Source organism: Streptomyces sp. NPDC060049 (assembly GCF_042736715.1).
GTDB lineage: Bacteria > Actinomycetota > Actinomycetes > Streptomycetales > Streptomycetaceae > Streptomyces.
Window position 1 is genome coordinate 1 of the sequence record NZ_JBHWVV010000019.1, and the last position, 115,343, is coordinate 115,343.

Here is a 115,343-nt window from a genome sequence, read left to right on the forward strand (position 1 = left end):
GCCACACAAGTCGCCACCCGCATAACCCAAACCTTCAAAATCAACTGCCCCGTACGCACCATCTTCGAAAACCCGACCATCCACCAACTCGCCCACGAGGTGGAGGTTCTGGTCACCGCCGATGTGACGGGGCTGCCCGTCGACGACGTTCGAGGCATGCTTGCGGCCCGCGGCTCCGACAACGCCAGGCCGGCCTGATCCCGTACGAGATCCCCAGAGGAAGCCCATGCCAGACACGCGCACCATACGGACGATCGAGGGCGGGGGCAGCAGCCTGTCCGCCTACGTGGCCCAACACCGCGGGCAGTTGCGGGACGACCTGTTGGCCGATGGTTCCGTTCTCTTCCGAGACTTCGGCGTCCACGAGCTCAGCGCGTTCGACGACACCGTCCGCGCGCTGTCCGGGACCCCGCTCGCCTACGCGGAGCGGTCCTCGCCCCGCAGCCCCATCGAGGGCCACATCTACACGTCCACCGACTATCCGGCCAACGAGGAGATCTTCTTCCACAACGAGAACTCGTACCAGCTCAGCTGGCCGATGGCGCTCTACTTCCACTGCGTGGAGCCTCCGCACACCCTGGGCGCGACGGCCCTCGCCGACATCCGCACGGTCTACGAGCTCATCGAGCCCGCGGTCCGCGAAGAGTTCGCAGACCGCGGCTGGCAGGTGGTCCGAAACTTCCGCGACGGGCTCGGCCTGTCCTGGCGCGATGTCTTCGGCACGGACGACCGGGGCGAGGCGGACCGCTACTGCGCCGCGAACGGCATCGGGACCCTCTGGCTGGACGACGGAACGCTGCGGACCACGGCCACCCGTTCCGCGGTGCACACCCACCCCTCCACCAAGGAACACGTTTGGTTCAATCACGCCACGTTCTTCCATGTGACGAGCCTGGAGCCGGAGGTGTGCAGCACGCTCCGGGAGCTGTTCCGGGACGATGAGATGCCGACCAACACCTTCTACGGCGACGGCGCGCCGATCCCGGACGACGTCCTGGACCATCTGCGGGACTGCTACCGCAGGGCGAGCTACCGGTTCGACTACCAGCGGGGCGACGTGCTGGTCATCGACAACATGCTGACGGCGCACAGCCGCGAGCCGTTCACCGGGCCGCGGCGGATCGCGGTGGCGATGGCGGAGGCGTACGCCGCGGACCGCAACCGTGGCGACTGACGCGCGGCCGTCGGGCTGGGACCCGCCCTGCCCTGTGGCCGCGTTTCTGGGGCAGTCCGGATGGGGCAGGAGGATCATCCCCACCGACCGCCCCGGAGTCCGGCCCGCCACCTGCTCGGGCGCACCGGAGGCTCAGCCGGTCGCCCCGCCCGGACCGGCCGCGACCGGGTACGTCCTGCCGCCCGAGGTCGTCCGGACCATGGTGTGGTCGCGGCTCCAGACCTTGGCGAGCGACCTGAAGGGGCCCTCGGCCGACGTCTGGCGCACCTTCGCCCGGCAATGGAACCGGGGCTACACACCGGTCGTGCCGTGGCCTCCGGGCCAGGGCACGATGCCCCTCGGCCACGCCGCACGGAGCTGCGCCGGCAACGGCTTCGCGTGGCAGCGGATCCCGGGCGGCTGGAAGCAGTCGCCCGCCGATCAGGTGCTGCGCGAACTCCGGGTCGATCCGGTGCCCTGGGACAGCGGTTTCGTACAGGACTTCGTCCGGGGTGAGGAGGCGGAACTGGCCTGCGCCCTCCATCACCAGCTACGGCTGCGCTCCTTGATCGACACGACGATGGGCTGCGCCGCGCGGCTCCGTCCACTGGTGGTGTGGGGCCCGGCCCTGGATCCGCGGGGCGTGTCCGCCGAGTTGCGGTTGCGAGAGCCCTACGTGCTGTGGGCCGCGCAACGGCAGCTGTGCGCGTTGCGCGACGAGGTGATCCGGCAGGGCGATCTGCTGGTGTGCGAGGCGGAGAGCCGAACGGCGCGACGTGTCCAGGCGGTCGTGCGGGCATCGGAAGACCAGGTGCGCGGGGCGCGGATACTGGCGTTCTTCGCCCACCAGCAGCTCGGGCTGACTCTGCGGGGGCGGGGGTCGGCACGAGCAGCGGCCGGCGGCGACGTCGTGATCGGCGCGGCCGCCGCTCGGCTGGCCGCCGTCCGGTCACCGCAACAGGGGGTGGCGTGCGGCGTCGACGCGATCGCGCATGCCGTGGCGGCGCTCGATCACGCGCACTGGATCACGAGCGCACTGTGCACCGCCCTCGCCGGGGGCACTGCGCCGGCCGGCGGCGGCCAGGCGGGGCAGGACACAGCAAGGCGGGACGGGTCTTCTTGAGTGAGCGGCGCGGAGGTCTCCGGGGGCTCGACGGGTCGTGACGCGGACGCGCAGCTGCCGTTACCCGCCCTGGACATGCCAGTTAAGCCGTCGCAGTCGCGAGACGAGCACGGGTTTGTTGGCGGCGGAGACGGTGAGGGACATCCGTGCCGTGCCCTGGTGGGCCGAACGGTCGATGGCGATGTCGTCGACGGCCACACCGCCCGCGGCCATGTCCCCGAAGAACCGGGCGTACTGCTTGAGGTCGTCCCCCACGACGACGTGCACGGTGGCGAGGGACGCGGGCGGCACGCCGTACTTCCCGGGCAGGGCGACCTGCCCCTGGGTTCCCTTGCGCAGGAGGTCCAGCAGCGGCGCCGCACCCGGGGCGCCGGGTGCGCGGAGCACGGCGGCGGCGCCGAGGGTGTCCTCGGCGAACGCCTCCAGCACGTCGGCGACCGCGGCGGCGTTCGCGGACAGCAGATCCGCCCAGAGCGCGGGGCTGGCGCCCGCGCCCCGCGTGACGTCGAGGAGCTCCTTGCCGGCCAGCCTCAGAGCGGAGGCCTCGGTGTCCCGCAGCCGGCCGGCCAGCAGGGTGGAGATCAGGTGCGGGGCGTGGGACACACGTGCCATGGCCAGATCGTGCCCCTCCGCGTCCAGGAAGACCGGGGTGGCACCGCACAGGGACACGAGCGTGAGCGCGATGTTGAGCGCCCGGTTGGCCGTGGCCTCGGTGGGCACCAGTGCCCAGGGGTACCCCTCGAAGAGGTCGGCCCTGGCGGCAAGCGGCCCGGGGCGTCCGTTGCCCACCAGCGGGTGCCCGCCCACGACGGACGTCGGGTCGCAGCCGAGGGCCTCGATCTCGCGTTCCGGCAGCGCCTTCACGCCGGCGACATCGGTGTAGCACCGGGCGGCACCCTCCTGCTGGAGGGCCACCAGCGTGGTGGCCACCGCGGCGGGGGGCACCGCGAGGACGGCGACATCAACGGTGCCGTCCGGTGCGGCGGTGGTGCCCGCGCCGACGCCCTCGGCGGTTCGCGCCGCGCCGGCGTCGGTGTCCCGCAGATGGGTGACGACGCCGCGTGCGCGCAGGGCCAGCGCGATCGACGTGCCGATCGCGCCGGTTCCCACTATGAGCGCGGAGCGCATGGGCGCTGCTCCTGGTACCGCGTCATGGCTAGCCTCGCGGGGCGAGGTCGTAGAAGCACATGCGGGGGCCGGCGGTGGCGCGGGTCAGTACGCGTCGGCAAGTGAGCTTGGACCGCTCGATGACGTCTGCCCAGTCCGACCTGTCGACGGGGAAACCCTGGTCGGTCAGCACGTGCATCAGGAAGAAGTCGGAATCGTTCTCACGGTCGTCGTAGTACGGCTCCGGCTCGCCGATGAGCAGCATCTTCTCCCCGGTGAGGACCTCGGCGTAGGCGTCGAGGATGTCCACGACGGCCTGGTCGCCGTCGCGGAAGTGCTCGTGCAGGACGCCGATGCCGCTGATGACCTCGACCCCGTTGCACACCTCCGGCCAGGTCGTCGGGTCGAAGGCGTCGCCGACCACGAACTCCAGCCGGTCCTCCAGGCCGTGCCGTCGGGCCTGTTCCCGGGCGACCTCGACGGCCGCGGGTGCGATGTCCAGGCCGACTCCGGTGACCTCGGGATCGCTGAGGCAGACGTCGATCAGCAGCTGGCCCGCTCCGCAGCCCAGGTCCAGGATGCGCTTGGCTCCCCGGCCGGCCATCGCCTCCCGGACGATCGGCGTGTAGTACTTCGCGAACACGGTGCCGCAGTGCCGGCTCAGAGGGCCGTTGCTGCGCTGCACATCGGTGCCGTACACCGCCTTGCCGGTGATCAGGTCGCTCATCCGCTGGGTGACCGGCCCGTATGCCTCCACGTAGAAGCCGAGCCGGGCGAGCGATATCTCCGAGGTCAGCAGCTCGCCCTGGTAGGTGAGGGTGTAGGTGCCCTGCCACTCCTCCAGCAGCCCGCGCACCACCAGGTAGCGCAGCACGTTCGCGGCGATGCGCTGGTTCATGCCCTCCAGCAAGCCCTCGTCGGCGCTGTTGCGGCCGTCGCGCAGCCGCTCGAGCAGGCCCGTGTCGGACAGGGCGTGGATGGCGTGGCACAGATGCATGGCGCTGATGAGGCCCGGCATGGTGGACGCCTGGAACTGCTGCCAGGTGCCGATCAGTTCCGCGTCGTGCAGCTCGGCCACCTCGGCCCGCACGGACTGTGAGTAGCCACTCCGAATTTCCATGGGAAACCTCTCCGTCGTCAGGCGGCGCTGTCGAGCACCGCTGAGATCCAGTCGGTCAGACTCTTGTTGCTCTGCTGCGCGGCCTCCTCCCAGCGCCGGACCCGGTTCTCCGCCAGCCTGAGACTCAGCTCGACCTCACCGGTCCGGGGCGTGATCTCATCGGGTGCGGTGCTCGCCTTGATCTGCCTGCGCAGCTCGTTGCGCGACCACTTGAAGCGCTCGGCGAAGTCCAGCCAGTGGTTCTGCTGCTCCTCCGGCAGGCCGGCGACTTCCATGTGGTGTTGGAAGGTCAGTTTCTCGCGTCGCCGGGAGGGCGCGAACTTCTTGGCGACCCATACGTAGTTCCGAAGGGTCTGGTAGTCGAGCATGGTCTCCCGCATGGCCCGCTGGTACCGGTCGCGGTACTGCTGCTGACCGAAGGCGAGCCAATCGCCGATCCACCAGGCGGAGGAATCGGAGATGGAGAGGATGCGGTCTCCGATTCGACACCACTCGTCCAGCGGGAGGTTCTCCGGAAGGCGCAGCCGGGTTCTCTCCATGGCGATGGACGCGTCACCGGGGAGCAGCGCGGCAGGAATCTCCGCCGGAACCCGTTCGCTCCGGCGATGCGCTTCCTTGGAGCGCCCTTTGAGGAGATCGGTGGCCACCAGGTCAACTCCTTCGGATCGTCGCGTGCTCGGTCTGTTTCACGGGCACGGAGGTCACGGCCCCCAGGCCGAGTCGAGGGAGATGAATTCCGAGGGTTGCGTGATGGGGTCGGCCGGCGACTCCGCGTACGACGGCAGTGACATGGGCAGCAGAATTGCCAGAACTGCCGCCGTAGTAGCGAGAAGTGTCTTCACGAAAAGTTTCAACATAAGTGCTTCCTTCGCGGTGCGTCTTCCAGCGGTCTCCATCCTGGCCGCCGCCCGGCAAAAGCACGAGGGAGGAGCGACTGCACGAAGGTAACGTGCAACTTTGTGAACGATGATCAAGTATGCTCAGAGTCGGACATGTGCGACACCCGCCCTGGTTCGACGGTATGTCCGGTTGCACTGCGCCACTACCAATCGGCGCTGCAGAAGGATGAGTTCGCGGCCGGACCGGTGCCGGCGTGCTTGCTGGCGCTCGGCCTCGTGCAGCCCCGTACCCACGACTCGGAAGCCCTGGTTCCGGTACCCCCGCACGCGGCGGCCTTCACGGTGCTGCAGCCCCTCCAAGAGGAACTGGCCGCCAAGAGATACAAGGAGAGATCTCTCATGGCGGCCTTCTCGCTGTTCGAGGAGGTCTACGCGGACACCAGAAGGGGTGAGCAGCAGTCGTTCACACTTCTTCGCGGCGAAACCGCCATCAACGGAGCGTTGGCGGCGGCGGTGGACGCCTGCCAGGAGGAGTTGCTGACCGCTCAGCCGGGTGGCGGCCGCAAGGCGGACGATCTCGCCCGCGCGCTCGAGCGGGACATGCGACTGCTCGCCCGCGGGACCCGGCAGCGCACCTTGTACCAGCACACGGTGCGTCACCACGGGCCCACACTCGCCTACATCCGGCAGATCACCCGGGCGGACGCGGAAGTGCGCACGCTGACCGAGGTGTTCGAGCGGCTGATCATCTGCGACCGCAAGGTCGCCTTCATGCCGGTGTCCGACGACCGCGGCACCGCGGCGCTCGAAGTACGGCATCCGGCCGTGGTCCGCTTCCTCGCCCGGTCCTTCGACCGCGACTGGAAGCGCAGCATCCCGGTCGCGGACCCCGACTCGGCGCTGCGACCGAGCGTCGTCGTATCGGACATCCAGCGTACGATCCTGCAGGCCGTCGTGTCCGGGGAGACCGACGAATCCATCGCGCGGCAGCTGGGGATGAGCCGACGCAGTGTCGCGGAGCACGTACGCAAGGTGTCGGAACACCTCGGCAGCGGAAGCCGTGCGCAGCTCGGATACTTGCTGGCCACCTCGGGGTTCCTGCTCGACGACGCCGGTGCCGTCGAGGGTGGTGACTGAAAGGGCTCGGCCGCGCCCCGGGTCGGCCGCCCGGAGACCGGCCGTGGAGCCTGACTCCGGGCGGGCCCGGGGTCAGGCCGCCCGCTCGCCCGGGAGGTAGGTGAACTCGAACTCGATGCCGTTGATGTCGAATGCGTAGAAGCTTTCGACACCGTCGCCGTCGACGACGATCTCGGTGGGCGGCACGTCCCGGACGAAGGCGTATCCGCCGGTCTCGTACACATCGACCCACCGCTCGCGCCACAGTCGCAGCTGCTCCGGGGTCCGCACCTCGATGCAGGCGTGCTGGAACTGGTTGGTGTCCGCCGGTGGCGGGTCGGCGTGCTCCGGGCCGCGGGAGAACAGATGGAACCGCATCCCGCCCACCATGATCTCCGCCAGGCCCGAGAGTCCCGGTAGCCGTTCCATGCTCAGGTCGGAGAAGGTGTCCAGGGTCCAGGTCACCTCGGCACCCAGGAACTCCCGGTACCAGGAGATGCTGGCGTCGAGATCGGCGGTCTGCACTGCCAAGTGATGGAGCGTCAGTTGTGCCGGGTCGGGCTGGGACTCGGTGTCGAGCACAGCGGCCTCCTTCGGTCGTGGGTTCATCGGCATGCGGCGTACGTCTGCCGGCCGCGCGGGCTCGCCGCTGCTCGCAGCAGTCCCTCTTCCCGGTCCGTCGCGACGGCGCAGACCTTGCCCAGTGAGAACGCGGGCGCGAGCTCCACCTCGTGTCCGCGGGCGCGCAGCTCCTCCACCACCTCGGGATCGCAGGTGCGCTCCACGGTGAGCACCTTGGGCCGGGACTCGTGCGGGGTGAACGAGGCGGAGAAGTGGTCGGTGTGGAAGGCCAGGGTCTCGGTCGCTGCCTGGAGGTCGACGCCGAAGTCGGCGACGGCGAGGAAGAAGCCGAGGGTCCACTGGTCCTGGCGGTCGCCGCCAGGCGTACCGAACGCGAGCGCCGGCTTGCCGTCCCGCAGCGCCAGCGTGGGGCTGAGGGTGGTGCGGGGACGGCGGCGGGGGCCGACGGAGTTGGGGTGGCCCTCGGTGAGGGTCATCGTCTGTCCGCGGGTGCCGAGCGAGAAGCCGAGACCGGGCACCACCGGGGAGCTCTTGAGCCAGCCACCACTGGGGACCGCGACCACCATGTTGCCGAAGCGGTCGGCCACGGAGATGGTGCAGGTGTCGTTACGGGCGGCCGTGGCCTTGACGACGGTGGGCAAGCCGTTCTTGATCTGGTCGCGCCAGTCGCCGCCCGGCGGCAAGGTCTCCATGGTCTGCTCGGGGATGAAGGGCGTGCGTCCGCTCGGTGAGCCCGGCCGCAGCACTCCCGAGGCTCCGGCCTCCACCAGCGCCCGCCGCTCCGCCGTGTAAGCGGGGCTCAGCAGGACGTCGAGCGGGACGTCGCTGTGATCGGGATCGCCGTACCAGGCCTCGCGGTCCGCGAAGGCGAGCTTGGCGCATTCGGCGACGGTGTGGATGTAGTCGGCGCTGTCCAACCCCATGGCGCCGAGGTCGAAGCCGTCGAGCAGCGCCAGCTGCTGGAGGAAGACGGGACTCTGGGACCAGGCGCCGGGCTTGTGCACGGTGTAGGGGCCGTAGGGGAGGCTCACCGAAGGCTCGACCGTGGCGTGCCAGTCGGCCAGGTCCTGGCCGGTGAGCAGGCCGCGGTGGCGGCGCCCCGTGGAGTCGAGGACCTCGCTGCTGGTGACGAACGAGTCGATCGCCTCGGCGACGAAGCCCTGGTAGAAGGCGCGTTCGGCTGCCTCGATCTGGGCCTCGCGTCCACCGCCGGCGGCGGAGGCCTCCTTCAGCAGGCGCTTGTAGGTGTCGGCGAGCGACTGGTTGCGGAACAGTGAGCCGGCCTTCGGCGGGCGTCCACCGGGCAGGTAGACCCGACCCGACTCGCTCCACTCCTCGGCGAAGAGCGGGGCGAGCACCTCGATGGCGTCCGCCGCGCCGGGCAGCAGCGGAACGCCGTTCTCGGCGTACCCGATGGCGTGCTCCAGGATGTCGGCGAGCGGCAGCGTGCCGTGTTCGGCCAACGTCCGCATCCAGGCGCCGAAGGCTCCGGGCACCACGGCGGGCAGCAGACCCGAGCCGGGTATGTGGCTCAGCCCCAGTGCACGGAAGTGTTCGATGGTGGCCGTGGCGGGCATCGGGCCCTGGCCGCACACGACCTGGACCGAGTCCGTGGCGGCCGCGTACGACAGCACCGGTACGTCGCCGCCGAGTCCGTTGAAGTGCGGCTCCACGACCTGGAGGACGAAGCCCGCCGCGGCGGCGGCGTCGAAGGCGTTGCCGCCGCGTTCCAGAATCGACATGGCGGTCGCGGTCGGCAGCCAGTGTGTGGAGGAGACGGCGCCGAAGGTGCCGCTGAGTTCCGGGCGTCCTGCGTTCACCGCGGCACACCGCCCAGGTTCTCCATCTGGTCGACCAGGCTCTTGGGACGCATGTCCGTCCAGTTCTCCTCTATGTACGCGAGGCAGTTCTGCCGACTGTCCTCTGGGAAAGCGATGCGCCAGCCCTGTGGAACATCGGCGAACGAAGGCCAGAGGGAGCACTGCAACTCGTCGTTGGTCAATACGAGAAATGTTGCGCTCTCGTCGTCAAAAGGGTTTCCCATGGCTGCCGCCCACCGTCCTTTTCGTCGTCTCGCCAGCGGGACACGAAGCTATCCTGTGCTCGTCTGATTCTGGCCGATCTACAGAGGTATGACTCATGGAAAGCGCAAGTGAATTCACCTTCGAGCGGCATCTGACGAAGAACCCGCTGGCGTCGGAGGAGCGGACGGCACGACTGCAGAATCCGACATTCGGGACGGTTTTCACCGAGCACATGGCAACCGTCCGTTATGTAGAAGAAAAGGGGTGGCACGACGCCCGGATCGAACCCTTCGGCCCCATTCCACTGTCACCGGCGACCGCCGCGCTCCACTACGGCCAGGAGATTTTCGAGGGGCTCAAGGCCTATCGCACGCCGGACGGCGGCGCGCAGTTCTTCCGGCCCGCGGACAACGCGCGGCGACTGCGGCGGTCGGCGCGCCGGATGGCCATGCCTGCCGTTCCCGAGGACGTGTTCCTGGGCGCCGCGCGGGGACTCGTCAGGACGGATCTGGACTGGCTGCCGGAGGCTCCGGGGACCAGCCTCTACCTGCGCCCCTTCCAGATAGCCACCGAGGAGTATCTCGGAATGCGCCCGGCCCGGGAATATCTCTTCGGGGTGATCGCCTGCCCGGTGGGCGCGGCGTTCGCGGGGAGCGCGGCATTGACCGTCTGGGTCTCGGACGATCACGCCCGGGCGGCGCCGGGCGGCACGGGCGCGGCCAAGTGCGGGGGCAACTACGCCGCGTCGATGCTGCCCCAGGCCCGGGCGATGGAGTCCGGCTGCGACCAGGTCGTCTATCTCGATGCCGCCCAGCGGCGTTATGTGGAGGAGCTGGGCGGGATGAACATCTTCTTCGTGTTCGACGACGGCTCCCTCCTCACGCCGCCCCTCAGCGATTCGATCCTGCCCGGCATCACGCGCGATTCGGTCATCGCGCTGGCACGGGCCGAGGGCCTGGCGGTGGAACAGCGGCCCTACTCCGTCGAGGAGTGGCGGGCGGACATCGCCTCGGGCCGGCTGCGGGAGGTGTTCTCCTGCGGAACCGCGGCCGTGGTGGCGCCGATCGGCGCGGTGCGCGGCGCCATGGGAGACCTGCGCATCGGTGACGGTCGGCCCGGCCCGGTGACGGAACGGCTGCGCACCGCGCTCACGGACATCCAGTACGGGCGCAGTACCGACCCGTTCGGCTGGACGACCCGGATCGCCTGACCACGTCCTGCCGGAGCGGCCGCCCGGCCGCTCCGGCAGGACGAAGGGGCCTTCGGCGCGGTCTGCGCCGAAGGCCCCTTCGTCTTGAGCGTCATCAGCCGACGGCAACGGACTTGTCGCCGGTGAGCAGCACACCCAGGCAGTAACTGCCCGGCTGTGCCTTCTTGGTGACGAAGTGGTGCACCACTCCGGTGGGGATCAGCATGACGGCCGGGGAGACCAGTTCGTGCGTCTCGCCGTCGGCGACGACCTCGATGACCGCACCGCCGGGCTCCGGAGACATCAGGACGTAGATCTCCGGGACCTCGTGCGTGTGGGGGGCCGCGACGGGCTTGCCGACCTTGTCGCTGATCTCGCCGCCGGCGATCTCGATGGGCTGCCCGCCGAGCATGTCCTGGGTGAGGAAGAAGGGGGTCTGGCCGTAGTGGCCGGGGATCGTCTGAAGGACGGGCAGGTTCTGCTCGACGAGCGGGCGCTGCCGGCCGGCCTGCGAGGCTGCTTCGGTGGTCATGGTGTCCTCCTGGTGTTCAGGCCGGTGTGAGGCGGTAGATGAAGCTGAAGGCGGGCAGGTCGATCATGCGGCGGTCGGCGATGCGCCAGCCGCCCTCCTCGATCGTCGAGCTCCACTCGTCGAGGGTGGGCAGGTACTGGCCCATGACCGAGTGCACCGTCTCGAAGCCGAGCGTGAACATGGGGTGCTCGGGGCCGTTCACGTCCGTGGAACGGCAGGTGTCGCCCAGGACGAGGTTCTTGATGTTGGGGAAGGTCTCGCGCAGGGAACGCAGGGTGCGCACGGCGTTCTCCCGGGGCCAGAAGTCGTGTCCCATCAGGAAGCAGGTGACCAGGTCCACGTCCTGGTACTCGGGGCGCGGGGTCAAGCTCAGCACGTCGTCCTGCACCAGCGTGATGCGGTTCCCGAGCCCGGCCTCGGCGACCGCGTCCCGGGAGACGGCGATCGCTCCCTCGGCCACGTCGATGCCGATCGCGCTGATCTCCGGCCGCATGTCGGCCAGCATGACGATCCGGTCGCCGCTGCCGCAGCCGAGGTCGGCGACCGTGCCGATGTCGAGGTCCCGGACCAGGTCCCGGAACGGCGGGTCGAAGAAGGTGCGGGCGATGTTGCGGCAGGCGACGCTGATCGCGCGGGCGTCCCGGCGTGCGTAGTCGCCCTGCCTGTCCTCGTTCGCGACCTTGGTGGGGAGGGTCGTCAGCAGTTCGCCGCAGCCGCGGGTGAGCCAGTAGAAAAAGCCCTTGGTGCTGAAGGCCGGCTCGAAACCCATGTCGGTGAACGCTGTCGTCCTGAGTGGGTCGAGCGACACGATGCGCCGGGCCGAGAGAGCCACCAGCAAGGCCCGTACGGTCTCCGGGTGGGCCTCGCGGTCCCGGGCGAATTCCGCTATGTCGACCTGGCGCTTGACGGCCAGCTCGTCGAGCAGGCCGATCTCCCACGCCGCGCTCAGTGCGGCCGAGGCGATGGCACCGTTGAAGGTGTCGGCGCAGTACTGCGCCTCTGCCGCCGACTTCTCTTCTTCTTGGGCTGTAGCCATGGATACACCTGTTTCTTCGAATGTCGAGGTTCAGGAGGCGGTGACGGGCTGGCCGATGTCCGCCGCCGACAGTCGTGAGAGATCGACGAGTTCGCGCAGAACTCCGGCGAAAGAGTCCTTCAACGCCAGGACGCTGTCGGTCATCAGCTCAGGGGGCTCGGGCGCGGAATCGGGGCCGTTGAGCGGATAGAGCCCGTTGGCGCGGATGTCGAGGAGGATCGCGTGGATCCGGCGGATGAGCTGGCGGACCACCGTGTCGCGCGACACGGGCGCCCTGCTGGTCAGGAAGATGCCGTCGTAGAGCCACAGCAGCGTCTCCCGGTTCAGCTGCCGGGTCTGCCGGCGGGCTTTGGGGGAGAGCAGCAGGGACACCCCGGAGGGCACGACCCGCGCCGCTATGCCCTCGTGGATCTGCTCGTTCAGCTGGCATTCCAGGGCGAGTTCTGCCGCTTCGAGCTTACTGCCGAAGCCGATCCGGCCCCGGATGAGCGGCCGTATGTCTCCGTAGTCGCGGGCCCAGGCGCCGCTCAGGTTGGGGTGCTGGCGTGCCATGGGGTCCCTGATGACCCGCTCGTACATCTCCTGTGGCGGGGAGCTGGCGTACAGCAGCATCAGGGAGTAGACGCGGACCAGGCAGCGGGCCCTGCGGGCCAGTTCGTCGGCAGCGGGGCCGGTGTCCGCGAGCCGGCCCTGGTGCAGGGTCTCGGCCAGCAGCTGCCACACGGTGAAGGTCGTCTGATGTCCGGTGATCCACCGGAACCAGAACAACCGCTCCGTCTCCCCGTCGTCGGCCGGCCGCAGCTCCGACGCCGTCTCGGCGTCGCACTCCCACGCGGAGGGATCCCCCAGCGAGATCTCCGCGGCGTCGCCCCGGAGCGAGCTCTCGGCAGGGGTCCACTGGGACCACTTCGCGGGGAGAGCGAGCGGTTCCAGTCCGTAGAGATGGCCACCGTATTCCCAATTGTCCGACCTCGGCGGCGCGGTCGAGAGATCTCTTGCATCAGAGACGTTCATGAGTGCTTTCTGGTGTGGTAGAAGAACTCCGACATTTTGTGGGTGCAAACATGTGACCTGGGATCGCATCTCAACCTATCGGCCGGAAGTTCGAATGTGTGTTGTCGGCCGACTTGTCTCGCCGGCGGGACAGTTCTCCGATCCGGAGCCCGCAACCGGCTACTCTGCCCATGTTTTCCCTAAGAGGAGGAATACCTTGTCGCAGCGCACTCTCATTGCCGCCGGAACTCATTTCGAGAAGATATTCGGCTATTCTCGCGCGGTCCGTACGGGCCCCTGGGTGACCGTGGCGGGCTGCACCGCTTCCGCCCCCGACGGTCCGGTCGGCGGGTCGGACATCGTGGCGCAGACGGCCGAGTGCCTGCGCCGGATCCAAGGTGCGCTCGAGGACGCCGACGCGGGGCTGAAGGACGTGGTGCGCACCCGCTTCTACGTCACGGACATCAGCGCCCTGGAGGCCATCGGCGCCGTCCACCTCCAGTTCTTCGGAGACGTCCTGCCGGCCAGCACCATCGTGGAGGTGTCGGCCCTCGCCCACCCCTCGTTGCTGGTGGAGGTCGAGGCCGACGCCGTCGTCATCGACGCCGAAGGCTGAGGGCGGAGCCGGCCATGCGTACGGGCGTAATGATCCTTCCGGAGAAGCGCTGGGCCCGGTCCGCGCGACTGTGGCAGACCGTCGACGAGTTGGGTTACGACTCTGCCTGGACGTACGACCACCTGTCCTGGCGGAGTCTGCAGGACGAGGCCTGGTTCTCCACCTTCCCGGTGCTCGCCGCCGCGGCGGTCGTGACCCGTCGGATGACCCTGGGCACGATGGTGACCTCCCCCAACTTCCGGCATCCGGTGACAGCGGCCAAGGACGCCATCGCGCTCGACGACATCTCCGGCGGCCGGTTCGTCCTGGGCATCGGAGCGGGGTCGGTGGGGGCGGGCGACTCGCACGTGCTCACCCAGGAGGACCTGACGCCCAGTGAACGCGCCGCACGTTTCGCGGAGTTCGTGGAGCTGACGGACCGGCTGCTCCGCTCCGACGTGACGACCTTCACGGGCGAGCACTTCTCCGCCTACGAGGCCAGGATGATCCCCGGCTGCGTCCAGCAGCCCCGGCTCCCGCTCGCCATCGCCGCGGCCGGTCCGCGGGGGCTCGATCTCGCCGCCCGGCACGGCCAGGCCTGGGTGACGACCGGACCCAAGAACTGGGCCAAGGGCTTCACGCCCGAAGAGTGCCTCGAAGCGGTCACCGCCCAGGTCGCCGCACTACGGCAGGCCTGCTCCCGGCACGGGCGCGAGTTCGCCGAGATGGACCGCGTCTTCGTGGTCACGCCGTCCGCGGGTGACTTCCTCTCCTCGCCCGGCGCCTACCTGGCCCAGGCGGAACGGTACGCGAAGGCGGGCATCACCCACCTCGTCCTGCATGCCCCTCGGGAGCACGGCATCTACACGGCTGACCCCGACATCCTCCACCGCATCGCGGACGAGGCGCTGCCCGAGGTCCGCCACCTCTGACGTCGTACGAACGGCACCGCACGCAGCAAGGTCGGACCCGGGTCACTGCTCGCGCGACCCAGTGCGGAACCGGGCCGAACGTGCGGGGCCGTTACGTGGAAGCGGAGGCCGACGCCCGCTCCGGGGCGTGGAGGGCGAGGGCCGCCGTGTAACCGGGCGGGGCCGGCAGGTCGGCCAGCATCCAGCCGGGGACCACCGCCGGGGTGCTCGCGGAGCCCACGTACGGCTCCGCCAGGCCGAGCGCCAGGCCCGTACCGGTGCCCTTGAAGTAGGCCTCCTTGCGGGACCACACCCGGCCGGTCGCCGTCCGCCGCTCCGGCTCCGGGAGCGCGGTCAGCTCTGCGATCTCCGCCGGGTGCAGGGTGGTCAGTACGTCGGCCACCGCGGCCGCGCTGGGAATCTCCTCCACGTCGACCCCGACCGGCACTTGGGCGAAGGCGAAGTAGGCCACGTCGCCGCTGTGCGAGAGGGAGAAGTGCAGTGCGGCGTCGGCCACGGCGGGCCTGCCGTGCGGGCCGCCACAGCACGGGCACTTCTCGCGGACCATCACCACCTCGGCCGGTGCCAGCCCGAGGTAGCCGCCGAGCAGCGCCCGGAGCCCGAGGTGGGAGGACAGGTAGCGGCGCCGGTCGCCCTCCCGCAGCAGCCGCTCGGCCCGCTCCCGCTCGGTGGCGTCCAGTAGCTGCAGACCCTCGGCGACCGCATGCCCGCCCACCACGCGAGAGGTCGTATCCAGAGCCCATACCGCCACGCTCGCGTCCGCCGACAGCGCGCCGGTCTGCGGTGCGTCGCTGCCGAGGCGATTCACGTACGTATTCACCGAGCGAGGATAGACCAGGAGGTCAGCGCCATCAGGGCAAAGGAGTTCCTGGAGGCCATGCCGATGGGGGCCGCACGGGCCTCGCCCGCCGGTGAGGATCCTCACCCGCCGGCGGCCCCGCCGCGTTCCGCAGGTGCGGGCCGGTGCCGGCTGCGGTACGCCCCGGGGGGCATGCCCTCCCACCGGGTGAAGGCGCGGACCAGGGCCGTCGCGCCGCTCAGGCCGACGACGGGGGCGATCCGGTCCAGCGGCAGGGCCGTGGTCTCCAGCAGCCGCCTGGCCCGGCCGTGGCGCGCGGTGTCGAGGAGCGCGCGCCACGACGTGCCCTCCGCGTGCAGGGCCCTGCGCAGGGTCCGGACACTGAGGCTGAGCTCCTTGGCGGGGCCCTCGGGGCCCGCGTCCTCGAGCGCGGCGTGCTCCAGCCACTGCCGCACGCGCTCGGCGACGGTCACGGCCGCGGACAGCTGGTGCAGGAGCCGGTCGGCGTAGGCCCGGTGCAGGGCGTGGAGCACCGGGTCGTAGAGGGGGCGGCGCCGGTCGAGGTCCTCGTCGGCGACCGTGATCGCGGTCTCCGGGGCGCCGAAGGACACGGGGCAGCCGAGGACGTGGGCGTAGGGCTCCGCCGGACCCCTGCGGGTGTGGGTGAACGACACGGCCAGGGGCGCCCAGCCGTCGCCGGCGATCCAGCGGCCCGCCCGCACCATGCTGCTGACGATCGCCTCCACCTGCTGGGGGTGCATGGCCGCGGGGTCGACGGTCGGCCGGTAGCAGACCCGGCCGACGCCGCCGCGGCGGTGCACGGTCACCCTGCCCGCCTGGCTCACCAGGGGGTGGTAGCGCTCGGCCGCCTGCGCGGCGTCCGCGAGGCTGGCGCAGGTGAGGACGAGGTGCCCCAGGATGTGCAGGCCTTCGGGCTTGATGCGGTCGCCCACGAGGAGCCCGGTGTGCGGGCCGGCGCCCACGGCGCCGAGCACCTCGTCCCACAGGGCGCGCATCTCGCCGAACTCCAGCCGGTCCGTGGGCAGGGCCCAGGAACCGGACCCGCCGGTGCCCTCCGCCGTGGCGCTCAGGACGGCGAGGGCGTAGCACGCGGTGACGGAGGGCGGCTCGATGATGGACACGGCCGCCAGTCAATGCGGGCGCACCACCCCCGTCAACACCGTCTGCGGAGCCTTCCGCCGGGGCGGGTCCGCAGAGTCAACGGCTTGGCCGCCGGAGTGAATGACGGGACCGCGGGCCGCTCTTAAGGTCGGCCTTCGGACCCCGCGGTCTTCGGACCCCGAGGGGATCAGGGGCTACCGGAGCGCCGGGGGAGTGCGTTGCTCGCGCCGCCGTCCCGATCACCACCGCTCAGAGGAGTACGCCGTGATTCTCTTCCTGCTCCCCGCGGGCGACTACGACCCCACCGAGGCCGCGGTGCCCTGGGCCGCCCTGCGGGACGCCGGCTTCGAAGTACGGTTCGCGACCCCGGGCGGGAAGGCCGCGTACGCCGACCCCCGGCTCACGGACCTCGGCTTCTCCTGGCTGTCGCCCTGGCTGATGACCCGCCGAGCCGAGCTGGCCGCCTACCGGCGCCTCACCGAGGACCCCCGCTTCCTCGCCCCCTCCTCGTACGCGGATGTCGAACCGGCCGACATCACGGGCCTCTTCGTACCCGGCGGCCACGCCGCGGGCATGCGGACGCTGCTCGAGGACGCCACCGCCCAGCAGCTGTTCGCCCGGGTCTTCATCCAGGGGCTGCCGGTGGGGGCCGTCTGCCACGGCGTGCTGCTCGCGGCCCGGGCCGAGGATCCCTCCACCGGGCGCTCGGTCCTCCACGGCCGGCGGACGACGGCCTTGACGTCCCTGTTGGAGTTGACCGGATGGAACCTCACCCGGTTCTGGCTGGGGCGCTATTACCGCACGTACCGCACCACGGTGCAGCAGGAGGTCACAGCGGCGCTCGCCGATCCGAGCCACTTCCGCGCCGGCCCGCCGCTGCCCGTCCGCGACACCGCGACCCGGCCCGGACGCGGATTCACCGTCAAGGACGGCAACTACGTCTCCGCGCGATGGCCGGGCGACTGCCACCGCATGGCGGCGGAGTACCTGGCCCTGGTCCGTGCCCATGAGGCGGGAGCGGTGCACCGACCGGGTTGAGTCCGGCGCGCACCGCACGGGCCGGCGACCGAAGACCCTCTCCGAATTGTCATGAACGCATCGCGAAAGGGATGGGGATGAATCGACGAAGAGCATTCGGACGAAGCCGGTACCTCTTGATCGGCCTGGCCCTCGCGCTGGCCGCCATGGTGCTGGGCCCCGCGGCCGCCGGCGCGACGGCGGCCGCGCAGTGGTGGGAGCCGGTGGCACGCCCGGCCCCGGACTCGCAGGTCAACGTCACGGGGGAGCCGGTCACCGGTACCGACGCCCAGGGCCGGGTGCGCGGTTACGTCGACGCGCACGTCCACCTGATGTCCGACGAGGGCTTCGGAGGACGGCTGGTCTGCGGAAAGGTCTTCTCTCCCGCGGGGGTGGGGGAGGCCCTCAAGGACTGCCCCGAGCACTACCCGAACGGCGTCCTCGCCCTCTTCGACATGATCACCAAGGGCGGTGACGGCCGGCACGACCCCAACGGCTGGCCGACGTTCAACGACTGGCCGGCCCACGACTCCGCCACGCACCAGCAGACCTACTACGCCTGGGTGGAGCGGGCCTGGCGGGGCGGCCAGCGGATCCTGGTGAACGACATGGTCACCAACGGAGTCATCTGCTCGCTCTACTTCTTCAAGGACCGCGGCTGCGACGAGATGACCGCGATCAGGCTCCAGATCCAGAAGACGTACGAACTCCAGGACTACGTCGACGCCATGTACGGAGGCGCGGGCAAGGGCTGGTTCCGGGTCGTCACCGAGCCCGACCAGGCGCGCAAGGTGATCCAGGAGGGCAAGCTCGCCGTCGTCCTCGGGGTGGAGACCTCCGAACCGTTCGGCTGCAAGCAGGTGCTGGACGCCGCCCGCTGCACCATGGCCGACATCGACCGAGGCCTGGACGAACTGCACCGCCTGGGCGTGCGCAGCATGTTCCTGTGCCACAAGTTCGACAACGCCCTGTGCGGGGTCCGGTTCGACTCGGGCACCCAGGGCATGGCCGTCAACGTCGGCCAGTTCCTGTCGACGGGCACCTTCTGGAGCACGGAGCCCTGCCCCGGCGCCGAGCACGACAACCCGATCGGCTTCGGCTTCGCGGCCGAGGGGCAGGAGGCGGCGAGCGCCACCGGTCCCGCCGAGGACGCCGGTACGTCCCAGGCGGACGCGCAGGCGCAGGCCCGTATTCGGGCCTCCCTGCCCGACGGGGTCGAACTACCGCAGTACGGGGCCGGCTTGCAGGCGGCGCAGTGCAACCGTCGCGGCCTGACCGCGCTGGGCGAGTACGCGGTGCTGGGCATGACGAAGCGCAACATGATGCTGGAAATCGACCACATGAGCGTCAAGGCGGCGAACCAGGCGCTGCGCGTGCTCGAAGCCGAGCGCTACTCCGGTGTCCTGTCCACCCACGGCTGGATGGACGACAACTGGACCGAGCGCGTCTACCGCCTGGGCGGCTTCATCACCGGCCACATGTACGAGGCGCCCGCGTTCACCGCCGAGGCGCGCAGGCACGCCGCCCTGCGCGCCAAGTACGGCGCCGGGTACGGGATCGGCACCGACATGAACGGCTTCGCCTGGCTCCCCGGCCCCCGGGCCGCGACCGGGAACCCCGTCCGCTACCCCTTCCGCAGCCCCGACGGCGCCTCGGTCCTCGACCGGCAGGTCACCGGATCGCGCGTCTGGGACGTCAACACGGACGGCGGCGGCACCCACTACGGCCTCGTACCGGACTGGATCGAGGACATCCGGGTCACCGGCGGGCAGGACGTGGTGGACGAGCTCATGCAGGGCGCCGAGGGCTACCTGCGCACCTGGGCGGGCACCCGCGGCCACACCACCCCCTACGCACCGCTGGTCCGCGGCTACCGCCCCCACGCCGGGCACCTGGCCTCCTCGCGCCCGCTGCCCGCCGGGTTCACCCACGAGGGGGTCTGGAAGGTGCTGCGGGACCCCGCGCCCGGCACGGTCCGGCTCTACGAGTGCAAGGCGGCGGACCACTCGCTGCTGACCCCCGACCCGGGGTGCGAGGGCCTGCAGCCCCTCGGCGCGGTCGGATACGCGTACACCAAGCCAGTGCCGGGCTCGGTGCCCCTCTACCGGTGCTACGTACCGTCCGTCTTCGATCACTTCGTCTCCGGCAGGGCCGACTGTGAGGGGCCTTACGTGAAGGAGGGCCTGCTCGGCTACGTCATGCCGGTGACCGCGCCGTAGCGGCGAACGCGAAGGTGCCTCCGGCGCGTGCGACCCGGGGGCACCCTTTCGTCGATCGTCGACCCCTCTGTCCTCGGCCACCTGTCATCGGCCGCGGAAGGGAGGCCTCGGACCCCCGTGCTCCTTCGATCCTCGGGTGTTTTCGGCATCCCGCCGCGCTTCCCGAAGGGTATGAAATGGTGACAATCGGTGAAATTCGGGCGTTCGGAAGGTGACGCCCCCCATAGGGCGCGCGTCACATACGAACCGGCTTAGTAGCTTCCGGACGGCCCGGCGCCCCTGGACCCGGCTACCACCTGCGAGAATCCCCAACCTCCTCAGGGCCGCCGACCGCTTCTGCGAGGGCCACTAGTAAACGGGGGCGTTGTCAGCGCCCCGGGGGATCTGTAGAACTGGATGAGTCGCAGGGCGGACGGAGATCCCCCGGGTTCACCCCCGGTCTCCCGCTTCCGCCGACGAACCCCTCTCCACCGCGTGAGTGGCTCACGCATGTCTTCGGCATGCCGCGACCGCCCCTGCCCCCTTCGGAAGGTCAATCCGTGTCCAACGCAGTCATCCGCCGCATCGCCGCTTCCAAGAAGACCCTCGCGGGCACCGTCGTCGCCCTGGGTGTCGCCGGTTCCATGCTGGCCGCGGTTCCCGCGCAGGCCGCCCCGACGAGCGCCAAGGCGATCGCCCAGCAGATGATCAAGGACCCGGCGCAGTTCGCGGCGTTCAACAACATCGTGTCGCACGAGAGCGGCTGGGACTACACCGCCACGAACGCCTCCTCCGGCGCGTACGGCCTGGTCCAGGCCCTGCCGGCCTCGAAGATGTCCTCGGCCGGCTCGGACTGGAAGACCAACCCGGCCACCCAGATCAAGTGGGGCCTGGACTACATGAACGAGCGCTACGGCAGCCCCGTGGGCGCCTGGAACTTCTGGCAGAACAACCACTGGTACTAAGCCACCAGCGGGCAGCAGACGCACTGAGACGCTCGGCCGGGACTCCCGGCCGAGCGTCTTTCGCGTGTGCCGGTCGGCAACGGCGGCGGCAGTGGTGGCGCGGCGGGCGGTCACCGCCCGCGCTCAGGGCGAGGGCTCCCCCTCTCGGATCGGTCTCAGACGTCACCCTCGATCCCCGTGACGGCCGGGGGCCCCAGGGGCGCGTCCTTCTCCGAGAACCCCAGCTCCTGGAGCGCACCCCCTGCCAGACGGACGGCCTCGTCCTCGGCCGTCGCCTTGTCCGAGGCCTCGATTTCGAGCCGGACGGAGAAGGTGCCGTCCTCGTGGACCGTCAGCAGCTCAACGTCCTCGGTCTCGCTCAAGTCGGTGTGGTGTGAAGCCAGGCTCCTCGCCAGCCCGGAGCGGGCTGCGTCGTCGACGTCCCTCAGGAACGTGCCCGGCACGGTGATGACGTAGGTGGTCACTGCTGCCTCCATTGGCTGGCAAAGGCTGAGTCTCGTTCTGGGATGCCCCGGCGTCGCATTTCAAACCCCTCATTCCCGACAGATCAGGCGGTCGGTCCCGTCCCGCGGCGCTGCCGCGGTGCGGGGCCGGGTCAGTGCGGCGACCGCTCATCGCCCGTGGCGGCCTCCTCCGGGCGAGCCCGCGAAGGCCGAAGCTGCGTCCACTCGGAGAACCACCAAGCGCCGGTGACCACGCCCGCCCACACCAGTCCCCTGAGCGGAGCCGACCGCCAGGGGACGTGCTCGGCCACGCGCTCCACACCTGTCATCGCCACCCAGCTGATCGCCAGGACGACGGCTGTACGCACCCTCCGATGGTTGAACATGTGACCCGCCTACCCCGGCTGCGCGTGTTGAACAGACGGCCCCGGATCCCAGGCAGAAAGGGGCCGCGCCGGCAAACGCCCGCCCGGCCGCCGCATAGACCGGCCGACACAGGCCAGGAGGGTGGGGAAGGATTCGGGCGAAATGGATGGAGGAATGACGATGAACTGGCGCCACGAGGCTGCCTGTCGGTGGGAAGATCCCGATCTGTTCTTCCCCGTGGGATCCAGCGGCCCGGCCCTGCTCCAAGTCGAGGAAGCCAAATCGGTGTGCCGCCGCTGCCCGGTCATGGAGGACTGCCTCCAGTGGGCCCTCGAAGCAGGCCAAGACCTCGGTGTGTGCGGCGGCATGAGCGAGGAGGAACGACGGAGCGCCAAGCGGCGGGCCGCCCGTGCCCGCGCACGATCGGCCGGCTGACGGCCTCCGGACCGTTCGGCCGGCCCGGGGAAAGACGCGGGACGGGGCCGGAACCGCGATGAGCGGCGCCGGCCCCGTCCCCTTCCGCGGGTCAGTGCTTGAAGGCGTCCTTGACCTTCTCCTTGGCCTCGCGGGCGTCGCCCTTGGCCTGCTCCGCACGGCCTTCGGCGGTCATCCGCTCGTCGCCCGTCAGGCGGCCGGCGGCCTCCTTGAGCTTGCCCTTGGCCTGCTCGGCCTTGGCTTCGGTCTTCTGCTCACCCGACACAGCTGATCACTCCCTGTGCGATAGGAAAAGGACTTACACGCCCTCTTATGGTCACGTCGGCGGCTTTCAAACAGACAGGGAGCGAGGCCGGGTCGTCAGTGCTGATCCGGCGGTCCATCCGGTCCGGCGTCGGCCGTCTGCCGCCGGTCCGCGCCCGGGACTACCAGGCCAGTTCCGCGTGGACGGTCTTGCCGTCGTGACCGGGGACGACGCGTACCCGGTGTGCGAGGGTCTGGACGATGGTCCACCCGCGTCCGCCGGTCCGGTCGGGGGTCCTGGAGCGCGGGGGGCGTGAGCTCGTGTCCCCGACGGTGATCTCGATCCCGCCGGCAATGAGGCCGAGTTCCAGGGTGAGGGGCCCGGGAGCGTGGCGGACGGCGTTGGTCACCAGTTCGGAGACGACCAACAGGACGTCATCGTGAAAGGTGCGGCGGGCGGGCGGGGCGTGGTGGCTGAGGAAGGCGACGGCGGCTTCCCGTGCACCGGCGATGCAGCCGGGCGCGCCGTCGAAGTCCACGCACACCCGCGCACCACGGGCGTCGTGCGCAATGGCCGAAGGGAGCTCCATCCCCACGTCCCTTCCACTGAGTGCCTCACTGCTCGGGTGCTCGTGCTCCACCGCTGCCTGTGAGCCCGTAGCGCCGTCGGGACCCTGTCCCTCGGCGGTTTCCCCACAGCAGGGTACCCAGCCTGTTCGAAACCTTCACGGGTCCGCGTCCCCGGAGGTTGTGCGCTTTCGCGCCGATCCGGCCACGCGGTGGCGACCTGTCAGGAGAACGGCTTTCTTTCTAGTGCAGATTCACTACTCTTGGCTGATGCCCATTACTCAGGCCGAGGGCTGCCGCATGAGAGAAGACGCAACGTGACCGGCCCGGTGTTCCAGGCCGGCACGGCACTCGACGCCAACGAGGCCGGTCTGCGGCTCGTCGGCGCGCTGGATCTGGACGGCGCCGCGCAGTTGCGTGCCGCCATCGCCGACTGCTTCGCGCGGCGGCCCGACCGTCTCGTGCTCGACCTGAGGGGCCTGCGGTTCTGCGACTGCGCGGGGCTCAACGTGCTGGTGGAGGCCAAAGCCACAGCGGCTAGGATCGGCACCGAGCTGCGTGTGGAGGGCGCCCGCCCGCAGGTGGCCCGACTCTTCGCCCTCGCCGGCGTCGACGAATTCTTCGCCGGCGCCGTGCCGCGTCTACCACCGAGGACCCTGTGATGCCTTCGACACCGCAGACCCCGCCGGACACCGTGCCGCGCGCCGCCGGGGAGCGCATCACCATCCTGCTCGTCGAGGACCACGACATGGTGGCCGAGGCGATCTGTCTCGCCCTGGACCGCACCGCCGATCTGGAGGTGGTCGGCCGCAGCCTGTCCGTGAAGGACGCGCTGGCCGACGCGGCCAGGCTGCGCCCCGCCGTCGTGGTGCTGGACCGGCGCCTGCCCGACGGTGACGGCATCGCCGCCATCACCGCGCTCAAGGCCGCCGCACCCGGCACCCGGGTGCTGGTCCTGACCGGCGAAGGGACTCCCGCGGTGGCCGCCCACGTCGCCGAGGCCGGTGGCTCGGGACTCATCCTCAAGGTCGACAATTTGGGCGACCTCCAGGACGGCGTACGCCTCGTGGCGGCGGGTGAAGTGGCCTTCAGCAAGGGGCTGCTCAGCGGAGCGCTGGACAGGCTCACCGGACGGACCGTCGGCTCGGGCACCACCCTCACCCCGCGCGAGCGCGAGACCCTCTGCCTGCTCGGCGACGGCCTGGGCACAGTTGAGATCAGCCGGCGGCTCGGCGTGGCCCTCAACACGGCCAGGAACCACATCCAGCGGGTCCTGGAGAAGCTCGGCGCCCGCTCCCAGCTGGAGGCGGTCGCCGTGGCCCGCCGTGAGGGCCTTCTGCCATGACCGGCGACAGCCCCGCCGGCCGAGGCGGCGTCCTCGCTCCGACGGAGACGGCGTTCACCCTGCTGGTCACGAGCGTCCTCGACTACGGCATCTTCATGCTCGACCCCGAAGGCCACGTGTCCAGTTGGAACGCCGGCGCGGAGCGCATCAAGGGTTTCCGCGCCGCGGACATCATCGGCAAACACTTCTCGGTCTTCTACCCGCCCGAGGACATCGCCGCCCGCAAGCCCCACATGGAGCTTGAAACGGCCATCGTCGACGGCCGGCTGGAGGACGAGGGCTGGCGCATCCGCAAGGACGGCTCCCGCTTCTGGGCCAACGTGGTCATCACCCCGCTCTTCGACGAGACCGGCGAACTGCGCGGCTTCGGCAAGGTCACGCGGGACATGACCGAGCGCCGCGCCGCCGAACAGGCGCTCACCGAACGCCGCCGCCTGTTCACCCACCTGGTACAGGCACAGGAGCTGGAACGCCGCCGCATCGCCTGGGACGTGCACGACGACTCCATCCAGGCCATGGTCGCCGTCGGCATGCGGCTACAGCTCCTCGCCGACCAGGCCGATGAGCCCTACGCGCGCGAACTCTCCCTGCTCGACGCATCGGTGCGCGAGGCCGTGAGCCGCCTGCGCAGCCTCACCTTCCGGCTCCAGCCGCCCGGCATCGACCGGCACGGCTTGGTCGAGGCCCTGTCCCAGCACCTCGACGACGTGGTGGCCGGGAGCTGGGGTCTGGAGCCGACCCTGGAACACGATCTGGAGAAGGAACCGGCCCCCGAGACCGCGATCACCATCTTCCGCATCGTGCAGGAGGCGCTGCTGAACGTGCGCAAACACGCCCGGGCGCGCACCGTACGGGTCAGCGTCACCATCGAGTACCGGGGCCTGCGGGTGCGGGTGGCCGACGACGGCACCGGCCACGCGGCGGTCGCCCCCAGGCCGCAGGAGCACTTCGGGCTGATGGAGATGCGGGAGAGGGCCGAGACCGCCGGCGGCTGGTGGACGATGCGTAGCGAGCCCGGCGCCGGCACGACGGTGGAGTTCTGGGTGCCCGACCTGCCGTCCGGCGAGCCGAACGGACCGTCCGGCCCACCCGTCAGGAGCTTCGACTCCCTGCTTGCCCCCGAAGGGCCGTCGTGACACCGCCCGCCACGCCCGAGGGGCCTCTGCGGGTGCTGATCTGTGACGACAACACCATGCTGCGTGCGGCGCTGGCAGAGGTCGTCCGGGCCCAGCCCGACCTCACCCTGGCCGGCGGCGCGGCCGACGCCGACGAGGCGATCCGGCTCGCCACCGCCCACCTGCCGCACGTGGTGGTGCTCGACGTGCGCTTCCCCGGCGGCGGCCCGTACACCGCCGAGCAGATCCTCCGGGCGGTCCCCGGTGTCCGCATCCTGGCGTTCTCCGCTTACGGCGACCAGGGCCCGCGCGCCGAGATGGCCGCGGTCGGAGTCGCGGGATACCTCGTCAAGGGCGTCGCCAACGCCCGGCTGCTGGCCGAGGTCCGTGCCCTGGGAGCCGAAGCCCTCGGGGCGGCGGGATCGGCCTGGTAGGACGGGGCCTTTGGACTCATCTGGGCGGTTCCCCGGGGATGTTCGTACCTTCCACCAGTACGAAGTCCCTCGGATGAGGGGGGAGACTTCCCGCCGAGGGCCGCGGCTCGTTCTGAGAGCCGACGCCACAAATCGAGGGGGGACACCACGATGAGTGGTCAGTTGTACGACGGCATCGGTGAAGCGTTCGAAGGCTTCAAGACCCTGCCCATCATTCGGTACACCGAAATACCGGGCTTCCTCGCCCTGGTCGGCGACGTCACCGGCAAGTCCGCACTCGACATCGCCTGCGGTACCGGCTTCTACAGCCGCGAGCTCAAGCGCCGCGGTGCGTCCCGTGTTCTCGGGTTCGACATCTCCACCGCGATGATCGACGCGGCCGATGCCCGCGAGCAGTCCGAGCCCCTCGGCATCGCGTACGAAGTCGGGGACACGGCCACCTTGCGGACCTTCGATCAGCCCTTCGACGTCGCTGTGGCCGTGCAGGCGTTCAACTACGCCGCCGATGTCGCCGAGATCGGGCGGATGATGCGCAACATCCGGCGCAGCCTCGTTCCCGGCGGAGCGTTCTACCTGTTCGTGCAGAACCCCGGCTTCGACTTCTCCGGCCCGTCGCTGGCCCCGTACGGGTTCCTGTGCGAGGCGACGGGCAAGGACAACGAGATCGGCCGGGGGACGCGGATCACGGCCCTGCTGGATCCGCCGGTCTCGTTCGAGGCCACCGCGCCGTCGAAGGAGACGTACGAGCAGACGCTGACGGCGGCCGGCTTCACCGGGATCGAATGGGTTCCGCTGGACGTCTCGGATGCCGGCGTGGAGAAGTACGGCGAGGAGTTCTGGGCGGACTACGCCGCGAACCGGCCGCTGATCATGATCCGGTGCACTGCCTGACCGATGAACTCCGGGGTCGGCCCCGCCGTTCGGGGCGGGGCCGACCAGGCGTCGGATCGTACGGAAGCCGCCTGCGGCGTTCGCGACGACGGCGAGGCCGCCGGCCAACGAATGCCCTGGCCGAGGTCAGCGCCTGCCTCGAAGGCGCCTGAGCATGCCGCGGGCCTGTTCCCGCTTGCGCGGGTCGGACGCCGCACGCCGCACCGAAGCGATCGTCCGCTGCCCCTGCGGACTGCGGCTGAACTGCTTGATCTTTGCGAAGAGTCCGGACACGAGCCCTCCCGGTGTAGTCCATCGTGACGCTACGTCGTGTGCCCCGGAACTCCCCCGCGAAACTGCGGGGGTGGCCCCGTCCTAAGCGTCGGCAGGCGCCACCCCTTCCGCCCCCGCCTCGGCGCGCGCCGAGGCAACCGCTTCCCAGGGAGGCGGCGTTCGCGACTCCGTCCACGCGGCCAGACCGTCGCCGTCGACGCAGACGATGCCGCACGTGGTGGCGTACTCGGCGGCCGGAGCGGTGAAGGCGCTGGTGGTCACGACGACCGCCACATCGGCCTCGTGGACGGCGAAACAGGTCCCGCCGAAGCGCTGGAGGTCCTGCGAACCGACCCGGTTGCCCTCGCCGTAGTGCTTGCACTGGATGACCACGCGCAGGCCCTCCGCCGTCGTGGCGATCACATCCGCGCCCAAGTCGCCCGCTCCGCCGACCACTTCCACCTGGGGGCAGCCGTCGCGGGCGCACAGAGCGGCGACCGTGTGCTCGAAGCCGTCGGCGTCCACCGCCGCGTGGTCCAGGGCGCCGGAGCTCAGCTCCGGCAGTGCGGCCGCCTGCGCCCCGGCTGCCGGCGGAGCGCAGAGTGGCGGCGCACCCGGCGCACCCGGCGCCGTCGGGCCGCCCGGCCCGCGCGTGCCCGGCCCGAGCGTGCGGGAGCGGCGTCGGCCCGGCGCCACGCTCCACCGCGCCAGCGCCACCCCGGCGGCCAGGATGACCACCGTGACGACCGGCATCACCGGTACGCCTCCGCCGCCCGCCTCCGCTGCCGTCCTGACGAACACGGCCGATCCGCCCAGGCAGATCCCCACCAGCCCCACCGCCAGTACGACGTCACGCCCCACCGACGCCGCGCCCTCGCCCCCACCGCGCCGGCGCCCTCCCGATGCCGTCATACGCCCCTCCTCACTCCGCGAGCCCCGACCCCTCGGCGGGCTGCGCCTCTCGCCACCCGGTACGGCCGATCACCGCCCCGGCGATGGCGGACCCGGAACGTCTCCCCTCGTCTGATCGGGATATCCGGATCCAAACGGCCCCGGCACACCGGGACTCCGCCGATCACGGCGGAGCCGAGCCGACGTCAGCGGCGGTCCGAACGGGCGGTGTTCCCGACGGAGGCGGGTCCGGAGCGGGTGAGACCCCACGTCTGCAGCTCGTAGGGTCGTCCCTTCTCCTCACCGGTGATCAACGGCACGTCGAGCAGTCGGAAGCCCGCCTTCGTGGCCACCGCGACGCTGGCGGTGTTCTCGGCCTCCAGCTCCAGGATCACCTGCTCCGGCCCCAGTCGGTCGAAGGCGTAGGCGGCCATCACCCGTACCGCTCGCGCCGCCAGCCCCCGGCCGCGGTGGGCCGGACCGACCGCGTAGCCGATCTCGGTCCCTTCGGGGGCACGCCGCAGCATCACCTCGCCGAGCGGTGCGTCGCCGTCGACGGTGATGGCGAGCAGGATCGCCGTGCCGTCCGCGCGCAACTGCCTTGCGCGGCCCAGGCGCACGCGGGCGGCCGCCTCGTCGAACGGGGAGACGATCGGGGTCCAGTAGGCGATATCGGGATGGTCGAAGAGCTCCGGCATCGCGGCCAGGTCCGCTTCCGTCCAGTCGCGCAGGACGAGCCCTTCTCCCGAGACCTCGATCCGCTCGGGGAACAACGATGTGCTGGTCATGCTGCAGGGCCTCTCTTGCCGATTCGTGACGAGGCAGGCTATCCGCGGGCGGACCGGGCCGGCACCTTCGTGTTCCGTGAGGGTCCCAGGACGTACCGGCGTCACGTGCGCGGCCCACGTCACACCGATGCGGGCTCGCGTCGGTCGCGCTCGATCTCGGCGCGCTCCAGCGCGATCTCCCGGGTGAGGAAGAAGTTCAGGACGGTGCGGATGGCGGCGATGGCTGCCGGCTGCCCGATCTCGGTGAAGCAGGGCGCGACCGCCGTGCGCAGGACACGGTTGCAAGGGCTGGGCGACGGCGAATTCGGCTGGGTGCGTCTGGTCGACCCGGCCGAGGAGGAGATCGTGCAATTGGCCGCGGAACTGGGCCTGCACCCCCTGGCGGTCGAGGACGCGGTCCAGGCGCGCCAGCGGCCGAAGCGAGAGCGCTTCGGCGACGTGCTGGCCGTCGCACCGAAGACCCTCTGGTACGTCGAGGAGGAAGCGGCGGTGGAGACGGGCGAGTTGATGCTCTTCGTCGGGCCGCGCTACGTACTCACCGTCCGTCATGGCGAGCTGGATCCCGCAGCCGAGGCGGCCCGCCGACTGGAAGCCGACCCGTCGGTGCTGCGCTTCGGACCCCTGTCGGTGGTCCACGCCGTCCTGGACGTCGTCGTCGACGCCTACAGCGAGGCCGCCGAGACGGTGCGCGCCGCGCTCGACCAGTTGGAGGACCGCGTCTTCTCGTCCTGTCGCGTCGACCACACCGAGGACATCTACTCGCTCCTTCCGCCGCAACGGCTGGCTCTGATCATCGGATCCGGGAGGGACTGAGGTTCTGGCCCCGCCGGTGGCGCGTCCGTCGCGTGAAGTCTCCGCGCGCCGGAGAAATCGATTTCACATACGACTGCCATGGCAGGCGCCGGACGTGCGTCAACGACTTCGACGTCCAGGGGCGCCGGCCGGGGAAGCATCGCCTGCAACGAGGCCCTCGTCAACCCCTTGAGCAACGGCGATGGTCGCCAATGGGCCCTTGCGCGGGCCAGCTTGCACAGAACGTTGACGTGTCCATGGCAGCTGTGTACGTTGCGCCTGAAATCGATTACAGCCTCTCACGGAACACCGCGGCGAACGTCAGCGCGCCCGGTTCCGCGGGGCCGTGACACCGCCCGGCCCCCTGCTGGTTCCCGACAGCCGACGGCTGCCGCGCCCTGCCCGGATCCGGGTGGCCCGGGTCGCTCGACCCTCGCGCCCCCTGGCTCGCACGGTCCGTTTCACCAGATCAGGAGAAGAGATGTCCAGCATCGGAAGACTACGGAGACGGATGCGCCTCGCCGCTTTCAGCGGCGCCCTCGTCACCGCGCTCACGCTCACCGCTCTGCCCGCCGGCGCCGCAGCGGCTGATCCCGTGCCGCTCGGAAGCGGCACGCTCAACCGGGCACTCGCCCAGGCGACTTCCGCCTACCAGGTCCCCCGGGATCTGCTCGCGGCCGTCGCGTACGCGGAGACCCACCTCGACGACCACGGCGGCGAGCCCAGCCACGCGGGTGGCTACGGTGTGATGCACCTGGTCAGCAACCCTGAGCGCGCCACCCTGGAGCTCGCCGCCGAGCTCACCGGCGAACCGGCCGGCGCACTGCGCACCGACACCGCGGCGAACATCCGTGGCGGGGCCGCGGTCCTGCGTCACTACGCCGACGAGCTGCGGCTCGGTTCCGAGGACCGCCGGGACATCGACACGTGGTACCCGGTCGTCGCGCGGTACAGCGGTGCCCGGGATGATCGGACGGCCAAGCTCTACGCCGACACGGTGTACGAGATCCTGGCCCAGGGCGTCCTGGCGAGAACGGACGCGGGCGAGCCCGTCGGCGTGGAGCGCCGGCCGGTGGCACCGGAGCGGGGCCGCTACGCCGACGTCCGCTCCCTCGACGACTCCACGGGCGACGGCGCCACTCAGCGGGAGGCGGGCGCCCTCAGCGCCGACTACCCGCCCGCGCGCTGGATTTCCGCCCATGCGGGGAACTACTCCGCGGGCCGGTCGTCCGCCATCACCAAGGTGGTCGTACACGTCACCCAGGGTTCGTACGCCGGCACCGTCAACTGGTTCCAGAACCCCTCCGCAGGAGTGAGCGCCCACTACGTGGTCCGCTCCTCCGACGGCGAGGTGACCCAGATGGTCCGCGACGGCGACACCGCGTACCACGCGCGGTCCGCCAACGCGTACGCGGTGGGCATCGAACACGAGGGCTACGTCGACAACCCCTCGTGGTTCACCGACGCCATGTACCGGTCCTCAGCCGATCTCACCCGCCATCTGGCGAACCGCTACGGCATTCCCAAGACCCGGGCGTACATCGTCGGCCACAGCGAGGTGCCCGGCAACGATCACACCGACCCGGGGCCCAACTGGAACTGGAACTACTACATGCAGCTGGTCAACGGTGGCGGCCGATCGATGCTCGGTGGCTCGCCGGCGGACTTCAACGGCGACGGCAAGGACGATGTGGTGACCTTCACCCACGGGCCGTTGGCGGACGTGTACGTGGCGACGGCGACGGGTTCGGCCTTCTCCGGCACGTCGGTCAAGTGGAACGACTACTTCGGGCTGACCGGGGAGACGCCGCTGAGCGGGGATTTCAACGGTGACCGCAAGGACGACATCGTCACCTTCACCCACGGCCCCAACAACGATGTGTACGTGGGGCTGTCCAACGGCTCCTCGTTCGGCGGGGGCCGGAAGTGGAACGACTTCTTCGCGCTGAACGGCGAGGTGCCGGCGACAGGGGACTTCAACGGTGACGGCAAGGACGACATCGTCACCTTCACCCACAACGCGACGGCCGACGTCTACGTGGGGTTGTCGAACGGCTCCTCGTTCGGAGGCGGCCAGAAGTGGCACGACTTCTTCGCTCCGGCGGGGGAGTTCCCGGCGGTCGGGGACGTCAACGGCGACGGCAAGGACGACATCATCACGTTCACGCAGGGCAGCAACGCCGACGTGTACGTGGCGTTGTCGACGGGCTCGTCGTTCGCTCCGTCGAGGAAGGTGCACGACTTCTTCGCACCGGGGACGGAACAGCCCCGGGTGGGGGACGTGAACGGTGACGGCAGGGACGACATCATCACGTTCACGCAGGGCGGCAACGCCGATGTGTACGTGGCGTTCTCCGACGGTTCGAACTTCACGGGCGGGGGCAAGGCCAATGACTTCTTCGCCCTCTCCGGCGAGTACCCGTACGTGGGCGACTACAACGGTGACGGCAGGGACGACATCGTGACGTTCACCCACACCGCCTCCGCGGACGTCTACGTGGGGCTGTCGAACGGCTCGTCGTTCGGCGGCGGCCAGAAGTGGCACGACTACTTCGGACTGCCCGGCGAGACCACCTTCTAGCGCGAGAGCACCTTCCAGCTTCCAACTGAGGAGGCCGCGAACGAACGGGCCGGCGGTCACGGACGGGGCGACGGCCGCTTCGAACTCGAACGGACGTGGAGGGTCGTCTGCAGGACCACCGTCTGACGGGGCCCGTCCTTGTCGGAGATACGGTCCAGCAGAAGACCGACGGCGGTCCGGCCCGCGTCGTACGACGGTGGCCGGACCGTGGACAGTGACGGTCCGGCCAGGGTGCCCCGGGGCGCGTCGCCGAAGGTCAGCACACCGGTCCTCGGCGGCTCCCGGTCCGCGGCTCGCAGCGCCTCGAGGACGCCGACCGCCATGAGGTCGTTCGTCACGAACACCGCGTCCGGCGGCTCCTCGAGCGCCAGCAGGTCGTCCATCGCGTCCCGGCCGCCCTCCGGCCCGAGATCGGCGTACCGGATGAGCTCCCTCGACTGCGCGTGATCCCGGCCCAGTTCGCGCAAGTGCTCACCCATGGCGACGCGGTATCCGGTGAGCCGTTCCTCCGCGGTGGAGGTGCCTTCCGGACCCGTGACGCACGCTATGCGGCGGTAGCCGCCGCGCAGCAGGTGTGCGGTGGCCTGCTCACCACCGTGCTGGTTGTCGATCACGACGGCGTCGACGGCTGCCCCCAGTGGCCGCCGGTCGACCGCGACCACGGGCATCCCGGTGAACGGCGACAGGTCGGTGCGGCTGCGAGAGGCGACCGCGATGATCACGCCGGCCATCTGCTCGGCCTGGGCGGTGTCGAGGTAGCGTCGCTCCTTGTCGAGGTCCTCGTCGCTGTTGCAGAGGACGACCGAATGGTTCTTCTGCTGGGCGGCGTCCTCGACGCCACGCGCCAGTGAGGAGAAGTAGGGGTCGGTGATGTCCGGGATGATCAGGCTGATCACGCTGGACCGCTGCATCCGCAGGGCCCGGGCCACCCGGTTCGGCGCGAAACGCAGTTCGGCCGCGGACCGCAGGACGCGTTCGGCGAGCTCGGCGGTGACCCGCCCGCCGTTGAAGACCCGGGAGACGGTCGCGGCCGACACCCCGGCGGCCCGTGCCACGTCATTGATCGTTGCCACAGCGCTGGAGAGCCCCTCATCCGGGCGCGGGAGCTGCCCGCGCGACATGTGTAGCGTCCAAGAACTGTACGGGCGCGGCCCCCCGGCGGCGATCAGCCGGTCGGTGGCGGCCCGGGCCGCTCGCCGACGTACGGGTGAACAGCGCGGGACCAGTCAGAGCGGCCCCACCCAGCCGTGCCGGACGGCGTGACCTCCGAGCTGCATCCGGGTCCGGACTCCGGCCACGTCCATGAGGTGGCGCAGGCGTCGGTGCAGGGTCCGCGGTGACAGACCGAGTTGTGCCGCGGCCGTCAGGTCGGTCAGGCCGGCCAGGAGGAGCGCGAGGATCCTGCGGTCGAGGTCGGTCGGACCCTGCGCCCCGAGCTCGACGGTGGATTCGGCCTCTCCGCCGGTGTCCGACAGCTCGAACGGATGGGCGGTTCGCCATACCGTCTCGAACAGCGCGTCCAGCGCGTCCAACAGGCCGCTGCGGTGCAGGAGCACGGCGCCGGGCTCTCCGTCCGGCGTGACCGCGAGCGGGACGAGGCCGAGGTCGGCGTCGGCCAGCACGAGTTTCATCGGGAGCTGGTCGGCGACCCGCAGGTGCACGCCGTTGCGCAGGGCGTTGACCGCATCGTCGATGATGCCCGGCTCTGCGAGCACGGCCCGGTCCAGTACCGCCCGGAATCGGACCCCGCGGCCGAGGGCCACGGGTTCGGCCGTGTTCTCGTCGGGCGGAAGGGCGACGAACGGCGCGGTGATGAAGCTCCGGACCTGCGTGCGGGCCGCCTGCTGCACCTGGAGGAAGCGGTGGCGGATGGCGTCGACACCCGTGACGACCTCGATCAGATCGCTGATGCTGTTCCCGGTCATCGCCGCCCGGTGTTCCTCGGCGAAGGTCACCAGTGCCTGCTCGGCCAGGCGCAAACCGTCCCGGCGCTCGCTGATGAGAGCGCCGAGGGCCATGGCGGGCGGCGCGGCGGTGAACCGTTCGTCCGCCGACCTGGTCACGAGCCCCCACCCGACCAGGCGGGACAGTGCCGTGGCAACAGCGACCGGCGGCTGGTCGAGCAGGTCCGCGAGCAGGGCCGCGGTGGAGTCGGGTCGTCCGAGCAGCGCCCGGTAGACACGTTCGTCATCGGGTTCGAGGCCCAGAACATCCAGCATCGGCGACCGACTCTCTTTCGCTTGCCGCAGCGGGGAGAGTATGCGCCATGGTGGCAGATTTTGAATAGTGCCTGCTGGGAGCAGGTCTGACGGGAAGTGCCCCGGGGAGTCGCCTCCCCGGGGCCCGACGCTGGGGTTCATCGCAGGCCGTACGCCCGGATGATCTCGTTCTTGACGCCGAAGCCGCTGTCCGTCCCGGCGCTCGCGCGCAGGGAGACGAAGCCGCCCGGCTTCTTGGCCGTCGTGAACGAGCCCGTCCAGGAGCCGCCGGCGCCCTTGGCCAGGGTCACCTTCTGCCAGGTGGCGCCGTCGTCGTACGAGACGTCCAGCGTCACCGCGGTGGCGGTGCCCGGCACGGTGTCGAGGTTCATGGACACCGGCTTGAGGGCGATCTGCTGCCGCGCACCGGCCTTGACGTCGCCGTGCAGGTCCGACTCCAGCTCGTAGTCCAGGTTCAGCACCGAGAACGGCTCGAAGGAGTCCGAGTCGACGGTGTCCGACATGAAGGTCCACTCGGTGTGGGTGCGCGTCGACAGCCGGAAGAGGTCGCCGGGCCGCTCGGCGTCGAGGACCGCCCGGTAGGGCAGGTTGCCCGCCGGCACCTCGTGCCACTGCATGTCCCCGCTGACCGGGTTGTCGTGGATCAGCGTGTCGCCCTGGAACACCTGCAGGTGGGACGGGGTCTCACCCCAGGGCAGGTAGCCGCCCAGCCGCATGACGTCGCTGGCGGAGGCCCACGCCTGCACATTCCAGGTCATGTAGTTCTGCCAGCGGGAGTTGTAGACCCCGAAGGACTCGCTCTGGGCGGGCCGGGTCGCCGGGGCGAACCAGTCCAGCCGGGTCGTGCTGCCCTTGGCGTACGTGTTGTCGCCCGAGACCATCGACCACGGCAGGGCCGTGTCGACGCCCTGCGTGTGGAACTCCCTCCAGACCTGGCCCGGAGTCACCCACTCCGTGCGGGTGCCCGGGTGCCGCTCGACCTCGGGGAGGTTGAACGACGGGCTGAGGGTGAAGTCGGAGCGGTAGCCCTCCGCCAGCCGGCCGCCCGCGGCGGAGTGGTAGCGGGCGTCGATCCGGGCGAGGTCGCCCTTGGCCGGCTTGTAGACCAGAGCCCGGTCCGGCACCTGGCCGGGGTAGTCCCGGGTCAGGTCGTAGACGAACGGCGTGTGCTCGACCTGCTTGACCGTCAGCTTGTGGACGCCTGCCTTCGCCATGGAGACGAGGGCCTTGCCCGCGTCGCGGTGCACGGTGGCGACCGGGATGGCCGACTCGCCGACGTACTCCATCAGGCGACCGACACCGTCGTGGACCACGATCAGCGCCTTCGCACCGGCCGCGACCGCGGCCTCGGCGCGCTCCTGCGGCGAGACCTCGTCGCTGCGGTCGACGACGACCACCCTGCCCTTGGCCTTGACCTTCTTGTACGCGGCAGGCGAGCCGTTGCCCGCGTAGACGACGTCCAGCCTGTCCGTGGCCGTGCCCAGGGCGCTGCCCGCCTGGACCAGCGCGTCGAGCCGGAGCCGATCGCCCGGCGTGCTGAGTCCGAGCTGCGGCTCACCCTTGCGCCAACGGGTGATCAGCATGAACTCGCCCTGCTTCATCGCCTCCGTCGGTGCGACGTAGACGTCGTCGTACGTCGGCGGCAGCACGTACGCGCTGCGGTAGTCCAGGTACGGGTCGAGGCCCTCGTAGTGGACGTTGAAGTCGACCTTGCGCTGACGGTCCTCGGTGCGCTCCGGCGCCTCGGTCTGCAACAGGTGCGCCTTGCTCGCGTCCAGCACGACCTCGGCGGAGCGGTCCTTCAGTACGGTCTCCGGGTCGACCAGGACGGCCATGCCCGAGCGGTCCGCCTGCTCGCCGGCCACGTCGAGGTACCCCGCGACGGTGTACGTGCCGGGCGCCATGCGCATGGTGGTCGATCCCTCGACGTACACCGTCCACGGCCAGACGTCGCCGGCGAGGTTGACTCCGACCCAGCCGGCGGCCGGCTTGCCGTTGCGGCCGACCAGCTCGATGTTCAGGTCGTAGCGCTCCTCCTCCTCGAGGAGCGCCACGGACGTGCGGGTCACCGGCTGCCCGGTGGCCGCGTCGGTGGCCGTCACGTAGCCGACGTGCCGGCCCGCCGGAACGGACCGCGGGTCACCGGTCACCGGGACGGCGGCGGCGCCGCCCGCCGGGACGCTCACCGTGGTGGCTCCCAGGGTGAACGGGCCGCCACCGGTCAGCGCCAGGTTCAGCGTGACGGCGGCGGATCCGGTGTTGGTGAAGGTCAGGTCCTTGGTGACGGCGACGTCGCTCGGCTCGTGCGGCCAGGTGTAGTTGCCGAAGAACAGCGATCCGGTGCCGCGGACCGTGGTGCGCACGGCGGCGGCCACGTCGAGACGGCCGGCACCGACCTCGTAGGGCGAGTACCCGCCGTCCAGGCCCTTCGCGGTGCTCATCAGGTGTTCCTTGAGCTGCGCGCCGGTCCAGTCCGGGTGCTGCTGGGCGAGGATCGCCGCCGCGCCGACCACGTGCGGGGTGGCCATCGAAGTGCCGCTGATGGTGCGGTAGGCACCCTCGCCACCGCCGGTCATCTGCGACGAGCGGGCCGCGGTGATGTCGACGCCGGGCGCCGCGATGTCCGGCTTCATGCCGCCGGTGCGGGTCAGCGGGCCGGTGCTGGAGAAGCTCGCGAGCCGGTCCTCCTTGTCCGTGGCGGCCACGGTCAGCGCCGAGGCGGCCGCGCCCGGGGCGGAGATGGTCTGCGGTCCCGAGTTGCCGGCGGCTATGACGAACAGCGTGCCGTACTGCGCGGACAGCGCGTCGACCGTCTGCGACATCGGGTCGGTGCCGTCCGACGGGTAGGAGTCGCCGAGGCTCATGTTGACGACGTCCGCACCGGTCTCGGCGGCCCACTGCATGCCGGCCATGATCCAGGAGTCCTGGCCGTAGCCCTCCGCCCCGCCGAGCACCTTGCCGACGTAGAGGTCGGCGCCGGGAGCGACGCCCTTGTTGTCGCCTCCCGAGGCGGCGCCCGAGCCGACGATCGTGCCGGCCACGTGCGTGCCGTGCCCGTTGACGTCGGTGACGGCCTCACCCGGCACGAAGCTGGCCGTGCCGTCGATCAGGCCGGCGAAGTCGGGGTGGTTGACATCGATGCCGGTGTCGAGCACCGCGACCTTGACACCCTTGCCGGTGTAGCCGGCCGCCCACGCCTCGGGCGCGCCGATCAACGGCACGCTCTCCTTCAGGCTGGCCTTCACCCGGCCGTCGAGCCACAGCTTCGCCACGCCGGCGCCCAGTGTGGCGCTGCCCTGCGGCGCGACGGAGTTCCAGAAGCTGCGGGCCTCCCGCTTCTCGGTGCTGAGCACGGCACCGCCGATGCTCCCCAGCTTGCGGGTCAGCTTGCTGCCCCGGGGGGTCGTCGGCTCGACGGCCGCACCGGACCTCGACCGGGCGTAGGTCGCGATCAGCGGGACCGCGGCCGACTTCGCGTCGTCGTAACCCATCTCGATCAGGTCGGTGACGTTGAACAGCCGCCGGTCGAGCCTGTCCGTGCCCAGCAGCGGCACGACTTCGTCCGGGACGACGAACAGGTCCCCCTTGATCTGCTGGACCTTCACGCCGCCGACGGCGTTGTCCGGCCGGTCGACGTCGGCGGTCTGCTTGCCGTCGGCCATGGTGGTGACCGTGACGACGTCGCCGGTGACCAGGGTGACCTTGTGGGTCGCCGAGGACCCGGCGGGAACGGGCGGTTTGGCCGGAGCGGCTTGTGCGGGCACGTGGAGAACCGCGAGCGCCGACGCCAGCAGCGGCACCGCGGCGGCGGCCGAGACCAGCTGCCGGCGCCTGCGCCGCGAGGCGGAAGACTGAGTGGAGGAGGACATGCCATGGGTCTATCGACCAGCGGCAACGGTGTGAAGGCCGCAGGGCGGCAAGTCCCCGCCATGGCGAGTACTTGCCAGCCGTAAACCGCGCGATTCCAGGCAAGACGGCCGCGTGGGACAGCGTGCGCGTCAGGTGGCGACCCCTGTGCGGGGTGCGGCCCGGACCCGTGCCCGACCGGGACGGCCGGGCTGTTCGGGAGACGTCAGTGGTTGTGCCGCGCGCCGTGTTCCAGCCACTGGGGCCGGGCCGTTGCGGCATCGTGGCCGAGGAGCGGCAGCGGTGCCTGTTCGCCGGGTGCGGTCGCGGTGAGGGGGATGCCGAGGCTCTGGCACATCCGGGAGGCGCGGGCCAGCGCACTGAGGGTCATGGGGGACGGGGCGCGGGCCGGCAGCTCGATCGCGACCCGGGAAGGGCGGTGCGCGTGGACGAGCGACTCGATCTGCAAGGCGGCCGCGGCTCGGTTGGTGACGTCCAGCTCGTGCAGGATCTTCACGTGCAGGGTGTCTTCGGTGAAGTGGTGACTGACGAGCATGCTGCGCCTCCCGTGCGCCGGGATCCGAACGGCACCAGCGGTGGGGGTGCCCGGTACCAGTGTGGGGCAGGGTCAGGGGCCTCGCACGGATGAGTCCGCACGGCCGGCGGCCCCTGGAGGCGCGCCCGCGATCACGCGCGATGCCACCCATAGCGCATTTCCGTCCGGGGCACCACTCCACAGCGATGCAATCCGGCCGTCACCGAGCGCGAGGGGAGTGCGGATACCCCCACCGCGAACCGACCGGCACGCCGTCGACCTCCCGCTATGGCGCCGCGGGCCGCGGGCGGGTCCCCGAGGGTGCCGGAATGCGGCGCGGCCGATGGCGCATATCGGTTCCTCCGGTCCGATGAACTCCAACGAAAGCGTGCGTGCGGGAAGTTGGGCGAAGTTATGCTCCCGCCCACCGGTCAGAAGGTCACCCTTTTCGATATTTCGAGGACGCCGATGGAGCAAAGAGGCATTCCACCCGAAACCTCCCACCCAGCAGGGGAAACGAGCCGGACGCTGCCCGCTGTCGCCGTCGTGGCCGCCGCCTGCCTCGCCGGGGCGCTCGCTTCCTCCTCGGCGACGGGCGGCACCGTCCTGATCGCCGTGGGCGCCGCGTGCACCGCGGCGGCGTTCGTCGAAGCGGTACGGCGGGGCCGCGCGCTCGCCGCCCGGAGCGCCCAGCTCGCGGCTCTCCAGCACACCCTGTCGCGGCAGGAGACCGAGGCGGTCCGCCTGTCCGCGGTGGTGCTGCCCGAGGCCATCGAGCGATTGCGCAAGGGCGAGCCGGCCGAGGAGGTGCTGACCTCCCTGGGAGGGCGCGCCGGACCCGGCAACCGCTGGGGCGACGACACGGCCCTGACCCCGCGCTTCAGAGCCGCCCTGCAGGCCGTGCTGGCCCACGTCATCGACGCGGTCGACAACGAGGAGAGCCTTCGCGACTCGGCGCAGCGGGCCTTCGTGAACGTCGCCCGCCGCGTGCAGGCGATCGTCCACCAACAGGCCCACGAGATGCGTGAGATGGAGGACCGGCACGGCAGCAATCCGGACGTCTTCGGCGACCTTCTGCGACTGGACCACGGCACCGCCCTGATCGGCAGGCTCGCCGACTCCATCTCGGTCCTCGGCGGTGCGCGCCCCGGCCGCCAGTGGAGCAGGGCCGTCACCTTGTACAGCGTGATGCGCGGCGCGATGTCGAGGATCATCGACTACCAGCGGGTGGAACTCCACTCGGTCTCCGAGGTCGCCGTCGTCGGCCCGGTCGTCGAGCCGCTGATCCACACCCTCGCGGAGCTGCTGGACAACGCCACCCGGTACTCACCGCCGCACACCCGGGTCCACCTCACCGCCGTCGAGGTGCAGTCGGGCATCGCCGTGGAGATCGAGGACGGCGGCCTGAGCATGAGTGAGGAGGCCCGCGGACGCGCCGAGAAGATGCTCGCGCAGGCGCAGTCCGGCATCGACCTCAACGACCTGGGCGAGACGCCCCGGCTGGGTCTGGCGGTGGTCGGCCGGCTGGCGCAGGCGTACGGGTTCCAGGTCTCCCTGCGCTCTTCCGCGTACGGCGGCGTCCGCGCCGTGGTGATCGTGCCGCAGCACCTGATCACCACGGCGTCCGCGGCGACCGGTCTCGCCCACGGCATCGGCTCCTCCTCGGGGCCCAGGGCCCTGGCCGCCGCGTCGCGCGAACACCCCGACCGCCCGCCGGCCGGCGTGTTCGCGCCCCGGTCGGCTCCGGCGGCCGGGCCGGTGCCCGTCAGCGGCGGTCCGGCCAACGCGCTTACCGCCACCGGCCTGCCGCAGCGACGCAGGAAGGACCGTGTCACCACCTACGACACCCGGCCCGCCGGGGGAGCGCAGCAAGAGAGCGACGGCGGCCCCGGAATGTGGCTGGAGGCTTTCCACAGCGGACTGTCCGGCGAGCCCGGCAAAGACGTGCAGGGCGCCCAGGACGCGTCGGGCTCAGCGACCAAAGGGGCGTAAACAGTGATGACTCAGCGAAGCAGTATGGACTGGATGCTCAAGGACCTGGCCGCCGGAGTGCCGCAGACGCGGCACGTGATCGTGCTGTCCGCGGACGGGCTGTGCGTGGCGCAGTACGGGGCCGAGACCGACACGGCCGACCGCCTGGCAGCCGCGTGTGCGGGCCTGCAGAGCCTCGCCGGAGCGGTGGCCGCGGAACTGCCCCGCTCCGAGGGCAGGATGCGCCTGGTCGTGATCGAGATGGACGGCGGGTTCTTCTACCTGATGGCCGCCGGCGACGGCTCCTACCTCGCGGTCCTTGCCGACGAGGGCGTCGACGCGGGCCTGATGGGCGCGCAGATGCGCAACCTGGTGACCCGAATGGGGGACCACCTGAGCAGCCCGCCACGACATGACGGGCAGCCCGCGTGAATGAGCCGCCCGCAAGCTGGGAGGACGGCAGCCCCGAACGGCTCTACGTCATCACCGGCGGACGCAGTGGACCCTCCACCGCCGTCCATCTGGACCTCGTGACCTTGGTCGTGGCCAAAGGGACCGCCCGGCCGGAGATGCAGCCCGAGCAGGCGGCCATCCTGCGGATGTGCCAGTCACCGCTGTCGGTGGCCGAGATCGCCGCGTACGCGGGCCTGCCCGTGAGCGTCGTCACCGTGCTCGTCGGAGACCTGATGGCCGCTCAGCGCGTGTACGTCCGTCCGCCCGTTCCCGCCGCGCAGCTACCCGACCTTGCTCTGATCGAGGCAGTGATCGATGGACTTCAAAAGCTCTGACCCGCCCGCCGGGCCGCGCCCGGCGGACATACTCCCGCAGACGGCCGCGGCAGCCGTGAAAGTCGTCATCGTCGGCGGTTTCGGCGTGGGCAAGACGACGATGGTCGGTGCGGTCAGCGAGATCAAACCGCTGACGACCGAGGAGACGATGACCAAGGCGGGCGTCGGCGTCGACGACACCTGGGGCGTGTCCCGCAAGATCACCACCACCGTGGCCATGGACTTCGGGCGCATCAGCATCAACGACGAACTCGTGCTGTACCTGTTCGGAACCCCGGGCCAGGAGCGCTTCTGGTTCCTGTGGCGCGGGCTCTTCGAGGGCGCGCTCGGAGCGGTCGTACTCCTCGACACCCGGCGGCTGGAGATCAGCTTCGACGTCATCGGACAGCTGGAGGAGCGGGGCGTCCCGTTCGTCGTCGCCGTCAACTCCTTCGCCGACGCGCCCGAGCATCCGCTGGAGGAACTGCGCCAGGCCCTCGATCTGCCCCCCGCCGTCCCGATCCTCGTCTGCGATGCCAGACGGCGGGACTCGTCCCGCGATGTCCTGCTGACCCTCATGCGCTACCTGCACTCCCAGGCAGCCACCCAGGAGGCAATGTGAGTACCGGCCCCACCCCACCGCCCGAGTGCCCCGCCCACGCGGCGGGCGGTCTGTACCGTCTCCACGGAGCGGAAGCCCAAGAAGACCCCCTCGCGTTGTACGAGAAGCTGCGAGCCCAGTACGGGCCGGTGGCCCCGGTGCTGGTGAGCGGGGACCTCCCGGCATGGCTGGTCCTCGGTCACCGGGAGAACCTGGACGTGGCGCGCACGTCGTCGCGCTTCGCCCGCGACCCCCGGGGCTGGCGCGACATGAGAGAGGGCCGGGTACCGGCCGACACCCCGCTCGGCCCCATGGTGTCGTGGGTGCCGGTGTGCAACTTCACCGACGGGCCCGTACACGAGCGGCTGCGCGCGGCCGTGGTGGAGTCCCTGGAGCGCTTCGACAAGCGCGGTATCCGCCGCTACGTGACCCGCTTCGCCAACCAGCTCGTCGACCAGATCGCGGGCGAGGGGTACGCCGACCTGGTGTCCGCCTTCTCCGACCAGCTCCCCATGCTGGTCATGACGCAGCTCATCGGGGCGCCCGACGAACACGGACCCCTGCTGGTGAACGCGGCGCGCGACATGCTGCAGGGGACCGAGACGGCCCTCCAGAGCGACCGCTACGTCACTGCCACGCTGGAACAGCTGGTCGTCGAGCGCAAGGCCGAGCCCGCCCGCGACCTCGCGTCCTGGCTGATCGAGCACCCCGCGAACCTGAGCGACACCGAAGTGCTGATGCACCTGCGCGTCGTGCTGATCGCGGCCTACGAGACCACCGCCAACCTGATCGCCAACACGCTGCGGACCGTACTGACCGACCCGCGCTTCCGGGCCAGCCTCTCCGGAGGCCACATGACCCTGCCCGACGCCCTGGAGCAAGTCCTGTGGGACGACCCGCCGATCAACACGATCATCGGGCGCTGGGCCACCGGGGACACCCTGCTCGGCGGCCAGCAGGTGAAAGCCGGCGACATGATCCTGCTCGGCCTGGCCGCGGGCAACGCCGACCCGCAGATCCGGCCGGATCCCGACGTCTCCGTCCACGGCAACCGCTCCCACCTGGCCTTCAGCAGCGGCCCGCACGAGTGCCCGGGCCAGGACATCGGACGCGCCATCGCGGACACGGGTATCGAAGTGCTGCTGGACCGGCTGCCCGACCTCCAACTGGCGGTCGACCCGAGCGAGCTCCGGTGGCGCGGCACCCTCATGTCGCGCCACCTGCTGTCCCTGCCGGTGCGGTTCGAACCGCGCTCCGTACCGGGCCCCGGCCCCCAGCCCGAGCAGCCGTCCGGGCAGCGCGCGCACGCGCTGATCCCGCCACAGCCGACGTCGGCACCCGCGGTCGCCGCCCGCCGCCGTGGTGTCGGCTGGTGGCGCCGGCTGTTCGGCCGCCGCTGAGCCGGCCCTGCGCGCCCGGGCCCCGGCCGCTCCGGCCGGGGCCCACGACCGCGCTCAGCCGCGCAACCGCTGCCACCAGGAAGCGAGAGCCGGCAGATCCGGCGGCTCGGTCCCGGCGACGCTGGGGGTGTCGGCGAACCGGACGTCGAACCTGGATTCCGAGCGGGGCAGCTCGTACCGGTTGCGCGGACTCGCGTACCGGGGTGCACGGCTCTGCCACGTGATGGAGCCGGCCACGTAGTGCCCCAACGCCGCCAGGTGACGGCGCAGTTCCCCGTCCGCGCCCTCCTCCAACCGTGCCCGCAGGCCGATGAAGAGGACCATCACCCGGTCGCGCAGGGCCACCGCGAGCGGAACCGCCTCGGCGGGGGAGCAGTTCTCCTGATGGGCGAGGACATTGACGAGATTCACCTCCTTCGGCTCCAGGTGGTCGTCCTTGTCGTAGGAGAACAGGTCGTTGTCCGCGCTGACGACGAAACCCGCCGCGTCCGTCAGCGTCGTCAGGGCGGGGGAGCAGAGGACATCCGCCGGCAGCCTGTCCCCGCGTGCGACGTCGGACCAGGTCAGCGAGAAGCGCGTACCGTTCGCCAGCGGGCCCATGGCGACGAAGTCGTTCAGCCCCGGCACCGTCCCGGCCTCGGCCTGGGCGGCCCGCCAGGCGGCCCCGAGCAGCCAGTCGCGCGTCCCCTCGGCGAACCTGCGCAGCTCGTAGGGCGTGAGCATGGCATGGGTGCGGTCCACCAGGTCCACCAGGGCGCGGGTCATGGGCCCGTCGGGCAGCACCGCCGCCCCCGGGTCCTCGATGGTCCGCAGCAGACGCGCGCCGTGCTCGACGACGGCGCCCGTCCCCACCTCGTCGGAACCGGAGTCCTGCCAGTCGTCGACGGCGTTGGCCCAGTAGTTCCACTCGGTGAACAGCAGGACGGCCTCCACGTTCCCCTCCGGGACGACGCGGCAGGAGAAGTCGGCGCTGTGGGTGGCGAGACCCCATGCGCGTTCGACCGGATCGGGGTACAGGCCGAAGGCGTCCAGCCACTCCACCGCCCGGGCCTCCACCTCCTTCGCCCCGGGGTGGACGAGGTCGCGCTCCAGGGGGCAGTAGAAGGACGGCAGGCGCGGACCGAGGAGGGAGGGGCGCGGTGTTCCGGTCATCGGCCGCCACCGATCCGGAAGAGCAGCAGCCGCGTCTGCACCGCGTGGTCACGCCAGAGCCGGAAGAACTTGCTGTGCGCGATCGTCGACTGTTCGAGCCGTTCGCCGCTCCAGGCGCCGGGCTCGACGCCGGGGCCCGAGCGGAGCCGATCGAGTTCTGCGGTGTTCCACGCCATGGACTGCACCCAGAACTCCGCCACCGAGTCCGTCACGTCCTCGTCCCGCACCAGCTCGAAACCGGCGGCCTCGGCCGCGGCCAGGTATTCCCCGCGCCGTCCCAGTCGCGTTCTGTAGTAGCCGTCAATGAATTCGAGCCACTCGGAGCGGACCACGAAGTGCTCCTGGATCCCGAACCACCCCCCGGGCTCCAGCGCCTTGGCGACGACCTCGAAGAGCCGGTTCCGGTCGGTGTAGCCGCTGCTCTCGTTGGCGTAGACGGCGTCGTACGCCCGGGTCTCGTCCAGGTCGTGCACATCCGCCAGGACGGGATGCACCCGGTCCTCGAGCTCCGCCTGGCGGGCGAAGCGCCGTACGATCGGGACGTGTTCCGCCGCGACGGTCAGGCTGGTGACCGACGCCCCGTGTTCCTGCGCCCAGTACAGCGAGGTGCCGCCCAGTCCGCAGCCGATGTCCAGCAGCCGCCGCGGCGGAGCCTCGTACGCGCCCCACGACCGGGCCGCGTGCTCGACTATCCGCTCCTGCGCGTCGAGCAGGCACTGCTTCAGCGTGCTCTGGGAGACGGTGGTGTCAGGAGGGCCGTCGGGATACAGCCCCACGTGGAAGTGAACGCGGGGGCCCGGGCCGTACTTCTGGAGGATCTCCTGTGTCTTGCGGCTGTAGTAGATCCGCACGGGATCGTCCGCGGCCGGGCCCTGGTCGCTGCCTAAGGACGATACGAGGGGTGTGACGCGCATGGGGTGTCCGCCCTTTCGCGGGTAGGGCTGCCAACGGGACACGCTGCGGCTCCCACCGCGTCCCGACCGGCACATTGTTGAAGCACGGATCATCGTGGCACTTCGCGGGCGTCACGTCAGCCCACTGGAGCAACGCGGATCAGCGTCCGCGCAGGCGGCGGCATCGGGGAACCGCGCCCGCGGAGAGGCCAGGCCGAGGCGCTCGTCGTCCTGGCCCGAGCGCTGCGAGCGGCGGGCGACACCGCGGGCGCGCGGGCCCGCGTCCATCGGGCGGCGGACCTCTGGTCGGGCTTCGCCCCGCGCCGCGGGGATCCTGAGGCCGGCCGACTGACGGAGGTACCGGCTCCAGGTCTGTCCGGCTCTGTGACCAGCGGTTCTTTCCCGGTCTCCGGCCTCCGACATGCGGGGGAGCACGCGGGGGGCTCAAATGGGAGACATTCGACTCGCCACACGAAAGTGCCGGCGGGTAGGTCGGACGACAGGAGGACCTGTCATGGCAAGCAACGTGCGCGAAGCCGGCCCGAAAGAGGTATCGCACAGCAGCGGCCGGCTGGTGTTCGCCGCCGTGATGATGATCTTCAGCGGCATCATGATGCTGCTCGCGGGCATCTCGGCCATCGCCCAGGACGACGTCTTCTTCGCCACCCGCAACTACGTCTACACCTTCAACCTCACCGGATGGGGCTGGATCCACCTCATCCTGGGCATCGTCATCACCGTCGCCGGCTTCGCCGTGGTCAAGGGCGTCGTCTGGGCCAGGGTCATCGGTGTGGTGCTGGCTGGACTCAGCATGATCGCGAACTTCCTGTGGCTCCCGTACACGCCGTGGTGGGCCCTGCTGTTCATCGCGATCGACGGAGTCGTCATCTGGGCGCTGTGCGTGGCACCCCAGCCGCGGACGGAATGACGTCCGGGAGAGATCGACCAGCCCCGGAGGCCGTCGTCACGGCGGTGCTCTCCCCGATGAGCCCGGAGCCCACTTCCGGTGATCTGCCGGCCGGACCGGTCAGCGGACACGTCGCACGGCCCGAGGAGCCGCCGGTGTCCCCCAGCGCGACAGGCGAGCAGTGGCAGCTGCGGCACGCAGGTCAGCGCGCCGTGGTCGCCCAGTTGGGCGGCGCTTTGCGCGACTACACCGTGGACGGCAGAGCGCTGCTCGACGGGTTCACCGCGGAGTCGGCCATCACCGGCGGGCGGGGGCAGCTGCTCGTCCCCTGGCCGAACCGGGTGGGCGGCGGGCTCTACCGGTTCGACGGCAGCGAACAACAACTCGCGCTGACCGAACCGGAGAAGGGCAACGCCATCCACGGGCTCCTGCGCTGGAGCTTGTGGAAGGTGCTCGCCCGCACCGAAGACGCGATCAGTGTCGGCACCACGCTCTGCCCGCAGCCGGGATATCCCTTCCTGCTCGAGGTCCGTGCGGAGTACCGGCTCGGTCCGCAAGGCCTCGAGACCGCCGTCTTCGCCACCAACACCGGTACGGTGCGCGCTCCTTACGGAGCCGGTCAGCACCCCTACCTGACGGTCGGCACCGATCTCGTCGACACGGCGCTGCTGACGGTCCCCGCCCGGTACCGGCTGCGTACCGACGACCAGGGCCTGCCGGTCGGCAGGGAGGCCGTGGAGGGGACCGCCTACGACTTCCGCACCGCCCGCCCCATCGGCGACCTGCGGCTGGACACCGCCTTCACCGGCCTCGACCGCGACGCGCGCGGCCGGGCGGTCGTACGGCTGGCACACCCCTCGGGGCTGCGGGGCGTCGACCTGTGGCTCGGCGAAGGGACACGGTACGTACAGCTCTACACGGGTGACACGCTGGCCGAGCCCGAACGAAGACGCCGGAGCGTGGCGGTGGAGGCCATGTCGTGTCCGGCGGACGCGTTGCGCACCGGTACCGATCTCACCGTCCTCGAACCGGGCGCCACACACGTCCTGCGCTGGGGGCTCGACTCCTGGGAGTCGCCGTGAGCCCGTCCACGCCCGGGTCCCGTACGGCGAGCATGGACGAGCGCGCGTTCCGGGCGCTCCACGCGCGACTGCGGGACGAGGCCCGGGCGGGCGGGGCCGGCGCGCGCGGAGCGCTGGACCACATGACGCCCGAGCGAGTGGTGGCGGCCGCCGCCGAAGTACGGCTCGGTCGGGCCATTTCGCTGGCCTCCCCGATCGAGACCCGTCCGGGTCCGGACAGCCCCGACCCCGCCTGCCATTGGCTGACCGGCCCGGTCTTCGACGAGCGGGGGACGGACGGGGTGCGCTTCGCCACCGACCGTTTCGCCATGAACGTGCACGGCGACGCCGACAGTCATCTCGACGCCCTCTGCCACGTCGTGTTCGACGGCGAGTCGTACGCCGGCTCGCCCGCGGGCGACGGGGCGGAGGGGACCCACCCGCTGACCGTGGACCTGGTCGCGAACGGCGTGGTCGGGCGCGGCGTGCTGCTCGACATCCCGGGTCTGCGCGGCGCGGCCTGGCTGGAACCGGGTGCCGAGGTGACCGCGGACGACCTGACGGCCGCCGAGTCCGCCCAGGGAGTGCGGGTGGGGCCCGGGGACATCCTCCTCGTCCGGGTGGGCCACCGCGGCCGACGCCGGGAACTCGGGCCGTGGAACGCGGCGCGGGCGCGCGCGGGCCTCCATCCGACCGCCATGGAGTTCTTGGCCGACCGGAAGGTCGCCGTGCTGGGCGGGGACGGCAACAACGACGCCGCTCCGAGCTCGGTCACGGGCGTGGACTTCCCCGTCCACGTCCTGGCCATGCAGGCCATGGGGATGCACCTGCTGGACTACCTCCAGTTCGAGGAGCTGGCCCCGGCGTGCGCCGAGGCCCGGCGCTGGAGCTTCCTGTGCGTGATCGCCCCGCTGCGGTTGCCCGCTGCCACCGGTTCGCCGGTGAACCCGATCGCCGTGCTGTGACCGCGACGGGGGCCTCGCGCCGGGGGGTGCGCCGCCTGCGGTCGCCGTTCACCGGCAACGCGGATACGTTCGAACCGGGGACCACTCGGCCCCGGCCAAGGGGCGGAGGCAGGCTCCGACGCCGGCCCAGGCCATGATCACAAGGACGGTGGTCGTCGTGGACGACTCCCTTCACTACGACGTCGTCATCATCGGTACGGGTGCCGGCGGTGGCACCCTCGCCCATCGGCTCGCCCCTTCGGGCAAGCGGGTGCTGCTCATCGAGCGGGGCGGCTACCTTCCGCGCGAGCGGGACAACTGGGACTCGACGGCCGTTTTCGTCAAGGGCAAGTACCGGGCACCGGAGTTCTGGCTCGACCGGCACGGGACGGAGTTCCCGCCCGAGGTGAACTACTACGTCGGTGGGAACACCAAGTTCTACGGAGCCGCGCTCTTCCGGCTCCGGCCCGAGGACTTCGGTGAGATCCGGCACCACGCGGGTCTCTCACCCGCCTGGCCGATCCGCTACGAGGATCTGGAGCCGTACTACACGCAGGCCGAACACCTGTACCTCGTACACGGCCGGCACGGCGAGGATCCCAGTGAGGGCGCGGCGAGCGCGCAGTACCTCTACCCGCCCGTGGAGCACGAACCGCGCATCCAGCAGTTGAGCGAGGACCTCGAGAAGCGCGGCCTGCACCCCTTCCACCTGCCGATCGGCGTGAACCTCACCCAGGACGGGAAGGGGCGCGCCACCCACTCCAGCGTCTGCATCCGGTGCAACCGGGTGGACGGCTTCCCGTGCCTGGTGCGCGCCAAGTCCGACGCCGAGGTGATCTGCGTGGAGCCCGCGCTGCTCCATCCCCGCGTCGAAATGGTCACGAACACCCAGGTGGTCCGGCTGGAGACCGATGCGACGGGACGCAGCGTCAGCGCCGTCGTCGGCCGGCTCGGCGACGGCTCGGAAGTGCGCTTCACGGCGGACGTGGTGGTGGTCTCCTGCGGCGCGGTCAACTCCGCGGCGCTGCTGCTCGCGTCGGCGAACGACCGGCATCCGCGGGGGCTGGCGAACAGCTCCGACGTGGTGGGCCGCTTCTACATGCGCCACAACAACACCGCCCTGATGGCCCTCTCGAAGGAGCCCAACGACACCCAGTTCCAAAAGACCCTGGCCCTCCACGACTGGTACCTGGGTGCGGACGACTGGGACTACCCCCTGGGCGGCATCCAGATGCTGGGCAAGTCCGACGCCGATCAGATCCACGGGCAGGCTCCGCGGTGGGCGGGAGCGGTCGCCCCGGACATGCCCTTCGAGGTGATGGCGCACCATGCCGTCGACTTCTGGCTGTGCGGCGAGGACCTGCCGCTGCCCGACAACCGGGTCACCCTCGAGAGTGACGGCCGTATCCGTCTCGCTCTGGACGAGAAGAACAACGCCGAGGGCATGAAGCGGCTGATGCACAAGCTGGAGGGCATGCTGGGCCACTTGGGCATGCACGAACACCGGCTGCTCTCCCGCAGCATCTACCTGCACAAGGGCATGCCGATCGGCGCGACCGCGCACCAGGCGGGCACCGTCCGCTTCGGAACCGACCCGGCTTCCTCCGCGCTCGACGTCAACTGCAAGGCACACGATCTCGACAACCTGTACGTCGTCGACACGAGCTTCTTTCCGAGCATCGGCGCGGTCAACCCGTCCCTGACCGCCATCGCCAACGCGCTGAGGGTCGGCGACCACCTGCTCGCCAGGCTCGGGTGACGCCCCGGGGCTCATCAGATCGGACGAAGATGCTCGACCCATCGGCGCAATGGGAACCGGCCGAACGCGCCGCCCCGCACTGCCGGTGGTTGCGTGACCTCCGTGGCGCCCGGTCCTGACCGGGCGCCCGCCCGGGCCGCGCAGCGAGGAGAGAAGGTCATGGATTCCACCGAGGTACCGCAGAGGGTGATTCCCGCGGATCTGCTGAAGGGCCAGAAGGCCTTGGTGACCGGCGCGAATTCGGGGATCGGGAAGGCCACGGCGATCGCCTTGGGCCGGGCCGGCGCGGACGTGGTCGTGAACTACGTGGCGGACCGGGACTCCGCCGAGGAGGTCGTCAAGGAGATCACCTCCTTCGGGGTGCGTGCGGCGGCTTACGAAGCCGACGTCTCCCAGGAGGACCAGGTCGTCGCCATGGTGGACCGGATGGTCCGGGAGTTCGGGACGATCGACATCATGGTCGCCAACGCCGGCCTGCAGCGGGACGCCCGGTTCACCGACATGACCCTGGCGCAGTGGCAGAAGGTGCTGGACGTCAACCTCACCGGCCAGTTCCTGTGCGCGAGGGAGGCGACGAAGGAGTTCCGGCGCCGCGGTGTCGTCCCCGAGGTGTCGCGTGCGGCCGGGAAGATCATCTGCATGAGCTCGGTGCACCAGATCATCCCGTGGGCGGGGCACGTCAACTACGCATCCTCCAAGGGCGGCGTGCAGATGATGATGCAGACCCTGGCCCAAGAGCTCGCTCCGGAGAAGATCCGGGTGAACGCGGTCGCCCCCGGGGCGATCAAGACGCCGATCAACCGCAGTGCCTGGGAGACGCCCGAGGCGCGTCAAGACCTGCTGCGGCTGATCCCCTACGACCGGATCGGCGACCCCGACGACATCGCCCACGCCGTCGTCGCACTCTCCTCCGACCTCATGGACTACGTCGTGGGGACGACCCTGTTCGTGGACGGCGGGATGACCCTCTTCCCCGGCTTCGCCACCGGTGGCTGACCCGCGTCCGGCAGGCCACTAACAGGAGAGGCGTACATGCTCAGCTCTGTCCTTCTGGCGGCGGACGCCCCGGCGCAACTGCTGCCGGCCCGGGAGCTCATGGCCTTCACCCTGGCCTCCCACATCATCCTGGTACCCCTGGGGGTCGCCCTCCCCCTCATCACCTTGGTCATGCACTACCGCGGGCTGCGCCGCAAGGACGCCACCGCGCTGCTGCTGGCGCGACGCTGGTCGGCCGTCATGGCGGTGCAGTTCGCGGTCGGCGTCGTCACCGGGACAGTGCTCTCCTTCGAGTTCGGCCTCCTGTGGCCCGGCCTGATGGGACGGTGGGGCGACGTCTTCGGGATCGGGTTCGGTGTCGAGGCCTGGGCGTTCTTCCTCGAGGCCGTCCTCATCGCGATCTACCTCTACGGCTGGCGGCGGTTGAAACCGCGTACGCACTTCCTGCTCGGGCTGCCGCTTCCGGCGACGGCCCTGCTCGGCGCGTTCGGGATCCTCGCCGCCAACTCCTGGATGAACACGCCGCAGGGGTTCTCCCTCGACTCCGCCGGCAACCCCGTCGACGTGGACGTGTGGAAGGCGATCTTCACCCCCATGTTCGGTCCGCAGTACTGGCACTTCGTCGTCGCGATGCTGATGACGGCGGGCTACCTGGTCGCCGGCGTCTACGCCGTCGGCATGCTGCGGGGCCGCAGGGACCGGTACCACCGGCTCGGCTTCACCGTCCCCTTCAGCATCGCGGCGGTCGCCACTCCGGTGCAGATGCTTCTGGGCGACTCCATCGCACGGGCCGTGTTCACCAAGCAACCGGTGAAGTTCGCCGCCATGGAAATCGTGTGGGACACGGATACGCGCGTGCCCGAGTACCTGTTCGGCCGGTTGCACCCGGACGGATCCATCTCGGGCGGGATCAAGATTCCGCTGCTCGACTCCATCCTGGCCGGGTTCAGCCCGAACACCAAGGTGGTGGGCCTGACCTCCGTCCCGGCGAGCGACCGGCCGAACGCGACCCAGGCGACCATCGTCCACTGGGCCTTCGACATCATGGTCCTCATCGGCACCGGGCTGATCCTCCTCGCGCTGTGGTACGGCTGGATCTGGCTGCGCCACCGCCGCCTCCCCGTCTCCAAGTGGTTCTTCCGCAGTGCGGCGTGCGCGGGTGTCGCCTGCGTCGTGGCGGTGGAATGCGGATGGGTCGCCACCGAGGTGGGACGCCAGCCCTGGATCGTCTACCAGAACATGCGGGTCGCCGAGGCGGTCACATCGACCCGCTCCACCACCCTGTGGATGATGTTCGGCCTGGTGATCGTGGTGTACGTGTTCGTCTTCGGCTCCCTGCTCGCCGTCCTGCTCAAACTGAGCACCCGTTGGCGCCTGGCCGACGAACAGCAGGCGGCGCACGCACCCGAGGCGGACACCCCCTACGGGCCGAGGGCAGCCGCCCAGGCCGGTGACATCCACACGTCCGCAACCGGCGGCGACCCCCGGGACGGCCGCCAGTGACCGCCGACGTCATCGCCGTGACACTTCTCCTCGCGATCGCCGCGTACGCGTGTGCGGGCGGTACCGACTACGGCGCCGGGTTCTGGGACCTGACCGCGGGGGGCGCGGAGCACGGCAAGCGTCCCCGGTGGCTCATCGACCACGCGATGGCCCCCGTCTGGGAAGTGAACAACGTCTGGTTGATCTTCGTCTTCATCATCATGTGGACCGGCTTCCCCACGCTCTTCCAGACCGTGTTCACCGCGATGTGGCTCCCGCTGGCGCTGGCCGCCGTGGGCCTGGTCCTGCGCGGCGCCGGTTTCGCCTTCCGCAAGCCGGCCCGCCGGCTCGTCGGCCGACGCCTCTACGGTGCGGTGTTCGCCGTGGCCTCGCTCGTCACACCGTTCTTCCTGGGCACCGCCGTCGGCGGGGTCGCCTCCGGGCGGGTGGTTCCCGGTACGGGGGCCTCGGCGGACGCCTGGGCCAACCCGACCTCGCTGATGTTCGGGCTGGTCGCCGTCGCGACCACCGCCTTCCTCGGCGGGGTCTTCCTCACCGGCGACGCGCGTCGCCTGGACGCGCCGGATCTGGTCGGCTACTTCCGGAGGCGCGCCCTGGCCAGTCTCGTGGTATTGGCGGTGCTCGCGGTGATCACGTTGCTGGTGACCCGGGAGCACAGTGCGTACGTGTGGCACGGACTGACCCACGGGCTCGGGCTGGGCTTCGTCGTCGCCGCGGGAGTCGCTTCCCTCGCGACGGCCTGGCTGCTGCTGCGGACGCCGGGTGTCTGGCTGCGCGTCGCGGCCGTCGGTGTCGTGGCCTGCGCGGTGTTCGCCTGGGGCATGGCCCAGCGCCCCTACCTCATCGCGACGTCGCTCACCGTCGCCGACGGGGCGGGCGACCCCGCCTCGCTCACCTGGCTGCTCGTCATCACCCTGGTGGCCGTGGTGGTCGTCTTCCCGGCCGTCGCCTTCCTGTACTGGTTGGACACGCACGGCGAACTGGAGGAACTCGCGGACTCCGACCTGCGACGGAGCAACACCGGCAGGGACGGGCCCGCCGGGAGCGGCTGACCCGACGGCTGTGTCCCCATCGCGCCCGGACTCCGAGGAAGGGAGGTGCCGTGACGGACGACGAGATCCTTCTCGGGATCGCTCTGACGGTCATGCTGGCTACCGGATCCCAGATCCTGGCGAGCAAGCTGCGCGTCCCCGCTCTGATCATCCTCCTGCCGGCGGGGTTCGCGGCGGGGGCCCTCACCGATGTCGTCCATCCGGACCAGCTGGTCGGGCAGCTCTTCTCCCCCCTGGTGTCGATGGCCGTCGCGGTGATCCTCTACGACGCGGGTCTCGGGCTCAACGTGCGCAAGCTCGCGGGTCGGACCCGGTGGATCGTGGGGAGGCTGCTGCTGCTCGGCGTACTCCTCACCTTCTTCGCCACGGCGGCGGTGGCGCCCGCCATGTTCCACATGCCGCTGCGGGTGGCCGCGATGCTCGGGGTGATCCTCGTCGTCTCCGGCCCGACCGTCGTCGGTCCGCTGCTCGACTTCGTCCGTCCTACCGACAAAGTGCGCCGCATCCTGATCTGGGAAGGGACGCTGACGGATCCCATCGGCGGCATCCTGGGCGCACTCGTCTTCCATGCCATCGCCACGACGCACCAGGTCGACATCGGCAGGGGCTACCAGCTGGGCCAGTTCGCCCTCAGCATGGCCGTGGGCCTGGTCGGCGGGGCGGTGGGAACGGCCCTGCTCTGGCTGACGCTGCGCACCCTGCGGCTGGGCGAGACCCTGGGCACGCTGGCCCAGCTGGCCACGGTGATCACCGTGTCCGCGCTGTGCGACATCGTCCGCGACGACACGGGGCTCATCGCCGCGATCGTCGCCGGTCTCGCCGTGACCAACATCCGCGGCTTCGACATGCCGGCCCGACGGCCCTTCTTCGAGACACTGGTCCAACTGATCATCGGCCTGTTGTTCGTCTCCATCTCGGCCAGCGTCACGCCCGCCTCCGTGGTGCCCGTGCTGCTGCCCGCACTGGGCCTCATCGCCCTCCTCGTCCTCGTCGTGCGCCCCCTGGTGGCCCTCGTGTCGACGAAGGGGTCCGGCCTGGCCCCCGGGGAACGGGCGTTCATCGGATGGATGGCCCCACGGGGCATCGTCGCCGCGGCGACGGCCTCGGCATTCTCCGCCGGCCTCGCCGAGCGCGGGGTGCCCGGAGCGGCCCGCATCCTTCCCGTCACCTTCCTGGTGATCGTGGGAACCGTCTTGCTGTACGCGTTGACGGCGGCGCCGGTGGCACGACGGCTCGGCATCGTCGAACCCGCCGGCAGCCGGATCCTGTTGGTCGGCGGGGAACCCTGGGTGGTGGACCTGGGAAGGACGCTGCAGAGTGCCGGCCTGGACGTGCTGATGTGGGCGGGAGCCGACGCGGAACGAGAGCGGATCACCGGCGCGGGCATCGAGCTGGCCACCGGTGACCTGCTGGCCACGGCGACCAACCCCGGGGCGCGGCTGGAAGGCGTGACGGCCGTGTTCCTGGCCACCGACGACGACGATTTCAACGCGCTCGCCGCAGTGGTGATGCAGGACAGCGTCGAAGGCTCCGTGTACCGGGTGGGGCCGCCGCACGGCAGCCACGGGGTCGTCGCCCCTTACACCGGCGGTGACATCCTCTTCGGCGCGGCCCTGGTCCGACACGTCCTGGCGGAGCGCTACGAGCGGGGAGCCCGCTTCGTGATCCAGCCCGGCTCGGCCCCCCTCCCGGCGGGCCACGACACCCTCTTCGTGGTACGCGCCGACCAGCGCCTGGAGCCGGTCACCGAGAGGCAGCACGTCACCCCGCAGGAGGGAGACACGGTCGTCCTGCTCGGCTCCGTCCCCTCCTGAGGGTGAGCGTCGAAGCCACCCGAAGGACCGGGGACCGAGCCGGAGCCTGCCGTGTCCGCCTCACGACATCGTTCCGGCGTGCGCCCGCTTGAGGGTCGCGTCGAGGGTGATGGCCGCATCGATCAGCGCCAAGTGCGTGAACGCTTGCGGGAAGTTGCCCAGCTGCTGCCCCGTCAGGGCGATCTCCTCGGAGTACAGGCCCAGGTGGTTGGCGTAGGTGAGCATCTTCTCCAGCACCAGCCTGGCCTGATCGGTGCGTCCGGCCCGCGCCAGGGCGTCGACGTACATGAACGTGCACAGGGAGAAGGTGCCCTCCGAGCCGCGCAGTCCGTCGGGTGACGCTTCGGGGTTGTAGCGGTAGACCAGGCTGTCGCTGACCAGTTCGCGGTCCATCGCGTCCAACGTGGACTTCCACATCGGGTCGTCGGGGGTGATGAACCCCACCGTCGGCATGCGCAGCAGCGACGAGTCGAGCACATCGCTGCCGTAGTGCTGCACGAAGGCCTGCTTCCCGGGGTCCCATCCCTGGTCGAGCACCTGCTCGTAGAGCCTGTCGCGCTCGGTGACCCAGCGGCCGCTGGCCGCCGGGCGGCCGTCGTCGTGGGAGATCCGTATCGCGCGGTCGAAGGCCACCCAGGACATCACCCGGCCGTAGGTGAAGTCCTTCCTGCCGCCACGGGTCTCCCACAGGCCTTCCCCGGGCTGGTCCCAGTGGTCGACCAGCCAGTCGAGAAGCGTGTGCAGCGCCTTCCACCCCTTGGTGTCGAGGTGGATGCCGCGCTGGTGCGCGAAGTAGATGCTGTCCAGGGCCTCGCCGTAGATGTCCAGTTGCAGCTGGCTCGCGGCTCCGTTGCCGATGCGGACGGGCGCGGAACCCCGGTACCCCTCCCAGTGGTCCAGCGTCTCTTCGACCAGGTCGGAAGAACCGTCGACCCGGTACATGATGTTCAGCGGCCCGGTGCCGTTGCCATGGCCGGCTTCTTCCTTCACCCGGTTGTGCAGCCAGTTGATGAACGCCGTCGCCTCTTCCTTGAAGCCCAGGCCCAGCAGCGCGTAGACCGAGAAGGAGGCGTCACGGATCCAGGTGAACCGGTAGTCCCAGTTGCGCTCTCCGCCCAACTGCTCCGGCAGGGCCGTCGTGGGGGCGGCGATCAGGGCGCCGCTCGGCGCGTAGGTCATGAGCTTGAGCGTCACGGCCGAGCGTTCGACCGCCTCGCGCCAACGGCCCGAGTAGGTCGACTGGCTGAGCCACGAGCGCCAGTAGGCGACCGTCTCGTGGAAGAGCTGCTCGAACTCCGCCACCCGGACCTCGCGGGGCGGCCCGCCCGGAGACGACTCCATGACCAGGCCGCGCTGCTGACCCGCCTGCAGGGTCAAGGTGAACCGCAGGTCCTTGTCGCCCGAGAGGATGTTCAGCAGCCGCTCGTCCTGCGGCTCACGGACGGCGTGGACCGCCAGGTCGAGATCCTCCGAAGTGAACAGGGCCCCGTGCTCCGTGATGTGGAGCTCGTGCGGCTTGCGGCCGTAGTCGAACCGGGGCGCGATCTCGCCCTCGAAGGTCATGCTGCCTCGTACGCAGCGCAGAATGCGGACCAGTCGGTGCCGGTCCGTGGCGGTCGTCCCGGTCACCGGCATGAAGTCGACGACTTCGCCGGCCCCGGCCTCGGTCATGAAACGGGTGACGAGAACGGCGGTGTCGGGGTGGTAGAGCTGCTTGGTCGCGTAGGTGCCCGCGGCCGGTCTGACGGTGAAGTGGCCGCCCTTGCGCCGGTCGAGCAGAGCGCCGAAGACGCTGGGCGAATCGAAGCGCGGACAGCAGAACCAGTCGATCGTCCCGTCGGTGGCGACGAGGGCCGCGGTCTGCAGATCGCCGATCAGGCCGTGGTTCTCGATCGGGGGGTAGTCGTCCATCGTGAGCCCCTCTACTCCGCCCGGGCCGACAAGGATCCGCCGCTACATCCGGGTCCGACTCGTACGAGGCGTACGGCACCGGTCTCAGAGCTGCACGAGGACGCGATCGGTGCCACAGGCCAGCTTAGGCCGTCCGGGCACGACCGTCCTGCCGAGCCCGCCGGTGCGCGGCACGGCCGCCGTCCTGCTGCTGCGCCTGCGCCCGGACGGTCCTACCGTGAGGGCAGCGGGACCCGTGAGCGGAGTCGGGACCTTCGACGAGGGGGCGTGAGGTGAATGCCGTGACGTCCTGGGCGGCGAGATTCAGACTGGGGCAGTACGTCAAGGCCAGTCTGTGGATCGTGCCGATGCTCGGTCTCGTCCTGGGCGGCGTCCTCGCCGAATGGGCCATCAAGGCCGACGGAACGGGTGTGCCGCCGAGCGGCTGGCACTATTCCGCGACTACCGCGAGCGGTGTGCTCACCGCGATCGTCGGGGCGATGGTGGCGCTCCTCGGGTTCGTCGTCACCATCGGCGTACTCGTCGTCCAGCAGGCGACGGGGACCCTCTCTCCCCGGTACATGCGCCTGTGGTACCGGGACCGGCTGCAGAAGGCGGTGCTGGCGACCTTCACCGGGACCTTCGCGTTCGCCTTCTCCTTGCTGCGGAGCATCGAGGACGACTCCGTTCCCGACCTCGGCGTCACCCTGGCCGGCGGGGCGGTGGCCGTCAGCCTCGTACTCCTGCTGATCTATCTGAACCGCTTCACGCACAGTCTGCGGCCGGTGGCCATCGCCGAGCTGGTCACGCGCATGGGAAAGGGCGTTTTCACGACCGGCGCCGCGGTGATCCGCGAGGCCGCGCCCAACCCGGGCGAAGACGTACCGTCCGAGGGCCCCGTGATGCGCGTGCGCACCGAACGCGGCGGCGCGATCCAGGCTTTCAACCTGGCCGGGCTGGTGGCCGAGGCGGCGCGCCACGACTGCGTCTTCGTCGTCACCAGGCTGATCGGGGACTTCGTACCGCCCGGTGGCGTCCTCGTCGAGGTCTACGGGGGCACGTCGCAACCCGAGCCCGGCCGGATCACCGGTCTCGTGGCACTCGGAGCCGAGCGCACCATCGAGCAGGACCCCGCCTTCGCCCTCAGGGTCCTCGTCGACATCGCCATCAGGGCCCTCTCCCCGGCGGTGAACGACCCCACGACCGCGGTGCAGGTGCTCAATCACATCGAGTCGTTCCTGCACGTGATCGGCAGGGCGCGTCTGCCCGGCCGCTACGTTCTGGCCGATCGGCAGGAGCACCCCAGGCTCGTGCTGCCCGGGCGGGACTGGGCCCGTTATCTTCAGCTCGCCGTCTGTGAGATCCGGGACTACGGAGCGTCGTCCGTGCAGATCTGCCGACGACTCCGTTCGCTGCTCGACGGGCTGCTCGACTCCCTGCCGTCGCCCCAGCTCCCCGCGGTACGAGCCGAGTTGGAATTGCTGCGGGAGTCGATCGAGCGGGAGTTCCCCGACCCGGCCCGCCAGGCCATCGCGCGGTGTGCCGACCGCCAGGGCATCGGCGGGCACGACGAGGGGCCGCGGCCGTAGCCCGCCGTGTACCGGCGATGGCCCACCAAGCAGGACCTGATCATCGCCGCCGCCGAGACCCGCATCGGCGTACCGGCCGTTCCCGATCTGGGCGACTTCCGTGCCGAGCTGCATCACGTGCTCACGGCCCGTCCGGAGGCCTACGGGCTGCCGGGTTCGGACCGGCTGATCGCGGGCCTGATCGGGGCGGCGGCCGAGGCGGGCTCGAGCCGACGCCAGTACGCGCAGTACACCGAGCGGATCACGAGCGAGACGAGGCGCATCCTCGAACGGGGAATCGCCCGCGGCGACGTGGGACCGGACACCGGTGTCCGGGCCGCGGCCACGCTGGTGGCCGCGCCGCTGCTCTTCCGGCTGATCGGTGAGCAGGAGATGCCCGACGCCCGCTTCGTGGACGCCCTGGTCGAGCTCGTCGCCCGTGCCGTGGGCCCGGCGGCCTGACGGCCGCCGGCTTCGCTTCTCCGGCTGATCTTCCGTGCTGCGGCAGAGCCGGTAGGCCGCGTTCATCCGACCGGCCGTACGCGACCCGCCGCTCCCCGGTGGCAGCTTTCCGGGACCTGACGGCTCACATGGACTACGGGAGCACGGTTCTCCGCACGAATGTTCGCCCAGGTGGGTGAACTTCGGCGCGCCGTCGTGCTCGTGACCCTCGGTGGCGCCTTCACGGCGGCGCGCCCGGGGACCCGGTGCGGCACGGCTCGGGTCGCGGGACCCGCGAGAGGCGCCTTTGCTGGTCTGGCGGCGGGTGCTTCGCCGTTCGCGGACACCCGCGGAGTGCTCTTGCAGGAGATCCCCATGAAACCTGAGCCCAGCCAGCCGGATCCCTCACACGGCACCCCCATGTCGGAGGCAGGACGTGGCCAGAGCGAGCTGGCGGATCTGCACCGGCGGATCGCGGAACTGGAGGGAGGCGGGCGGCCGACCCACCATCGGTGGCGGTCGGCCCTGTCCGCCGTCCTGGTGATCCTGGCCGCGTTCCTGTCCGTGCTGTCGGTCGTCGCGGTGTGGACCAACAGCATGGTGGAGGACACGGACCGCTACGTCGACACCGTCGCGCCGCTGGCCCAGGACCCGGCCGTCCAGACGGCGGTGACCAACCGAGCCACGACGGTGATCCTCGAAAAGATCGACGTGAAGGAGCTGGTGGGGGAGCTCTCCGCAGCGGCCAAGCAGGAAGGGGCTCCTCCTGCCGCCGCCAAACTGATCGGTCAGCTCAGCGGTCCCATCGAGAACGGCCTCAAGGAGCTGGTGAACAGCACGGTCCGCCGGATCGTGTCGAGTTCCGCGTTCGAAACGCTGTGGACGGACGCCAACCGCGTGGCCCACCGGTCCCTGGACAAAGCGCTCACGGGCGAGGGCGGCGGCGCCGTGACCCTGAAGGGCGATCAGGTGGCCATCGATGTCGGCCCCATCATCGACCGGGCCAAGGACGAGCTGGTCAAGTCCGGCTTCGAGCGCGCCGCGAGCATCCCCGAGGTGCACACCGACTTCGTCGTGTTCTCGTCGGACGAGCTCGCCAAGGTCAAGACGTACACGCGGATCCTGCAGATCCTCGGCTCGTGGCTTCCGGTGGTCACCGTGCTGATCGCGGCGGCAGCGGTCTTCCTGGCGGCCCACCGCCGGCGCGTGCTGGTGACGACGGCGCTCGCCGTGGCCTTCGGAATGCTGGTTCTCGGTGTGAGCCTGACCGTCTTCCGCGGCATCTACCTCGACCGCCTGCCGCCCGAGGTGTCACAGGACGCGGCCGCCGCCGTGTTCGACGCGCTCGTCAAGTTCCTGCGGGCCACCATCCGTGCCGTCGCCGCCGTCGCCCTGGTGACCGCCTGCGCCGCCTTCCTGACCGGCCCCTCGCGCGCGGCGGTCACGATCCGGCAGGCGTGTTCGGGTGGTATCGGATCGGTGCGGAGCGCCGCCGCGTCGGGGGGCCTGCACCTCGGCGGGGTGGGGCGCTTCGTACACCGCCACAAGCGGTGGATCGGCGGTCTCATCCTGCTGGTCGCCCTGATCGTCCTCGTCACCTGGTCGTATCCGAGCACGGCGGTCGTCTTGTGGATCGTGGTCGCGGTCCTGGCCGCCTTCGCCGTCCGCGAGTTCCTCGACGACGATGCCGGCGCGGCGGACACAGCCGGCCCGTACGGCGGCGGGAAAGAACCGCGGGCCTCATGAGCACGTCGCAGGAAGAGGACCGGGGCGGGTGGCTCCGGCCACGCAAAGTGCTCCTGCTCCGGTCACTCCTGCGGTCCACGGCCGTGGTGGTCGCGGCCACCACGGGGTACTACCTGCTGCCCCTCGACAGTGATCTCGACCAGCACACGGCCACGGTGCTCGTCCTGGGCCTGTTGGGGCTCGGCGTACTGCTCACCCTGCAAGCGGTCAGCGTCATCGGTTCCCCGCACCCCCGCTTGCGCGCCATCGAGGCGCTGACCTCCGCCGTACCGCTCTTCCTCCTGCTCTTCTCGGCCACCTACTTCGTGTACGCGCAAGAGGAAGGAGCGCGTTCCTTCTCGGAGCCGCTCAGCAGGAACGACGCCCTGTACTTCACGGTGACCGTCTTCGCCACCGTCGGCTTCGGCGACATCGTGCCCGTCTCGCCGACGGCCCGGGTGCTGACCACCCTCCAGATGGTGGCCGACCTCATCCTGGTGGGCGTGATCGCGAAGGTCATGGTGGGAGCGGTACGGATCGGACTGGAGCGGCGCGGGTCCCCTCCGGCCCCGGAGCAGCGTGAATCGTGACCCCTTCGCCCCCGGCCTGGAAGGACTGAACCCATGACGGCGCCGAACGCCCGCCCGGCCCCCTCCGGCGAGCCCGAAGAGCTCGAAGAGCCCTCCGAGGCCGACCGGTTGCGGGATCTGCTCCGCACGCCCGCATACCGCAAGCTCCTGGTCTTCAGCTCCCTGATCGGTATCCCGATCTCCTTCGCCGCCTTCTGGTTCCTCGTCGCCCTGCACGAGCTGGAGCACGTGATGTGGGCCGACTTGCCGAAGGCCGCGGGCTGGGACACCCCGCCGGCCTGGTGGCCGCTGCCACTGCTCGCCGTGGCCGGTGTCATCGTGGGGCTGGTGGTGACCCGCATGCCGGGCGCGGGCGGTCACGTTCCCGCGTCGGGCCTACACGCGGGAGGGCCCTCGGCGGTCGCTCTGCCCGGGGTGGTCATCGCCGCGCTCGCGAGCCTGCCGCTCGGTGCGGCCCTCGGTCCGGAGGGGCCGCTGATCGCATTCGGCGCTGGTCTCGCCCTGCTCTTCCGCAGCCTCGTCAGAGCCCCCGCCACCCCGAAGAGCACCGCACTGCTGGGTGCGGCCGGCGCGGCGGCGGCCATCGCCGCGATCTTCGGCAATCCGCTCGTCGCCGCGGTGCTGTTGATCGAAGTGGCGGGCGTGGGTGGTCCGCAGCTGTTCGTCATCATGCTTCCCGCGCTGCTGTCGAGCGGTGTGGGATCGGTGGTGTTCACGGGCTTCGGACGCTGGACCGGCCTCGAGACGGCCAGTCTCACCGTCCACTTCTCCACGCCGCCCCCGCTTCTGGACACCGGTGACGTGGTGTGGTCGATCGTGCTGGCGGTCGGCATCGGCGCCCTGGTGCACCTCTTGGTCGCCGGGGGCAGGCTGACCGCCTCCTTCGTGGCGACGGCCCCGTTCCATCGGACGGTGATCTGCGCGACCGCCGCCGGGGGCTGCGCGGCCCTGTACTCGGTCGTCACGGGCCGTTCTCCGGTGGAGGTCGCCTCGTCCGGCCAGGCCTCGCTCGCGGCGATGGCTTCCGATCCCCACGCGTGGCCAGTGGCCGCGCTGGTGGCCGTCCTGCTGTTCAAAGGCGCCGCGTACGCCCTCTGCCTGGGCAGCCTGCGCGGTGGCCTGGTGTTCCCCGCCCTCTTCCTGGGCGCGGCGGCAGGAGTGCTGTTCGCTCCGCTCCCCGGACTCGGAGTGATTCCCGGTTTCGCCGCGGGCATGGCCGCGGCGTCCGCAGCCGCTCTGCGGCTGCCCGTCAGCTGCGTGGCCCTGGTCGTCCTGGTGCTCGGCAACACCGAGACGGTTCCCGTGGTGATCCTGGCGGTCGTGACGGCCTTCGCCACCTCCGAGCTGCTCACGCGGAGCCCGTCCGACGCGAAGCGCCGCCCGCGGAAGAAGGCCGCGGGCGGCGGTGGCGTGCGGTCCTGACCGGACGCGCGGGACCGTCAGGGCTCGAGGATGCGGCGCTTTTGGGCCTCGAACTCGTCAGCGGAGAGCACCCCTTGTTCCTTGAGCTCCCCGAGCTCCTTCAACTGGGCGATCTTGGTGTCCATCGACGCCTCGTAGGCGGGTGCAGCGGGTGCGGCCGCCGGAGCGGGTTCCGGCGCGCCGTACGCCGGCGCGGCGGCGGTCTGCGTGTCCTCCTGTTGCGCCCATCGGCCGGCCTGGCGGCGCGACACCCGGTTGGAGACGGCGGTGGCGGTACCGGCGATGACTGCGGTGCGGGCGACCCCGCGAAGTAGACCGGGCATGGCAGGAGTCCTTGTCGTGGGGCGGGTATCACGGCATCACGGCACTAGGCGGAACCGGCCTCGACGGCTTCCAGAGATGCCAGCAGGTCCTCGACCGGGATCCGTCCGCCGGCCACCATCCGGGCTCCGCTGCGGCGCAGGGCCGATGCCAGCGGCGCGGCCCACAGGTTCTCGTACACGATGACGCCCGCGGAATTCCCGGGTTCGAGTACGGCGGCGGCCTCTTGCAGGTCGTCCTCACCGAGCAAGCCCGAGGACACCCCCTCGAAGACGGCGAGGTCGAGCTGACCGTCACCGTCCATGTCCCTGATCTCCAGCGCCCTGACCGAACCGTCCGTGTCCTTGCTCACGAAGGACAGGTCGAGGATGCGGATGACGTGCCGGTCGACGAGATCGAGCAGCAGGGGCAGGCCTTCGCCGGTCATGCGATTACCGGGAAACTCCAAAACGAGGTAATCGACAGGTCCCATTTCGGAGAATTCATCGACGCTCATTCCGACTCCTCGCCTGGTGGTCCTCTGGCGTTGTGCGACAGCCGCACCCGCCGACAGCACTCGTCACCGCCTTCAATTCCAACACCGCGGGACCGTGAGCGCACCTTCGGGCCCGCCTCGTTCCCGGTCCCTCGGACGTCACAGACGGCCCGCCGGCCCCTCCTCGGGGCCCCGCGGCGCGGGCGGGCTGCCCAGGCGGTGGGCCAGGCCGGTCTCCTGCGCGAGAACGGCGCCCGCGGTGATGCTCAGGGCGACGGCCGCGCAGACCACGATCAGCCACGACAGAACGGTGAAGACCGGGCCCAGCGACCCGTACTCGGCCAGCGTCCGGTTGAGGGCCACGGGCATGTAGATCTGGGCCCCGAGCGACAGGGCGGTGATCGAGACCGCCGTGATCACCGCACCGGGCAGCAGCGGCAGCCAGGGGATCGCCCCTCCCAGCAGCAGGTGCTGGCTCCACCACCACAAGGCCGTCTGGCACAGCAGCGTGACGGGAATGCCCAGCCACAGTCCGACGCCGAAACCGTCACGCAGCGGAGCCTGCACCACCAGGACGGACAGCCATACCGTGATCCAGACGAGCCAGCGCCAGGGGGCGACCTTCGTTCCCCCTTTGGGGACATTCCAGGCCCGCTTGCACAACCGCTGCATCGCACGGCTCACCGCAGTGGCGGAGAGCAGCACCATCAGGGACCCGACGAAGCCGGTGGCTTCCTGGAGGGATTCGGTGCCCGACCGGTACACCTGCTCCAGTTGCTCGTTCGCGCCCCCCGTGAGCCCGAAGACCGCGCGCACGGAACTGAGGAGCTGGTCCTGCACGCCCTGCGGCGCGAAGGATCCGAACACGAAGAGGAGCGGGACAGCGGTCAGGAAACACTGCGCCGCCAGCCTGGTGGCGGCGTCCAGGATGTTCACCGAGATCATCCGGGCGGTCAGGTGCGTGATCACGGGGAAGCGGACTTCGGCGCCGCGCTGCATACGACGCGCGGTCACCGTCACGTCACGGGACTTGCCCCGCCACCAAGACGGCCGCAGGGCTCTGCGCCGACCGGCGGCCTTCTCCTCGGGGGCGGGCGCCGCGACGTCCCCGTCCGCCCCGTCCCCGCGACGGTTCCCGGGCTCCATGTCCGCCATCAGGAGGGCCGGGGCGTGCCGGAGCCCCGAGGCGTGCCGGCCACCCTGATCGGCGTTCCTCCACGAGTCGACATGGTGCGGCTCCTTCCCTCGTCCAGGGTGGGGGACCGCGCCGTGCCCAGCACCTCGAGGGACGTGGTGCGCGGCACGCGGGCGACGTAGCTCCACCGCGTCAGGAGGGAGGCGTTCGGCGGCCCCGGTCGTGGCTCTCCTCTGTACGGTGGGGGCGGCGGCGCGCCGCGCAGGTCAGGCCGGGTCCGGGACGCCCCGCGGGTTTACCGTCGGCGGCATGGACGGTGATCGCCGAGGCTGGCGCCAGTGCTTGCTCAGCGGGGCGGTGTTCGCCGTGTGCATGGCCGGCACCACCCTGCCGACCCCCCTCTACGGGCTCTACCAGCAGAAGTTCGGCTTCTCCGAGCTGATGGTGACCGTGGTGTACGCCGTGTACGCCTTCGGGGTCATCGGTGCGCTGCTGCTGGCGGGCAATGCCTCGGACGCCGTGGGCCGACGCCCGGTGCTGTTGACGGGGCTGGGTTTCGCGGCGGGCAGCGCCGTCTGCTTCCTGTGCGCCGAGGCGATGGCCTGGCTGTACGCGGGGCGGCTGCTGTCGGGTCTGTCCGCCGGACTGTTCACCGGGGCCGCCACGGCGTACGTGATGGAGCTGGCACCGCGGGGCGGCGCCTCGCGGGCCACGTTCGTCGCGACGGCCGCCAACATGGGCGGGCTGGGCTGCGGTCCGCTGCTCGCCGGAGTGCTCGCGCAGTACTGCTCCTGGCCGCTGTACCTGCCGTTCGCCGTGCACCTCGCGCTGGTGGCCGGCTCGGCGGTCGTCCTGCTGAGGCTTCCCGAGACGGTGGGTGAGCGGCGGCCGGTGAGCACCGTACGGCCGCAGCGTCCCGCCCTGCCCGCCCAGGTGCGGGCGGTGTTCGGGCCGGCGGCGATCGCCTCCTTCGTGGGGTTCGCACTGTTCGGCGTGTTCACGTCCGTCAGCCCGGCGTTCCTCACGCAGTCCCTGGACGTGCACAACCATGCCGTGATCGGGCTGGTGGTCGCACTGGCCTTCTTCGCCTCGACCGCCGGGCAGCTGGCGGTCGGCCGGGTCGGGGCGGGGCCCTCGCTGCCGCTCGGGTGCGCCGGGCTCCTCGCCGGGCTGGCGCTGCTCGCGGGCGCGCTGTGGTGGGATCTGCTGTCGCTGGTGGTGCTGAGTGCCCTCGTCGGCGGGTTCGGGCAGGGGCTCGCGTTCCGGGGGGCGCTGTCCGCGGTGGCCGGGGCGTCGCCCGCGGACCGGCGGGCGGCCGTGATCTCCATGCTGTTCCTGGTGGCGTACACGGGCATCTCGGTGCCGGTGATCGGGGTGGGGTTGCTGGTGGACCCGCTCGGGCTGGAGGGTGCGGGGCTGGTGTTCATCGCGTGCATGGCGGTGCTCGTCTCGGCGGCGGCCCTCTACCTGCTCCGGCGTCCCGTGCGGGCCGCCGGGGCCTGAGGCGCCGTGACCGGCGGGGGCTTGCGTGGCGAGCTGCCCCTGGTGCGCGTGGTCGCGCTGATCGCCGGTATCCCGGTCCGGACGTTCCGTCAGCGGTGCGCGGAGAACGCCGCCGCGCTCCACTGAGACGGCCGGGCACCCGAGTTCCTCACGGGTCGTGACGGAGGGAATTCGACAGGTAGTAATTAGATGAATCCCTGACTGAATTCCTGTCAATAGACCGGCGCTGCTTATCTCGATTTGATAACGACTCCCTTCGATAAGGCCTGGACCAATGCGCATGACGCGCGTAACTAGCCTTATTCCTAGCTTAATTGAGTGTTCGTCAGATCCAGCAGCCACGTAACGGAACGATTTCTCGAAGCGCGCTCCTCTTTGTCCGAATTCTCCGCCGCATTCGTCTGGCAGGCTTCCGCGCACCCACTCATCCGACCCAGACTTGAGGTGCCCATGCCAGGACGACGCAGACGGCGTGAACACCGCCGCAAACCGCGACGGTTGATACTCCTCACCGCCGCCATGGCCACGGCGGCGGTGTTCGCCGCCGGCCTCGCCTACTCCGGCCTGGGTGACGACGCCCAGGCCGTGCCCGTACAAGCCGCCGCGGAAGCCGCCGCACCGGCCGCCGCGCCCGCCCGGGACCAGGAGCCCGAACTCCTCGCCGCCGCGCCCGCGAACGAGAGCGCGCGCGGCATGGTCTACGACGGCCTCGCCCCCGCACCGAAGGGCGACCGGTGCGCCGGCGTCTACCGGACCGGCGCCGGTCATTGCACCCATGGCCCCGACGCCCCGCCCAAGGGCGTCGACATCACGAAGGACATAGCGCCCGCCGTCAAGGCGTCGGCGCCGGCCGCCGACCCGGCCCGCCCCGCCGCCGACGACCCGGCGGCCGGCGAAGGCGGTGGGCGCCCTCAGGACGCACCCGCCGCCGACGCCGACCGCGCCGCCGACAAGTCCGCCGCGCCCGCGCCCTCCGCCGCCGGCCAGGACGTCGCCGCCGGCCCCGCCGGCCAGACCGTCCAGTGCGACGGCGACGGCAGCACCGGCAACCGCGTCCAGGTCGTGTACGTCCACGGCCCCGGCCGTGACCGCTACTCCGAGTACGTGGCCTCGTTCCGCAAGTGGGCGGCCGACGCCGACCTCATCTACGCGGCGAGCGCCCAGGAGACCGGCGGGGTCCGCCACATCCGCTACGTGACGGCCGCCGACTGCACGCCGACGGTGCTCAACATCGAGCTCGCCGACTCCGCGCTGGCCGAGTTCAGCGCGACCAACGCCGCGCTCGCCGGCAAGGGGCTCGACCGCCGGGACCGCAAGTACATGATCTTCGCGGACACCCAGGTCTACTGCGGCATCGGCACCTTCAACGGCGACGAGCGGCCCGGCCAGGCCAACCTCAGCAACTTCGGCCCCTCGTACGGGCGTACCGACTCCGGCTGCTGGGGCGGCCACACCGCGGCGCACGAACTCGGCCACAACCTGGGCGCGGTCAACAACAGCGCGCCCAACACCAGTCGCGGCGCGCACTGCACCGACGAGTTCGACGTCATGTGCTACTCGGACACCCCGTACTACCCGCAGATGCGCAACATCTGCACCAACCAGGCGTCCGAGAACATCCTGGACTGCAACCACGACGACTACTTCCACACCAGCCCCAAGGCCGGCAGCTACCTGGCCACGCACTGGAACATCGCCGACAACCAGTTCCTGATGCGGAACAAGGGCGGAGGAGGCACCGACCCCGGTCCGAACCCGAACCCGAAGCCGAGCCCGACGCCGACCAAGAAGCCCACGGGCGGGCCGGCCGTGACGGTGGCCCAGCTCCAGTCCGACTCCGCCGTCGTGAGCTGGCCCAAGGTGGACGGCGCCGCCTGGTACCAGGTCCTGCTGAACGGCAAGCACCTGGCCTGGGTCCAGTCGCCGGTGCTGCGCGTCTACAACCTCCGGGCCGACACCTCCTACACGGTCGCCGTGTCCGTCCGTGACGGCGCCGGGCGGGACAGCGGACCCGGCAAGGCCGCGTCCTTCCGCACGAAGGGCACGGGCGGCGGTGCGACCACCCCCGGCAGCCGGTACCTGCTCGGCAACGGCAGCACCGGCATGACCGCCGAGGTCTGGGGCGGACGCAGCGCCGACGGCACCGTGCTCGTCGGGGCGCGTTCCAACGGATACGCCCAGCAGCAGTGGTACTTCGACGACGCGGGCAGCGGCCTGGTCCGCATCCGCTCCGCGGTCTCCGGCAAGTGCCTCCAGCCGGGCGGCACTCCGGCGGCGGGCATGTGGGTCGCGCAGCAGCCCTGTGGCGGCGGCGCGCAGGCCTGGAAGCTGACCTCCCGCAGCGGTGCGGTGACCGTCACCGACCCGAGCGGCGGCTTCGCGCTGACCGTCAGCAGCCGCCCCTACTACGGGAACTGGCTGCTCGACCTCCAGCGCGCGGACGGCCGCCCGGCGCAGGCCTGGACCGTGCAGAAGGCCGGCTGACCCTTCCGGCCCCCTGACGTCCCTCCGGCGGACGGCCGCCTCGCGCGGCCGTCCGCCGTGCCCCTCACCCCACCCGGAGTACCGCCACGATGCGCATACGAATCGCTTTCCAGGCCGTCCTGACCGCACTCGGCCTGATCCTGCTGTACCCCGTCGCGGCGCATGCCCACGGCGACACCGTGAAGGTGGTGATGACCGGGCAGCGGGAGGGCCACGTCACCGCGGACATCACCTGGGAGAACGACGGGGACGCCGTCGAGGAGGCGGTCGCCGCCACCGTGAACGCGGTCAGCGGCGACGGCGCCCGCACCGTGGGACCCTGGCGGCTGGTGCGCGATCCCGCCGCGGCGCCGGCCGGCTGGACCACGGCCGAGTCCCTTCCGCCCGGCGCCTGGAAGGTCACCGTCGACGTGGGCTTCCCGGCCCTCGGACACGGCGAACTCGAAGTCGGCGTACCGGTGGTGGACCCGGCACCGGTCACCGGAACCGCGGATCCCCGTCCCGCCGCGCCGTCGCCCGCACCGACCCGGACACAGGAGCAGACACCGGCACCGGCCGGGACACCCGCACCGGCGCAGGCCTCCGAGGCCCCCGCGGACCCCGCGGAGCCCGGATCGGGACACGCCGTCTGGTGGACGACGGCGGGCGTGGCGGCAACGGCCCTGGCCGGTGCGGCCGTCGGGATCCTCGTACGGCGCAGGCGCGCCCGCCGGTAGCCCACGACTCCCCGCCGGAGCGCCCCGCGGCGGGCGACTGTCGTGGACGGTCGGCGGAGCCCGGGGGGCCGGGAGGAAAATCCGGTGCCCCGGCCGACCAGGCTCACTACACTCGCCTCACGCGCCGCAGCACAACAGGGCGCGTCTGTCGCCGAGTCGAGGAGAGGGGAACCGGGCCATGTGCCGTCACCGCACCGCCGCCTTCGTTCCCCGTTCGCGGTACGACGTGATCCCGGTGTCCCGCGACGCGCGGTGCCGGCTGCGCGGCCGCCACCGTATGCCCGTGACGCACGTCTGACCGTCGAGCTCCGCCCGCCCCGCCGCCTCCGTACGCCCACCGCCCGGCCCCCGACGGGGCCCGGCGCAAGGTCCGCCGGCGAACGGCGCGGCGGCGTACGGACGCCCCGCCCCGGGGCCACCCGGCTGCCGTCGGGACCGACGACCGAAGACCCCTTCGTCCGGGATTCGCGCTGCCCTTCTCCTCATCACCCGGAAAGGCATCGGGCCATGCGCACCGATCAGCGACCCCTCGTCACCGCTCCACTCCCCACCATCCGCAACCTGGGCATCCTCGCGCACGTCGACGCGGGCAAGACGACGATCACCGAGCGGATCCTGTTCGCCACCGGTGCCGTGCACAAGCGCGGCGAAGTCCATGACGGCACCACCGTCACCGACTTCGACTCCCAGGAACGCGACCGCGGCATCACCATCTTCGCGGCGGCCGTGAGCTGCGCCTGGGACGGTCACCGCCTCAACCTGATCGACACACCCGGCCACGTCGACTTCTCCGACGAGGTGGAGCGGTCGCTTCGGGTGCTCGACGGCGCGGTCGCCGTCTTCGACGCCGTCGCGGGCGTCGAGCCGCAGAGCGAGTCGGTGTGGAGGCAGGCGGACCGGCACGGTGTGCCGCGCATCGCGTTCGTCAACAAGCTGGACCGGGCGGGCGCGGACCTGGACACCGCGGTCGCGTCGATCCGGGAGCGGCTGAGCACCGTCCCCCTGGTGGTCCAGCTGCCCATCGGACGGGAGGACGGCTTCACCGGCGTGGTCGACCTCCTGCGGATGCGCGCGCTGGTGTGGCGCAGCGGTTCCGACACGTGCGAGAGCGGACCGGTCCCCGAACGGCTGAGGGAGGAGGCCGGCCGGCGGCGCCGGGCACTGGAGGAGACCGTGGCCGAACTGCACCCCGCCGCGCTGGAGGAGTTCTGCGCGGCGGCGGCCCTGAGCGAGCACACCCTGGCCGCCGCCCTGCGCGACCTGACCCTGAGCGGTGACGGCGTCGTGGTGCTGTGCGGCTCGGCGTACCGCAACCGCGGTATCGAACCCCTGCTCGACGCGGTCCTGGCGTACCTGCCTTCGCCCGCCGACGTGCCGCCCGTACGGGGCACGCTCGACGGCACGGAGCAGGAGCGCGCCGCCGACCCCGCGGGGCCCTTCACCGCCCTGGCGTTCAAGGTGACGGCGACGGCGACCGGGCGGCTCACCTACCTGCGCGTGTACGCGGGCACGGTGCGCAAGGGGGAGACGGTACTGGACGCCGGCACGGGCCGGACGGAGCGGATCGGCCGGATCCTGCGCGTGCAGGCCGACCGGCACGAGGAGATGGAGGAGGTGACGGCCGGTGACATCGTCGCCGTGGTGGGGCTGAAGAACGCACGTGCCGGGGCGACCCTGTGCGCGCCGGCGGCGCCGGTGGTCCTCGAACCGCCCCTGGTGGCCGAACCGGTGGTGACGGTGGCGGTGGAGGCTCTCCGCGGCACCGACATCGGCCGGCTGTCGTCGGCACTGGCGCGGCTCGCCGTCGAGGACCCCTCCCTCGTGGTGCGGTCCGATCCGGAGACCGGTCAGACCGTCCTGTCGGGGATGGGCGAACTGCATCTGGAGGTGGCGGTGGAGAAGATCCGCCGCGGCCACGGGCTGGACGTCGCCGTCGGCCGGCCGCAGGTCTCCTACCGGGAGACCGTGGTGCGGGGCGTCGCGGGCCTGGTGTACCGGCACGTCAAACAGGACGGCGGCGCGGGCCAGTTCGCCCACGTCGTCGTGGACGTCGAGTCGCGGAAGGAGGCGGGGATGGAGTTCCGGTCGACGGTCGTCGGCGGCCGTGTGCCCCAGGAGTACGTGCGGGCGGTGGAGGCCGGCTGCCGGGACGCCCTCGCCGAGGGACCCCTGGGCGGCTACCCGGTGACCGGCCTGCGGGTCACGCTCACCGACGGCGCCACCCACTCCAAGGACTCCTCGGAGATGGCGTTCCGGGCGGCGGGCCGGTTCGCGCTGCGCGAGGCGCTGCGAGCGAGCGTGATGGAACTCCTGGAGCCGGTCGTGGAGGTCACGGTCACGGTCCCCGAGGACTCCGTCGGCACGGTCCTCGGCGATCTCGCGGCCCGCCGGGGCAGGGTGTCGGGCTCCACCTCCCACGCCGGTACCGCGGTGGTCACGGCGGCCGTTCCCCTGGCCGAGCTCTTCGGTTACGCGTCCGGGCTCCGCGGCCGGACCCGGGGCCGGGGCACCTTCAGCACCCGGCCGGCCGCCTCCGCGCCCGTACCGAGGCCGGTGGCCGACGCGGTGCTGGCCGCCCGCTAGGCCGGAGAGGTCCGGCTCGGGACGCGGTCCCGAGCCGGACCGCCCCTGCCCTGCCCAGGTCCACCGGGGCAGGGCAGGGGCTTCTCGCCGTACCGCGCTGTGGCGTGCCACGCCGTGTCGGCCGGTGGCGGGTCCCTCCGGTCGCGCCCGGAGGGGTCACCGCCGGTCCGTGGGCGAGGTGTCGTGCCGCCACTCCCGCGCCGCTTCCGGCCGCCTGGACTCGTGCGCCCCGTAGGCGGTGCGCCACCGCCTGCCGGATCGGGGTGCCCGGTGCGCTCCGCCCGCCGGTGACCCTGGACCCCGCGGCGCCCGCCCCGCCGAGGACGCGGGAGCGGGAGCGGCGCGCGACCGGCCGGCCCCGGCGTGGCGCAGGTCGTAGAGGGCGGCCGCCGTGATCCGGCAGGATACGAGCACTCCGCAGGCAGGGGCCAGGAGAGCCAGGCACAGGAAGGGTTCGAGCGTGCCGCCCGCGAGACCCTCCACCGCTGTCAGGCCCGCGGCGCACGCGAGGCAGCACATCGCGGCGCGCACGCGCTGCCGGAACACCGCGTCGTGCGGCGCGAGGGCGGCACCCGCCGTGCCGAGGACGAACAGCACCAGCCCCAGCGACTCGGCCAGCACCAGTGGCGTGGAGGACGTGGAGAAGGTGAGGAGCCGGCCCGTGACGACGAGGGCCCAGACCGTCACCCCGAGCGTCGTCAGGTGGCACAGGACGAGGAGCGGGGTGCGCAGCGGGGACGACGCGGCCGTCACGGTTCCGGCGCCGTGGCCGGCGCGCACCTGCGGCTCGAGGGGCCGGTCCCGCCTGCGACGCCGGGACCGGAGCAGGAGCGCGGCGCCGAGGAGCGGCAGGCCGAAGACGACGGTGTAGCGGTACGGCGTGGTGGCCGTCGGAAGCGCGGTGGGGAACCAGGCGACGGGAACGAGCGCCCCGTAGGCGCCGGTCAGGAGCAGGGCGGGCCGGCGGCGCATCGCCACCGCCTCGGTGCCGAGGACCAGGAGGGCGCAGAGACCGAGGGACACGGCGGACGTCACGGCCAGGCCGAGGACCGCCGAGCCGGTGAGCGATTGCCACAGCATGACGGACCGCCCGTCCGGGGGGTACTCGGCGGTGATCGGACCGGGATGGATCAGACAGCCCAGGCACAGCCCGGCCCAGAGACAGGCCGACAGCCCGGCCAGCCGGGTCGTCAGGCGGACGCCGTCGGAGCCCGGGCCGCCCCACGCGAGGACCGAGTACCGCAGGCCCAGGCCGATGACGGGCCCCGCGACGAGGAGCAGCGGGAGGGTGGCCCAGACGTACACCGGCCGGAGCGTGTGCAGATCGTCCAGTTCGAGGATGCCCGTGCGGAGCGCGAACATCGTGAGGTCGAAGCTGTGCCCCAGGACGAGGTTCACGGCGAAGGTGAGGATGCAGCCGATCAGGGCCGCCTCCCATCCGGTGAACTCGTCGGCGAGCGCGGGACGGGCCAGCGCCGCCCTCCTGCGGGCGAGGGACGGGTGGGTGGCGAAGGGCCACCTGGACGTCTCGCCTTCCTTGTCGGGGCGTTCCCCGGCCAGCCGGACGAGGAAGCGGTCCAGTGACTGCCGGGTGGCCTCTGCCCCGGCGTCGCCCGCGGGGCGGGCGGCCGCGAACGCGTCGGCGTGCAGCTCGCGGGAGTGGAGGTAGCTGTTGCGGGCCGCGTAGACCACGGCGGTGAGCAGCGCGAGCTGCAGGCACAGGGTGCGCAGGCCGGCGCCGTTGGCCGCGAATCCCGTGAGGGAGAGGCAGAAGGCGGCGGCGACCAGGGTGACGAAGGCCCACCACAGGGCCGTGATGCCCTGGGTGACGTCGAGGTCGCGGTTGCGGATGTGACCGAGCTCGTGGAGGACGACGGCGTCGAAGGCGGCCGGGTCCTTCATGAGCAGGACCTCCATGCCGCTCGCCAGCTCGACGTACCGCCGGCCCGCGTGCCCGAAGGCGACGGCGTTGGCCGTGTGGTCCACGGCGTTGAACAGCACCGCGTGCACGGTGACCCCCGCGTCCGCCGCGAGGCGTCGTACGGCGGTGTCGAGGCAGGGAACGGGCGTACCGTCCGCATCGACGTCGCCGGCCTCCCGCGGATGCTCCCGCTTGAGGCCGTACCGGAGGATGGTCAGGTAGGGGAGCAGCCAGTAGAGGAGGAACCCGCCGCCCGCCAGCACGCCCACGGCCAGGCCCGCACGCCGCTCCGGACGGTCGACCGGGCGTACTCCGCAGGTCCGCGCGATGGTGTCGAGGACCTCGGGATGGTAGAGGTCCGGGATGACGGTCCGCTGCCAGAACGGGTTCGCTGCCGCGAGCTGTTCCTCCTCGGCGGTGTAGAGCAGCATGAGGCGGTATTCGGACTCGATCCGCGCGGCACAGGACCGGTGGTTCCAGATTGCCCGTGCCTGGCTCTCGGGCGCCGTCGGGAAGGCGATGGCGCCGGCCGCGACGGTGAGGGCGAACCAGAACAGCAGGGCCCGCAGGAACACGGCGGTCGTCAGCGGCCGGCCGGCGGCGGCTCGTGGTCACGGGGCGGGCCCGGCGGATTCGGGGGGCCCGGTGGTTCCGAGGGGTTCGGCGGGAGGGCGTCCGGAGCGGCGCCTGCGGTGGCCGCGGGGTCCTGCGTCTTCGCCCCCAGGGACTGGACGAGGTGCGCCAGCGCGGCGTCGGCGATGCGCCGGGCCAGTTCCTCGGGTACGCGGCAGCCGCGGGCGGCCTCCAGGGCGCTGGCGTGCCAGCGCACCAGCTCCGCGGCCGTGGGCTCGGGCGCGGCGGTCGCCGGAGGCGGGGTGATCGGCGTCGCGGCCGCGGCCCGACGCTGGACGCGCCGGCGCAGCCGGCCCCGTGTCCGTCGCGTCAGAGCGCCGACCACTTCGGTGGACACCGCGCCCAGCAGCGCCGTGGCCACCGCCAGGGCGGTCGGCGTCAGCAGCTCCGCGGGGAGCCCCAACGGATCGAAGCGTGTCGTGCGGTGGCCGCTCCAGGGCAGGCGCCGGCGGAAGTGAGCCCGTGCCCGCTGCTCGAAGTGCCGTGCCTCGTGCGGCGCCAGGTCGCCGACCACGCGCCGCGCGATGTCCTGCGCCTCCTCGCGGCGCTCCCTGGAAAGCCGTCCGGATGCCTCGCCGAGGCGCGCCGTCGCCGATCGAGTCGTCATAGGTGGTGATCCGCCCCCTCACACCCCGATGTGATCATCACTCGTGGGATGTCCGCCACTACGGTACGTGAGAGAGTGTCGGGCGTGTTGTCGCTCTATGACAAGGCCGCCCGGATGATCCAGGCCGCCGAGGCGTAGAGGACTCCGGTGTCGGTGTCATGGGCGGTGAGGCTGGCCCTCAGGTCGCCGACGGCGCGACGCCGGCCTTCGTCGTCGAGTCCGTCGACCATCCAGCCGAGCATGCCGAGCGTGAACCGCTCCGCGTCGTCGGCGTCTTCGCCGAACCACATCGCCTCGCGGTGGGGCTCCAGCCGGATCTCCGTGAAGCCGGCGGCGCCGAGCACGGTCCGGACCCGCTCGGGGTCCGCGAGCGCGAACGGACCGGGGGCGTCGGGCGGGGGAGCGGGCAACGGGCGTCCGGCGGCCAGGGTCCGGGTGAACGAGAGGAACCACTCGTTGCCCGCCGGCGGCTGCCAGACCATCTGCACGAGGCGTCCGCCGGGGCGCAGCGCGCCGGCGATGTTGCGGAACGCGGCGACCGGGTCGGCGAAGAACATCGTCCCGGAGCGGCTGACGGCCACGTCGAACACCGCGGCGGGGAAGGGATGGACCTGTGCGTCGGCCTGGACGAATTCGACGTTGGGCAGCCCTTCGGCCGCCGCTCGCCGCCGTGCCACCCGCAGCATCGCGGCCGACAGGTCCACGCCGACGGCCCGGCCGCCGCTCGCCCGCCGCGCGGCGTCGCGGGTGGTCTGGCCGGTGCCGCAGCCGATGTCCAGCACCTGGTCGGTGGCGGATATGGCGGCCGCGGCGAGGAGGTGCGTGTGATGCGCGTGCACCGCGCGGTCGAACCGATCGGCGTGCTCGGCCCAGTACGTGCCTTCCTCGCCGTCCCAGGCACGGGCCTGCTCTGCGTTGGAGGAATCGACCTGACGCGTGCTGCTCATGGCATCACCGCACATCATCCAGTGGACAGCCCCGAAGGGACTACCTACCGGACTACACCGGCCCCGGGCCCGGAGCAAGCCGGACGAGGAGGCGGGGACGCCGGTCCGTCACGGTGCCGCGGGGGTGTCGGCGGTGAACGGACACCGGGTTGCCCGGTGGTCTTCGGGCTGCGGGTCCGCAGCGGGCCGGTGGTCGCCGGGCCGGTCGCCGGGTGGGTGGGGGCGGACCGAGACGTCGAGGGTGAGGTCGTGGGGCTGGAGGATGGTGCGCGTGTGGAAGACGGGTGTCGTGCCGGGTGATCGGGTGACCTCGTAGTGGCGGGTGAGGGTTGCGGTGGCGATGGTCATGGCGGTGGTGGCGAAGTGGGTTCCGAGGCAGTTGCGCGGCCCTCCGCCGAACGGCATGAACGCGTACTTGGGCAGCGGGTTGGCGGCGCGGTCGGTCCAGCGGTCCGGGTCGAACGCGGTGGGCCGGTGGTAGTGGCGGGGGTCGCGGTGGAGGACGAAGGGGCTGACGGCGACCTTCTGGCCGGGGCGCAGGGGGTAGCCGGCGAGTTCGGTGGGTTCCTCGATGGTCCGCTGGAGGAACCAGAGCGGGGGGTAGAGGCGCAGGGTTTCCTTCACGACGGCTTCGGTGACGGCCAGCCGGGGCACGTCGGCCGCGGTGGGGAGCCGGCCGACGAGTTCCCGGTCGGCCTCGTCCCGTACCCGCTGACGGACTTCCGGGTGCCGGTCGAGGAGGAGGAGCAGCCAGGCGAGCGCGGCGGCGGTGGTCTCGTGGGCGGCGAAGAGGTTGGCGACGATGACGCTGGTCGCGCCCTCGTGGGTGAGGGCGCCTTCGTCGCACGCGGTGTTCAGGAGGTCCGCGACCACGGACGGCGCGTCGTCCCGCCTCGTCGTACGCCGCCGGCGTATCAGGGAGGAGACTTCGTCGGCGAGGTCGCGGCCGGCGCGCTGGAGGCGGCGCCGGCGCAGCGCGTGCCAGCGGGCCGGCAGGGGCAGCCTGGGGGGTAGGAGCGCGTCCTGCAGGCGGGCCAAGAGGTCGGGGACGTCGCCGGTCTCGGGCCCGAGGCAGAACTCGGCGATCAGGTGGGCGGTGAGGTCTTCCAGGGCGGGGATCGCTTCGATCCTGCCGCGTGCGTGCCAGGTGTCCGCGTGGCGGACGACGGTCGACGCGAGGCTGTCCTGGGCGGCGCGCATGCTGCTCCGGTTCAGGCCGCGTCCCGCCAGGCTGCGGGCCCGCATCCACAGGGCCAGGTCTTCGGAGGCGCGGCTTCCGTCGGTCGCCTCGCCCAGCAGGTCGCTGGAGATGCCGTAGGTGGTGTTGGTGTGCTTGAGGACCTCCTCCGCCAGGGCGGGCGAGTTCACGATGTACAGGTCGTCGTCGAAGCGGACCACGTCGCCGTACCGCTGCTGGTCGAGGAGGAAGCCGAGGTGGTCCCGCTCGAACGCGCGCCGGTTGCCGTGCCGCCCGGCCCCTGCGGGGCCGGGCGGCACACGGGAAGACAGCATCTGCTACCGCGCCTGTACGTAGTAGTAGTAATACGCACTGGAGTGGTCCGACCCTCCGAGCGTGCTGCTGCGTTGCACCTTCGCCCCGGAGGGATCGTTGGCCAGATGGGCGGAGCTCGACGCGGCCTGGGCCGATCCGGCGCCGAGGAGCGCGGCGACGGCGGAGGCGGCGATGAGGAGCGACTTGCGGAGGGGGATCAGGGCAGCCATGGCTGTCCTCCTTCGGGGTGGGGCGGGCGGTGGTTCCGCCCGGTTCGTGCCCTCATTAGTCCACCCGCGGGAGCCGGGGGTCATGCCCCGGGAAGGCGTGGCATGACCCCCGCGCCCGCGTCTGCCACAATGCGGGCTTTCGCGCGCCCCCGGCCCCGCCCGGCCGAGGGCGCCCCGTCGCGCAGCGGAGCGGTTCAGCCCGAGGACGTGGTCGGGCGGCCCCGGCCGGCGGAGGACGTGCCGAAGGCGGGAGCGGCCGCGGCGCCGCCCGTCGTGGCGGGGCGCGCCGGGACCCCACCGGAGACCGGGATCCCGTTGCCCGCCGGGGCCGGTCCGGCGGCGGTGGCCGGCCGGGCCGCGCTCGCCCGCTGCGGGGCGAGGTCCTCGCCCACGGTCACGCCGGGGACCAGGCGGGCAGTCCCCTTGTGGACGGCGTCAACGAGCGTGTGGTGGACTTCCTGGCCGGCGCCGACGCGGTCGATGCGCAGGACCAGATTGCGCTCCTGCGTCCGGCCGGGCCAGTCGTGGTCCTTACTGCGGACGACCTGGCTCTCCACCCCGCCCACTGTCTCCCAACGACTCGTCACCGCACGGATGTTGGGGCGCCATTCGTCGTCGTACCGGTGCTCCAGCGCAAGGTCCCAGCTCTCCGCCTCGACCAGCAGCGTCGCCCCCACGGTGCCCGCGATGACCGACCGGGCGCGGCCGGCGTGCACGGTCACCACGACCCGCTGGGGCCAGTCGGCGTCCACACCGATCACCGTGATGCGGCAGGGTCCCTGATACCAGGCCATGACTCTCCTTCGCCTCCGCTACCGGGAGCGGGTCGATCCGTGGTTGACGGGGGCCAGTCCGCGCTCCTCCAAGAGGGGCGCGAGAGCACGGACGGCATAGAAGTTGCGGGACTTGACCGTGCCCGTCGGCACGCCGAGGGCGCGACCGGTCCTGGCGGCGGTGAGGTCGTTGAAGTGCAGGTGGACCAGCACCTCCCGCTGGTGCGGCGGCAGTTCGCCCAGAGCGCGGCCCACGTCATGGGCGGCGAGGACCTCGTCGTACGGGTCCTGGGTGCCCTCCCGCTCCTCCTGCGCCTCGCCGCCCACCTCCTTGACGCGCGCGGCCGCCATCCGGAAATGGTCGATCGCGATGCGCCGGGCGACGGTGAACAGCCAGGGACGGCCGTGTTCGGGCCCGCGGACCAGAGCCCGGGGATTCTGCCAGGCCCGCAGGAAGGTCTCCTGGAGGATGTCCTCGGCCTTGCCCCGGTCCCCGTTGGCCATCCGGAGCAGGGCCCGCAGCACGTAGGGGGCGTGGAGCCGGTAGAGCTCCGCGAGGGTGTCCTCGTCCAGCGTCGGGGCCGTCGCCGTGCTTCCGGCGGCGGAATCGAATGCGGGTGTCGTCACTGCTTTGCTCCCGGGCAGGGGGTGGGGACTGCAACGGGCGCAGCCTTTCAGCGCGCGCAAACGCCCCGCTAAGCAACGCCTAACGCCGCCCGCGCCCCCGCGTTAGCGGTCCCGGCGAACTCCCGCATCGCCCGCCCCGTAGCGGCCCGGCCGCCAGCCGCGGCGCAGGCCCCGGGGGACCACGCAGGCGAGGCCGACCGCCGCGAGCGCGGTGGCGAAGGCCGCGCCCATGACGACGTACGCCGCCCGCGCACCGCCGTCGCCGGGCTCCTCGGGCATGACCAGCCGCTGCCGGGACGGGGCCCGTTCGACGGGCTTCCCCTCCTCCGGCAGGACGGTGGTCGTGGCGGCGACCGGGTCGAGGGAGCCGTAGCCCAGGTGTGCGTCGGGCAGGGCCGTACCGGGGTGGTAGGCCGTGGACTTCAGCCGGTGGACGAGCTGGCCGACGCTCAGGCCCGGCCGGTAGCCGAGGACCAGCGCCGCGGCCCCGGCGACCTCGGCCGCCGCGAAACTCGGTCCCGACGCGGTGAAGTGCCCGCTGCCCGAAGGGCCCGTGCTCAGCACCGAGTCCCCGGGGGCCACCAGGTCCACCCGGCCCGTGGGGGCCGGCCTGGCCGGTTCCCCGCCGGGCCCGCTGTCGGCCACCGCGAGCACCTCGGGGTAAGCGGCCGGATATACGGGCGCCCTGTTCCCCGGCGCGTCGGCGGCGGCCGGGGCGACGATCAGCGCGCCCTTGGCGGTGGCGTACTTGACGGCCTCCGCGAGGGAGTCGCCGCCGACGGGGCTCACGGCGGCCACGTCGATGACGCGGGCGCCCCCGTCGGCCGCCGCCCGGATGCCCTTGGCCAGCAGTTCGGCATCGGTGTTGCCGGCCGCGTCGGTGACGGTGACGGTGAGGATCCGCGCCCGGGGCGCCATCCCGGCGAACCCGGTGCCCGGCCCCCGCTTCGCCGCGATCAGCCCGGCGACGAAGGTGCCGTGTCCCACGCAGTCCGCTCCCGGTCCGGCGTCGTGGAACCTGGGCCCGGCCAGCACCCGCCCTCCGAGGACCCCGGCCGTGTCGTCCACGCCCGAGCCCACGACGGCGACCAGGACGCCCTCCCCCTCGGTCAGCGGCCACACCGCGTCGGGGCGCAGGTACGCCTGCGCCCACGGCACCCGGCCGCTGACCCGGTCCGACCCCTTGCGGCAGCCGCTCTGCCGGACGTCGGGCAGGGTCTGCGTCATGCCCGGCAGCGAGTCGGGCTCCCCGTCCGCGAGCGCCCGTACCGCGTCCGCCCGCGCGGACGCGGCCCCCGGCAACAGCCCGAACACCCCGGACGCGCCGCACGCCGCGAACACCCCGGCCAGGGTCGTGGCGGTGACGGCGCGGCGTACCGCACCCGCCCTCACGCGGCGCTCCCCGTCCGCGCGGCAGCGGGCAGGTCCGAGGGCAGCAGGAGGCTGATCTCCGACAGGTCGTCGACCTCCAGCCGGCTCAGCCGGCCCGCCTGCCGGGTGATCATCGACTCCAGGGTCTGCCGGGCGAACCTGCCGTTGCCGAAGGTGCGGTCGCGCGGCGCCGCGGCGAACAGCTCGTGAAGCGCGGCGGTGGTTTCCGGCGCCAGTACGTAGCCCGAGGCCTGCGCCTGCTGCGTCACGATGTCCACCAGCTCGCCGTCCGAGTAGTGCTCGAACAGGATCTGCCGGGAGAACCGGGAGGCGAGACCCGGGTTGGACGCCAGGAAGCCCTCCATCTCGTCGGAGTAGCCGGCGACGATCACCGCGACCTCGTCGCGGTGGTCCTCCATCAGCTTCATCAGCGTGTCCACGGCCTCCTGGCCGAAGTCGTTGCCGCTGCCGCCGCGCGGCGTCAGCGTGTACGCCTCGTCGATGAACAGGACACCGCCCCGGGCCCGGTCGAAGGCCTCCTTCGTGAGCTGCGCCGTGTGGCCCACGAACCGGCCCACCAGATCGGCCCGTGCCACCTCCACCAGCTGGCCGCCGGGCAGGACACCCAACTCCGCGAGGAGCCTTCCGTACAACCGTGCCACCGTGGTCTTGCCGGTGCCGGGTGCCCCCGCGAAGACCAGGTGGTGGCTGATGGTCGCCGTCGCCAGCCCCGCCTCCCGCCGCCGGTTGACCTGCTTGATCAGATTGACCAGGTCCTGGACCTGTTCCTTCGCGGCCGACAGCCCGGTCATCGCCCGGAGCTGTTCGAGGAGTTCGGCGCGGGGCGCGCCGTCGGCGGCCGCGTCGGGGGCCGGCGGCGCCACGTCCGCGGGCAGCAGCAGCGCGAGGTCCGCGTTGGCGAACTCCGCGAGCCCGGCCAGCCGGGAGGCCTGCCGGTCGACCATCTCCTCGAACACCTTGCGGGCGGCCCGGCCGTTGCCGAAGTCCGCGCCCTTGGCCATCGACTCGAAGTGCCGGGTCAGGGCATCGTGGGTGCCCTCGGCCAGCTCGTAGCCGTGGCCGTGGGCCGACAGTTCCACGATCGTGGTCAGCTCCGCGTCCGAGTAGTTCTCGAAGTCGACCGTACGGCTGAAGCGCGAGGCGAGGCCCGGGTTGGAGTCCAGGAACCCGCGCATCTCCTCCGAGTACCCGGCGACGATCACCACGATGTCGTCGCGGTGGTCCTCCATCAGCTTCACCAGCGTGTCGACGGCCTCCCGGCCGAAGTCGGGACCCGTACCGCCGCCGCCCTGCGACAGGGTGTACGCCTCGTCCAGGAACAGCACCCCGCCCAAGGCCCCCTTGAACACCTCGGTGGTCTTGATCGCCGTACCGCCGATGATGGACGCGACCAGGTCCGCGCGGGCCACCTCCACCAGGTGGCCGCTGCGCAGCGCCCCCAGCTCCGCCAGGATCGTCCCGTACAGCCGGGCCACGGTCGTCTTGCCGGTGCCGGGGGGCCCCGCGAAGATCAGGTGCCTGCTCATGGGGAGCGCGGGCATCCCGGCCAGCTCCCGCCGCTTGGCCAGCTTGTTCAGGTTGACCAGTGTCTCCACCTGCTCCTTGACGCCGGCCAGCCCCACGAGGGCATCGAGGACCGCCCGCGGGCCGTCGGGGGCGACCGGCTGCGCCGCTTCCCCCGCTCCGGCCGGCCGGCACGCCCCCTCCTCGGCGGGCCCGCCGGCCGCCGGGGCGGTCGCCGAGCCGTGCGCGTCCGGCATGGCGTTGCCCCTGCTGGTCAGGTTCTCCACCGCGAGGCGCGTGCCCGGCTTGGTCTGGCGCAGTCCCGATCCCCGGTTGTCGACCACGGCGCAGTCGTGCACCCGTACGGCCTCCACCGAGTCGACCCGGATGCCGTCGTGGGAGTTCTCGGCCGCCTCGCACGCGGTGAGCGTGGCGCGGCCGCCGGCGGCCACGGTGATGCCGTGGCGGCGGTTGGCGCGGGCCCGGGTGCGCGTGGCGGTCAGCTCGCCGCCGTCCTCCACCACGGCTCCGTCCTCCACCGACTCGGCCAGATCGCAGTCGCGGAGCGAGGCGACGCCCCCGCCGCCCACCGACACCCCGGCCGCGCCCGTGTCCCGCACCGAGGTGTCGCCGACGTAGGCGTGGCCGCCCTCGGAGATCCTTATCCCGGACTGTCCGGTGGACCCGATCTCGGAGCCCTCCACCCGGCCCCGTCCGTTGCGCGTCACCTCCACGCCGTGGCCGCGGACGTCCAGGACCTTCAGACGGCGCAGCATCGGATTGGCGCCGTCGGTCACCAGGACCCCCGCGCCGACCCCGTCGCGGACCTCCAGCCGGTCGAAGTCGGGCGCGCTGTCCCCGCTCAGCCACAGGCCGGCGGCCCCGCAGTCGCGTACCGCGACCCGGCCGAACGAGGGGCTCGACGACTCGTCGACCCGTATCCCGGCGCCTTGCGCACTGCTGACCTCGCACTCCTCGAAGGCGCCCCGCGAGCGGCCCGTGACGTGGATGCCGTCCCCCTTCGTCCGGGACGTACGGCAGCGCCGCAGCACCGGATCGGTGCCGCCCGCGAGCGCGATTCCGTGCCCGGCGGTGTTCGTGACCGTGCAGTCCTCCAGCAGGACCCGCGAGGCCGAGCTGATGTACACGCCCAGCACGCAGTCCCGGACCGTCGTGCGCAGGACGCGGGTCGCGCTGTTCTCCTCGAGTGCCACGGCGGGCTTGTCCGTCGAGGAGATCTCGCAGTCCTCGACGGAGCCCCGCCCCTCCCCGTTGGCGCACACGCCGTTGCCGCGCGCGTCGCGGAGCACGCAGTTGCGAATGGTCGGATTGGCGCGCTCCCCGATCACCACCGCCGAGGTGCCGAGGTGCTCGATGACGCAGTCCTCGATGACACTGGCTCCGGTGGACGTCTCCACGATCCCGGCGCCCGCCGGGTTGACCACCCGGCAGCCGCGCATGGCGAGAGTGCCCTGCTGGCGGGTGAGCAGGGCCGTCCAAGAGCTGCCCACGACCTCGCAGTCCTGAAGTGCCGCCTGGCCGCGGGGTACGTCGACGGCGGGCAGCTCGTCGTCGTGACCCTGCAGCACCAGTCCGGTCAACTGCACGGCCTCGGCGACGACCTGGACGACCACGCCGGTGCGGGGAGCGACCTTGACACTGCCCCTGGCGTCCTCCGCGGTGATGGTCACCATCTTGTCGATCACCAGGTTCTCCTCGTAGAGACCTGGGCGTACGGAGATCACCGCGCCGCTGCGCGCCACGTGGAGGGCTTCGCCGATCGTGCGGTACGAGCCACTTCGTGACTGCGCGCACACGGTCAGCACAGGGCGCGACATGACGGGATGTCCCTTCGGTGGGGGAGGGCCGGGGAAGGCGGAGGGGGAACGGCGGGGAGGGGAAGGGGGGTCAGGCGGTACAGGAGACGCGTACGGCGGAGGCCGCGTCGTGGGCGTACGTCTTCGTGCCGCCGACCCAGTCCAGACCCCGGTCGTGCAGCTTCACCGCGAGCTGGCCGTTGCGCACGTCGAACGTGCCGGCGTCGACCCAACTGCCGAGTTGGGAACGCTGGTTGATCACGAAGGAACCGATCGTCCCGCTGCCCGCGGAGAGCGAGTTCTGCACCGTGTAGTAGGCCGGGCTGCCGCCGACGGCCTTGATGTCCTTGTTGTTCGGGATGTACACGGACACCTTGCAGCGGCCGGTGGACACCGAGCCCGTGCGGAAGGTCCACAGCGCGTAGTTGCCGTTGTCCTTGCCCGCCGCACCCGACATCGGGATCGCGGTGAAGGCGCCGTTGCAGCCGTCGCCGCTCCAGCCGCCCGAGCCGTAGGTCTTCCAGCCGGCCTGCCCGTCGGTGTACCAGCCGTGCTGGCTGTATCCGGTGCCGCTGCCCGAGCAGCCGGAGCCCGCGACGGCCTGGTACGTCTTGGCGGCGGCGGGCGGTGCGGGATCGGGCGCGGAGGGCCCGTCGGAGCCGCCGTCCCCGTTCGCCCCCGTGCCGCCGGCGCCCGTACCGCCGCCGCCACTTCCGCCGGGACCGTTCGAGCCGGTGCCGCCGTGAGCACCCGGGCCGCTCTGGGCGGAAGACCCGCCCTGACCCGCGCCGGCCCCGTTGTCCGTCGTGGTGTAGCCGCCCTGGGGTCCACCCGCGGAGCTCTTGTCGTTCTCGCCGGTCGGGGGAGCGCCCGCCTGAAGGTTCGTGGACGGCACCGGGTCGCCGCGGTCGTCGAAGCCGGGTACGAAGCCGTCGGGGCCGCCCCCCGGGCGGTTCATCCCGGCCGGAGGCCGCGTGTCGGGGCCGGGCGCGGGTCCGCCGCCGCCCAACTGGGACAGCACCAGGGGCAGTCCGATCAGGACCAGGCCGCCGACGAGGGCCGCCGCGACCACCGGCTTGGGGATCCGGCCGACGCCCTGCCCGGTCGAGTCGCCCGCCGCCGTGCTTTCGGGCGTCGCGGCGGCGGCGACGAATTCCCCGAGGACGGGGCTCGCGGCCTCGGGTGCCTCGCTCGCGGCCTCGGGGTCCGCCCCGGCTTCCCCCTCCGGGTCCACGCCCGTCTCCGGGGCGCCCGCCCCGTCCGGTGCGGGTGCCGCGGAGCCGGGCAGCACGGGAACGCGGGGGATGGCCGGGGGCTCGGATGCGGCCTCTGGCCCGGCCTCGGTGTCCGGTGCGGCCGGGGTGCCGGCGGGAGCGTCCGGCTCCTCCTCGGCCCAGGCGACAGCCGGAAGCCGGATCCCCCCCGACGCCGCTGCCGCCGCCGCTTCGCCCTCGCCGTTGCGCCGTTCGCTCTGCTCCACCGCTCATCCCCTCCGCGCGCCGTCAGACCCCTACACGGCTCGACGGATGGGCACCCCCCGAGGGTTCACGGGCGTACGCCACCGGGAGGGCCGTCACTGGTGACGCGAACACGCGGGAGGGGCGCGAGGGGCTCCGGCGGGGTGGCGGCGGACGCGCCTGCGGGCTGCGCGCCCGTTTCCCCCTCCGTCGCCGCCGTCTCCCGCGCCGTCCTGTCCGCGGGCTCCTGCGGCAGTTCCTCGGGGCCCTGCTCCGGTTCCCGCCGCAGGATGTCCAGGGCCGCGCGCAGTACGGACTCCTCGATGCGCATGGCGACGCCGGCCGTCGGGTTGACGTACAGCTCGTGGCCGGCCGGGAGCAGTGCGGCCAGCTCGGGCAACGGCAGCACCTGGTAGGCGAAACGCCCGGCGACCTGCAGGTACGAGGCGGAGGAGTAGACGGCGACGACCGCGGTGCCGTCCGGGGCCGCGGCCGTCACCGGGAGGCCGTCGGTGGTCGTGTGCACGGCGAGGGAGGCCTGGGCCAGGGCGGCGGACACCGCCCCCGCGGGTCCGTATCCGGTGGCGGAGAGCTGCACCGCCGCGTCGAGCGCGTCGGTGGGCTCGGGCCAGCCGAGGCTTTCGGGGGAGGGACGGTACTCGGGGTTCTCCTGCCACTCCACGACCTCCCCGGCCTCGTCGGAACGCCACTGACCCCGTACCGCCCAGACCGGCGGGGCCTCCTCGCCGTCCCACGCGGGGTCGATGACAGCCAGCCAGTGCTCCGGCGCCCGGCGGGCGGCCTCGCGGATGTCCTCGGGCACGGGCGGCAGCGCGGCCGCCGCGGTGTCGCCGGAGGTGGGGCCGGGGGTCTGGCCGGGGTTCTCGCTCATGGTGTCCTCGAACTGTGAAGGGGGTGATGGGAGGGGAGGGAGGCAGGTCCGGGGAGTCGTCAGGCGACCGGTCCGGGCCGGACGACCGACCAGAGGAACTCCGTCCCGTCGTCCACCAGGAACACTTCGGTCCGTCCGGTTCCGAAGGTGCGCCGGGAGCCGTCCGCCGCCACGTAGACGATCGTGACGTCGTGATCCCGTGCGGCGATGGTGCTGGCCAGTGCCACGGCCTCCCCGTCGGCGCGGTCCTGCGCGAAACCGTCCAGGATGCGCCGTGCCCGGAACTGCGGGGTGTGGGCCTGGGACGAGCCGCCGGCCAGCACGTCCTGGATCGACTGCTGGAAGGCATCGGCCTCCGTCCCGGAGGCGCGGGGGAAGTCGGTGTCCCGGGCGGTCTGGACGAGCTCACTGTGCCATGCGCGTCCCGGGAGGCCGGCGGGGGGGACGTGCGCGGGATCGTTCGCCGTGCGGACCGCGTTCGCCAGTACGGCCGGGTAGTCGCTGCCGGTGGCACTGGGGAACGAGCGCAGGTCGGCCGGTGTTCCGGCGTCCGCACCGTCCGTTCCCCCGCCGGCCGCGCTGCCGTCGGCCGGGGCGGCGGTCCGGGTCTCGTCGGTCTGGTCGGGACGGACTTCCTTCTCCTTCCAGGCGAGGGTCCGCTCCGGGAAGTCCTGCGCCTGCGCCCACTCGCCGACCGGGTGGCCCTTCCCGACCTTGCCGAACTTGGCGGCGACCGCCTCCTTGTAGACGGTCTCGATCACCGTCGGCATGTACGAGTAGTTCGCGGCCCGGTTGACCCGTGTGCGCAGGGCGAGACGCTCCGCATCCGTGCTCGGGAAGCGGTCCGTGATCAGACCGCCCGCGAGTCTCCTGAACTGTGCCTGTGCCTTGGCCCCGTCGCCGTCGGCCAGGAGCTCCGGCTGTCCCAGCAGGTCGTGCAGCTGCTGCAACCGCTGTACGTGCTTGGACGCCGTCCCGCGGTTGGCGCTCAGCGGCAGCACCAGGTGGAACGAAGGGGGCTCGACGACCTTCGGCCGGCTGACGTTCGGGACGCGGGGCACCGCGCTGGGGTCCGGGAGGGGCAATACGGGCGGCAGCGGACGCACCAGCTCCGGGATGTCGCGCAGTTCCGGCAGGGAGAGCTCGTCCAGCATGTCGCTGAGCGTGCGGACCTCGCCGTCATGGGTCCCGGGCAGGTACTCGCCCTCGTACTGGTCCAGTACGTAGGTGCGCAGGGAGCCGGGCAGCGCGTCGTTCCTGATCTCTTCCACGCCGGAGTCGCGGATCAGGTACTGGTCGGAGTCCTTGTTCCGGTCCGTGTTGAGCGCGTGCCCGTTGCCGAGCCCGCTGACCTGGGCCTCTTCGATCGCTTCGGAGGTCAGCCGGGTGTACGTCTCCACGGGGACGAGGAAGGAGCGCACGATCGGCTTGCCGTGCGTCCCCTCCTTGCCGTCCAGAATGCGCCCGTGTCCCTGGTCTCGGTAGGTCCGCATGTAGTGCAGGGCCCGCCACGGACGGCCCGCGTTGACCCACATGTCCTTGGTGTCGGGGAGGATCCGGATCTCGCCGTCGGCGGTCTGCTGGATGTCCTTGTGCACGACGCCGTCCGGCGCGTAGACCGTTTGGAAGAGCCGGACGTAGTCGCGTCCGTCCAGCCGCTCGACGCGCACGTCGCTCCGGTGGGCGAGGGACTCCACCTTGAGCACGGTGCCCTCGGGCGACTCGTATTCGGTCACACGGAGATCCGGGCGCTTCTTGAGGCCTTCGGCCGCGCCGGGCTTCTTCATGTCCGACTTGAGGATCTCCGAGACGACGTGGAACGCGGGCTGGGCCGTCCGGTACGTCAGCTCCGTCGCCGGCGGCCCGGCGGGCGGCCGGGCGGGAGGCTCGGGGGCCGGGGTGGGAGGCGAGGAGGGGGGCTCCTCGCCGTCGTAGACGTGCGCCTTGGGCGGGACGGGGCGTGCGGAGCCTCCTCCCTCCGGCTGAGGGCCGCCGTCCATGAGGAATTGGACGACCTTCGTCACGTCGGCCCCGTCGAAACCCTTGGTGATGTCGCCCTTGAGCGCCGCCTTCTGCGCAGCGTCCAGATGTGAACCCCCGTCGTCCCGCTTGCGGTTCGCGTAGATGAAGTCCGGAGCCTCGAGGTCCCCCTTCAGGGTCCTGTTCTTCATCTTGCCGAGCTCGCCCGCGTCGAAGAACTTTCCGCTGCGGGTGGGAGGAGCGCTGACGTTCAGGAGTTCGTACCCGAGGGCCATGCCGCCGAGTTGGTTCTCCTTGCCGTCGTCCTTCGAGTTCCAGACGACCATGCGCTCGTGGCCGACGCTGTTCGGCTCCTCCATGTATCTGAGCTGGTAGCCGAGCATCGCCATGGCTTCCAGGTTGCCGCTGCGGAAACCCAGGTGCCGCGCCGATGCGGCCTCGCGGTCGAGGTACTCGTACAGCTTGAACTGGCCTATGCGATCGCCCCCGTTCCATGCGTCCAGATGTGCGCGGACGGGCTGGCTCTGATTGCTCCAGAACGCGGTCAGATCGTGGACGGACACGTTCGGTCCGCTCGATTCGCGGGCGATCGTTTCGTACTTGCCTCGGTGTGCGGGGTCCGCGTACGGATCCCCGACGATCAGCACGACCGGCTGCCTGCCGTCGGGCGACAGCGCGGCCGCGTCGGCAACCGTCCCGATGATCTGGCGGACTCCCGTGAAACTCGTGTCGTGTTCCAGATGTGCGCCGCCGGTCTTACCGCTGAAACGGGACCACAGGACGATGACTTCCCTGTCCTTGACGTCCGGAACTCCGTTGGCCTCCAGCCATGACTTCACGGGTCCGTGCTTCGTCACCGGGAATTCCTCCAGGGATACCCCCCACATCCGTCGCACCTCCCTGCGCATGTCCGCGCTGTGCGTCGCGGCCACGAAGTTCGTGCCGCTGTTCAGAACCAGGCTCCGCCTACCCAACTCGCCCTTCGGCATGCCCATCGCGGTGTCCAGCAGTGTGTTGTCGGCGAGGGGGGACAGCGGTGCGGCTCCGTCGTTCCGCCCCGCCCACAGGTCGGCCATCCTCTGGTGCAGAGCCCGCTCAGCGGCAGGGAGAGCGGCGAGGTCGCCGGCCGGCAGCAGGCCGGCCGCCTTCAGCAGGCGGGTCAGGTCCTGGGGATCGGCGGTGGCGCGCGGTGCCGCGACACCCTCGGGCGTGGTCCCCGCCGGAGGCGTCCACAGGTCCGAAGTGGTCCACAGTTCCGAGACCTTCGCCAGCGCGGCGCGGTGGGCCCCGAGTTCGTTCGCGGTCCCCTCCGGAGGCGTCCACGCGGCCTTCACCGCCAAGAGCCGGACCAGGCCGTGCGTCTTGGCCTCGACGAGCTTCTTGTCCTCCTTGAGGTCGTCCACCTTGACGAGGTGGATCCGGTCCGCGGCGATGCCGCCGGCCTTGTAGAAGTCACGGATACCGGTCGCCTTGTCCTCGTTGTTCCGCGGCCTTCCGGTGACCGGGTCGATGGCGCCCTGGGAGATCGCGACGTGCAGCCTGTCGACGCGGAGCAGCGTCGCCGCGATGGCGAACTGGTCGCCCGTCGCGTATCCGGGCTGGTTGAGGATCACCGGGTGGGTGTCGGTGGTCTTGAGCACCTCCCACGGCGCCGCCTTCTTCATCTGGCCCGCACGACCCGAGTCGAAGACCTCCGCGACCAGCTCGGCGGGCAGCGGCCTTACCGAGAATTCGCCGGCCGCTCGCCTGGCCTCGGCGAGCGTCCTGGCGGCGTCCGCGAGCGCCGGCCCCGCGGCCGTGCCGTGGGCGTCGAACAGTGCCCGGAGGCGGCGGGCAGGCTCCTCCTGCCCCGTCTGCAGATTGCCCTCCGCGTCGAAGCGGTAGGACTCCGTGCCGTGGTCGCCGCGGAGTACGAGTTCCAGGGGCCGGGCCAGCCCGGCGGCCGTGCGGTGGGCCACGTACAGGGCGTCGGCGCCCTCCCGGTGGTCGTCGGTGGCGAACCACACCTGCCGGGGTGTCCCGTCCGGCTCGCTCAGGGCTGCCGTCAGCCTGCTGATCCGCTCGGCGACGGGGACGGCGTCGGTCGCCGGGGGGACGGGGCGGCTGATGTCGCGCAGGTCGAGGTGGCCGCGGGAGGACCGGTCGAAGACTCCGTGGCCGAGCAGGTCCTCCTCGGTCACCAGCAGCTCGATCCGGCCGCGGACGGGTTCGCCCGCCGTGCCGTCCCGGTTCGTGACGGTGATCTCGGCGTCGAGCCGGACCACGTGCTGCACGGGGGCGCCGGCCGGGGGCAGGCGGTCGTCGCCGGGGGCGGCGGTCTTGCCGCTCTTGACGATGTCCATGGACAAGGAGGAAGCGGCGTTCGTCGCGCTGTGCCGGGTGTTGGGACCGGCTCCCGGCACGGTCAGACCGGAGCTGCCGAACCGCTGGACGTAGTCCGCGGCGAGCTGGGCGCGCGGGGCGGAGGAGGTCGAGCCGGTCGCACCCTGCCTGCTGACCCGGTCCACGGCGATGCTCGCGCTGCCCTCGGTCTGGCCGGCGTGTGCCGGGTGGGAGAGCCGGACGCTGACATGGGCTCCGCCCGAGGCGCCGACGGTGCCGGTGAACACCGAGGCGAGGGACGGGTCGAGGGCCAGCCCCCCACGGGCCCGCACCAGGTCGCCGAGGAGGTTCAACTGGTGGGACGCGGAGGTCAGGAGGAAGGACGGGCCGCTCCCGGAGCCGTTCCGGGACCCCGCCAGGGCCGAGGCCAACGCCGGTAGGGCGTCGAAGCTCAGGACCGAGAAGTGGCGTGCGGGTACGAAAGCCGTCGGCCCGGCGGGCCGCTCCGCGGGCGCCGCGAGGGCCGCGGGGACGACCGGCGCGGGCAGGGGCTGCCCGGGCTGCCAGATCCGGGGGCCGGGCAGGCCCCCCTCGACGAGGGGGGTGTCCACGACGGGGAAGCGCATGACCCCCCGCCCCTCCAGGGTGAAGCTGCCGTCTCGCCGGCGGCCCGACAGCGCGGTGACCACGTTGCCCGGCGCGTGCAGGGGGTTCAGGTGGAGCGGCGTCCGGCGCACCGACACCGTGTACTCGTAGTGGATGCCGTCGAACTGGGTGACGTGCTCGGTGCGCACCCAGGTGCGGCTCTCGGAGAAGCGGGTCGTGGGCTGGGTGAGCGCCCCCGCGTGGCTCCCCGTCACGGTGGCGCCGCTGCGGTCGTTCATCGCGCCGGCCGGCGGATGCGGGTAGGTGACCTGCGGGGAGAAGGAGTAGGTGTGCGCCGCGGTGGTACCGACGTTCGGGGCGACGGCGGTATGCGTCAGGTGGGTCTGGTTCTCGACGCCCGAGGTGCCGGGGAGTTCGCTACCGCGTGCGCTCTCCTGCCCGGGGACCAGCTTCGCCTGGAGGGAGATCTCGACCCGGTCGGCGCCGCCCAGCGCGTGGTGCTCGAAGGACAGGGTCAACGCTCCCGGGGACCGGGTGGGGAGTGAGCGGATGGCCGCGGGCGAGACGAGGTTGGCCAGGGCGGTCTCCACACCGGCCACGTGCGAACTGTGCCCCGGGGTGCGGACGCCGGGGGCGATGCCGTCGATCAGCTCGATGAGGCGCTCGCGCAACGGCTCGCGCCGCAGGCCCGGGGCGTCGATCCCCTCCTCGTGCGGGCGCAGGGTCACCTCGTCGACCGACCCCTGGCCGATGTGCCCCGCCCCGGCGAACCGGTCGGGGAGCCGGCGCAGGCCGCTGGTCTGTTCCTCCTGCGGGGGCAGCGCGTCGACCTCCAGGCCGGCCGCCTCGAACTGCCGCCGGTGGCGCTGGAGCTGCTCCGGCGTGAGGAGCACGCCGACCGAGTCCGGAACGGTGACGACCCGGCGCACCGGGGCCTCCTGCCCGAAACCCAGCATGTTGGCCGTGCCGCTGCGCCACCCCTGCCGGAGCGTGATCTCGTAGGTGGCGTTCAGCCGCACGCGGTGGTGCTGGCCGGCGTCGTTCGGTACCTGGGCGGCGGTCAGCGCCGTGGTCCGGGAGGAGGCGGTGGCGGTGTCGCGCGTGTACTGGTAGCCGCCGGAGGGCGTCCCCGCGTTCGGGGACGCCTGCGGGCCGGTGTCCTTGAAGGCCAGGCTGCCGCCGATCCGGCCGCCGTGCGTGGAGGTGGCGCCCGAGGTACTGCTGTCCGCGTGCGTGACGCCGGTCTCCGTGTACAGCCCGAAGGCGTCCCCCTGGCGGGAGATCGGGAACTCGGAGCCCGGTTCGTTGGAGGCGTGCAGGTAGCCCTTGACCTCCAGCAGCAGGTGGTGGTCGGCCGCCGCGCCGTATCCGGTCGCGTGCTCCACCACGTACGTACCACCGAAGATCTGGTGGCCCCGGGCCAGCAGCGCGGTGGCGTTCAGCTGGCTGTCCAGAAGGACGTGGCCGTGCGGGAGGACGTCGCCGAGCGGTTTGCCGGTCAGCCAGTTCCAGGTGGAGAGGGCGCCGCCCGCCACCGTCCCGGCCAGCGCGGGACCGATGCGGTGGCGCAGCGGCGGTACGGCCGGCTGCTGCCGCTGCGCCTCCAGGTCGTTGACGGGGTGTGCCGCGGCGGGTGTCGTGACGGGGGCCGGGTCCTGCTGGGGCCCGGACTCCTGGTGCCGGCCCCGCAGCATCTCCCGTACGACGTCCTGCAGGAGGTGCGCACCGCGGACGTGTTCCACCACGGAGTCGCCGGGGAGGGTGATGACACCGGGCTGGAGGACGCCTTCGGGGTCCACCAGCGTCTCCATGTGCGCGGCCATGGCGGCGGGCGTCCGCAGGACCTGCGCCGCGGCGGGCTCTGCGGCGGGCGCCGCCACGGGCTGCGCCGCAGGGGCTGCGGCAGGCGCCGCGGCGGGCTCCGTGCCGGGCGCCGCGGCGGGCTCCGCGCCGGGATCGGCGGCCGCGACCGCCGTCGTACGGTCGTGGGCCACGGCCAGCGAGATCACGGACGGCGTGCCCGGGTTCGCTTCCCCGGAGGGTCCGACGGCGCGCCAGGAGCCGCCGTCGGACATGTCCAGGCGGTAGGCGACGTGCGCGTCGAAGAAGTCCACGCCGTCCTTGGTGAGGATCTGCTGGTCGTGGCTGACCGAGGTGGACCAGCCCTCCGCCGAGCCCCGGGTGTAGGTGTACCCGGGGTCGACGGAGCCCTGGGTCTGCCAGTTCGACCCGCCGAACGGCAGGTTCAGCTGCCCCGTGAAGCCGAGCGTGCCGGAGGGGGAGGTGGTGCGCTGGCCTGATGCGGGGAGGCTGTGGCTGACGGAGTTCGACAGGGCCATGCGGTCCTTGTCCAGGGTCCCCATGTGCCTGGGCGTCTCACCGGTCACCAGCTCGGCGGTCAGGCGGACCTGGATCTGCCCCATCCGGCCCGGGCGGGCGTCGTCGAGGCGGACGACGTGACCGCCGTCGACGATCTCCCCGGCGGCACCCCGCAGCGCGAACTCGCTCCAGGCCGCCTTGAGCCGGTGCAGGTTCATCAGCTGGGTGCGGCGGTCGGGGGCGCCCGGCCCGCCGGACGTCCCGTCCACCGCGGCACCGGGCAGGTAGTGCTGGGCCGTCAGCTCGGTGATGGCCGCCGCGAAATGCCGTTCCGCGCCCTTCACCTGGGTGGCGGTGGCGGAGATGCCGAGCGAGCGCAGGCCGTCCAGCTCCGGCGGCAGCCGCCTGGTGCCCGCATGCTGCAGGTCCAGGGTGCTGCGGGAGGGGACGTACAGCGACAGCGGGGTGGCCTCGCCCTCGACCCTCTTCTCGTGGTCGGGCGCCAGGCCCTCGTGGAAGGTGACCGTGTACTGGGCCGTGCCGCCGACCAGTAGGTGGCGTGCGGGGCTGCGCAGGCTCTGGTCCAACTGCGCTCCGCCGCCCGCCGAGAAGTCCTCGCTCGCCTTGAACCCGCCGCCCGCCTTGCCGCCGACCGCGCCGCCGATGGCGGTGCCGGCACCGGGGTGGCCGGCGTCGTGAGAGGTGGTGAGGCCGGCCTGGCCGCCGCCCTCGATCGCGAGGGAGCTGGTCAGGGTGGACTTGCCGGTGTACCGGTTGAAACGGAGGTTGTGCGACTCCAGGTTCATGGAGCTGGTGACCGCGGTGACCTCGCCGTGCGGGTCGACCACCGCCTTGAGGCCGAAGAAGCCGAGTGCCCGGCCGGACGTGTCGTGCAGGACGGACGAGAAGAACTCCCCGGACGCGGCGATCGGCAGGCCGCCGCGCAGGGACTCCTCCGAGGTCCAGTGGCGCACTTCGGCGAGGGACTCGGCCGACAGGCTGTCCAGGATCGGCCGGAACCGGCCGTGCTCCACCAGCCGGGCGAGCCCGCCCGGCTCGCCGATCCCGGCGACCCCCCACAGGGGAGCCGTACGCAGCTGTTCCGACGTGGCCGGCTCGTGCACCTCGTCCACCGGCGTCAGCAGGTGCTGCGGGAAGTACACCGTCAGCGGCTCGGTCTCGGTCACCGGGCGCTGGTCGCCGGCGACGACCGGGCCGCTCCCGTCGCTTGCGCCGTCGCCCTCGCCGCTCTCGATCATCCAGGTCGCCCTGTACGTGTGGGGCGTGGACGATTCGTTGCTGCGCAGGGCCTGGACGGCCTGGTGTCCCTGGGCGAGGCTCTGGTTGTGCGTCAGCTCGTTGTGCGTCAGGGAGACCGAGACGTTCCACGGCGCCTTCGCCAGGATTCCCGCGGCCGGGATGTCGAGGGTCTCACCGTACGTACCCGTCACCCGCCGCCGGTTGCCGCCGCCCAGGCCCTCGGAGAATTCGTTGCCGGCGCCCGCGCGGCGCTCCAGCCGGGTTTCGGGCTGCGGCCCGTGCTCCGTGCCGAGCAGGTGGGCCTCCTGCGGATCGGACAGCTGGAGCCGCAGCCGGACGGCGCGGCCGCCCAGCAGCTCGGCGGGCACGGGCCAGCCGTCCTTGTGCAGCAGGTACGGCAGGACGGACTTCAGCGCGTCCGGGTGGAGCGGCCCGGTCAGGCCCGCGTCGAGGGCGGCCCCGTCGGCCGTGAGCCGGCGCAACTGCTCGTGCAGTCCCCGCACCGGCAGCCGGTCGGGCAGCGCCATGCCGAGCTGGGCGGCGCCGTGGTCGGTGAGCGCGTGGACGAACCGGCGCGGGCCGGCGGGGTCCAGGGGGCCGGGGTGCGGGGCGGCCGGGGCGGTGGGCGCGGTGGTCACCTCGGTCGGGGGGCGGGGGGTGACCGAGGTCCATGCGGTCCCGTCGCCGGAGGGATCGCCCACCATGGCGATGACGCCCTCGTACCGGTCGGTGCCGACGGCCGACTCGTCCGTGCCGGGCCGGGGGCGCAGCGCCGAGTACGTCTGCGCGGTCGAGGCGTACACCTTGCGGCCGGTGATGTCGGCGAACTGCTGGAGCTCCGGGGTGTGCAGGCCGATCCGGCAGGCGGTCAGCACGAGCGGGGCGCCCGGCGGCAGCATGCCGACACGGTCCTTGATCTGCGTGCCGAAGTCCCGCAGGGTCACGGTCCGGTAGTCGTGGTCGCCGGGGGCGAGGACCTTCACGCCGGCGCCGCTGCTGTGCAGGTTGAGGAAGAACGGCCGCGGCTCCCCTCGCCAGGGCGCGGCGAGGTCGCCGCCGGTCTGCCGCCCCGCCTGCCGGCCCAGCACCGCCTCGGTGGTTCCGCTCCAGTCGAACGGCGCGGTCTGGTCGTAGCCGGGGTTCGTCTCGTGCACCTGGTACACGCCGGACGCCCCGCCGAACCGGGACAGCGACTGCTCGCGCAGGTTCCAGTCCGGCTCGTGGTGGAACGACAGGCCGACCTCCTCGCCGCTCGCGTCCCGGATCGGGCGGGTGAGCAGGCGGGTCGAGGGGGGAGTCGGGAGGTTGCCGGTGCCGGGCGGGGTCAGCGCGTGTTGGAGCTGGTACGGGCCCATCTCGATGTGGCTGCCGCCCTGGTCGGCGTCGCTGTCGAACGGGCGGGCGGTCCGGGTGGTGGGCCGGGGCAGGGGAGGCAGCGGCTTCTCCGGCAGCGGCTTGTCCGTCACGGGCCTGTCCGTCACCGGCCTGTCGGGCAGCGGCTTGTCCGTGCGGGGCGGCGCGGGGGCGTGGTCCTCGTCGTCCGCGCCGTCGGAGACCGGCAGCATCCCCGGCTCCTGCGCGTCGTCGTCCTTCGGGAGCGGGGCCTCGCCCTCGTCCTCCGTCGAGGTGCGGCGCTCCGGCACCGGGCCGCCCTCGGTGGAGGTGCGGCGCTCCGGCACCGGGCCGCCCTCGGTGGACGGCCAGGACGCGCTGCCGTCCTCCTCGCCCATGTCGAACCGGCGGTCATCGGCGAACTCCCTGCGGAAGGGCTGCGTCGGCGGGAGCGTCGGCAGGCCGAAGTCCTCTCCGCTCACGGTCCGGCCGGCGGCGTTACCCGTCGCGGACGCGTCGTCCGTGTCGCCCTTGCCCGCGTCGTCGCTCTTGTCGCCGTCGCCCTCGCCGTCGTTCTCGGGGTCCTTGACCGTCCCCGGTCCGTCCCCGCTCTCCGTCTTCGGCTGGAGTACGTCCGCGACCTTGTCCGCCTCGGAGACGGGGTCCGGGGTGGCGTCCCCGCCGTCCCCGGGCGTCTCGACGGGCAGCGGGCGGTCGAAGAAGGACCGTCCGGTGAAGGGGTGGGAGAAGACCCACTCGACCATGTCCTTCGTCTGCTGCTTGAAGGTCACGTCGTGCTCGAACGAGGTGGGCCGCGGCACCGGATAGGGGGCCTGGTGGCCCGTCATGTTGGCCAGGAAGGAGACGACGTTCAGGGGGTGCAGGGCGCCGAAGTACTTGCTGTCGTTCGGGTTCGCCTTGAACTGGTGGCTGGCGAACCACTCCGCGTAGCGGTTCATGGCCGGTTCGAAGAGCTTGTGCAGCGCCTTGCCGAGGGCGCCCATGGCCATGCCGGAGACGAAGGTCGACCAAGTGGTCGTGAACTCGTGCTCCTCGCTGAAGATGAGGTTGTAGAAGCCCTCGCTGAGATTGTTCTGGACGCCGTCCTTGAGGTTGTGCGAGACGGCCAGACCCAGCTGGTACATGGGGTTTCCGTGCAGCGGAGTCGTCTGGAACATCCGCTTGAACGGCTGGGTGAGGGCGTTTCCGGTGATCTTGGACGGGGAGAAGAGGTCCGGCAGGTCGTGGGCCAGGCTCTTCAGCCCCTTGTTGCCGGCGAGGTCGCCGAGGGACTTCTCCAGGGCCTCGCCGAGCCCCGTGTGATCGTCGGCGAGCCGCCCCCACTTCTTGGTGAAGGTCTCGCCGAAATCCTTGCCGGCCGCGCGCATCGCCTCCTTCGCCGCCGCGTTGCCCTCGGCCGCGAGGTGCTTCTCGAAGATCTTGCCCATCTCGTCGGAGACCTTGTGGGCGATGCTTCCCTTGCCCGTCCGAACGAAGCCCTGCTCGATCTGCCCGCTCGCCGCGCCCAGCAGCTTGCCGACGTCCTTGGCGAAACCGTTGCGTGCCGATTCCGTCGTCAGCAGCTTGGTGATGCTGCCGTCCGCAGCGGCTCCCTTGGCCGCCGCTGCCCCTGCGGCGGCCTTCGTCTCGCTCTCGGCGGCCCCGGCGACGGCCTTCTTCTCGCCCTTGGCGACGCCCGCTGCGGCGTCCGAGGCGGCATTGCCCGCCACGTCCTTGACACCCGCTCCGGCCCCGCCGGGGGTCTGCGCGACCTTCGCGTTGGGGGCCTCCAGGCCGTCCGAAGCGGTACGGGCGCCCTTGCTCGCGCCGCCGCCGGCCTCGTCCGGTACGAGCCCCTTGCCCGTGGCGCTCTTGCCGGGGGCGGTGGGCTGCACGCCGTCCAGACCCTCGGACGCCGTCCTCGTGCCGCTGTTCTTGACCCCGGCCGCTGCCTTCGCGTCGTTGGCGGCATTGTGGGCACCGGCGTCGCCCGCGACGTTCCTGGCCGTGCCCGAGGCCCCGCCCGTGACCGCCCTTCCCGAGCTGGTGGCGCCCGCCCCGGCTCCCGAACCGGCGGTCGAGCCCGTCTTCGAGCCCGCGCCGGCGCCCGCGTTCGCTCCGGCCTTGCCGCCCGCGCTGCTGCCCGCGTTGGCACCCGCCTTGCTGCCCGCGCCGGCGCCCGCGTTCGCTCCGGCCTTGCCGCCCGCGCCGGCGCCCGCGTTCGCTCCGGCCTTGCCGCCCGTCTTGGTGCCCGCGTTCGCGCCGGCCGTCGTGCCGGCCGCCGTGCCCGGCTTCGACACCGTACCCGCGCCTGTGGTGCGCGGAGGCACCGCGTTCGGCAGGTCGTTGACCGCGGACTTCGTCGGCGGCTTGGGGACGGCGTCCTTCTTGACGACGGTGTTGAGCTCGTCCTTCGCCAGGCCCTTGCCCGTCGTCTTGAGGCTGTTCTCCTTTGCCGCCTCGGCCAGTTCCTTGCCGAGCTTGCCCTTGATCGAGTCGTCGATCTTCTTCGAGATGATCGAGCCGGCGTCCTTGCCGAGGAGTTTGCCGAGCAACTGGCCGCCGTAGTGCCCGAGGATCTCCAGCGGCCCGGCCACCAGGCCGTTGAGGGCGCCGCCCTTGAGGGCCTCCAGGGTGTGTTCGGTGTCCCACTTGTCCGTGTGGCCGGAGGAGAGCTGGTAGAGCTGGATCACCATGTCCTGGAAGATGCCGGCGGTGATTCCGATGAACGTCTGCGTGATGATCGTCCGCAGCAGGTACGACAGCACGTTGCGCAGGCCCTCGCGGACGATCACGAACTGGAGGGCCGCGTTGATGGCGGACGCGCCGAAGGAGACCGGCCCGAAGATCATGGCGAACAGGATCTGCGCGATCAGCTCGACGACCTGGAGGATCGCCATGATCTTCGTGTACTCGACCTGGTTGGCGACGTTGCGCGCGGCGTCGCCGAGCTGGAGGGCCAGCTCGCTCGTCTGCTGCATGACGTTGGAGCCGGTCACCCCGCCGATGAGGTCCCGCATGGAGGCGACGAAGGCCTCCGCGGCCTCGCCCTCGAAGTCCTCCTTGATCATCGGAACGAGCTCCGCGATGTACCCGGCCAGCGTGTCCAGGTCCGAGGCCATGGCCTTGTAGTTGTCCGACACCTTCCGCATCAAGTCCTCGTCGGCCTGCGGCCAGGGCATGCCGGTGAGGAACGAGAAGAACTTGGCGACGTCCTCGGAGGGCTTGATCGACATGGTGCGGGCAACCTTCTTGCCGGACGGGGCGACGGGCGGGAGACGCAGGGCGACGGACGGGGCACCGCACGGGGCGGCGGGTCGGGCGGAACGAAGGGCGGGACCCGGACGGGAAGGAGCGGCGGCGGGCGCCCGCGGGGCTACCAGCCGCCCGCGTTCTCCCCGGCCTGCTCGTCGGCCTTGTCGGTGATGTCCTTCGAGTCCTTGCCCGCGGTGGTGACCCGGCCGAGGGACTTCCCGATGTACTTGACGGTGCTCGTCAGGTTCTCGGTCGGCTTGTCCACCACCTCGTGGTACTTCTTGCCGATCGCGTCGTGCCCCGCCGAGTCCTTGTTGAGCCGGTTGATCTCGGCGATGCGCAGGCTCAGGTCGTGCAGTTTCACCTCGTAGTCCTCGTAGTGGGCGAACTTGCCCTTGAGGTCCGCCAGCGACTTGAGCTTCGGCTTAGCCATTGAATTCCTCCTGCTTCGTGGAGCGCTTCGCGGCCTCTTCCGCCTCGAAGCCCGGGCGCATGGAGCGCAGGGGCTTGAGCAGTTCGTCCATGTCCGTGGGCAGGTCGGTCAGCCCGGCCGCCATCCGAATCTGCTCGCCGACGTTCGCGAACGACTTGATCCGCTCGATCACCTGCTCGCCCATGCGGCCGCGGGCGTCGTTCAGCACGTTGGTGAGTACGTCCGCCAGCTCGGCGGGGGCCATCTCCTGGTACGCGGTGGTGCGGAAGTTCATGGAGATGACCTGGCCCTGCGGACCCACGGTCACGGTGACCATGCGGTCCTTCGAGGTCGCGCTCGCGGTCGCCCGGTCGAGCTCCGCCCGCGCCTCGGTCATCTTCTCGGTCTGCTCCCGCAGGCTGGCCATCACCTGCTCGATCCGGCCCTCGGCTTCGAGGCTCACTGGTCCTTCTTCCCTGTGCGCTGTGTCGTCCGGACGGTCATCGGCCGATGACTCCGCTGACGGTCCCGGTGTCGGTGCCCCATGTGTCCTCGTCCTCGGAGAGCCAGGTGGTCCGCTGGCGGTCCTTCTGGCCGCCGCCGACACCGCCCGCACCCGCGCCCGCGCCCATACCGGCGCCGCCCATCGGCGGCATCATCGGCCCGCTCTGGGTCTGCTGCTGGGCGGCCAACTGCCGCGCGGCGTCCTCGGCGGCGGTGGCCTTGGCCCGGGCGGCCTCCGTACCGGGGGGCGCCGCGGCGTTGGCCGCCTGCAGGGCCCGGTCGCTGACCATCGAGGGGGCGGCCAGCAGCGGCCCGGCGGAGCCGGAGCCCTTCCCGCCCGTGCCGCCCGCGGAGGCTCCTGGGCCGGAAAGGTGTCCGCCTCCGGAGAGGTTCCGCGCGTCCGGCCCTCCGGAGCCCAGCGACGGGGAGCTGGTGACCGGCCGCAAGTCCCGGCGCGAATCGAGCAGTGCGTGCTCGGTGTCGGCGAGCAGCTGTGAGGACCGGTCGATGGGGCGGCCCTTGGCGTCGACGAGTATGCCGTCGGCGTTGACGCTCGCGCCCTTCGGGAGGACGTACGGGTTGCCGTTGGAGTCGAGCAGCGGCTTGCCCTTGGCGTCGACCAGTACGCCGTCGGGGTTGACCTTCGCGCCCTCGGGCACCTTGATCCGGTCGAGCAGCGAGAGGTCCGGGCCGCTGCCCGGATTGGTGACCGGCTGCTCCTTGAGCTTCGCGCCGGGCGGCGCCACGAGGGGCTTGCCGTCCTTGCCGAGGACGAGGTTCCCCTTGGAATCCCGGATCTTGCCGTCCTTGCCGATGACGGAGCCGACCGGCACCGTGATCGGCTGGTGGTCCTTGTCGAGGACCGGCTTGCCGTCCTTGTCGAGGAGGTTCGACGTACCGCTGCCGGGCGGGCCGGTGATCGGGTGCGGGACGAGCGGTCCGGGAACAATGCCCGGGGGCTTGATGACGTTCTTGTCGCCCCCGCCCTTACCGCCGCCCTTCGAGTCGCCGCCGCCGCCGAGCTTCAGATCGCCGCCGGGCGGCGGGGGGATCTTCTGGTCGCCGCCGCCCTTCTCGTCCCCGCCGCCGGTTCCGCCGTCGCCGAGCTCGCCCCCCGGCCCCGGCCCCGGCACCGGGCCGCCGCCGGCGCCGCCGGGTGCCTGGGGCAGCCCCAGGTGGGGCTGGGTGACCCCGCGTCCCAGGGCGCCGGCGAGCTTTCTGTACTGCGCGTCGAGGACTTCGTGATGGCTGTGTGCGAGCGAGTCCATCGAGTACCTGGTTGCCCCCCGGTCGGCCAGAGTCAGCACCTGGGCGCTCAGGCCCGCCAGCCAGTAGTCCTTGGCCGTCCGCTCCACCTTGTCCCAGAAGGGCTGCAGCTCGATGTTCTCCCCGGGCACCGCGGGCTGCCCGTCCTTCGCCTCCTTCCCGCCCACGGTGATGGTGCCGTTCGCGGAGATCTCACAGCCGACCATGTGCTCGTCGAGGGACTTCTTCAGCACTTGGTACGCGCCGCTGTCAGGGGTGGCGAACCATGCGGCCTCCACCTCGAGCATTTCGGCGTAAGCCTGCCGCAGCATGGCCCCCGTGTAACCGAGCTGTTGAGCGAGGTCGTCCGGGTGCAGGAGATCGGTGTGGACATGGGTCTGGGCCAGGGCGATGGTGGAGAGGTACTTCTTGAACTCACCGGCCGCGCTGCCCCGCCAGTTGTCCCCGGTGTCGCCGAGCTCGTCGATCCAGCCCAGGAGCCCGGTCTTCGGGTCGAGCGACTTCACCAGGAGGTCCGTGACTCCCCGCAGCGCCCTGGCGGCGCCGTCGAAGGTCGCGGCGTTGACGCTCTCGTTCTTCTGCGTCTTGTTCAGGTCTTCCAGATGGGCGTAGACCCCGGTGCGGTAGGTGTTGTAGTCGGCCGTGGTGTTGTTGAACATGTCCCAGTTCATCCGCAGCCCGATCAGATAGCCCTGACTCATCCCCGCCTTCGTGACGTAGGTGAAGACGTCGAGGGGCGGGTTGTTGTCGGCTGCCTTGGACCTGGCGTTCGCCTCGTTCGGGGTCGCGAGGTAGACCTTCACGTGCTTGTCGATCCACTTCGGCGAACCCGGCCCCGCCACGTCGTTGCGGTTCTTCAGGGATTGGGTCTTGGGCAGGAAAATGGGGATCACTTCGTCCCAGTTCGGCATCGCGGGGGCGCCTTTCTCGTCAGCTCTGGGAATCCGCGGGCGGGTTGCCGCTCGTCGGGGGCTTCGAGTGCTGTTGCACCTCCGTGAGCACCTCCCACATCTCGGCAGCGCTCAGGGCCTCGTCGTCCGCGTTCTGCAGCAGCAGCCGGATGTCGTGCAACGTGACGTACGAACCGTGGGCGGCGGCCGCGATGATGGCGAAGGCGCTCACCAGCTGCTTGGCGTAGGCCTGGAAGTTCGTCTGCAACTGCGCGGCACTCGGCAGGCGCTCGGTGTTGCCCGGCAGCAGCTTGCCGTCGTTCCCGATGAGCGACCCGTTCTGCCAGTTGTTCTTGAGGAGGAGGAGGGAGGGGTCGCCCTCCAGCATGCGCAGCAAGGGGGCGATCTTCTTCTCGGCGAAGTCCAGGAGGTACTTGTCGGTGATCTTGAAGTCGCCGCCGTCACCCGATCCCTCGTCGCCGTCGGGCTTCGATTCCTTCGCCATGGGTGCTCCTTCGTCGGGTGCCGGCTGCGGCTCGCGGGTCCGGTCGTGCGCTCGCCGCCACCCAGAGGAACGGGCGGCCCTGGAAGGTGGGTTCAGGCGCGCGGGGGGAGAGCACGGACCCGGCCTGCTGGGGGAGCGTGGCCGGGTCCGTGTCGGCAGGTCGGAGGTGGGGGACCTCGTCATGCCGGTCTGTGGGGGCGGGCGTCCGCCGTTGCGGTCGCCCGCCGGGTCAGGTGCGGCCGCCGGGGAACAGGCCGGCGCTGCGCTTGTCGGCGTTCCTGATCGTCAGGTGCATGTCCGCCAGCTTGTCGGCGCCGCTGTCGAACTCCTGGGACATCGCGGTGTCCAGCATGTGCACGGTCGTCACGAAGTCCTGGAACGCGCCGGCGGCCGCGCCCTTGAAGCTGTCCTTGACCGTGGAGAGCTCGGTGACGAGCATCTCCAGGTTGGCGTGCATCTGCTTGGCCGCCGCCTTCATGTCCTCGTTGGCCTCGGCGAGCGCGTTGTGATTGATGTCGATGTCTGCCACGGGAACGGGGCCTTTCTCTGGGAACCGGGGAGAGTTGCGCGATGTCGGACGGAGGAACGGGAGCCGCGAGGCGTCAGCCGTTCAGTGCGTCGTAGATCGGCCCGCCCCAGTTGCCGCCCGTGGCCTGCGCCTCCTCCTCGGCCTGGGTGAGGAACTTCTGCGCACCCTGGGTCGAGTCGATGAGCGTCTGGTACTTCTGCATGATCGTGTCGTAGCCGATGATCCACTCCTCGACCTTGCGGAGGAACGCCTTGGCCGACTCGGCCTGGTAGTTCCAGCCGACCCGCTCCATCACCTCGTCCACCTTGGCGCGGGCCCTCATCATCTGCACCAGGTAGCCGTCCAGGTGCTGGATGGTGTTGAGGATGACCTGGTCCGAAGTGACCAACTGCTCTTCGGGGCTGGCTGTCACGTGTTCTCCTGGGTCGTTGCCGGGGCGGCCGATGAGGTGGATCCGGTCGGTGGCGCGCCCGGTGCCGGTTGCCCGGCCTGCGCGTCGACGGCGTGTACCGGGAGCCTCTGACAGACGTAACGGCCCCGCGCCCGCGCAGGGTTCACCGGGGATCCCCTGCCGAGCAGGGCGGGCCCGGAGCCGCGCTCACCACGCCGCCGGCCGCCAGTGCCTCCGGGTCCAGGCTGGGACCCGTGGGGAGCAGCCTCAGCAGGCCCGCGGGCACGCTCACCGTGCGCGCGGCGGCGTAGCCGAGCCGCTTCGCGGCGTCCGCGGACGGCAGCGGGTACTTCACCCCGCTGTCCGTCACAAGGTAGGCGGTGCCGCCCGTGCCGGCCCCGGACAGGGCCACCGCGAGCGCCCCGCCACCGGGCCTGACCATGATCCGGTCGGCGTCCGCGCAGGTCGGGACGACCCCCGGCTGGACCGCCGGCGGAGCTCCCGCCACGGCCGCGGTGTCCGCCAGCGTCACCAGGGTCGCCGGACCGGCGGCGCCCGGCCGCAGCCCCGCGCACACGCTCTGGTGCCGGGCCGGCGCGAGGAGCTGGGGAGGTTCGGCCGGCAGGGCCGTACCCGAAGCGGCGCTCCTGGGCGCGGCGGCGACCGGATGGGCGGCGAGGTCGGCGGCTCCCACGGGGGTGGCGATCGCCGGAGCGCCCGCGTAGGCCTCCCGCTGGGTGCGCGGGTCGCCGCGCAGCAGCTCGAACTCCGTCCGGGTGAGGGCCCTGAGGCCCTCCTGCGCCAGGACGTAGTACTCGCCGCCGGGCCCGGTGAACAACTGGCCGGTCGTCGTCGGGTGCCCCGCGAGGACGGGGCCGGTGCCGCCGCGCCCGGGTACGTCGACGGCCGCCAGATCGGGCCCGGACGGCAGGGTGTTGAGGAAGGCCGCGGCGACGGTGAACGGCGTGGCGGCGCCGTACCCGAGGGCGGAGAGCGCCTTGTTGCGGGTGTCCAGCCGGAGCCGCTGCCCCTGCCACAACAGGTACTGCTCGCCGTCGGGTGTGGCGACCAGGACTCCCTGGCCGTCCGTCAACGGGGTGCCCTGGGCGGCCATCGCGACGGCGAGCGCGATCTGGGGCGCGGGGGGCCCGGACGCGGGCTGCGGCAGACCGCAGGCGAGCCAGCCCTCCGCCGACAGCTCGCCGGCGGCCGGCAGGCCGTCCGGGGCGCCCACGATGCCGACCGGAGCGCCGCGCGGAGCGCCCTTCAGCGACTTCTCGCTCACCTCGGCGACCTGCATCTTCTCGCCGGCCAGGAGCCGCGCACTCGACTGGTTGAGCACCGGGTGCAGCTCACCGCCGAGGAACAGGTACCGGGCCCCCGTCTTCTTGACCACGACCAGGGTCCCCGGCTTGCGCCAGCCGGTCGAGCCACCGGGCGAGATCAGCCCGTACAGGCCCACGACCACGGCGATGGCGATGGCGACGTACAGACCCGTCCGGATCCCCCGGTTGGTACGGCCGGTCGGCGTGTCCGGCGCATCGGGCTCGGCCCGCAGCATGCCGGCGCCGAGGCGCCCCATGACGAACAGGTGCGCCTGGACCTGGTCGCGCCTGGACTGCATCCCAACTCCTTCTGAAGAAAACCGGATTCGTCGTGCGGGCGGGGTCGGGTCAGCCGGCGGCGGAGCGGATCATCTGGAAGATTCCGGCGACGGTCAGCGCCAACGGCAGCAAGCTCCACGCCATCAGGCTGTGCGCGAGGTCGGCGATCCGCCCCCAGTACGGCAGCAGCCGCCGGCCCGGTACCGTCCACGACACGACGGCGAGTACGCCGGCCGCCGCCACCAGCGCGGAGAGCAGCAGGGGCCGCTCCCCGGGAGCGAGGTCCGCGGCGAAGCCGGCCGTCAGCAGCGCGAGACCGTAGACGCCGGGCAGCAGCAGTGCCAGGCGCTGCGGCACGCTGCCGACCGTACGGGCGTGCAGCAGGAGCAGCGCGGACAGGGCGGCGGTCAGGGCGGCCGGGGCCCAGCCGCTCAGGCCCGCCACCAGGCTCACGCATCCCGCGCAGGCGGCGCCGACCACGACGTGGAAGGCGGTGAGGAAGCCGTCGGCCACGGCACTGCGGGCCAGCACGTCGGCGGCCGGGAAGGGCTCGATGTTCTCCTGGAGCTCCTCGGCGTTGCGGGGGAGTGCGGGAAGCCGTAGCCCGGACATCCGGAACGAGAGGCTGGGTGCGAACGCGCCGAACGCCAGGACGACCACCGCGGACAGGGCCGCCGTCCGGCCGAGCGCCAGTCCGGCCAACGCGATGGTTCCGGCCGCCATGCCGAGCGCCGCGGTCACCGCGACCCCGAGGAACAGCGGGGCCGAGCAGCCCACCGCCGCGAGCGCCAGTACGGCGCCGCCCGCGGCGGCGGAGCTCCCGGCCAGCAACCGCGCCGCCGTCGGATCGCCGCCGCCGGCGGGCAGCAGGGCTCCGGCGAGAGCCAGGTACGGCACGGCCGCCGCTCCCAGTGCGGTTCCCGCCCCGGCGTCACCCACCGCCCGCGAGGCGCTGCCCGCGCAGAGCAGCAGCAGTATGCCGATGGTGGCCGCCGACGTGATCCGCAGGGGGTGCGGTCCGGGCAGGGCCAGCAGGGCGACGCCGCCGGCGAGGGCGAGGAGGGCGAGGGCGAGGGCGAGGTGGTGGGTCAGCGGGGGCCGCCAGGAGTCGCCGCGGCCGTGGAGGCCGGTGGCGATCCCGTCCACGAGGTCGTCGAAGTGGACGAGCGGCATCGTGTCGCGGCGGTGGCGCAGGTGAAGTTCTTCCCCGTCCTTGAGCCCGAGGGCCTCGGCGGAGAGTTCCTCGTCGAGCGGTTCGGCCCCCAGGCGCTGGAGCACCCAGCCGCCCGCCTCGACGGCCTCCTCGGCCAGTTCGTCGCCGGAGAAGTCGACGACGGTCGGCAGAAGGTCGGCCAAGGGCACGTCGGAGGGCACGGACAGCTCGACCACCTTCAGCGGCCCGCGGAACCTCAATCGGCAAAGCCCTGCCACCGCGCCACCGCTCACTGCCCGCCCGCCCTCCGCCATCGGCACGTCCGCGTGCCGCGCTACCGTCACCGGCGAGAACGGCCGGGGCGGGGCGCGGGGTTCACGGGACCGGGGGCGGGGCGGGGTGGGGCGCGGGTCACGGGGTCCACGGGCCGCACCGGCCCGGTCCGTGGCCGTCCGTGCCGTCCACCGCCGACCGGGGCCCGGGGTCAGTCCGCCCCGCGCAGGACGGCCACCAGCCACTGCACCCCGTCCTCGCCGTGGCGGTCGAGCAGGAGCGCCACCCAGGACGCCACGTCCAGCCGCTCCATGGCCGTCCACCGCCCGGCCGAGGGATGCTCGTCGACCACCAGGGTCTGGGCCAGCAGCCGCAGTTCGGCGAAGCCCGCCGCGGGCAGGGAGGACCGGGCCAGGAGGGCGCAGAGGCCGCTCGGGGCGGAGGCGAGGCCGAGGAGCCCGCGTACGGCCGTGGTCACCGTCGCCGCGTCGCCCGGGGGCACGTCGAGGCCGGTGCACCCGGAGGCGTCCGGGCGGTCCCCGAGGTCTCCGGGGTCCCCGAGGTCCCCGCAACGCGACGGGTCCGGGGGCCCCGCCGGATCCGCCGGGGCCGCGGGATCCGTGGGGTACGGGGGATCCGTGGGGTACGGGGGATCCACAGCGTCCGCCGCGGGGTCGGCGGCGTCCACCGGCTCGACGGAGGGCGCGGGCGCCGGCGCGGTCGAGGCCAGCCAGCCGCGCAGGAGCCGTCGGACCTCCTCGGTCTCCTTGTTCCCGCTCACCGGATCCACGGGGCTCCCCCTGTCCTCTGGACGCTCCCGCGCACCTTACAGATCGCCCCGGCCGGCGGCCGGGGGCCCGGCCGTACCCGCGCTCGCGGGCCCGACAAGATCCGAAAGGGACGGCTTGGCGCCGTCGGCGACCGCAACGTCCCCGGCGCGCACCACGGTTCACCCACGGGCGCCCGGCCGTCGGCCTCCGCCTGAACCGCGGCCCGTGCCACGCACGTTCCCCGGAGGGACGGGCCGCACGGCCGTCCGGAAGTGAGGAGCCTCCCGTTGAGCGTGGTGCCAGTCAGCCGGCCGGCCCGGCGTCCCGGCCCGGAAATGCCGGAGGGCGAGCTCCAGTTGCAGGAGCCCCCCGTTCTGCCGGAGAAGCAGAGCAGCGCGTCGAACATGATCACCATGGTGCCGATGGCCCTCAGCTCGCTGTCCATGGTCTTCGTCTTCCTGCGGCCCAACGGCGGCATCATGACGTACGTGGCGATGGGCACCATGGTGCTCTCCGCCGTCGGCATGCTCGTCACGCAGATCATCCGGGGCAACAGCGACCGCAAGGTGCAGCTGATCGGCGAGCGGCGCGACTACCTGCGCTACCTCGGCCAGATGCGCCGCCAGGTCCGCAAGGACATCGGCAAGCAGCAGGAGGCCCTCGCCTGGCGCAATCCAGGGCCCGAGGAGCTGCCCTCCCTCGTACGGACCTCCCGGCTGTGGGAACGCCGGGCCTCGCACCCCGACTTCAGCGACGTGCGCATCGCGGTCGGCGCGCAGCGTCTCGCCGTGCGCCTCGCACCGCTCGCCACCAAACCGGTCGAGGACCTCGAACCGCTCGCCGCCCACGCGCTGCGCCGCTTCATCCACGCGTACGGAACCGTCGACGGCCAGCCCATCGCCATCCACCTGCGCGGCTTCGCGCAGGTGATGCTGCGCTGCGAGGATCCCGAGGGCGAGGAACGCACCCGCTCGCTGCTCCGCTCCGTCCTGGCCCAGCTGGCCACCCTGCACGCCCCCGACGAACTGCGCATCGCCGTGGTCACCGCCCCCGACCGCCGGGGGCACTGGGACTGGACCAAGTGGCTCCCGCACGCCCTGCACCCCGTCGAGACCGACGGCGCCGGTCCCGTACGGCTGGTCGCGGCCACCATGGGTGAGGTCGAGCAACTGCTCGGGGAGGAGTTCTCGGCCCGGCCGCCCTACGAGCCCGACGCGGCCCCCAGCCGCGACGAGCCGTACACGGTCATCGTGCTCGACGGCGCCCAGGTGGCCGGCCCGCACCGTGCGGTGCTCGCCGGATACCGCAACGCCACCCTCATCGACCTCGCCGGCGCGCTGGAGTGGAAGCACTCCCGGGTCACGCTGCGGCTGCGGATCACCGACGGGAACCTGGAGATGGTCGGCGCGGACCGCAACCGCAAGGACGAGGTCACCGTACTCGGCCGCCCCGACTCCATGTCCTCCGCAGCGGCCCGCCGGCTCGCGACGCTCCTGGCCCCCTACCGGCTCGGCGATTCCGTCGACGCCGGGGAGCCCCTGGCCGCCGACTTCGACCTGACGTCCCTCCTCGGCATCCACGACCTGCACACCTTCGACGTCCAGCAGCAGTGGGGACAGCGCAACCAGTCGAACAAGCTGCGCGTCCCCCTCGGCGTCGGCGCCGACGGCACGCCGGTGGCCCTGGACATCAAGGAGTCCGCCCAGGGCGGCATGGGTCCGCACGGGATGCTCATCGGCGCGACGGGATCCGGGAAGTCCGAACTCCTGCGCACCCTGGTCCTCGCCCTGGCCCTCACCCACTCCTCGGAGATCCTCAACTTCGTCCTCGTCGACTTCAAGGGAGGAGCCACCTTCCTCGGCCTGGACAAGCTGCCCCACACCTCGGCGGTCATCACGAACCTCGCCGACGAGGCGGCCCTCGTGGACCGCATGCGCGACGCCCTGCACGGGGAGATGATGCGCCGGCAGGAGCTGCTGCGCGCGGCCGGCAACTACTCCTCGCTCCTCGAATACGAGACGGCGCGCGCCTCGGGCACCCCGCTCGACCCGATGCCCACCCTGTTCGTCGTGGTCGACGAGTTCTCCGAACTCCTCTCCGCCCACCGCGACTTCATGGATCTGTTCGTGATGATCGGCCGACTCGGCCGCTCGCTCGGCGTCCACCTGCTGCTCGCCTCGCAGCGCCTCGACGAAGGTCGTGTCCACGCCCTGGAGTCGCACCTCTCCTACCGCATCGGCTTGCGCACCTTCTCCGCCATGGAGAGCCGGGGCGTGCTGGGCGTGCCCGACGCCTACCAGCTGCCCTCCCAGCCCGGCAACGGCTTCCTGCGCAGCGACATCTCCACCCTGAGCCGCTTCAAGGCCGCGTACGTCTCGGGCGCGTACAAGCCCAAGCGGCGTGCGGGCCGGCTGGCGGCCCTCACCGGCCACGTGGTCGAGCACAGCACCGAGTACGTCGCTCCGCCCCCGCTGCCCGAGGTCGAGGAGACCCCTCAGGAGGAGCAGGAGGAGGCCCGGGCGCTGCTCGACATCGCGACGGAGCGGCTCTACGACGCCGGACCGCCCGCCTATCAGGTGTGGCTGCCGCCGCTCGACGTACCGCCCACCCTCGACGAACTGCTGCCGCCACTGGCCCCCGATCCGCGGTACGGCCTGACCGTGGAGAGCGGCTCCGTACGAGGCGCCCTGAGGGTGCCGGTCGGCCTGATCGACCGGCCCTTCCAGCAGATGCGCGACCTGCTCGTGGTCGACCTGTCGGGCGCGGGCGGCCACATGGGCGTCGCCGGCGCCCCGCAGAGCGGCAAGTCGACCCTGATCCGAACGGTCATGGCAGGTCTGGCCCTCACCCACACACCGGCCGAAGTGCAGTTCTACTGCCTGGACTTCGGCGGTGGCGCACTGACCTCGCTGCGCGGACTGCCCCACGTGGGCGGCGTCGCCGGACGGCACGATCCCGAGCGGGTGAACCGGACCGTCACCGAGATCGACGGCATCATCGCGCGCCGCGAGAAGTACTTCGCGGAGGAAGCCGTGGACTCCGTCGTCTCCTTCCGACGCCGCAAGGCCGCCGGCGAGTTCGCCGACGATCCGTACGGCGACGTCTTCCTGGTGGTGGACGGCTGGAACACGCTGCGCCAGGAGTTCCCCGACCTGGTGCAGCAGCTCACCTTGATGTCGCAGCGCGGCCTCAACTACGGCGTACACCTGATCATCGGGACCACCCGCTGGGGCGAGGTGACCAGCGGCCTGCGCGACCAGTTGCAGACGCGACTCGAACTGCGGCTCGGCGACCCCATCGACTCGGTGGTCAACATGCGTGCCGCCGCCAAGGTCCCCCAGATCCCCGGCCGCGGTCTGACCGGTGACGAGATGCACTTCCTCGCCGCCCTGCCGCGGATGGACGGCCGCGGCACCTCCGGCGACCTGAGCGAGGGGGTGGCCGACCTCGCCGACGTGGTCGCCGACCACTGGACGGGCGCCCGCGCTCCCGCGGTACGGATGCTTCCGCTGCTCCTCGACGCGGCCGAACTGCCCGCGCCGCGTGGTGCGCTGCAGGTCGCCCTGGGTCTGGAGGACCAGCAGATCCAGCCGCTCTGGCACGACTTCGAGCAGGATCCGCACCTGATCGTCGTCGGCGACAGCGAGTCCGGCAAGACGAACCTGCTGAAGCTGATCACCACCCAGATCATGAGCGCGTACACACCGGCCCAGGCCCGCATCATGCTCGTCGACTTCCGCCGCGAGCTCTACGAGACGGTGCCCGAGACCCATCGGCTCGGCTACGCGGTCGCCGCCGACGCGCTGCGGCAGATGGTCGACGGCGCCGCGAAGGCCATGGTCAACCGGGTGCCGTCGGCGGACATCCCGCCGAGCCGGCTGCGCCTGCGGGACTGGTGGCAGGGACCGGAACTCTTCATCGTCGTCGACGACTACGAGCTCATCGGCAGTTCGGGAACCCACCCCTTCGCACCGGTCCTCGACTACCTCGCGCAGGGCGCCGAGATCGGTCTGCACCTCATCGTCGCCCGCTCGGCCAACAACGCCGGACGCGGGCTGGTCGACCCGCTCATGCGCAAGCTCCAAGAGGTCAACACCCCGGCGCTGCTGCTGTCCTGTCCGCCGTCGGAGGGCATTCTCTTCGGCAACGTCAGGCCGAAGGTGCTTCCGGCCGGGCGCGGTCTGCACATCACGCGACGCCGCACGGTCCAGGTCCAGACGGGGCTGTACGCGGCGGGCGACGGCAATGGCGACGGCAATGGCGACGGCGGTGAGGGCGATGGCGGTGCCGGCGGTGGCGCATGAAGGCGGTGGTGCCGCGGACGGACAGGCGGAACGGAACCAGCCGATGAACGCGGGCACTCCCGAAACCCAGGGCATTTCCCCATCCCGGGGCATTCCCGGAACCCAGGGCACTCCCGGCGGCCACCGCGGCTCTGCGCTCCGACCGCTCGGCGCGCACTTCGTCATAGCCCCCGCCGCCGCGGACGACGACCCGCTGGCGGCGGCACTGGCGGCGCTGCGGCCGGCCCCGGACGCCCTGCTCGTCCTGGCCGCCGCGGCCGACGCCGCGCCGGTTCTGCGTCGTTCGCTCGCGCGGCTGGCCGCCCTCGCGCGGGAACGCGGCGCCTCGACGTTGGTCCTCGCGGCGTCGGGCCTGGCGGCGACGGCAGCGGGCGGCCACCGCCCGGCCGAGGCGTTCGCCCGGGCAGCCGGGCTCCCCGTGATCGCACCCGACGGGCTGGTCTCGGTCGAGCCGGACGGCGGACTGCGCGTGACGGCGCCCGAGGCCGCGGGCAGCGGCTCGTGGTGGCTGATCGACCCCACCGCCGAACCGGAGGACCTCGGCCCGTCCTGGCCTCCGTCCGCGGAGCCCGAGGCCCGCGCGACGGGCGAGCCGGGGGCGGTGGAGACCGGGTCGGGGGAGGCGGGGGCTGAGGCGGCCGGGGCTGAGGCGGCCAGGGCCGAGGCGACTGAGAGCGAGGCGACTGGGACCGAGGCGACGGGGACCGAGGCGGCCGGCACTGAGGCGGCCGGGACCGAGGAGACCGGTACGGCGGAGACCGGTACGGCGGGGGCCGGTACGGCGGGGGCCGGTACGGGGGAGTTGGGGCCGGGGTGTCCGGACGCGGAGCCGATCGGCCAGGGATTCTGGCTGGCCGCTCCGGGACGGCCGGACCGGGCGTCCGGGCTGGCCGCCGCCGACTCCGGCACCCTGGTACTCGTCGTCGGCTCTCCACAGGAGCCGGACCTGCCCGCCGCGGAGCTCCTGCGCCGGGTGGCCGCCCTCGAACTGGAGCCCCCGGGGCTCCTGCTCAGCGCCCCCTGGGCCCCGCCCGCCGCACTGGCCGGGATGGCCGCCGTCCTGGCCGCCCACTTCGGCCAGGACGTACGGGCCGCCGTGGGACTACCCGTACGGGGCGCGGACCACTGCACCACCACCTTCCTGGACGCCGAGGGCCGTCCCACGTGGGAGCCCGTCATCGCGGAGCTCACCGCCTCGGCGGCCCTGGGCCGCGTCGTCGCCTCGGGCTGGCACGGCCTCCACCCGCTGCCCCAGGCGGGGCCCGCCGTCTTCGGCGCCTGGGACGGCTGGGTACTGGAAGCCGTACCGGCCGGGCTGTGGCTGCGCCCCGAAGCTGCGCCGCGGGACGGCGAACCGCGCATGCGCCCGGCCGCGTACCACCGTCCGCAGCTGATCGTCGGAGAGCCGGGACGGGCGCTGGACGGCGAGGTCTGGGACCACCTCGACGAGGTCCTGGCCGCCCTGCCCTCCCTCGGCGGCGAGCCCTTCGGGGTGGTACTGGCCGGCAGGGGAGACGAGGACGCGGAGGCCGTCGGGAGGTTCCTCTGCCGGCGGCACCCGGTGGAGTGGATCAGCGCCGAGCCGTCCACCGAGTCCCCGGGCCCGACGTCAGCCGGCGACCCGGCGCCCCTCCCGGCGTCTCCGGATCCGCTGCCGGCACCGGAGTTCGCACCGGAACCGGCCGGGACCCCGGTACCGGTGCGGGAGCCGGTGCGGGGCCCGGATCCGGAGCTCCCGGTCGGCCCGCCGTCCGGTCCGACGGCGCGAGAGGTCGCGCTCGGCCCGACCGCGGCCGTGGCACCGCTACCGGTACCGGTGCGGGAGCTCCCGGGAGGACCGGTACCGCTGCGGGAGCCCGCGCGCGGCCCGGATCCGGAGCTCCCGGTCGGCCCGCCGCCCGTCCCGGCGGTGCCGGTGGCCGCCCTCGGTCCGGCCGCGGCCCAAGTGCCCGTGCGGGAGTCGCCCGTACCCGCGGCCTCCCCCTGCGTCAGCGGCGAGCGGGACCGCGACGGGATGAAGCTCCTGCTCGGCAAGCGGTACCACCTCATCGCCAGCAAGGCCGAGATGGTGGCGCTCAAGCTGCCGGGCCTGCGTTCCTCGCAGGGGGACGATCTCAAGCCCGACCTGGTGGCGGTGCTGCTGCACCAGGCCGACAGCGGCGACCCCGCCACCCGCGCGGAACTGGTCGCCGCGGCCCGTGCCGGAAGCGGCGGGCCGCTCGTCCCGTACCTGCGCTGCCTCGGCTCGGGCTTGCGGAGGCTGCCGAGTCACCACGGGGCCGTACTGGTCGGCGCGTCGGCGCAGCGGACCGAGCTCGACGCCTACCGTCCCGGCAGTCTCGTGGCGGAGCCCGCCCCGGTCTCCGGCGTGCCGGCGCAGGACGTCGAACTGGGGGCGTCCGTGGAGTTCGGGATCTGGTCGACCACCGGGCGCCGGACCGCCGCCTTCGCCTCGACAGCGGCCGAGCCGGAGGTCGTCTTCGCTCCGGGCACCCGCTACTCGGTGCTCGCGGTACGCCCCGGCGGCGACGGGACCGGCCTGCCCGCCCGGGTCCTGCTGCGCGAGGTCTCCTTCGCCGAGGCCGAGGCCACCCCTGCCGGGGACGCCGCAGCCCTGCGCGACCAGCAGGCCTGCGACAGGCTGACCGCGTGGTTCGAGAGCCGTGACCGGATCCCGCCCGAGGGCCGCCGCGCGGTCGAGGCCGAACGCTTCCGCCTCGGTGACGGAGTGGCGCCCCCCTGACCCGGCCCGCACGCAGCGGCCCGGCCGGCACGCCGCGGCCCGCACGCCGCGGGCCGGATGACGCCGACCGGATGGCGCAGGCGGGACTCCATCGATCACCCGCCGTCGACCGCACGGCGCGGGCCGGGCTCCGCCGTCGGGAGGCTGCTGCGGTCGGGACGCAGTCGAGCCGATGTCGCAGACCGCGTGACGGGATCGCGCGGCGCGGGCCGGACTCCGTGGTCGGGACGCAGTCGAGCCGATGTCGTAGACCGCGTGACGGGATCGCGCGGCGCGGGCCGGATTCCGTCGACCCCGCGGCGGCGGGTCGGCCCGCGCGCCGTGGCCCGGGTCGCGGCGGGCGGTGGGTCACTCCGGAACGGTGAAGCCCTCGGCGACCAGCGCGGCCAGTTCGAGATGCGCCGCACGCGTTCTTCGGCGCAGCGCGCCGGGGGTCAACTCGCCCGCAGCCGCCAGGTGTTCGTCGTAGGGAACGGCGACCACGCCGCGACAGCGGGTCTCGAAGTGGGCCACCAGCTCGTCGGCGCGGAGTACCCGACCGGGTTCCCGGACACCCGAGATGACCGTGACGCAGCGGCGCGCCCGCTCCTGGAACCCGTGCTCCTCCAGCCAGGTGAGCGCCGTGCTCGCGCCGGTGACGCCGGCCACGCTCGCCGTGACGACGAGGACCAACTGGTCGGCGAGTTCCAGTACTCCGGGCAGCCGGCCGTTCGACAGCCCGGCGCCGGTGTCGGTGACGACGATCGGGTACCGGCGGCTCAGCAGCTCCATGACCC

The 115,343-nt window shown here is 71.8% G+C and carries 92 protein-coding genes and 2 pseudogenes (1 of these 94 running past the window's edge); 44 read left to right on the forward strand and 50 right to left on the reverse strand.

Going from position 1 to position 115,343, the window contains the following annotated elements; translation table 11 throughout:
* The 3 genes from ACFWBY_RS29490 to ACFWBY_RS29500 form a co-directional block, all read left to right on the forward strand.
* Positions 1-198: phosphopantetheine-binding protein (locus tag ACFWBY_RS29490; protein WP_385344676.1), on the forward strand; the 198-nt coding region annotated here is incomplete at its 5' end.
* A 28-nt stretch (positions 199-226) separates the two neighbouring features.
* Positions 227-1,174 (forward strand): TauD/TfdA family dioxygenase, encoded by a 948-nt coding sequence (locus ACFWBY_RS29495; protein ID WP_385344679.1) that lies wholly within the window; start codon positions 227-229, stop codon positions 1,172-1,174.
* A 34-nt stretch (positions 1,175-1,208) separates the two neighbouring features.
* A complete protein-coding gene (locus ACFWBY_RS29500; protein WP_385344682.1) occupies positions 1,209-2,276 on the forward strand; it encodes an aromatic amino acid lyase in 1,068 nt (355 codons plus the stop codon).
* 60 nt (positions 2,277-2,336) lie between these two features.
* On the opposite strand, the gene ACFWBY_RS29505 is transcribed toward ACFWBY_RS29500, so the two are convergent.
* The 3 genes from ACFWBY_RS29505 to ACFWBY_RS29515 are packed head-to-tail and all read right to left on the reverse strand — an operon-like array spanning position 2,337 to position 5,150.
* Complete coding sequence (locus ACFWBY_RS29505) at positions 2,337-3,404, reverse strand: prephenate dehydrogenase (RefSeq protein WP_385344685.1); 1,068 nt, start codon at positions 3,402-3,404, stop codon at positions 2,337-2,339.
* A gap of 28 nt (positions 3,405-3,432) precedes the next feature.
* Complete coding sequence (locus ACFWBY_RS29510) at positions 3,433-4,503, reverse strand: methyltransferase domain-containing protein (protein ID WP_385344688.1); 1,071 nt, start codon at positions 4,501-4,503, stop codon at positions 3,433-3,435.
* A gap of 17 nt (positions 4,504-4,520) precedes the next feature.
* Positions 4,521-5,150, reverse strand: a complete 630-nt coding sequence (locus ACFWBY_RS29515; RefSeq protein ID WP_385344690.1) for an LmbU family transcriptional regulator — start codon at positions 5,148-5,150, stop codon at positions 4,521-4,523.
* Positions 5,151-5,618: 468 nt separating this feature from the next.
* On the opposite strand from ACFWBY_RS29515, the gene ACFWBY_RS29520 reads away from it, so the two are divergent.
* Entirely contained in the window at positions 5,619-6,479 is an 861-nt protein-coding gene (locus tag ACFWBY_RS29520; protein ID WP_385344692.1) for a LuxR C-terminal-related transcriptional regulator, read from the forward strand.
* A 72-nt stretch (positions 6,480-6,551) separates the two neighbouring features.
* On the opposite strand, the gene ACFWBY_RS29525 is transcribed toward ACFWBY_RS29520, so the two are convergent.
* From ACFWBY_RS29525 to ACFWBY_RS29535, 3 genes are read right to left on the reverse strand one after another with little or no spacing between them, the layout of a single operon-like run.
* Entirely contained in the window at positions 6,552-7,040 is a 489-nt protein-coding gene (locus ACFWBY_RS29525) for a VOC family protein (protein WP_385344695.1), read from the reverse strand.
* A gap of 23 nt (positions 7,041-7,063) precedes the next feature.
* Positions 7,064-8,860, reverse strand: coding sequence for a gamma-glutamyltransferase family protein (locus tag ACFWBY_RS29530; protein WP_385344698.1), 1,797 nt, complete (start codon positions 8,858-8,860; stop codon positions 7,064-7,066).
* Complete coding sequence (locus ACFWBY_RS29535; protein WP_384875741.1) at positions 8,857-9,084, reverse strand: MbtH family protein; 228 nt, start codon at positions 9,082-9,084, stop codon at positions 8,857-8,859. Before ACFWBY_RS29535 ends, ACFWBY_RS29530 begins: the two co-directional genes overlap by 4 nt.
* A 95-nt stretch (positions 9,085-9,179) precedes the next feature.
* Here ACFWBY_RS29535 and ACFWBY_RS29540 point away from each other — a divergent pair, with 95 nt between their 5' ends.
* Positions 9,180-10,274: a branched-chain amino acid aminotransferase gene (locus tag ACFWBY_RS29540; protein ID WP_385344701.1), complete on the forward strand. Its 1,095-nt coding sequence runs from the start codon at positions 9,180-9,182 to the stop codon at positions 10,272-10,274.
* Positions 10,275-10,368: 94 nt separating this feature from the next.
* Here the strand turns inward: ACFWBY_RS29540 and ACFWBY_RS29545 are convergent, their stop codons facing one another.
* From ACFWBY_RS29545 to ACFWBY_RS29555, 3 genes are read right to left on the reverse strand one after another with little or no spacing between them, the layout of a single operon-like run.
* Positions 10,369-10,785, reverse strand: a complete 417-nt coding sequence (locus ACFWBY_RS29545; RefSeq protein ID WP_385344774.1) for a cupin domain-containing protein — start codon at positions 10,783-10,785, stop codon at positions 10,369-10,371.
* A 16-nt stretch (positions 10,786-10,801) separates the two neighbouring features.
* Positions 10,802-11,821 carry a class I SAM-dependent methyltransferase gene (locus ACFWBY_RS29550; protein ID WP_385344776.1) on the reverse strand — a complete coding sequence of 340 codons (1,020 nt, stop codon included), beginning with the start codon at positions 11,819-11,821 and terminating at the stop codon, positions 10,802-10,804.
* A 30-nt stretch (positions 11,822-11,851) separates the two neighbouring features.
* Positions 11,852-12,835 (reverse strand): L-tyrosine 3-hydroxylase, encoded by a 984-nt coding sequence (locus ACFWBY_RS29555; protein ID WP_385344779.1) that lies wholly within the window; start codon positions 12,833-12,835, stop codon positions 11,852-11,854.
* 196 nt (positions 12,836-13,031) lie between these two features.
* Between ACFWBY_RS29555 and ACFWBY_RS29560 the strand changes: the two genes are divergently transcribed.
* Both ACFWBY_RS29560 and ACFWBY_RS29565 read left to right on the forward strand, forming a co-directional pair.
* On the forward strand, positions 13,032-13,430 hold the full coding sequence (locus ACFWBY_RS29560; RefSeq protein WP_384875728.1) for a RidA family protein: 399 nt from the start codon (positions 13,032-13,034) through the stop codon (positions 13,428-13,430).
* A 14-nt stretch (positions 13,431-13,444) separates the two neighbouring features.
* Positions 13,445-14,341, forward strand: coding sequence for an LLM class flavin-dependent oxidoreductase (locus tag ACFWBY_RS29565; RefSeq protein ID WP_385344783.1), 897 nt, complete (start codon positions 13,445-13,447; stop codon positions 14,339-14,341).
* A 91-nt stretch (positions 14,342-14,432) separates the two neighbouring features.
* On the opposite strand, the gene ACFWBY_RS29570 is transcribed toward ACFWBY_RS29565, so the two are convergent.
* A complete protein-coding gene (locus tag ACFWBY_RS29570) occupies positions 14,433-15,161 on the reverse strand; it encodes a 4'-phosphopantetheinyl transferase family protein (RefSeq protein ID WP_385344786.1) in 729 nt (242 codons plus the stop codon).
* 101 nt (positions 15,162-15,262) lie between these two features.
* Complete coding sequence (locus ACFWBY_RS29575; protein ID WP_385344789.1) at positions 15,263-16,282, reverse strand: AraC family transcriptional regulator ligand-binding domain-containing protein; 1,020 nt, start codon at positions 16,280-16,282, stop codon at positions 15,263-15,265.
* A gap of 244 nt (positions 16,283-16,526) precedes the next feature.
* Here ACFWBY_RS29575 and ACFWBY_RS29580 point away from each other — a divergent pair, with 244 nt between their 5' ends.
* From ACFWBY_RS29580 to ACFWBY_RS29590, 3 genes are all read left to right on the forward strand, one after another.
* Complete coding sequence (locus ACFWBY_RS29580) at positions 16,527-17,300, forward strand: type 1 glutamine amidotransferase domain-containing protein (protein WP_385344792.1); 774 nt, start codon at positions 16,527-16,529, stop codon at positions 17,298-17,300.
* Positions 17,301-17,446: 146 nt separating this feature from the next.
* The gene (locus ACFWBY_RS29585; protein WP_385344794.1) at positions 17,447-19,498 is read left to right on the forward strand and encodes a hypothetical protein; all 2,052 of its coding nucleotides are present in this window, start codon (positions 17,447-17,449) and stop codon (positions 19,496-19,498) included.
* 539 nt (positions 19,499-20,037) lie between these two features.
* A complete protein-coding gene (locus ACFWBY_RS29590; RefSeq protein WP_385409683.1) occupies positions 20,038-20,442 on the forward strand; it encodes a transglycosylase SLT domain-containing protein in 405 nt (134 codons plus the stop codon).
* Between the two features lie 155 nt (positions 20,443-20,597).
* Here ACFWBY_RS29590 and ACFWBY_RS29595 read toward each other — a convergent pair whose 3' ends face one another.
* Positions 20,598-20,906 (reverse strand): hypothetical protein, encoded by a 309-nt coding sequence (locus ACFWBY_RS29595; protein WP_385340201.1) that lies wholly within the window; start codon positions 20,904-20,906, stop codon positions 20,598-20,600.
* A 131-nt stretch (positions 20,907-21,037) separates the two neighbouring features.
* Positions 21,038-21,253: a hypothetical protein gene (locus ACFWBY_RS29600; RefSeq protein ID WP_385340203.1), complete on the reverse strand. Its 216-nt coding sequence runs from the start codon at positions 21,251-21,253 to the stop codon at positions 21,038-21,040.
* A 178-nt stretch (positions 21,254-21,431) separates the two neighbouring features.
* Between ACFWBY_RS29600 and ACFWBY_RS29605 the strand changes: the two genes are divergently transcribed.
* Positions 21,432-21,686, forward strand: a complete 255-nt coding sequence (locus tag ACFWBY_RS29605) for a WhiB family transcriptional regulator (RefSeq protein ID WP_385340270.1) — start codon at positions 21,432-21,434, stop codon at positions 21,684-21,686.
* 91 nt (positions 21,687-21,777) lie between these two features.
* On the opposite strand, the gene ACFWBY_RS29610 is transcribed toward ACFWBY_RS29605, so the two are convergent.
* Together ACFWBY_RS29610 and ACFWBY_RS29615 are read right to left on the reverse strand one after the other, a co-directional pair.
* The gene (locus ACFWBY_RS29610; protein ID WP_385340205.1) at positions 21,778-21,951 is read right to left on the reverse strand and encodes a CsbD family protein; all 174 of its coding nucleotides are present in this window, start codon (positions 21,949-21,951) and stop codon (positions 21,778-21,780) included.
* A gap of 160 nt (positions 21,952-22,111) precedes the next feature.
* On the reverse strand, positions 22,112-22,519 hold the full coding sequence (locus ACFWBY_RS29615) for an ATP-binding protein (protein WP_385340207.1): 408 nt from the start codon (positions 22,517-22,519) through the stop codon (positions 22,112-22,114).
* A 294-nt stretch (positions 22,520-22,813) separates the two neighbouring features.
* Here ACFWBY_RS29615 and ACFWBY_RS29620 point away from each other — a divergent pair, with 294 nt between their 5' ends.
* From ACFWBY_RS29620 to ACFWBY_RS29640, 5 genes are all read left to right on the forward strand, one after another.
* Positions 22,814-23,158 (forward strand): STAS domain-containing protein, encoded by a 345-nt coding sequence (locus tag ACFWBY_RS29620; RefSeq protein ID WP_385340209.1) that lies wholly within the window; start codon positions 22,814-22,816, stop codon positions 23,156-23,158.
* Positions 23,158-23,841: a response regulator gene (locus ACFWBY_RS29625; protein ID WP_385340211.1), complete on the forward strand. Its 684-nt coding sequence runs from the start codon at positions 23,158-23,160 to the stop codon at positions 23,839-23,841. Before ACFWBY_RS29620 ends, ACFWBY_RS29625 begins: the two co-directional genes overlap by 1 nt.
* Positions 23,838-24,977, forward strand: coding sequence for a PAS domain S-box protein (locus tag ACFWBY_RS29630; RefSeq protein ID WP_385340213.1), 1,140 nt, complete (start codon positions 23,838-23,840; stop codon positions 24,975-24,977). The genes ACFWBY_RS29625 and ACFWBY_RS29630 overlap by 4 nt, the downstream gene beginning before the upstream one ends.
* 32 nt (positions 24,978-25,009) lie before the next feature.
* A complete protein-coding gene (locus ACFWBY_RS29635) occupies positions 25,010-25,390 on the forward strand; it encodes a response regulator (RefSeq protein WP_385340215.1) in 381 nt (126 codons plus the stop codon).
* Positions 25,391-25,540: 150 nt separating this feature from the next.
* Positions 25,541-26,281, forward strand: coding sequence for a class I SAM-dependent methyltransferase (locus tag ACFWBY_RS29640; protein ID WP_385340217.1), 741 nt, complete (start codon positions 25,541-25,543; stop codon positions 26,279-26,281).
* A gap of 354 nt (positions 26,282-26,635) precedes the next feature.
* Here the strand turns inward: ACFWBY_RS29640 and ACFWBY_RS29645 are convergent, their stop codons facing one another.
* From ACFWBY_RS29645 to ACFWBY_RS29655, 3 genes and pseudogenes are all read right to left on the reverse strand, one after another.
* Positions 26,636-27,445, reverse strand: a complete 810-nt coding sequence (locus ACFWBY_RS29645) for a restriction endonuclease (RefSeq protein WP_385340219.1) — start codon at positions 27,443-27,445, stop codon at positions 26,636-26,638.
* Positions 27,446-27,630: 185 nt separating this feature from the next.
* Positions 27,631-28,212, reverse strand: coding sequence for a GNAT family N-acetyltransferase (locus ACFWBY_RS29650; protein ID WP_385340220.1), 582 nt, complete (start codon positions 28,210-28,212; stop codon positions 27,631-27,633).
* A gap of 119 nt (positions 28,213-28,331) precedes the next feature.
* Positions 28,332-28,487, reverse strand: a pseudogene (locus ACFWBY_RS29655) (DUF1622 domain-containing protein); the annotation flags it as partial.
* Here ACFWBY_RS29655 and ACFWBY_RS29660 point away from each other — a divergent pair.
* The 3 genes and pseudogenes from ACFWBY_RS29660 (at position 28,432) to ACFWBY_RS29670 (ending at position 31,585) form a co-directional block, all read left to right on the forward strand.
* The gene (locus tag ACFWBY_RS29660; RefSeq protein WP_385340272.1) at positions 28,432-29,025 is read left to right on the forward strand and encodes a CorA family divalent cation transporter; all 594 of its coding nucleotides are present in this window, start codon (positions 28,432-28,434) and stop codon (positions 29,023-29,025) included. The pseudogene ACFWBY_RS29655 and the gene ACFWBY_RS29660 sit on opposite strands and share 56 nt — an antisense overlap.
* 460 nt (positions 29,026-29,485) lie before the next feature.
* Positions 29,486-30,670, forward strand: a pseudogene (locus ACFWBY_RS29665) (N-acetylmuramoyl-L-alanine amidase); the annotation flags it as partial.
* The gene (locus ACFWBY_RS29670) at positions 30,647-31,585 is read left to right on the forward strand and encodes an FG-GAP repeat domain-containing protein (RefSeq protein WP_385340274.1); all 939 of its coding nucleotides are present in this window, start codon (positions 30,647-30,649) and stop codon (positions 31,583-31,585) included. The pseudogene ACFWBY_RS29665 and the gene ACFWBY_RS29670, both read left to right, overlap by 24 nt.
* Before the next feature lie 56 nt (positions 31,586-31,641).
* Here ACFWBY_RS29670 and ACFWBY_RS29675 read toward each other — a convergent pair whose 3' ends face one another.
* The 4 genes from ACFWBY_RS29675 to ACFWBY_RS29690 all read right to left on the reverse strand — a co-directional run bounded on the left by ACFWBY_RS29675 (position 31,642) and on the right by ACFWBY_RS29690 (position 38,206).
* The gene (locus ACFWBY_RS29675; RefSeq protein WP_385340222.1) at positions 31,642-32,658 is read right to left on the reverse strand and encodes a LacI family DNA-binding transcriptional regulator; all 1,017 of its coding nucleotides are present in this window, start codon (positions 32,656-32,658) and stop codon (positions 31,642-31,644) included.
* A 153-nt stretch (positions 32,659-32,811) separates the two neighbouring features.
* A complete protein-coding gene (locus tag ACFWBY_RS29680) occupies positions 32,812-33,804 on the reverse strand; it encodes a transcriptional regulator TrmB (RefSeq protein ID WP_385340224.1) in 993 nt (330 codons plus the stop codon).
* Between the two features lie 137 nt (positions 33,805-33,941).
* Entirely contained in the window at positions 33,942-37,673 is a 3,732-nt protein-coding gene (locus ACFWBY_RS29685; RefSeq protein ID WP_385340226.1) for a S8 family serine peptidase, read from the reverse strand.
* Positions 37,674-37,876: 203 nt separating this feature from the next.
* Positions 37,877-38,206, reverse strand: coding sequence for a hypothetical protein (locus ACFWBY_RS29690; protein ID WP_385340227.1), 330 nt, complete (start codon positions 38,204-38,206; stop codon positions 37,877-37,879).
* A 447-nt stretch (positions 38,207-38,653) separates the two neighbouring features.
* Here ACFWBY_RS29690 and ACFWBY_RS29695 point away from each other — a divergent pair, with 447 nt between their 5' ends.
* Genes ACFWBY_RS29695 through ACFWBY_RS29715 form a run of 5 tightly spaced genes read left to right on the forward strand, consistent with a single transcriptional unit; the run spans position 38,654 to position 42,924 of the window.
* Positions 38,654-40,177: a sensor histidine kinase gene (locus ACFWBY_RS29695; RefSeq protein ID WP_385340229.1), complete on the forward strand. Its 1,524-nt coding sequence runs from the start codon at positions 38,654-38,656 to the stop codon at positions 40,175-40,177.
* Between the two features lie 6 nt (positions 40,178-40,183).
* Positions 40,184-40,588 (forward strand): roadblock/LC7 domain-containing protein, encoded by a 405-nt coding sequence (locus ACFWBY_RS29700; protein WP_208948645.1) that lies wholly within the window; start codon positions 40,184-40,186, stop codon positions 40,586-40,588.
* Positions 40,585-40,944, forward strand: a complete 360-nt coding sequence (locus ACFWBY_RS29705; RefSeq protein WP_385340231.1) for a DUF742 domain-containing protein — start codon at positions 40,585-40,587, stop codon at positions 40,942-40,944. The genes ACFWBY_RS29700 and ACFWBY_RS29705 overlap by 4 nt, the downstream gene beginning before the upstream one ends.
* Complete coding sequence (locus ACFWBY_RS29710) at positions 40,925-41,545, forward strand: ATP/GTP-binding protein (RefSeq protein ID WP_385340233.1); 621 nt, start codon at positions 40,925-40,927, stop codon at positions 41,543-41,545. Before ACFWBY_RS29705 ends, ACFWBY_RS29710 begins: the two co-directional genes overlap by 20 nt.
* Positions 41,542-42,924 (forward strand): cytochrome P450, encoded by a 1,383-nt coding sequence (locus ACFWBY_RS29715; RefSeq protein WP_385340234.1) that lies wholly within the window; start codon positions 41,542-41,544, stop codon positions 42,922-42,924. The genes ACFWBY_RS29710 and ACFWBY_RS29715 overlap by 4 nt, the downstream gene beginning before the upstream one ends.
* Positions 42,925-42,978: 54 nt before the next feature.
* Here the strand turns inward: ACFWBY_RS29715 and ACFWBY_RS29720 are convergent, their stop codons facing one another.
* Positions 42,979-44,076, reverse strand: coding sequence for a hypothetical protein (locus ACFWBY_RS29720; RefSeq protein ID WP_385340235.1), 1,098 nt, complete (start codon positions 44,074-44,076; stop codon positions 42,979-42,981).
* A complete protein-coding gene (locus tag ACFWBY_RS29725) occupies positions 44,073-44,990 on the reverse strand; it encodes an SAM-dependent methyltransferase (RefSeq protein WP_385340237.1) in 918 nt (305 codons plus the stop codon). Before ACFWBY_RS29725 ends, ACFWBY_RS29720 begins: the two co-directional genes overlap by 4 nt.
* Before the next feature lie 493 nt (positions 44,991-45,483).
* Here ACFWBY_RS29725 and ACFWBY_RS29730 point away from each other — a divergent pair, with 493 nt between their 5' ends.
* The 8 genes from ACFWBY_RS29730 to ACFWBY_RS29765 all read left to right on the forward strand — a co-directional run bounded on the left by ACFWBY_RS29730 (position 45,484) and on the right by ACFWBY_RS29765 (position 55,005).
* The gene (locus ACFWBY_RS29730) at positions 45,484-45,897 is read left to right on the forward strand and encodes a hypothetical protein (protein ID WP_385340238.1); all 414 of its coding nucleotides are present in this window, start codon (positions 45,484-45,486) and stop codon (positions 45,895-45,897) included.
* A 134-nt stretch (positions 45,898-46,031) separates the two neighbouring features.
* Positions 46,032-46,958 carry an aldose 1-epimerase family protein gene (locus ACFWBY_RS29735; RefSeq protein ID WP_385340240.1) on the forward strand — a complete coding sequence of 309 codons (927 nt, stop codon included), beginning with the start codon at positions 46,032-46,034 and terminating at the stop codon, positions 46,956-46,958.
* A 32-nt stretch (positions 46,959-46,990) separates the two neighbouring features.
* Positions 46,991-47,902: a cyclase family protein gene (locus ACFWBY_RS29740; RefSeq protein ID WP_385340276.1), complete on the forward strand. Its 912-nt coding sequence runs from the start codon at positions 46,991-46,993 to the stop codon at positions 47,900-47,902.
* A 133-nt stretch (positions 47,903-48,035) separates the two neighbouring features.
* On the forward strand, positions 48,036-49,640 hold the full coding sequence (locus ACFWBY_RS29745) for a GMC oxidoreductase (protein WP_385340242.1): 1,605 nt from the start codon (positions 48,036-48,038) through the stop codon (positions 49,638-49,640).
* A 159-nt stretch (positions 49,641-49,799) separates the two neighbouring features.
* The gene (locus ACFWBY_RS29750) at positions 49,800-50,636 is read left to right on the forward strand and encodes an SDR family oxidoreductase (RefSeq protein WP_385340244.1); all 837 of its coding nucleotides are present in this window, start codon (positions 49,800-49,802) and stop codon (positions 50,634-50,636) included.
* Positions 50,637-50,672: 36 nt separating this feature from the next.
* A complete protein-coding gene (locus tag ACFWBY_RS29755; protein ID WP_385340245.1) occupies positions 50,673-52,139 on the forward strand; it encodes a cytochrome ubiquinol oxidase subunit I in 1,467 nt (488 codons plus the stop codon).
* Entirely contained in the window at positions 52,136-53,191 is a 1,056-nt protein-coding gene (locus tag ACFWBY_RS29760; protein ID WP_385340247.1) for a cytochrome d ubiquinol oxidase subunit II, read from the forward strand. Before ACFWBY_RS29755 ends, ACFWBY_RS29760 begins: the two co-directional genes overlap by 4 nt.
* A 50-nt stretch (positions 53,192-53,241) precedes the next feature.
* Positions 53,242-55,005, forward strand: coding sequence for a cation:proton antiporter (locus ACFWBY_RS29765; protein WP_385340249.1), 1,764 nt, complete (start codon positions 53,242-53,244; stop codon positions 55,003-55,005).
* 60 nt (positions 55,006-55,065) lie between these two features.
* Here ACFWBY_RS29765 and ACFWBY_RS29770 read toward each other — a convergent pair whose 3' ends face one another.
* Positions 55,066-56,916: a glycoside hydrolase family 15 protein gene (locus tag ACFWBY_RS29770; RefSeq protein ID WP_385340251.1), complete on the reverse strand. Its 1,851-nt coding sequence runs from the start codon at positions 56,914-56,916 to the stop codon at positions 55,066-55,068.
* A 109-nt stretch (positions 56,917-57,025) separates the two neighbouring features.
* Between ACFWBY_RS29770 and ACFWBY_RS29775 the strand changes: the two genes are divergently transcribed.
* The 6 genes from ACFWBY_RS29775 to ACFWBY_RS29800 all read left to right on the forward strand — a co-directional run bounded on the left by ACFWBY_RS29775 (position 57,026) and on the right by ACFWBY_RS29800 (position 62,641).
* The gene (locus ACFWBY_RS29775; RefSeq protein ID WP_385340252.1) at positions 57,026-57,187 is read left to right on the forward strand and encodes a hypothetical protein; all 162 of its coding nucleotides are present in this window, start codon (positions 57,026-57,028) and stop codon (positions 57,185-57,187) included.
* Between the two features lie 10 nt (positions 57,188-57,197).
* Complete coding sequence (locus ACFWBY_RS29780) at positions 57,198-58,484, forward strand: DUF2254 domain-containing protein (protein ID WP_385340254.1); 1,287 nt, start codon at positions 57,198-57,200, stop codon at positions 58,482-58,484.
* A 6-nt stretch (positions 58,485-58,490) separates the two neighbouring features.
* Positions 58,491-58,925, forward strand: coding sequence for a TetR-like C-terminal domain-containing protein (locus tag ACFWBY_RS29785; RefSeq protein ID WP_385340256.1), 435 nt, complete (start codon positions 58,491-58,493; stop codon positions 58,923-58,925).
* A gap of 354 nt (positions 58,926-59,279) precedes the next feature.
* Positions 59,280-60,650, forward strand: coding sequence for a hypothetical protein (locus ACFWBY_RS29790; protein WP_385340258.1), 1,371 nt, complete (start codon positions 59,280-59,282; stop codon positions 60,648-60,650).
* Positions 60,647-61,219, forward strand: a complete 573-nt coding sequence (locus ACFWBY_RS29795) for a potassium channel family protein (RefSeq protein WP_385340260.1) — start codon at positions 60,647-60,649, stop codon at positions 61,217-61,219. The genes ACFWBY_RS29790 and ACFWBY_RS29795 overlap by 4 nt, the downstream gene beginning before the upstream one ends.
* Positions 61,220-61,252: 33 nt before the next feature.
* The gene (locus tag ACFWBY_RS29800; protein WP_385340262.1) at positions 61,253-62,641 is read left to right on the forward strand and encodes a chloride channel protein; all 1,389 of its coding nucleotides are present in this window, start codon (positions 61,253-61,255) and stop codon (positions 62,639-62,641) included.
* Between the two features lie 17 nt (positions 62,642-62,658).
* Here ACFWBY_RS29800 and ACFWBY_RS29805 read toward each other — a convergent pair whose 3' ends face one another.
* The 3 genes from ACFWBY_RS29805 to ACFWBY_RS29815 form a co-directional block, all read right to left on the reverse strand.
* Entirely contained in the window at positions 62,659-62,964 is a 306-nt protein-coding gene (locus tag ACFWBY_RS29805; RefSeq protein ID WP_385340264.1) for an SHOCT domain-containing protein, read from the reverse strand.
* Between the two features lie 44 nt (positions 62,965-63,008).
* On the reverse strand, positions 63,009-63,434 hold the full coding sequence (locus tag ACFWBY_RS29810) for a DUF6325 family protein (protein ID WP_385340278.1): 426 nt from the start codon (positions 63,432-63,434) through the stop codon (positions 63,009-63,011).
* Between the two features lie 162 nt (positions 63,435-63,596).
* The gene (locus ACFWBY_RS29815; protein WP_385340266.1) at positions 63,597-64,583 is read right to left on the reverse strand and encodes a YhjD/YihY/BrkB family envelope integrity protein; all 987 of its coding nucleotides are present in this window, start codon (positions 64,581-64,583) and stop codon (positions 63,597-63,599) included.
* A gap of 298 nt (positions 64,584-64,881) precedes the next feature.
* Between ACFWBY_RS29815 and ACFWBY_RS29820 the strand changes: the two genes are divergently transcribed.
* The 4 genes from ACFWBY_RS29820 (at position 64,882) to fusA (ending at position 71,858) form a co-directional block, all read left to right on the forward strand.
* The gene (locus ACFWBY_RS29820; protein ID WP_385340267.1) at positions 64,882-66,075 is read left to right on the forward strand and encodes an MFS transporter; all 1,194 of its coding nucleotides are present in this window, start codon (positions 64,882-64,884) and stop codon (positions 66,073-66,075) included.
* 498 nt (positions 66,076-66,573) lie between these two features.
* The gene (locus tag ACFWBY_RS29825) at positions 66,574-68,559 is read left to right on the forward strand and encodes an RICIN domain-containing protein (protein ID WP_385340268.1); all 1,986 of its coding nucleotides are present in this window, start codon (positions 66,574-66,576) and stop codon (positions 68,557-68,559) included.
* 89 nt (positions 68,560-68,648) lie between these two features.
* Entirely contained in the window at positions 68,649-69,275 is a 627-nt protein-coding gene (locus ACFWBY_RS29830) for a hypothetical protein (protein ID WP_385345205.1), read from the forward strand.
* A gap of 507 nt (positions 69,276-69,782) precedes the next feature.
* The gene (gene fusA / locus ACFWBY_RS29835) at positions 69,783-71,858 is read left to right on the forward strand and encodes an elongation factor G (RefSeq protein ID WP_385345202.1); all 2,076 of its coding nucleotides are present in this window, start codon (positions 69,783-69,785) and stop codon (positions 71,856-71,858) included.
* Positions 71,859-72,014: 156 nt separating this feature from the next.
* Here fusA and ACFWBY_RS29840 read toward each other — a convergent pair whose 3' ends face one another.
* The 21 genes from ACFWBY_RS29840 to ACFWBY_RS29940 form a co-directional block, all read right to left on the reverse strand.
* The gene (locus ACFWBY_RS29840) at positions 72,015-74,354 is read right to left on the reverse strand and encodes a M48 family metalloprotease (RefSeq protein WP_385336174.1); all 2,340 of its coding nucleotides are present in this window, start codon (positions 74,352-74,354) and stop codon (positions 72,015-72,017) included.
* An 8-nt stretch (positions 74,355-74,362) separates the two neighbouring features.
* Positions 74,363-75,019 carry a hypothetical protein gene (locus ACFWBY_RS29845; protein ID WP_385336172.1) on the reverse strand — a complete coding sequence of 219 codons (657 nt, stop codon included), beginning with the start codon at positions 75,017-75,019 and terminating at the stop codon, positions 74,363-74,365.
* 95 nt (positions 75,020-75,114) lie between these two features.
* On the reverse strand, positions 75,115-75,966 hold the full coding sequence (locus ACFWBY_RS29850) for a class I SAM-dependent methyltransferase (RefSeq protein ID WP_385336170.1): 852 nt from the start codon (positions 75,964-75,966) through the stop codon (positions 75,115-75,117).
* A 108-nt stretch (positions 75,967-76,074) separates the two neighbouring features.
* Positions 76,075-77,478 (reverse strand): cytochrome P450, encoded by a 1,404-nt coding sequence (locus tag ACFWBY_RS29855; RefSeq protein WP_385336168.1) that lies wholly within the window; start codon positions 77,476-77,478, stop codon positions 76,075-76,077.
* 3 nt (positions 77,479-77,481) lie between these two features.
* Positions 77,482-77,688, reverse strand: a complete 207-nt coding sequence (locus tag ACFWBY_RS29860; RefSeq protein ID WP_385336166.1) for a hypothetical protein — start codon at positions 77,686-77,688, stop codon at positions 77,482-77,484.
* A gap of 194 nt (positions 77,689-77,882) precedes the next feature.
* Positions 77,883-78,482, reverse strand: a complete 600-nt coding sequence (locus ACFWBY_RS29865; RefSeq protein WP_385336164.1) for a hypothetical protein — start codon at positions 78,480-78,482, stop codon at positions 77,883-77,885.
* An 18-nt stretch (positions 78,483-78,500) separates the two neighbouring features.
* The gene (locus tag ACFWBY_RS29870) at positions 78,501-79,088 is read right to left on the reverse strand and encodes a sigma-70 family RNA polymerase sigma factor (protein WP_385336161.1); all 588 of its coding nucleotides are present in this window, start codon (positions 79,086-79,088) and stop codon (positions 78,501-78,503) included.
* Between the two features lie 102 nt (positions 79,089-79,190).
* On the reverse strand, positions 79,191-80,480 hold the full coding sequence (locus ACFWBY_RS29875) for a S8 family serine peptidase (protein WP_385336159.1): 1,290 nt from the start codon (positions 80,478-80,480) through the stop codon (positions 79,191-79,193).
* Positions 80,477-83,821 carry a right-handed parallel beta-helix repeat-containing protein gene (locus tag ACFWBY_RS29880; RefSeq protein ID WP_385336157.1) on the reverse strand — a complete coding sequence of 1,115 codons (3,345 nt, stop codon included), beginning with the start codon at positions 83,819-83,821 and terminating at the stop codon, positions 80,477-80,479. The genes ACFWBY_RS29875 and ACFWBY_RS29880 overlap by 4 nt, the downstream gene beginning before the upstream one ends.
* Before the next feature lie 70 nt (positions 83,822-83,891).
* Positions 83,892-85,280, reverse strand: a complete 1,389-nt coding sequence (locus ACFWBY_RS29885) for a hypothetical protein (protein ID WP_385336155.1) — start codon at positions 85,278-85,280, stop codon at positions 83,892-83,894.
* Positions 85,281-85,345: 65 nt separating this feature from the next.
* A complete protein-coding gene (locus tag ACFWBY_RS29890; RefSeq protein ID WP_385336153.1) occupies positions 85,346-86,149 on the reverse strand; it encodes a type VII secretion system-associated protein in 804 nt (267 codons plus the stop codon).
* 59 nt (positions 86,150-86,208) lie between these two features.
* Positions 86,209-99,204: a hypothetical protein gene (locus tag ACFWBY_RS29895; RefSeq protein ID WP_385336151.1), complete on the reverse strand. Its 12,996-nt coding sequence runs from the start codon at positions 99,202-99,204 to the stop codon at positions 86,209-86,211.
* A gap of 140 nt (positions 99,205-99,344) precedes the next feature.
* The gene (locus ACFWBY_RS29900) at positions 99,345-99,656 is read right to left on the reverse strand and encodes a hypothetical protein (RefSeq protein ID WP_385336149.1); all 312 of its coding nucleotides are present in this window, start codon (positions 99,654-99,656) and stop codon (positions 99,345-99,347) included.
* Positions 99,649-100,098 (reverse strand): YbaB/EbfC family nucleoid-associated protein, encoded by a 450-nt coding sequence (locus ACFWBY_RS29905; protein WP_385336147.1) that lies wholly within the window; start codon positions 100,096-100,098, stop codon positions 99,649-99,651. Before ACFWBY_RS29905 ends, ACFWBY_RS29900 begins: the two co-directional genes overlap by 8 nt.
* Positions 100,099-100,135: 37 nt before the next feature.
* Positions 100,136-102,316 (reverse strand): hypothetical protein, encoded by a 2,181-nt coding sequence (locus ACFWBY_RS29910; protein ID WP_385336146.1) that lies wholly within the window; start codon positions 102,314-102,316, stop codon positions 100,136-100,138.
* Between the two features lie 19 nt (positions 102,317-102,335).
* Positions 102,336-102,800, reverse strand: a complete 465-nt coding sequence (locus ACFWBY_RS29915) for a hypothetical protein (RefSeq protein WP_385336144.1) — start codon at positions 102,798-102,800, stop codon at positions 102,336-102,338.
* Between the two features lie 229 nt (positions 102,801-103,029).
* A complete protein-coding gene (locus ACFWBY_RS29920; protein WP_385336143.1) occupies positions 103,030-103,329 on the reverse strand; it encodes a WXG100 family type VII secretion target in 300 nt (99 codons plus the stop codon).
* 73 nt (positions 103,330-103,402) lie between these two features.
* Positions 103,403-103,741 (reverse strand): hypothetical protein, encoded by a 339-nt coding sequence (locus ACFWBY_RS29925; protein WP_385336141.1) that lies wholly within the window; start codon positions 103,739-103,741, stop codon positions 103,403-103,405.
* A 142-nt stretch (positions 103,742-103,883) separates the two neighbouring features.
* Positions 103,884-105,344 carry a type VII secretion protein EccB gene (gene eccB / locus ACFWBY_RS29930; RefSeq protein WP_385336139.1) on the reverse strand — a complete coding sequence of 487 codons (1,461 nt, stop codon included), beginning with the start codon at positions 105,342-105,344 and terminating at the stop codon, positions 103,884-103,886.
* Between the two features lie 49 nt (positions 105,345-105,393).
* Entirely contained in the window at positions 105,394-106,791 is a 1,398-nt protein-coding gene (eccD, locus tag ACFWBY_RS29935; protein WP_385336178.1) for a type VII secretion integral membrane protein EccD, read from the reverse strand.
* Between the two features lie 170 nt (positions 106,792-106,961).
* On the reverse strand, positions 106,962-107,531 hold the full coding sequence (locus ACFWBY_RS29940; RefSeq protein ID WP_385336137.1) for a hypothetical protein: 570 nt from the start codon (positions 107,529-107,531) through the stop codon (positions 106,962-106,964).
* 276 nt (positions 107,532-107,807) lie between these two features.
* On the opposite strand from ACFWBY_RS29940, the gene eccCa reads away from it, so the two are divergent.
* Together eccCa and ACFWBY_RS29950 are read left to right on the forward strand one after the other, a co-directional pair.
* On the forward strand, positions 107,808-111,824 hold the full coding sequence (eccCa, locus tag ACFWBY_RS29945; RefSeq protein WP_385336135.1) for a type VII secretion protein EccCa: 4,017 nt from the start codon (positions 107,808-107,810) through the stop codon (positions 111,822-111,824).
* Positions 111,825-111,867: 43 nt separating this feature from the next.
* Positions 111,868-114,567 carry a hypothetical protein gene (locus ACFWBY_RS29950; RefSeq protein ID WP_385336133.1) on the forward strand — a complete coding sequence of 900 codons (2,700 nt, stop codon included), beginning with the start codon at positions 111,868-111,870 and terminating at the stop codon, positions 114,565-114,567.
* A gap of 348 nt (positions 114,568-114,915) precedes the next feature.
* Here the strand turns inward: ACFWBY_RS29950 and ACFWBY_RS29955 are convergent, their stop codons facing one another.
* Positions 114,916-115,343, reverse strand: the 3' portion of a protein-coding gene (locus ACFWBY_RS29955; RefSeq protein WP_385336131.1) for a MinD/ParA family protein. The gene runs 838 nt beyond the window's last position; the window shows 428 of its 1,266 coding nt (coding positions 839-1,266); its start codon lies off the right edge, out of view — the gene reads right to left on this strand; the stop codon is at positions 114,916-114,918.

Bases quoted from the DNA above. Each gene is read 5' to 3' on its own strand.
- ACFWBY_RS29820 (WP_385340267.1), top strand. From the start codon at position 64,882: ATGGACGGTGATCGCCGAGGCTGGCGCCAGTGCTTGCTCAGCGGGGCG.
- fusA (WP_385345202.1), top strand. From the start codon at position 69,783: ATGCGCACCGATCAGCGACCCCTCGTCACCGCTCCACTCCCCACCATC.
- ACFWBY_RS29650 (WP_385340220.1), bottom strand. From the start codon at position 28,212: ATGACCAGCACATCGTTGTTCCCCGAGCGGATCGAGGTCTCGGGAGAA.
- ACFWBY_RS29540 (WP_385344701.1), top strand. From the start codon at position 9,180: ATGGAAAGCGCAAGTGAATTCACCTTCGAGCGGCATCTGACGAAGAAC.
- ACFWBY_RS29770 (WP_385340251.1), bottom strand. From the start codon at position 56,916: ATGGACGACTACCCCCCGATCGAGAACCACGGCCTGATCGGCGATCTG.
- ACFWBY_RS29830 (WP_385345205.1), top strand. From the start codon at position 68,649: ATGCGCATACGAATCGCTTTCCAGGCCGTCCTGACCGCACTCGGCCTG.
- ACFWBY_RS29585 (WP_385344794.1), top strand. From the start codon at position 17,447: ATGGTGCTGGGCCCCGCGGCCGCCGGCGCGACGGCGGCCGCGCAGTGG.
- ACFWBY_RS29740 (WP_385340276.1), top strand. From the start codon at position 46,991: ATGGACGAGCGCGCGTTCCGGGCGCTCCACGCGCGACTGCGGGACGAG.
- ACFWBY_RS29660 (WP_385340272.1), top strand. From the start codon at position 28,432: ATGGCTGCCGGCTGCCCGATCTCGGTGAAGCAGGGCGCGACCGCCGTG.
- ACFWBY_RS29865 (WP_385336164.1), bottom strand. From the start codon at position 78,482: ATGGCCTGGTATCAGGGACCCTGCCGCATCACGGTGATCGGTGTGGAC.
- ACFWBY_RS29850 (WP_385336170.1), bottom strand. From the start codon at position 75,966: ATGAGCAGCACGCGTCAGGTCGATTCCTCCAACGCAGAGCAGGCCCGT.
- ACFWBY_RS29910 (WP_385336146.1), bottom strand. From the start codon at position 102,316: ATGCCGAACTGGGACGAAGTGATCCCCATTTTCCTGCCCAAGACCCAA.
- ACFWBY_RS29880 (WP_385336157.1), bottom strand. From the start codon at position 83,821: ATGTCGCGCCCTGTGCTGACCGTGTGCGCGCAGTCACGAAGTGGCTCG.
- ACFWBY_RS29685 (WP_385340226.1), bottom strand. From the start codon at position 37,673: ATGTCCTCCTCCACTCAGTCTTCCGCCTCGCGGCGCAGGCGCCGGCAG.
- ACFWBY_RS29755 (WP_385340245.1), top strand. From the start codon at position 50,673: ATGCTCAGCTCTGTCCTTCTGGCGGCGGACGCCCCGGCGCAACTGCTG.
- ACFWBY_RS29860 (WP_385336166.1), bottom strand. From the start codon at position 77,688: ATGGCTGCCCTGATCCCCCTCCGCAAGTCGCTCCTCATCGCCGCCTCC.
- ACFWBY_RS29750 (WP_385340244.1), top strand. From the start codon at position 49,800: ATGGATTCCACCGAGGTACCGCAGAGGGTGATTCCCGCGGATCTGCTG.
- ACFWBY_RS29845 (WP_385336172.1), bottom strand. From the start codon at position 75,019: ATGACGACTCGATCGGCGACGGCGCGCCTCGGCGAGGCATCCGGACGG.
- ACFWBY_RS29680 (WP_385340224.1), bottom strand. From the start codon at position 33,804: ATGCTGGATGTTCTGGGCCTCGAACCCGATGACGAACGTGTCTACCGG.
- ACFWBY_RS29605 (WP_385340270.1), top strand. From the start codon at position 21,432: ATGAACTGGCGCCACGAGGCTGCCTGTCGGTGGGAAGATCCCGATCTG.
- ACFWBY_RS29625 (WP_385340211.1), top strand. From the start codon at position 23,158: ATGCCTTCGACACCGCAGACCCCGCCGGACACCGTGCCGCGCGCCGCC.
- ACFWBY_RS29790 (WP_385340258.1), top strand. From the start codon at position 59,280: ATGAAACCTGAGCCCAGCCAGCCGGATCCCTCACACGGCACCCCCATG.
- ACFWBY_RS29855 (WP_385336168.1), bottom strand. From the start codon at position 77,478: ATGCTGTCTTCCCGTGTGCCGCCCGGCCCCGCAGGGGCCGGGCGGCAC.
- ACFWBY_RS29690 (WP_385340227.1), bottom strand. From the start codon at position 38,206: ATGCTCGTCAGTCACCACTTCACCGAAGACACCCTGCACGTGAAGATC.
- ACFWBY_RS29505 (WP_385344685.1), bottom strand. From the start codon at position 3,404: ATGCGCTCCGCGCTCATAGTGGGAACCGGCGCGATCGGCACGTCGATC.
- ACFWBY_RS29495 (WP_385344679.1), top strand. From the start codon at position 227: ATGCCAGACACGCGCACCATACGGACGATCGAGGGCGGGGGCAGCAGC.
- ACFWBY_RS29800 (WP_385340262.1), top strand. From the start codon at position 61,253: ATGACGGCGCCGAACGCCCGCCCGGCCCCCTCCGGCGAGCCCGAAGAG.
- ACFWBY_RS29710 (WP_385340233.1), top strand. From the start codon at position 40,925: ATGGACTTCAAAAGCTCTGACCCGCCCGCCGGGCCGCGCCCGGCGGAC.
- ACFWBY_RS29795 (WP_385340260.1), top strand. From the start codon at position 60,647: ATGAGCACGTCGCAGGAAGAGGACCGGGGCGGGTGGCTCCGGCCACGC.
- ACFWBY_RS29695 (WP_385340229.1), top strand. From the start codon at position 38,654: ATGGAGCAAAGAGGCATTCCACCCGAAACCTCCCACCCAGCAGGGGAA.
- ACFWBY_RS29725 (WP_385340237.1), bottom strand. From the start codon at position 44,990: ATGCGCGTCACACCCCTCGTATCGTCCTTAGGCAGCGACCAGGGCCCG.
- ACFWBY_RS29615 (WP_385340207.1), bottom strand. From the start codon at position 22,519: ATGGAGCTCCCTTCGGCCATTGCGCACGACGCCCGTGGTGCGCGGGTG.
- ACFWBY_RS29730 (WP_385340238.1), top strand. From the start codon at position 45,484: ATGGCAAGCAACGTGCGCGAAGCCGGCCCGAAAGAGGTATCGCACAGC.
- ACFWBY_RS29565 (WP_385344783.1), top strand. From the start codon at position 13,445: ATGCGTACGGGCGTAATGATCCTTCCGGAGAAGCGCTGGGCCCGGTCC.
- ACFWBY_RS29805 (WP_385340264.1), bottom strand. From the start codon at position 62,964: ATGCCCGGTCTACTTCGCGGGGTCGCCCGCACCGCAGTCATCGCCGGT.
- ACFWBY_RS29700 (WP_208948645.1), top strand. From the start codon at position 40,184: ATGACTCAGCGAAGCAGTATGGACTGGATGCTCAAGGACCTGGCCGCC.
- ACFWBY_RS29810 (WP_385340278.1), bottom strand. From the start codon at position 63,434: ATGGGACCTGTCGATTACCTCGTTTTGGAGTTTCCCGGTAATCGCATG.
- ACFWBY_RS29510 (WP_385344688.1), bottom strand. From the start codon at position 4,503: ATGGAAATTCGGAGTGGCTACTCACAGTCCGTGCGGGCCGAGGTGGCC.
- ACFWBY_RS29555 (WP_385344779.1), bottom strand. From the start codon at position 12,835: ATGAACGTCTCTGATGCAAGAGATCTCTCGACCGCGCCGCCGAGGTCG.
- ACFWBY_RS29950 (WP_385336133.1), top strand. From the start codon at position 111,868: ATGAACGCGGGCACTCCCGAAACCCAGGGCATTTCCCCATCCCGGGGC.
- ACFWBY_RS29645 (WP_385340219.1), bottom strand. From the start codon at position 27,445: ATGACGGCATCGGGAGGGCGCCGGCGCGGTGGGGGCGAGGGCGCGGCG.
- ACFWBY_RS29720 (WP_385340235.1), bottom strand. From the start codon at position 44,076: ATGACCGGAACACCGCGCCCCTCCCTCCTCGGTCCGCGCCTGCCGTCC.
- ACFWBY_RS29900 (WP_385336149.1), bottom strand. From the start codon at position 99,656: ATGGCTAAGCCGAAGCTCAAGTCGCTGGCGGACCTCAAGGGCAAGTTC.
- ACFWBY_RS29915 (WP_385336144.1), bottom strand. From the start codon at position 102,800: ATGGCGAAGGAATCGAAGCCCGACGGCGACGAGGGATCGGGTGACGGC.
- ACFWBY_RS29545 (WP_385344774.1), bottom strand. From the start codon at position 10,785: ATGACCACCGAAGCAGCCTCGCAGGCCGGCCGGCAGCGCCCGCTCGTC.
- ACFWBY_RS29670 (WP_385340274.1), top strand. From the start codon at position 30,647: ATGCTCGGTGGCTCGCCGGCGGACTTCAACGGCGACGGCAAGGACGAT.
- ACFWBY_RS29630 (WP_385340213.1), top strand. From the start codon at position 23,838: ATGACCGGCGACAGCCCCGCCGGCCGAGGCGGCGTCCTCGCTCCGACG.
- eccD (WP_385336178.1), bottom strand. From the start codon at position 106,791: ATGGCGGAGGGCGGGCGGGCAGTGAGCGGTGGCGCGGTGGCAGGGCTT.
- ACFWBY_RS29535 (WP_384875741.1), bottom strand. From the start codon at position 9,084: ATGGGAAACCCTTTTGACGACGAGAGCGCAACATTTCTCGTATTGACC.
- ACFWBY_RS29550 (WP_385344776.1), bottom strand. From the start codon at position 11,821: ATGGCTACAGCCCAAGAAGAAGAGAAGTCGGCGGCAGAGGCGCAGTAC.
- ACFWBY_RS29640 (WP_385340217.1), top strand. From the start codon at position 25,541: ATGAGTGGTCAGTTGTACGACGGCATCGGTGAAGCGTTCGAAGGCTTC.
- ACFWBY_RS29895 (WP_385336151.1), bottom strand. From the start codon at position 99,204: ATGTCGATCAAGCCCTCCGAGGACGTCGCCAAGTTCTTCTCGTTCCTC.
- ACFWBY_RS29815 (WP_385340266.1), bottom strand. From the start codon at position 64,583: ATGGAGCCCGGGAACCGTCGCGGGGACGGGGCGGACGGGGACGTCGCG.
- ACFWBY_RS29890 (WP_385336153.1), bottom strand. From the start codon at position 86,149: ATGAGCGAGAACCCCGGCCAGACCCCCGGCCCCACCTCCGGCGACACC.
- ACFWBY_RS29745 (WP_385340242.1), top strand. From the start codon at position 48,036: ATGATCACAAGGACGGTGGTCGTCGTGGACGACTCCCTTCACTACGAC.
- eccB (WP_385336139.1), bottom strand. From the start codon at position 105,344: ATGCAGTCCAGGCGCGACCAGGTCCAGGCGCACCTGTTCGTCATGGGG.